113 protein-coding genes, 1 tRNA gene and 1 pseudogene (2 of these 115 cut by a window edge) are annotated in these 111,654 nt (G+C 64.2%); 61 read left to right on the top strand and 54 right to left on the bottom strand.

The window, feature by feature from the left end; translation table 11 throughout:
- Nucleotides 1-608: the 5' portion of a glycosyltransferase gene (locus OEW28_RS08750; RefSeq protein WP_263734310.1), read on the bottom strand. It extends 1,549 nt beyond the left edge of the window; only the first 608 of its 2,157 coding nucleotides appear in the window; it begins with the start codon at nt 606-608; its stop codon lies beyond the left edge, outside the window.
- 87 nt (nt 609-695) lie between these two features.
- On the opposite strand from OEW28_RS08750, the gene OEW28_RS08745 reads away from it, so the two are divergent.
- Genes OEW28_RS08745 through OEW28_RS08735 form a run of 3 tightly spaced genes read left to right on the top strand, consistent with a single transcriptional unit; the run spans nt 696 to nt 2,209 of the window.
- Nucleotides 696-1,148 (top strand): hypothetical protein, encoded by a 453-nt coding sequence (locus OEW28_RS08745; RefSeq protein ID WP_263734309.1) that lies wholly within the window; start codon nt 696-698, stop codon nt 1,146-1,148.
- A gap of 57 nt (nt 1,149-1,205) precedes the next feature.
- Nucleotides 1,206-1,532, top strand: coding sequence for a hypothetical protein (locus OEW28_RS08740; protein WP_263734308.1), 327 nt, complete (start codon nt 1,206-1,208; stop codon nt 1,530-1,532).
- Between the two features lie 23 nt (nt 1,533-1,555).
- Nucleotides 1,556-2,209, top strand: a complete 654-nt coding sequence (locus OEW28_RS08735; protein ID WP_263734307.1) for a hypothetical protein — start codon at nt 1,556-1,558, stop codon at nt 2,207-2,209.
- Here OEW28_RS08735 and OEW28_RS08730 read toward each other — a convergent pair.
- The 4 genes from OEW28_RS08730 to OEW28_RS08715 form a co-directional block, all read right to left on the bottom strand.
- Complete coding sequence (locus OEW28_RS08730) at nt 2,180-2,968, bottom strand: hypothetical protein (RefSeq protein WP_263734306.1); 789 nt, start codon at nt 2,966-2,968, stop codon at nt 2,180-2,182. The two genes, OEW28_RS08735 and OEW28_RS08730, sit on opposite strands and share 30 nt — an antisense overlap.
- Nucleotides 2,969-3,036: 68 nt before the next feature.
- Nucleotides 3,037-4,326 carry an SEL1-like repeat protein gene (locus OEW28_RS08725; RefSeq protein ID WP_263734305.1) on the bottom strand — a complete coding sequence of 430 codons (1,290 nt, stop codon included), beginning with the start codon at nt 4,324-4,326 and terminating at the stop codon, nt 3,037-3,039.
- Between the two features lie 33 nt (nt 4,327-4,359).
- Nucleotides 4,360-6,429 (bottom strand): caspase family protein, encoded by a 2,070-nt coding sequence (locus OEW28_RS08720; RefSeq protein WP_263734304.1) that lies wholly within the window; start codon nt 6,427-6,429, stop codon nt 4,360-4,362.
- Between the two features lie 87 nt (nt 6,430-6,516).
- On the bottom strand, nt 6,517-7,266 hold the full coding sequence (locus OEW28_RS08715) for a sulfotransferase family 2 domain-containing protein (RefSeq protein WP_263734303.1): 750 nt from the start codon (nt 7,264-7,266) through the stop codon (nt 6,517-6,519).
- A gap of 704 nt (nt 7,267-7,970) precedes the next feature.
- Between OEW28_RS08715 and parA the strand changes: the two genes are divergently transcribed.
- Nucleotides 7,971-8,609, top strand: a complete 639-nt coding sequence (gene parA / locus OEW28_RS08710) for a ParA family partition ATPase (protein WP_263734402.1) — start codon at nt 7,971-7,973, stop codon at nt 8,607-8,609.
- Between the two features lie 215 nt (nt 8,610-8,824).
- Here parA and OEW28_RS08705 read toward each other — a convergent pair whose 3' ends face one another.
- The 3 genes from OEW28_RS08705 to OEW28_RS08695 form a co-directional block, all read right to left on the bottom strand.
- On the bottom strand, nt 8,825-9,622 hold the full coding sequence (locus tag OEW28_RS08705) for a class I SAM-dependent methyltransferase (RefSeq protein WP_263734302.1): 798 nt from the start codon (nt 9,620-9,622) through the stop codon (nt 8,825-8,827).
- A gap of 34 nt (nt 9,623-9,656) precedes the next feature.
- Entirely contained in the window at nt 9,657-10,442 is a 786-nt protein-coding gene (locus OEW28_RS08700; protein ID WP_263734301.1) for a class I SAM-dependent methyltransferase, read from the bottom strand.
- 688 nt (nt 10,443-11,130) lie between these two features.
- Nucleotides 11,131-13,077 carry a BTAD domain-containing putative transcriptional regulator gene (locus OEW28_RS08695; protein ID WP_263734300.1) on the bottom strand — a complete coding sequence of 649 codons (1,947 nt, stop codon included), beginning with the start codon at nt 13,075-13,077 and terminating at the stop codon, nt 11,131-11,133.
- 43 nt (nt 13,078-13,120) lie between these two features.
- On the opposite strand from OEW28_RS08695, the gene OEW28_RS08690 reads away from it, so the two are divergent.
- From OEW28_RS08690 to OEW28_RS08635, 12 genes are all read left to right on the top strand, one after another.
- Complete coding sequence (locus tag OEW28_RS08690; protein WP_263734299.1) at nt 13,121-13,450, top strand: hypothetical protein; 330 nt, start codon at nt 13,121-13,123, stop codon at nt 13,448-13,450.
- 75 nt (nt 13,451-13,525) lie between these two features.
- A complete protein-coding gene (locus OEW28_RS08685) occupies nt 13,526-13,909 on the top strand; it encodes a hypothetical protein (RefSeq protein ID WP_263734298.1) in 384 nt (127 codons plus the stop codon).
- Nucleotides 13,851-14,771, top strand: coding sequence for a sulfurtransferase (locus OEW28_RS08680; protein ID WP_263734297.1), 921 nt, complete (start codon nt 13,851-13,853; stop codon nt 14,769-14,771). The genes OEW28_RS08685 and OEW28_RS08680 overlap by 59 nt, the downstream gene beginning before the upstream one ends.
- 544 nt (nt 14,772-15,315) lie before the next feature.
- On the top strand, nt 15,316-16,149 hold the full coding sequence (locus OEW28_RS08675) for an urease accessory protein UreD (RefSeq protein ID WP_263734296.1): 834 nt from the start codon (nt 15,316-15,318) through the stop codon (nt 16,147-16,149).
- 3 nt (nt 16,150-16,152) lie between these two features.
- Entirely contained in the window at nt 16,153-16,455 is a 303-nt protein-coding gene (locus OEW28_RS08670) for an urease subunit gamma (RefSeq protein WP_263734295.1), read from the top strand.
- A 19-nt stretch (nt 16,456-16,474) separates the two neighbouring features.
- Nucleotides 16,475-16,666: a hypothetical protein gene (locus tag OEW28_RS08665; protein ID WP_263734294.1), complete on the top strand. Its 192-nt coding sequence runs from the start codon at nt 16,475-16,477 to the stop codon at nt 16,664-16,666.
- Nucleotides 16,663-16,968 carry an urease subunit beta gene (locus OEW28_RS08660; protein WP_263734293.1) on the top strand — a complete coding sequence of 102 codons (306 nt, stop codon included), beginning with the start codon at nt 16,663-16,665 and terminating at the stop codon, nt 16,966-16,968. The genes OEW28_RS08665 and OEW28_RS08660 overlap by 4 nt, the downstream gene beginning before the upstream one ends.
- A gap of 1 nt (nt 16,969) precedes the next feature.
- A complete protein-coding gene (gene ureC / locus OEW28_RS08655; RefSeq protein ID WP_263734292.1) occupies nt 16,970-18,679 on the top strand; it encodes an urease subunit alpha in 1,710 nt (569 codons plus the stop codon).
- Between the two features lie 9 nt (nt 18,680-18,688).
- Nucleotides 18,689-19,159 (top strand): urease accessory protein UreE, encoded by a 471-nt coding sequence (locus tag OEW28_RS08650; protein ID WP_263734291.1) that lies wholly within the window; start codon nt 18,689-18,691, stop codon nt 19,157-19,159.
- Entirely contained in the window at nt 19,149-19,793 is a 645-nt protein-coding gene (locus OEW28_RS08645) for an urease accessory protein UreF (protein WP_263734290.1), read from the top strand. The genes OEW28_RS08650 and OEW28_RS08645 overlap by 11 nt, the downstream gene beginning before the upstream one ends.
- Complete coding sequence (ureG, locus tag OEW28_RS08640; protein WP_263734289.1) at nt 19,790-20,431, top strand: urease accessory protein UreG; 642 nt, start codon at nt 19,790-19,792, stop codon at nt 20,429-20,431. The genes OEW28_RS08645 and ureG overlap by 4 nt, the downstream gene beginning before the upstream one ends.
- A gap of 702 nt (nt 20,432-21,133) precedes the next feature.
- Nucleotides 21,134-21,337: a hypothetical protein gene (locus tag OEW28_RS08635; RefSeq protein WP_263734288.1), complete on the top strand. Its 204-nt coding sequence runs from the start codon at nt 21,134-21,136 to the stop codon at nt 21,335-21,337.
- A gap of 328 nt (nt 21,338-21,665) precedes the next feature.
- Here the strand turns inward: OEW28_RS08635 and OEW28_RS08630 are convergent, their stop codons facing one another.
- The 7 genes from OEW28_RS08630 to OEW28_RS08600 form a co-directional block, all read right to left on the bottom strand.
- Entirely contained in the window at nt 21,666-22,163 is a 498-nt protein-coding gene (locus OEW28_RS08630) for a hypothetical protein (RefSeq protein WP_263734287.1), read from the bottom strand.
- 163 nt (nt 22,164-22,326) lie between these two features.
- Nucleotides 22,327-22,821, bottom strand: a complete 495-nt coding sequence (locus OEW28_RS08625; RefSeq protein ID WP_263734286.1) for a PRC-barrel domain-containing protein — start codon at nt 22,819-22,821, stop codon at nt 22,327-22,329.
- A 154-nt stretch (nt 22,822-22,975) separates the two neighbouring features.
- Nucleotides 22,976-23,368, bottom strand: a complete 393-nt coding sequence (locus OEW28_RS08620) for a DUF1428 domain-containing protein (protein ID WP_263734285.1) — start codon at nt 23,366-23,368, stop codon at nt 22,976-22,978.
- A 12-nt stretch (nt 23,369-23,380) separates the two neighbouring features.
- Nucleotides 23,381-23,863 (bottom strand): VOC family protein, encoded by a 483-nt coding sequence (locus tag OEW28_RS08615; RefSeq protein ID WP_263734284.1) that lies wholly within the window; start codon nt 23,861-23,863, stop codon nt 23,381-23,383.
- Between the two features lie 342 nt (nt 23,864-24,205).
- Nucleotides 24,206-24,826: a ferric reductase-like transmembrane domain-containing protein gene (locus tag OEW28_RS08610; protein ID WP_263734283.1), complete on the bottom strand. Its 621-nt coding sequence runs from the start codon at nt 24,824-24,826 to the stop codon at nt 24,206-24,208.
- A gap of 7 nt (nt 24,827-24,833) precedes the next feature.
- The gene (locus OEW28_RS08605; RefSeq protein ID WP_263734282.1) at nt 24,834-25,322 is read right to left on the bottom strand and encodes a peptidase associated/transthyretin-like domain-containing protein; all 489 of its coding nucleotides are present in this window, start codon (nt 25,320-25,322) and stop codon (nt 24,834-24,836) included.
- A 550-nt stretch (nt 25,323-25,872) separates the two neighbouring features.
- Nucleotides 25,873-26,070: a hypothetical protein gene (locus OEW28_RS08600; protein ID WP_263734281.1), complete on the bottom strand. Its 198-nt coding sequence runs from the start codon at nt 26,068-26,070 to the stop codon at nt 25,873-25,875.
- A gap of 136 nt (nt 26,071-26,206) precedes the next feature.
- Here OEW28_RS08600 and OEW28_RS08595 point away from each other — a divergent pair, with 136 nt between their 5' ends.
- Nucleotides 26,207-27,388 (top strand): alpha/beta hydrolase, encoded by a 1,182-nt coding sequence (locus tag OEW28_RS08595; protein ID WP_263734280.1) that lies wholly within the window; start codon nt 26,207-26,209, stop codon nt 27,386-27,388.
- Nucleotides 27,389-27,441: 53 nt separating this feature from the next.
- On the opposite strand, the gene OEW28_RS08590 is transcribed toward OEW28_RS08595, so the two are convergent.
- The 4 genes from OEW28_RS08590 to OEW28_RS08575 form a co-directional block, all read right to left on the bottom strand.
- Entirely contained in the window at nt 27,442-28,122 is a 681-nt protein-coding gene (locus tag OEW28_RS08590; protein WP_263734279.1) for a class I SAM-dependent methyltransferase, read from the bottom strand.
- A gap of 9 nt (nt 28,123-28,131) precedes the next feature.
- On the bottom strand, nt 28,132-28,254 hold the full coding sequence (locus tag OEW28_RS08585; protein ID WP_263734278.1) for a hypothetical protein: 123 nt from the start codon (nt 28,252-28,254) through the stop codon (nt 28,132-28,134).
- A gap of 129 nt (nt 28,255-28,383) precedes the next feature.
- Complete coding sequence (locus OEW28_RS08580; protein WP_263734277.1) at nt 28,384-29,544, bottom strand: cation:proton antiporter; 1,161 nt, start codon at nt 29,542-29,544, stop codon at nt 28,384-28,386.
- A gap of 24 nt (nt 29,545-29,568) precedes the next feature.
- Nucleotides 29,569-30,735 (bottom strand): cytochrome c3 family protein, encoded by a 1,167-nt coding sequence (locus tag OEW28_RS08575; protein WP_263734276.1) that lies wholly within the window; start codon nt 30,733-30,735, stop codon nt 29,569-29,571.
- A 109-nt stretch (nt 30,736-30,844) separates the two neighbouring features.
- Between OEW28_RS08575 and OEW28_RS08570 the strand changes: the two genes are divergently transcribed.
- The 9 genes from OEW28_RS08570 to OEW28_RS08530 all read left to right on the top strand — a co-directional run bounded on the left by OEW28_RS08570 (nt 30,845) and on the right by OEW28_RS08530 (nt 39,450).
- Nucleotides 30,845-32,107, top strand: coding sequence for a Na(+)-translocating NADH-quinone reductase subunit A (locus OEW28_RS08570; RefSeq protein WP_263734275.1), 1,263 nt, complete (start codon nt 30,845-30,847; stop codon nt 32,105-32,107).
- Nucleotides 32,104-32,886, top strand: a complete 783-nt coding sequence (locus OEW28_RS08565; RefSeq protein WP_263734274.1) for an RnfABCDGE type electron transport complex subunit D — start codon at nt 32,104-32,106, stop codon at nt 32,884-32,886. Before OEW28_RS08570 ends, OEW28_RS08565 begins: the two co-directional genes overlap by 4 nt.
- On the top strand, nt 32,873-33,667 hold the full coding sequence (locus OEW28_RS08560; protein ID WP_263734273.1) for a Na+-translocating NADH-quinone reductase subunit C: 795 nt from the start codon (nt 32,873-32,875) through the stop codon (nt 33,665-33,667). The genes OEW28_RS08565 and OEW28_RS08560 overlap by 14 nt, the downstream gene beginning before the upstream one ends.
- 2 nt (nt 33,668-33,669) lie before the next feature.
- On the top strand, nt 33,670-34,335 hold the full coding sequence (locus tag OEW28_RS08555) for an NADH:ubiquinone reductase (Na(+)-transporting) subunit D (RefSeq protein ID WP_263734272.1): 666 nt from the start codon (nt 33,670-33,672) through the stop codon (nt 34,333-34,335).
- Complete coding sequence (nqrE, locus tag OEW28_RS08550) at nt 34,332-34,946, top strand: NADH:ubiquinone reductase (Na(+)-transporting) subunit E (protein WP_263734271.1); 615 nt, start codon at nt 34,332-34,334, stop codon at nt 34,944-34,946. Before OEW28_RS08555 ends, nqrE begins: the two co-directional genes overlap by 4 nt.
- Nucleotides 34,943-36,166 carry an NADH:ubiquinone reductase (Na(+)-transporting) subunit F gene (nqrF, locus tag OEW28_RS08545; protein WP_263734270.1) on the top strand — a complete coding sequence of 408 codons (1,224 nt, stop codon included), beginning with the start codon at nt 34,943-34,945 and terminating at the stop codon, nt 36,164-36,166. The genes nqrE and nqrF overlap by 4 nt, the downstream gene beginning before the upstream one ends.
- Before the next feature lie 15 nt (nt 36,167-36,181).
- Nucleotides 36,182-37,144: an FAD:protein FMN transferase gene (locus OEW28_RS08540; RefSeq protein ID WP_263734269.1), complete on the top strand. Its 963-nt coding sequence runs from the start codon at nt 36,182-36,184 to the stop codon at nt 37,142-37,144.
- A gap of 175 nt (nt 37,145-37,319) precedes the next feature.
- Nucleotides 37,320-37,712, top strand: a complete 393-nt coding sequence (locus tag OEW28_RS08535) for a CBS domain-containing protein (protein WP_263734268.1) — start codon at nt 37,320-37,322, stop codon at nt 37,710-37,712.
- A gap of 166 nt (nt 37,713-37,878) precedes the next feature.
- Nucleotides 37,879-39,450 carry an oleate hydratase gene (locus tag OEW28_RS08530; RefSeq protein WP_263734267.1) on the top strand — a complete coding sequence of 524 codons (1,572 nt, stop codon included), beginning with the start codon at nt 37,879-37,881 and terminating at the stop codon, nt 39,448-39,450.
- A gap of 35 nt (nt 39,451-39,485) precedes the next feature.
- On the opposite strand, the gene OEW28_RS08525 is transcribed toward OEW28_RS08530, so the two are convergent.
- The gene (locus OEW28_RS08525) at nt 39,486-39,938 is read right to left on the bottom strand and encodes a universal stress protein (RefSeq protein ID WP_263734266.1); all 453 of its coding nucleotides are present in this window, start codon (nt 39,936-39,938) and stop codon (nt 39,486-39,488) included.
- Between the two features lie 182 nt (nt 39,939-40,120).
- Nucleotides 40,121-41,065, bottom strand: a complete 945-nt coding sequence (locus tag OEW28_RS08520; protein WP_263734265.1) for a GlxA family transcriptional regulator — start codon at nt 41,063-41,065, stop codon at nt 40,121-40,123.
- Nucleotides 41,066-41,167: 102 nt separating this feature from the next.
- Between OEW28_RS08520 and OEW28_RS08515 the strand changes: the two genes are divergently transcribed.
- Entirely contained in the window at nt 41,168-43,654 is a 2,487-nt protein-coding gene (locus tag OEW28_RS08515; protein ID WP_263734264.1) for a CoA transferase, read from the top strand.
- A 5-nt stretch (nt 43,655-43,659) separates the two neighbouring features.
- Nucleotides 43,660-45,300: a N,N-dimethylformamidase beta subunit family domain-containing protein gene (locus OEW28_RS08510; RefSeq protein ID WP_263734263.1), complete on the top strand. Its 1,641-nt coding sequence runs from the start codon at nt 43,660-43,662 to the stop codon at nt 45,298-45,300.
- A gap of 56 nt (nt 45,301-45,356) precedes the next feature.
- Here OEW28_RS08510 and OEW28_RS08505 read toward each other — a convergent pair whose 3' ends face one another.
- The 3 genes from OEW28_RS08505 to OEW28_RS08495 form a co-directional block, all read right to left on the bottom strand.
- Nucleotides 45,357-46,868: an HlyD family type I secretion periplasmic adaptor subunit gene (locus OEW28_RS08505; protein ID WP_263734262.1), complete on the bottom strand. Its 1,512-nt coding sequence runs from the start codon at nt 46,866-46,868 to the stop codon at nt 45,357-45,359.
- A 7-nt stretch (nt 46,869-46,875) separates the two neighbouring features.
- Nucleotides 46,876-48,597, bottom strand: coding sequence for a type I secretion system permease/ATPase (locus tag OEW28_RS08500; RefSeq protein WP_263734261.1), 1,722 nt, complete (start codon nt 48,595-48,597; stop codon nt 46,876-46,878).
- A gap of 78 nt (nt 48,598-48,675) precedes the next feature.
- The gene (locus tag OEW28_RS08495) at nt 48,676-52,956 is read right to left on the bottom strand and encodes a beta strand repeat-containing protein (protein WP_263734260.1); all 4,281 of its coding nucleotides are present in this window, start codon (nt 52,954-52,956) and stop codon (nt 48,676-48,678) included.
- 1,014 nt (nt 52,957-53,970) lie between these two features.
- On the opposite strand from OEW28_RS08495, the gene OEW28_RS08490 reads away from it, so the two are divergent.
- Nucleotides 53,971-54,141, top strand: a complete 171-nt coding sequence (locus tag OEW28_RS08490; protein WP_263734259.1) for a hypothetical protein — start codon at nt 53,971-53,973, stop codon at nt 54,139-54,141.
- Between the two features lie 195 nt (nt 54,142-54,336).
- Nucleotides 54,337-55,083 carry a BON domain-containing protein gene (locus OEW28_RS08485; RefSeq protein WP_263734258.1) on the top strand — a complete coding sequence of 249 codons (747 nt, stop codon included), beginning with the start codon at nt 54,337-54,339 and terminating at the stop codon, nt 55,081-55,083.
- A 168-nt stretch (nt 55,084-55,251) separates the two neighbouring features.
- Here the strand turns inward: OEW28_RS08485 and OEW28_RS08480 are convergent, their stop codons facing one another.
- The 11 genes and pseudogenes from OEW28_RS08480 to glpD form a co-directional block, all read right to left on the bottom strand.
- Nucleotides 55,252-56,421 (bottom strand): aminotransferase class V-fold PLP-dependent enzyme, encoded by a 1,170-nt coding sequence (locus OEW28_RS08480; RefSeq protein ID WP_263734257.1) that lies wholly within the window; start codon nt 56,419-56,421, stop codon nt 55,252-55,254.
- Between the two features lie 73 nt (nt 56,422-56,494).
- Nucleotides 56,495-56,690: pseudogene (locus tag OEW28_RS08475) on the bottom strand (integrase core domain-containing protein); the annotation flags it as partial.
- Between the two features lie 225 nt (nt 56,691-56,915).
- On the bottom strand, nt 56,916-58,055 hold the full coding sequence (locus OEW28_RS08470) for an iron-containing alcohol dehydrogenase (RefSeq protein WP_263734256.1): 1,140 nt from the start codon (nt 58,053-58,055) through the stop codon (nt 56,916-56,918).
- Nucleotides 58,056-58,174: 119 nt separating this feature from the next.
- Complete coding sequence (gene glpK / locus OEW28_RS08465) at nt 58,175-59,662, bottom strand: glycerol kinase GlpK (RefSeq protein WP_263734255.1); 1,488 nt, start codon at nt 59,660-59,662, stop codon at nt 58,175-58,177.
- A gap of 101 nt (nt 59,663-59,763) precedes the next feature.
- Complete coding sequence (locus tag OEW28_RS08460) at nt 59,764-61,485, bottom strand: ABC transporter substrate-binding protein (RefSeq protein ID WP_263734254.1); 1,722 nt, start codon at nt 61,483-61,485, stop codon at nt 59,764-59,766.
- Between the two features lie 79 nt (nt 61,486-61,564).
- Nucleotides 61,565-61,837 (bottom strand): DUF2160 domain-containing protein, encoded by a 273-nt coding sequence (locus OEW28_RS08455; RefSeq protein WP_263734253.1) that lies wholly within the window; start codon nt 61,835-61,837, stop codon nt 61,565-61,567.
- A gap of 23 nt (nt 61,838-61,860) precedes the next feature.
- A complete protein-coding gene (locus OEW28_RS08450) occupies nt 61,861-62,712 on the bottom strand; it encodes a carbohydrate ABC transporter permease (protein ID WP_263734252.1) in 852 nt (283 codons plus the stop codon).
- Nucleotides 62,713-63,585: a carbohydrate ABC transporter permease gene (locus tag OEW28_RS08445; protein ID WP_263734251.1), complete on the bottom strand. Its 873-nt coding sequence runs from the start codon at nt 63,583-63,585 to the stop codon at nt 62,713-62,715. It lies immediately after the preceding gene.
- Nucleotides 63,585-64,661 carry an ABC transporter ATP-binding protein gene (locus tag OEW28_RS08440; RefSeq protein ID WP_263734250.1) on the bottom strand — a complete coding sequence of 359 codons (1,077 nt, stop codon included), beginning with the start codon at nt 64,659-64,661 and terminating at the stop codon, nt 63,585-63,587. Before OEW28_RS08440 ends, OEW28_RS08445 begins: the two co-directional genes overlap by 1 nt.
- An 11-nt stretch (nt 64,662-64,672) precedes the next feature.
- Nucleotides 64,673-65,761: an ABC transporter ATP-binding protein gene (locus OEW28_RS08435; protein WP_263734249.1), complete on the bottom strand. Its 1,089-nt coding sequence runs from the start codon at nt 65,759-65,761 to the stop codon at nt 64,673-64,675.
- A gap of 16 nt (nt 65,762-65,777) precedes the next feature.
- Nucleotides 65,778-67,373, bottom strand: a complete 1,596-nt coding sequence (gene glpD / locus OEW28_RS08430; RefSeq protein ID WP_412174784.1) for a glycerol-3-phosphate dehydrogenase — start codon at nt 67,371-67,373, stop codon at nt 65,778-65,780.
- Between the two features lie 309 nt (nt 67,374-67,682).
- Here glpD and OEW28_RS08425 point away from each other — a divergent pair, with 309 nt between their 5' ends.
- The gene (locus OEW28_RS08425) at nt 67,683-68,441 is read left to right on the top strand and encodes a DeoR/GlpR family DNA-binding transcription regulator (RefSeq protein WP_263734247.1); all 759 of its coding nucleotides are present in this window, start codon (nt 67,683-67,685) and stop codon (nt 68,439-68,441) included.
- 61 nt (nt 68,442-68,502) lie between these two features.
- On the opposite strand, the gene OEW28_RS08420 is transcribed toward OEW28_RS08425, so the two are convergent.
- Both OEW28_RS08420 and OEW28_RS08415 read right to left on the bottom strand, forming a co-directional pair.
- The gene (locus tag OEW28_RS08420; protein WP_263734246.1) at nt 68,503-70,143 is read right to left on the bottom strand and encodes a BCCT family transporter; all 1,641 of its coding nucleotides are present in this window, start codon (nt 70,141-70,143) and stop codon (nt 68,503-68,505) included.
- Between the two features lie 49 nt (nt 70,144-70,192).
- Nucleotides 70,193-70,609: a universal stress protein gene (locus OEW28_RS08415; RefSeq protein ID WP_263734245.1), complete on the bottom strand. Its 417-nt coding sequence runs from the start codon at nt 70,607-70,609 to the stop codon at nt 70,193-70,195.
- A gap of 1,090 nt (nt 70,610-71,699) precedes the next feature.
- Here OEW28_RS08415 and OEW28_RS08410 point away from each other — a divergent pair.
- Entirely contained in the window at nt 71,700-72,206 is a 507-nt protein-coding gene (locus tag OEW28_RS08410; RefSeq protein ID WP_263734244.1) for a Hint domain-containing protein, read from the top strand.
- Nucleotides 72,207-72,209: 3 nt separating this feature from the next.
- Here OEW28_RS08410 and OEW28_RS08405 read toward each other — a convergent pair whose 3' ends face one another.
- A complete protein-coding gene (locus tag OEW28_RS08405) occupies nt 72,210-72,971 on the bottom strand; it encodes an RlmE family RNA methyltransferase (RefSeq protein WP_263734243.1) in 762 nt (253 codons plus the stop codon).
- A 69-nt stretch (nt 72,972-73,040) separates the two neighbouring features.
- A complete protein-coding gene (locus OEW28_RS08400) occupies nt 73,041-74,153 on the bottom strand; it encodes a Ppx/GppA phosphatase family protein (RefSeq protein ID WP_263734242.1) in 1,113 nt (370 codons plus the stop codon).
- A gap of 287 nt (nt 74,154-74,440) precedes the next feature.
- Between OEW28_RS08400 and OEW28_RS08395 the strand changes: the two genes are divergently transcribed.
- Genes OEW28_RS08395 through OEW28_RS08385 form a run of 3 tightly spaced genes read left to right on the top strand, consistent with a single transcriptional unit; the run spans nt 74,441 to nt 76,666 of the window.
- The gene (locus OEW28_RS08395) at nt 74,441-74,737 is read left to right on the top strand and encodes a virulence factor (RefSeq protein ID WP_263734241.1); all 297 of its coding nucleotides are present in this window, start codon (nt 74,441-74,443) and stop codon (nt 74,735-74,737) included.
- A 30-nt stretch (nt 74,738-74,767) separates the two neighbouring features.
- Nucleotides 74,768-75,691, top strand: a complete 924-nt coding sequence (locus OEW28_RS08390; protein ID WP_263734240.1) for a methylenetetrahydrofolate reductase — start codon at nt 74,768-74,770, stop codon at nt 75,689-75,691.
- Between the two features lie 15 nt (nt 75,692-75,706).
- On the top strand, nt 75,707-76,666 hold the full coding sequence (locus OEW28_RS08385) for a methyltetrahydrofolate cobalamin methyltransferase (protein WP_263734239.1): 960 nt from the start codon (nt 75,707-75,709) through the stop codon (nt 76,664-76,666).
- Between the two features lie 78 nt (nt 76,667-76,744).
- On the opposite strand, the gene OEW28_RS08380 is transcribed toward OEW28_RS08385, so the two are convergent.
- Nucleotides 76,745-77,470 (bottom strand): GNAT family N-acetyltransferase, encoded by a 726-nt coding sequence (locus OEW28_RS08380; protein WP_263734238.1) that lies wholly within the window; start codon nt 77,468-77,470, stop codon nt 76,745-76,747.
- A 91-nt stretch (nt 77,471-77,561) separates the two neighbouring features.
- Here OEW28_RS08380 and msrB point away from each other — a divergent pair, with 91 nt between their 5' ends.
- Entirely contained in the window at nt 77,562-77,954 is a 393-nt protein-coding gene (msrB, locus tag OEW28_RS08375) for a peptide-methionine (R)-S-oxide reductase MsrB (protein ID WP_263734237.1), read from the top strand.
- Nucleotides 77,955-77,978: 24 nt separating this feature from the next.
- Here msrB and OEW28_RS08370 read toward each other — a convergent pair whose 3' ends face one another.
- Complete coding sequence (locus tag OEW28_RS08370) at nt 77,979-78,434, bottom strand: outer membrane protein assembly factor BamE (protein WP_318527502.1); 456 nt, start codon at nt 78,432-78,434, stop codon at nt 77,979-77,981.
- A 125-nt stretch (nt 78,435-78,559) separates the two neighbouring features.
- On the opposite strand from OEW28_RS08370, the gene OEW28_RS08365 reads away from it, so the two are divergent.
- From OEW28_RS08365 to OEW28_RS08330, 8 genes are all read left to right on the top strand, one after another.
- Nucleotides 78,560-79,108, top strand: a complete 549-nt coding sequence (locus OEW28_RS08365) for a YceD family protein (protein ID WP_263734235.1) — start codon at nt 78,560-78,562, stop codon at nt 79,106-79,108.
- A 199-nt stretch (nt 79,109-79,307) separates the two neighbouring features.
- Nucleotides 79,308-79,514: a 50S ribosomal protein L32 gene (rpmF, locus tag OEW28_RS08360; RefSeq protein ID WP_263721246.1), complete on the top strand. Its 207-nt coding sequence runs from the start codon at nt 79,308-79,310 to the stop codon at nt 79,512-79,514.
- A gap of 23 nt (nt 79,515-79,537) precedes the next feature.
- Nucleotides 79,538-80,659, top strand: coding sequence for a phosphate acyltransferase PlsX (gene plsX, locus OEW28_RS08355; protein ID WP_263734234.1), 1,122 nt, complete (start codon nt 79,538-79,540; stop codon nt 80,657-80,659).
- Nucleotides 80,656-81,630, top strand: coding sequence for a beta-ketoacyl-ACP synthase III (locus tag OEW28_RS08350; RefSeq protein ID WP_263734233.1), 975 nt, complete (start codon nt 80,656-80,658; stop codon nt 81,628-81,630). Before plsX ends, OEW28_RS08350 begins: the two co-directional genes overlap by 4 nt.
- 93 nt (nt 81,631-81,723) lie before the next feature.
- Nucleotides 81,724-82,026, top strand: coding sequence for an integration host factor subunit alpha (ihfA, locus tag OEW28_RS08345; RefSeq protein WP_263734232.1), 303 nt, complete (start codon nt 81,724-81,726; stop codon nt 82,024-82,026).
- 11 nt (nt 82,027-82,037) lie between these two features.
- Nucleotides 82,038-82,778, top strand: a complete 741-nt coding sequence (locus OEW28_RS08340) for a MerR family transcriptional regulator (RefSeq protein WP_263734231.1) — start codon at nt 82,038-82,040, stop codon at nt 82,776-82,778.
- Nucleotides 82,779-82,853: 75 nt separating this feature from the next.
- Nucleotides 82,854-82,931 (top strand) — tRNA-Pro (locus OEW28_RS08335).
- A 57-nt stretch (nt 82,932-82,988) separates the two neighbouring features.
- A complete protein-coding gene (locus OEW28_RS08330; RefSeq protein ID WP_263734230.1) occupies nt 82,989-84,071 on the top strand; it encodes a 2'-deoxycytidine 5'-triphosphate deaminase in 1,083 nt (360 codons plus the stop codon).
- 23 nt (nt 84,072-84,094) lie between these two features.
- Here OEW28_RS08330 and scpB read toward each other — a convergent pair whose 3' ends face one another.
- The 6 genes from scpB to OEW28_RS08300 all read right to left on the bottom strand — a co-directional run bounded on the left by scpB (nt 84,095) and on the right by OEW28_RS08300 (nt 90,578).
- A complete protein-coding gene (scpB, locus tag OEW28_RS08325; RefSeq protein WP_263734401.1) occupies nt 84,095-84,670 on the bottom strand; it encodes an SMC-Scp complex subunit ScpB in 576 nt (191 codons plus the stop codon).
- Nucleotides 84,671-84,732: 62 nt separating this feature from the next.
- On the bottom strand, nt 84,733-85,521 hold the full coding sequence (locus tag OEW28_RS08320) for a segregation and condensation protein A (RefSeq protein ID WP_263734229.1): 789 nt from the start codon (nt 85,519-85,521) through the stop codon (nt 84,733-84,735).
- Nucleotides 85,522-85,524: 3 nt separating this feature from the next.
- On the bottom strand, nt 85,525-86,565 hold the full coding sequence (locus tag OEW28_RS08315; protein ID WP_263734228.1) for a glycoside hydrolase family 3 N-terminal domain-containing protein: 1,041 nt from the start codon (nt 86,563-86,565) through the stop codon (nt 85,525-85,527).
- Nucleotides 86,541-87,506, bottom strand: coding sequence for an SPOR domain-containing protein (locus OEW28_RS08310; RefSeq protein ID WP_263734227.1), 966 nt, complete (start codon nt 87,504-87,506; stop codon nt 86,541-86,543). The genes OEW28_RS08315 and OEW28_RS08310 overlap by 25 nt, the downstream gene beginning before the upstream one ends.
- 67 nt (nt 87,507-87,573) lie before the next feature.
- Nucleotides 87,574-89,319: an arginine--tRNA ligase gene (gene argS / locus OEW28_RS08305; protein WP_263734226.1), complete on the bottom strand. Its 1,746-nt coding sequence runs from the start codon at nt 89,317-89,319 to the stop codon at nt 87,574-87,576.
- Nucleotides 89,320-89,387: 68 nt separating this feature from the next.
- Nucleotides 89,388-90,578 (bottom strand): deoxyguanosinetriphosphate triphosphohydrolase, encoded by a 1,191-nt coding sequence (locus OEW28_RS08300; RefSeq protein WP_263734400.1) that lies wholly within the window; start codon nt 90,576-90,578, stop codon nt 89,388-89,390.
- Between the two features lie 75 nt (nt 90,579-90,653).
- Here OEW28_RS08300 and OEW28_RS08295 point away from each other — a divergent pair, with 75 nt between their 5' ends.
- The 3 genes from OEW28_RS08295 to OEW28_RS08285 all read left to right on the top strand — a co-directional run bounded on the left by OEW28_RS08295 (nt 90,654) and on the right by OEW28_RS08285 (nt 93,159).
- Complete coding sequence (locus OEW28_RS08295; protein ID WP_263734399.1) at nt 90,654-90,980, top strand: HesB/IscA family protein; 327 nt, start codon at nt 90,654-90,656, stop codon at nt 90,978-90,980.
- Between the two features lie 102 nt (nt 90,981-91,082).
- On the top strand, nt 91,083-91,862 hold the full coding sequence (gene xth, locus OEW28_RS08290; protein ID WP_263734225.1) for an exodeoxyribonuclease III: 780 nt from the start codon (nt 91,083-91,085) through the stop codon (nt 91,860-91,862).
- Between the two features lie 4 nt (nt 91,863-91,866).
- Nucleotides 91,867-93,159 carry an NAD(P)/FAD-dependent oxidoreductase gene (locus OEW28_RS08285; RefSeq protein WP_263734224.1) on the top strand — a complete coding sequence of 431 codons (1,293 nt, stop codon included), beginning with the start codon at nt 91,867-91,869 and terminating at the stop codon, nt 93,157-93,159.
- Here the strand turns inward: OEW28_RS08285 and OEW28_RS08280 are convergent.
- Both OEW28_RS08280 and dksA read right to left on the bottom strand, forming a co-directional pair.
- Nucleotides 93,149-94,318 carry an FAD-dependent oxidoreductase gene (locus OEW28_RS08280; protein WP_263734223.1) on the bottom strand — a complete coding sequence of 390 codons (1,170 nt, stop codon included), beginning with the start codon at nt 94,316-94,318 and terminating at the stop codon, nt 93,149-93,151. The genes OEW28_RS08285 and OEW28_RS08280 overlap by 11 nt on opposite strands.
- 68 nt (nt 94,319-94,386) lie before the next feature.
- Entirely contained in the window at nt 94,387-94,809 is a 423-nt protein-coding gene (gene dksA, locus OEW28_RS08275; RefSeq protein ID WP_263734222.1) for an RNA polymerase-binding protein DksA, read from the bottom strand.
- A gap of 182 nt (nt 94,810-94,991) precedes the next feature.
- Here dksA and OEW28_RS08270 point away from each other — a divergent pair, with 182 nt between their 5' ends.
- The 8 genes from OEW28_RS08270 (at nt 94,992) to OEW28_RS08235 (ending at nt 100,749) form a co-directional block, all read left to right on the top strand.
- On the top strand, nt 94,992-95,831 hold the full coding sequence (locus OEW28_RS08270) for an AAA family ATPase (protein ID WP_263734398.1): 840 nt from the start codon (nt 94,992-94,994) through the stop codon (nt 95,829-95,831).
- A gap of 94 nt (nt 95,832-95,925) precedes the next feature.
- Nucleotides 95,926-96,375, top strand: a complete 450-nt coding sequence (locus OEW28_RS08265; RefSeq protein WP_263734221.1) for a GNAT family N-acetyltransferase — start codon at nt 95,926-95,928, stop codon at nt 96,373-96,375.
- Nucleotides 96,375-97,739: a DUF2927 domain-containing protein gene (locus OEW28_RS08260; protein WP_263734220.1), complete on the top strand. Its 1,365-nt coding sequence runs from the start codon at nt 96,375-96,377 to the stop codon at nt 97,737-97,739. The genes OEW28_RS08265 and OEW28_RS08260 overlap by 1 nt, the downstream gene beginning before the upstream one ends.
- Nucleotides 97,736-97,900 (top strand): hypothetical protein, encoded by a 165-nt coding sequence (locus OEW28_RS08255; RefSeq protein WP_263734219.1) that lies wholly within the window; start codon nt 97,736-97,738, stop codon nt 97,898-97,900. The genes OEW28_RS08260 and OEW28_RS08255 overlap by 4 nt, the downstream gene beginning before the upstream one ends.
- A 4-nt stretch (nt 97,901-97,904) precedes the next feature.
- Nucleotides 97,905-99,086: a vWA domain-containing protein gene (locus tag OEW28_RS08250; RefSeq protein ID WP_263734218.1), complete on the top strand. Its 1,182-nt coding sequence runs from the start codon at nt 97,905-97,907 to the stop codon at nt 99,084-99,086.
- On the top strand, nt 99,083-99,424 hold the full coding sequence (locus OEW28_RS08245) for a hypothetical protein (RefSeq protein ID WP_263734217.1): 342 nt from the start codon (nt 99,083-99,085) through the stop codon (nt 99,422-99,424). The genes OEW28_RS08250 and OEW28_RS08245 overlap by 4 nt, the downstream gene beginning before the upstream one ends.
- Nucleotides 99,421-100,014, top strand: coding sequence for a DedA family protein (locus OEW28_RS08240; protein ID WP_263734216.1), 594 nt, complete (start codon nt 99,421-99,423; stop codon nt 100,012-100,014). Before OEW28_RS08245 ends, OEW28_RS08240 begins: the two co-directional genes overlap by 4 nt.
- A gap of 36 nt (nt 100,015-100,050) precedes the next feature.
- Nucleotides 100,051-100,749 (top strand): M48 family metallopeptidase, encoded by a 699-nt coding sequence (locus tag OEW28_RS08235; protein WP_263734215.1) that lies wholly within the window; start codon nt 100,051-100,053, stop codon nt 100,747-100,749.
- Nucleotides 100,750-100,770: 21 nt separating this feature from the next.
- Here OEW28_RS08235 and OEW28_RS08230 read toward each other — a convergent pair whose 3' ends face one another.
- On the bottom strand, nt 100,771-101,319 hold the full coding sequence (locus OEW28_RS08230) for an RSP_2648 family PIN domain-containing protein (RefSeq protein ID WP_263734214.1): 549 nt from the start codon (nt 101,317-101,319) through the stop codon (nt 100,771-100,773).
- Nucleotides 101,316-102,515, bottom strand: coding sequence for an RSP_2647 family RNA methyltransferase (locus tag OEW28_RS08225; protein WP_263734213.1), 1,200 nt, complete (start codon nt 102,513-102,515; stop codon nt 101,316-101,318). The genes OEW28_RS08230 and OEW28_RS08225 overlap by 4 nt, the downstream gene beginning before the upstream one ends.
- A gap of 300 nt (nt 102,516-102,815) precedes the next feature.
- Between OEW28_RS08225 and edd the strand changes: the two genes are divergently transcribed.
- Nucleotides 102,816-104,621: a phosphogluconate dehydratase gene (gene edd, locus OEW28_RS08220; RefSeq protein ID WP_263734212.1), complete on the top strand. Its 1,806-nt coding sequence runs from the start codon at nt 102,816-102,818 to the stop codon at nt 104,619-104,621.
- Nucleotides 104,622-104,644: 23 nt separating this feature from the next.
- Nucleotides 104,645-105,286, top strand: a complete 642-nt coding sequence (gene eda, locus OEW28_RS08215; RefSeq protein WP_263734211.1) for a bifunctional 4-hydroxy-2-oxoglutarate aldolase/2-dehydro-3-deoxy-phosphogluconate aldolase — start codon at nt 104,645-104,647, stop codon at nt 105,284-105,286.
- Here eda and OEW28_RS08210 read toward each other — a convergent pair.
- The 3 genes from OEW28_RS08210 to OEW28_RS08200 form a co-directional block, all read right to left on the bottom strand.
- The gene (locus OEW28_RS08210) at nt 105,283-105,765 is read right to left on the bottom strand and encodes a hypothetical protein (protein ID WP_263734210.1); all 483 of its coding nucleotides are present in this window, start codon (nt 105,763-105,765) and stop codon (nt 105,283-105,285) included. The genes eda and OEW28_RS08210 overlap by 4 nt on opposite strands.
- A gap of 265 nt (nt 105,766-106,030) precedes the next feature.
- Complete coding sequence (locus OEW28_RS08205) at nt 106,031-106,306, bottom strand: hypothetical protein (protein ID WP_263734397.1); 276 nt, start codon at nt 106,304-106,306, stop codon at nt 106,031-106,033.
- A gap of 28 nt (nt 106,307-106,334) precedes the next feature.
- A complete protein-coding gene (locus tag OEW28_RS08200; protein WP_263734209.1) occupies nt 106,335-109,118 on the bottom strand; it encodes a [protein-PII] uridylyltransferase family protein in 2,784 nt (927 codons plus the stop codon).
- A 131-nt stretch (nt 109,119-109,249) separates the two neighbouring features.
- On the opposite strand from OEW28_RS08200, the gene OEW28_RS08195 reads away from it, so the two are divergent.
- From OEW28_RS08195 to OEW28_RS08180, 4 genes are all read left to right on the top strand, one after another.
- Nucleotides 109,250-109,729, top strand: a complete 480-nt coding sequence (locus tag OEW28_RS08195; RefSeq protein WP_263734208.1) for a YbaK/EbsC family protein — start codon at nt 109,250-109,252, stop codon at nt 109,727-109,729.
- Between the two features lie 105 nt (nt 109,730-109,834).
- On the top strand, nt 109,835-110,272 hold the full coding sequence (locus tag OEW28_RS08190) for a DUF2852 domain-containing protein (RefSeq protein ID WP_263734207.1): 438 nt from the start codon (nt 109,835-109,837) through the stop codon (nt 110,270-110,272).
- A 132-nt stretch (nt 110,273-110,404) separates the two neighbouring features.
- Nucleotides 110,405-111,241, top strand: a complete 837-nt coding sequence (locus tag OEW28_RS08185; RefSeq protein ID WP_263734206.1) for an arginyltransferase — start codon at nt 110,405-110,407, stop codon at nt 111,239-111,241.
- Nucleotides 111,242-111,463: 222 nt separating this feature from the next.
- A protein-coding gene (locus OEW28_RS08180; protein WP_263734205.1) for a TRAP transporter small permease subunit crosses the window boundary here: on the top strand, nt 111,464-111,654 show its 5' portion. The gene runs 415 nt beyond the window's last position; the window shows 191 of its 606 coding nt (coding positions 1-191); its start codon is at nt 111,464-111,466; its stop codon lies beyond the right edge, outside the window.

Here is a 111,654-nt window from a genome sequence, read left to right as displayed (position 1 = left end):
AGGAAACCCGATCTGTCGTCGGGCCATTTCTGTGGATCGGGCCGTCCATGCCGGCCGACGACAGGGACAGCGGGCAAGAACCCCGCGCGCGCCAGCTGAAAATCCGCGGTGTCCAGAACGTTGACCCAGTCTTCCGAGGTCAGGTCAGGTCCTTCAGAAAGCCCTTGGAAAGCCGCGCGCACCTTGGGCCCCACCGGTGCCCAACGCATGGGGCCGAACAGAAGCCGCAGATTTCGATCGATCGCCTGCCAATCGTAATTCGGCACGCCGTGCGCGTCGACCGGCGGATGATGCACGACCATGCGAAATTCGTCTGCGACAATCCGAACCGGCTCGGCGGGAAGCTCGACGTAAAGCTGTGGGTGGTGCAGGATGCATAGACTTGCGCGAGGCACGACACCCGGATGGACCAGCGCGATCCGATCGTGCCCCAGCACCGCTTGCAAGGCCGGATTGACCGGATGCGGAAAGTTCAGGACGCCGCCTTTGACCGGCAGGATGCCGACTGAGTAGCCCGCCCCTGCCAAGGCACGAACCTCTGAGGCCATGGCCGTCGCGGTACCGCCGGGAAACCGGATATCGCCCAGGATCAGGACGTCAAATTGCACGACATTCCAGCGCGATAGACTTGAACATGCGAGTAGAGTGACCCAAGGTGCGTAAGATGTCCACGACAGTCTGCTGGGAATACGCACATGGCCCTGCTCAGTCGTTTCCGTGAGGCAATGGAGGCCGGCCGACAAGCCGTCGCCACCAGCGATTTGCGCAGAACGCCCGAAGGTGTCCCGCCCATACCGGACGCCACGGCCGCCCTCGCACTGGGTTTCGACTGCGAGACGGCGCAGGTTCATGCGGCGCTGCGTCAGTTGGGAAAGATTACGCTTCTGATCACCGCGTCGCGCGATCTTGCGCTGTATCAGACGCCCGGCATCAGAACCGAGTTCCTGCCGTTCACCGACAGTTCGAGTGCCCCCGAACCCGACTCGGCCCGTGTCCTTTACGCGGCAAGACGCCTGGGGACCATCTGCGAGAAATGGCACATCAGCGCGCTTTGTCCGCTCGGATCCGCAAGTGAGGCGGGGCTTTTGGCAATGCGCGCGTCGATTGCCCGGCTTCCGCCAACCGAAAAGAAGACCCGCCTACGTTAACAAGTTGTTTATCTCGCGAAAATCCGGCACCCTGTCATCGCAGCGAGGGGAATGAAAATGGCAGCCGTTTCGCGTTGGATCATTTTTTGGCGCGCCTTCTTGGTGACCCTTCTTTTTGGCAGTTCGGTTTCGCCCACCGGAGCACAGACGAACCAGACCGACGAGGCCGACTGGCTACTGGCGCAAAAATCCTGTTCAGCGGAAGGATTTCGCTGGTATCTGCGCCGCAATCCTGCCGGCCAGCATCTTGCAGAGGCGGTGACGATGCTGACGACTCTGGGCGTGCGCGGCGCGGCTTCGGCCGCGGTAGAATGTGAACCTGTAACGGTGCCTGCCGCGCCATCTGCCGTTCTTTCGGCAGGATCTGGGGGCAGTCTGTACTGATATCGGGCGGGAAAGGGTCATTCATGTTGCTTCGGGTCATACCTGCGTCACGCGCCGCCATCTTGGGCATGACCCTTCTGGCAGCCGCCTGCACGATGCCTGATCCCAAGGACCCCTCAAGCTTCCAGCAAATCCCCACCACTCTGCGGTACGAAGCGCCGGTATCCCAAGGCGAAGACGGATCCTATTTCCGCGTTGCCGGAGCCAACGGCGAAGAGGCCGTTACCGGAATCGCCCAGAGATTGACGGACGCCGGATACGCGAAACTGAGCGTTGATGTCAGGGCAGGAAAGGTCAGCGGCACCACGACCTCGTCCGACGTCCTTGATTGCGGTACGTTCGAAGTGGCGACAGGCGGCCATCGCGCCCGGCTTGGCGGCACGACCGCCGACTCCGCACTGCCGGCCGGTTCCGATGGCGACGGCGCACTGGACCGACGGCAGTTTTCTTCCCGCTCCAGATTTACCGTGCATGTGGCGCAACTTTCCGACGGCTCTGGGTTTGCCGCGCGCGTCACCGAGCGCCACAGGGTGCAGGTTGTACGGACCTCGATCGCGGGCGATCACCCCCCCAAGAAAATCCGGGCAGAGTTCACCGGAAAGGAAGCGGGCTCTCTCGGGCCGCAGGAGACGTGCCGGTCGTCTGGATCAATCCGGCGGGTACTGACCCAGCCATAGCCAATCGCCGGCGGCGCGCAGTATCCGGGCATTCCGGTCGCCCTCTTTCGTGCCATCCTCGGCAAGCTTGGCTGCCCTGCCATAGATCTGCGCCGGAGGCATCTGGAAGCAGAGATCGCGGATGATCCTGCATTCGCCCGGCGTGAGAACGCGAACTTCAAAGTCCGTTTCCAGGCGGACGCGGCGGGCGGAATCCGCCGCCGCAAGACGCGCCGCTTCGGCGTCTTCAATCCATGCCGCGCTCTGTTCGGAAAGGCCAAGAAGTGCGGCGCAGGCGCCAGCGATCCACGCATAGCCGTGCGGGGCGTCGGCACCGAGCGAGGCACTTATTTCCAGTTCGCGCCTTGCCTGCGCGTCGCCGGGCATCGCCAGGCGGGCCGAGATCGAAGCATGTGCATTGCGGAAGGTGGTCTCTCCGGTCGCATTGACGTACCACTGCGCCATCGCCTGCGGGACAAGGGACACATCCGGCGCGGCGCCCCATTGGGAAGCCTTTCTCAGAAGCAGGTCACACGGCCAAAGCTCTGGCCCATGCTCGGCGTCAAACTCACCCGTCACGGAGTTCCGCGACAGGAAACGCACCGGCCTGCGCTTTGCAATGTGAAGGTGATCCGGACGCGCGCCAGGCAAGGTCGAGTAGGGCAGAAGGTCGGGTCCCATCACGAACACCCAATCGGCCGCGCACCCCTCCAGCGCCCGAACCAGCGCGTCCGTGTCCGCAGCATCCATGAGGCGCGCATCAGGGAAATAGCTGTCCATCCTGAGAGCAACGGCCCGGGGCGCCGGATCAGGCGAAAACCAGAAACATGGATATGGCGCCTGCCCTGTCATGCCGGTTGTTGCCCAGCCGCATCGGGGTCGAAGCCCCGCGCGCGCGACAGATCCTTGAGCATGGCGATCTGCGAAGGGTCTCTGCCAGGCTCGCGCTCTGAAAGGAAGTTCGCCAGATGCCATGGCGCAAAGCGATCTTCGAGCTCTACCGCGCGCTCGTAGTGATAGAGGGCCTTGGCCGTGTCCGGCACGGCACTCCGCTCAAGATGGTGCATGCGCGCCAAATTGTTGTGCGAGGACGCCAGATTGTAGGCGACACCGATCTCGAAATGCTCCTCCGCGCGCGCGGGATCGCGTTTCAAGTCCCGCCCCTTGTCGAAAAGGACGCCGACTATATCCATCATGCTTGGAGAGCGATTCTCGTAAATATGCCCAACGATGAACCGGCTTGCGTCGGCCTCGACCTCTGGCACAGTGAAGGCAAGTTCCTCTTGGAGCCGCCGCGCAAGGCCCCGCGCTTCGTCTTCGACGCGCCCGACATCCCAGCGGAAGCCCGTCATCGGGCAAACTGCCGAAACACCCGCGAAACGGGGGGCCACCATGTCCTCCCACAGCGCACCGAACCAGCGATAGTCGTTGATCAGGGTCACGTCCCAATCACCGAGCTGCGCCATGAGCACGCCAAGGCGCGCGCCGTAGAGTACCCAGATGCCGTTCGGAGCGTGCCGGCCGAGGCTGCCCCAGACCGTCACTCGCTGACGGTGCCAGGATGGCAGCCTTTCTGAGAAGCCCTTTCCGACGCGCAGAACATCTCCACCCGAAGCCAGTCTGGCGCCTTCACGGAATCCGCATCGGAACGCATGAAAGGGCGTCTGCGCCGGATGGGTCGTTGAATACATCCCGGGCAACAGAATGCGTTGTCCCGTGGCCCCCTGGGCTCGAGCCTTGCCAATGTCATGATCGATTGATCTTTGGCCGGAAGGTGCGGCTTCGTGGGTGCGCATCCGCTCGACCAGTCGCGCCGGCCAGCACTTCACGGATCCGTTGCCGTAGCTCAGGCCGTTGACCCCGTTGCGGCTGGACCATTCGATGCGGCAAGTGTCGGTCAGGAATTCCTCGGGGATCTCGACCTCGGCGAACTCCGGTTGAACCAGGGTGTCGCAATCAACCGTCACGAACCAGCGCGTTCCCGCGGCCTTCGCCGCCGCCTTGTGGCAGGCATCCAGCCCCAGAACGCCTTGCACGCGCAGCGCCTTGGGGAAATTGCGGCGCAGGTCCGCGAAGTAGGAATCCGCCCATGGCTCATCCAACGACAGGAAAACGATGGGAAGGTCACCGGCTTTCACACGGACCCTCCTTGGCGGACTGGCCGGCCCCGCTCACTCGTTCACCAGGTTGAAATCCAACAGCCCGTACTGAGCGATCCAATTGGCCGCGATCCTTTCGGCCTTGGCAACATCTTCGGCGCTCATGTTCCTGGCCAGCGCGTCCCGTTTCTCGGTCGCTTCCTTCAGGTTTTCATCCGACGCGATCGTATCGCGCAACTTCGCCGCCTCGATTGCGATCGTATAGTTCGCATATGCCTCATGCACATCCTTTTCGGTCCCCTCGCCAGCCGCCAGCATGTCGCCGATCTGGGTATAGGCACCCAGGAAGTTTCGCTGCGCGGAAAGACGGAAGTAGGCAAGGGCCTGGCTTGGATCCGCCTGGACGCCCCAGCCTTTTCGAAATGCGCGGCCCAGGTGATAAGCCGCATAGGGGTTGCCCAGTTCCGAGGCCTGGGTCAGCCACTGAATGCCTTGGTTGGTGTCCTCGGGTATGCCGTCGCCGCGCATGTAGGCCATGCCGAGATTGTTCATCGCGTCCGTCTTCCCGTTCGCGGCGGCTGCCCTGTAGTACTTCATGGCCCGCGCTGGATCCGGCGGAACGCCTTCGCCCCTGCGATAGATGTCTCCAAGAGCGGTCAGCGCGCCGGGATAGCCGGAATAGGACGCGATCTCGAGCCAGCGGCGCGCTTCGGAAAACGACTGGGGAACGCCCCAGCCCTGCTTGTAGTAGCCCGCAAGAACAAGCCTCAGCGGCGCGTTGCCCATCATCGCTCCCTTGCGAGCGTAGTCGGCGGCCTTGGTCAGATCCTTCGGCACACCCAGTCCGAAGCGGTACAGTTCCACAAGCCCGGCGTACGCGGTCGAACTGCCCAGGGACACCGCCTTGTCGTAGAAGATCTTGGCTTCCTCGTAGCGCCCCTCCAGCCGCAAGACGCGGCCGAGAAGCGCGTTGAGCCGTGGGTTTTCAGGATCGTCGGATACAGCGGAGATACAGGCCCGCAGCGCTGCCCGGGTGTTGACCAGATCGTGCGGAACCGGTTCGACCAGACCGTACACGTCGCCGATCCCCGTCGCCAGGACATCGCATCCGCTGATGACTGTCCCAAGGCCGCCGGGCACATCCGGATTCGGATCGGGCACGCCCAGGTCCATCGGCGGCAAATCCGGCAGGCCAGATCCGCGCAAGAGCGACACCTGCCTCAAGGCCACGGGCGCCAGTTCGCTATCGGAAAAATCCTGTGCGAATTGCTCGAAGTCGTTGACGTCCGAACTGTTTGAAATCGTTTGCCAGGCCGTGGAGGCAAGCGTGATCGGCCCGGCAAGGGCGCTCTGTTCCTCTTCCGACAGCGCGATCGCCGCGCGTGGCTGGATGAACAGCGCGGATTTCGTGTTGTCGATGAACCAGGGCGTCTGGGCCCCATCCGTCGCAAAGCGAACCTTGGCGCGAACCAGACGCAGGATGTCGCGGATGTCCTGTCCGGGGCCATCCAGGATCGAGGCCAGAGCCGCCGTGAACGGACTGTTCTTGCCTGCCCCGTCCAGCGCCACGGCTCCGGGCGCGGTCGAATAGGCGATGATCGTGTCTTCCGGCGCGTCGACCAGCGCCAGCCCTGTACCGAAAGCCTGGTCCTCGCCGAACGGCGAATTGCGGCAGGAATCGAGAATGACCACAAGTTGACCGATCCCGGTCGCCTTGAGGTCGCGCAAGAGATTGTTCAGCGCAACCGTCTGCGTCTGAAGAAAGTCCGCGGCCCTCGGGCTCATATCCGCGGGCAGGATGTAGTTGACGCCCGCTTGCTGAAGACCGTGGCCGGCAAAGAAGAACAGCCCCAGTTTCGCCCCGGCCTGCTCGGCCGCGATCTGTGCGACTACTTCACCAAGGTCCTGTTTCTTCGCATTTTCCAGCAGGTATACGCGAAATCCCATGTCATTCAGCGAGGCCGCCATGGTGCGTGCGTCATTGAGGGTATTGGCAAGGCTGGGAACCGCGGGATCGTCGTAGACCGCGTTCCCCACCACAAGCGCCCAACGCTCCGCCGCGCGGGCACCGCCGGATACGGCCACCGCCCATGCCAGCATGAACAGAACTGCAATTCCCAACCTTGCCGACTGGATGATCAAGACGTTCTCCTTGGTCCCGTTCCTCGCGCTCCACCATTCGTGCCTGACTGGCACCCTACCGACCGGCACGACATCAGACTCAGCGTCTCAAACCCCGTAATCGAACGCAAGAATGTCCTCGCCGAATTCGTGCAGCAAGTAGTCCATGTCGTCGTTCCGCAGATCTCGCCGCTCAAGCGCCAGGAAAGGCGCAGCATTATGATGGCCAATTTCCAGCGGGATGCCCAGCTTTCTGCTCAGATCGCTGACGCGAAGTGGAAGATCCTCGAGCCGGACGCAGTCGCGCACCCTCACACGCCCGTCCAGGCTACGGACCATGTCAACCTGCGGCAGAAACGATCGGTCAGAGCGCGTTTCGGGTGCGCGTATGAAGTCGCCGAAGCGTTCGTGTTCAAGAAACGCCGCAGTGATGGGCCAGCCCAGGAACGGATCGCGCTCGACCGCAACGGCAAACTCCTCACTGTGATCACGACGGTCCAGGACAAACTTTGCAAGTTTCGCGCGGCTGAAATCCCTGCGGCGCGCGGCGAAGCGGCAAAGCGACGCTAGAAAATTGTACATCGACACCGCCCGGTCGAGCGGGTGGCGGACCAACGCGAAACTGTAATAGCTTTCGAACAGGTCCGAGCCACAAACAAAGGCAATTTCCTCAGCCGACGCATGATCGAACAAGCCATGCGCGTCCCGGAACGCCTGGTTGGCGGCCCGACCAAGAGGAGTGCTGCCGAGGATGACATCGTTCCAGCGCAAGTGGGGCGCTATAGCCAGCTCCATGCTGCTTCCACCGGTCTTGTGGATGTGAACGAAAATGAACCTTCTGCTGTTTGCGACAATCATTCGCTGCCCGCACTCCAAACCTTCGGATCTGCGGCCTGCGCGAGCGATGGAGGAGGCCCGCGCCGGCAATCCAATGTAGTGATAGTATCTGCCGCCTCCGACGGTTCCTAGTGCAGTTCAGCCAACTCTATGGAAGCCGATCACATGGAGGACTGCAAACGCCATTCCCCAAGAGCTCTCATTTCCATCTCGGGCGCATCCCTTCATTGCTCTGATCCCCAACCTTGGACCGCCAGAAGGCAGAGTTTTCCGGGGATCAGATCAATCGCTCGGCTAGCGCGGGTCATGTGCCGCCAGCCGGTTCATGAGCTCTTTCGGGGGATGTTTCCGATCGAGCTCTGTGGGCGAACCACCGGCGCCTCTAGCGACGTATGCTTCCGAGCAAGACCAGCTCTGCAACTACTGCCAGGACCATTCGGCAAACTCGGTTTCCGCAGGCGAGGTGACGACGCGATATCAGGTAGGCATGGGAAATCCCGCCCCCCCCCCGGATTGCCGCTCGGCCAGGAACCGTCGAACTGATGCGATCGTAGGAAGGCAATGGGCGCCTTCGTGATGCGGCCTGTGTACCTTCGGCGGTGATGGACCGCTTTGCTATCGAGCCACAGAGTTTTCTGATAGATTCCATTCTGCGATGGCTCTATCGCCTTTCCATCTCCCAAACGTTATGCTGCGCTGCAGAATGCATTTTGGAGGCTTGGCGTATGGGCGGTCAAATCATCTGTGTGGCGCAGCAGAAGGGGGGCGCGGGCAAGACAACGCTCTTGACTAACTTGGCAATCGCTTTCCTGGCGGAAGGAAAGACCGTTGCCCTACTCGACACGGATCCCCAGGGAAGCCTTGGCAAATGGCTGGATATTCGCGAAGAGACCCTGGGGGAAAATGCGAACCTCCAGTTCGCGACCGCGACCGCCTACGGGATTTCGCGCGCGATCCGAGGGCTCGGTGGCGTGGCGGATGTCATTCTGATCGATACGCCACCCAAGGCCGACAGCGATGTTCGTTGGGTTTTGCGCGAGGCGGACCTGGTGCTTGTACCGGTCTCTGCCAGTCAGGCTGATGTCTGGGCGACCCATGATCTGCTGGACCTGGCAAACCAGGCCAAGAAACCAACGTACATTGTCATGAACCGCACCCGTGCAGGAACGCGCGTCGGCGAAGATGTAGCCAAGTCCGTGGCGGAGCTTGACGCAATACAGTTGCAGTCATCGCTGACAAACAGAGTGATCTATGCAGAAGCGCTAGGCAGCGGCCTTGGTGTGATTGAGGTAAAGAGGACTGCTTCCGCCTCGGACGAAGTGCGTGCGCTCGCCCGCGAGGTGTGTGCCATTCTGGAATCGTAGATCAGCGCTGCGCAGGCGCCGGGGTTCCCCATCCAGGGCGTTCCCGATACCGGGGTGGAGCCACAATCAGGTTCTCGCACTCAGTTCGGAAGACTTTCAGGGGTAAGGACCAGCCAGATATTAGGTGCGCTGTCGACTGGACTTTGCGCCTGCAAACGTGGGCATCCCGAAGATTGATCACTGCCCTTGAAGCAACCGGCAAGTGACTGTTCAGCTCAGGTGCTGGCCGTGACGACATTAGACACATGTGGGAAACGCAGTGCAGGTCCATCCAGATACCCACCAAGGCCCGCCAGGAACGCCTTGACGGCGCGTTCCACGCCGCGATCGGAAACGCCAGAAAGCTTGTCGCCGGTATGCATTCCCCCCATTGCGCCTTCCGCGAACGCCTTGGCGTCGGGGTGGCACAGGGTCAGGGTTACCGAATTGACCTCGACATTCTGAAATCCTGCATCCTCGAACAGGATCCGAAGGTCATCTGCGTCCGGCAGGCTGCAAATCGCACGGACGGCAGCCCCCGCTTCCTCTCCGACATGCGCGTCGAGCGCAGCCGCCTGCGCCCGGAGCATGGGATTGACGTCAAGCTCTCTCTGCACGCAGAACGCGACGCGGCCACCGGGCTTCAAGACCCGTTGCAACTCACGCAGCGCTGCTGGTCGATCGGGGAAGAACTGCAGTGCCTGCTGGCAGAAGGCCAGATCGAAGCAATCGTCTTCGAAAGGCAGCTCGGCTGCGTCGCATTCAACCCAGGTGGCATCAAGACCTGCCTGAATCGCGACCGTTCTAGCGACCTCCAACATTTCGGCGCTGTGATCGGCCCCGGTAAGACTTCCGAACCTGGGCGCCAGTTTTGCCACTTGCCTCGTGACGACGCCCGTACCGCATGCAAGGTCCAGAATGTCTTCCCCTGCCTTGGGATCGGCGCGCCGGATCAGTTCCCGGGCCCAGGGCTCAAAGATGATCGGAACCAGCACGGACTGATAGCGATCGGCAAACGTGGGTGACTTTTCCATCGCCGCTTCCTTCAGTTTTTTGTTCGCTCGATGACTACCTTGTGCCGCGAACTGCCCAAGCCCGAGCCGCGAGCAGGATCCTGCCATCGGGATCCGTTGGCAGGATTTGGGCAAGGCGGGTCCTGAGAGCCTCGCGCCGGTCGTCATCAAGCGATACGCAGTAGCCGGGCGCGGGACCCACACCCGACAGGAATGGCCGCCAGTAGTCCTCGAAATCCTCGAACGGCGTTACGATGTCGATAGCAGTTGTCGAAACGTTGCGAAGACCCGAGGATGAAAAGAGGGATTCCAGCGCCTGTGGACGGCAGACTGGAAACCGGACGCCCTCATCCATTTCCCTTGCGTGTTGATCAAGGGCAACGGCCGCGTTCCAGAAGTACCGCATGAACTGAACATGACCGGCATAGTCCCACACATAGGCCGCGACTTTTCCGCCATCTGCGACGCATCGAATTATTTCGGCCATTGCGCTCTGCTTGTCCGAAATGAAATTCAACACCAAACCGGAGACAGCGTAGTCGACGGCCCCGTCTTCGAGCGGAATTTCTTCCCCGGAACCTTGCAGGAACCGTGCCCGCGGGTCGTCGGTTGTATCGCGTGCGAGCGCGACAAAGCCCTCTGACGGTTCGACGCCGATGACGGACTTCGGATCGCAGGTCTGAAGGATCTGGGATGTGAGAGCGCCAGTGCCGCACCCGAGATCCAGCCAATTCCGTCCGGGTGGCGGGTTCAGCCATGACAGGAAACCAAGGCCCACCCTACGGCTCCACCTGCCGACATACATCTCGTAGCCGTCGCCGTCGATCCACTTGTCCTGCATGGTCTTCCTCGTCTGTCACGCGAAGCCCGAAAACAGACTAGCACAGACACCTCATGAAGTCGCGCTCGCACCCCAGACAGCTACGCCGCGCGCTGCGCACCTCCAGGTCACGCACCGCCAATTTCGGGCGCAAGCATTGGCAAAGTCGCATAGGCCCCTTGCCGCGGCTCAAGCCGGATGCCGGTATCGCGATGCAACTCCCTACGGCGGACGTCGCGCGAAATATCGGCTCCTTGCTTGGCTTCCCCACTGGCCAAGGTCAGGTCGCGAGGCCATGAAACACCATGGACTTCGTGCCCGATGGCCTCATACTTCTCGGATCGCTTCAAGCATCAGATGGGTTGCTCGATATGCGCCCCCGTCATTGATGCGGACAAGGTCGATACGGCGCGTGCGCCGAAGCGTCAGCTGTCTTTCGACCGATACCGGCACCTTTCCAGTTTCGACGAGGACGCAGGACGTGTCATGGAAGCATCCGCTCGCCATGCCGAACTACGCCACGGATCGCAGGGTCATCGATTTGCCCGCCGATAAGATGCTTTTGGCTTATCGGAAGATCGCCCAGGGTTGGGGCGGGTCTGACGCTCGATCGCGATATGCCGCGCCTTGATGGTTCTCCGGTATCTCTACCTGCCAAAACCCGCGGAAAGAACAGACATCCCGCTCCAGGCTTGCATGTGCAGCCCGCTCAGGCCGGCAGGCCGGCGCGTTCCAGCGCCTTCCTCCATTTGCGGATGTTCGTTTCACCGCGGATCGGAAAGAACGTCAGCAGGTTTGATGAGCGGAGCGACGGGTCGCGACGCGTGATCTCGGCCATTGCACTTCTTGCACCTTCGATGTCGCCGCTACCAGCGCGACTGGCGGCAAGCGCGCACCAGGCAATCAGGACTTGGGGGTTGCCCACGACGGCGGCCTCTGCCCAGTCCACGGCCTCGACTGTCCGACCTGCCGTAAACAAGGCGCAGGCGGTGCCGGCCTGCATCATCATGAACTGCGGATCATGAGGGCTGAGGCGCATCGCGCGCGCGAAATGCTCTATCGCCGTCTCGCTCAGCCCGAGCCAGACGTGCATCCATCCCGAGAACACCCAGCCCCAGGCAAGGTTCGGGTTCAAGGCCAGCGCGCGCTCCGTCAGTCGAACGCCCTGCTCGGGCTGCCCCGCGACATACCCCAACCCCAGCCCGGCCACGGCCAAAACCAGCGCGTCGTCAGGCGCGATGTTGGCGGCGAGCCGGGCGAGCCTGAGGGCGTCCGCCGTTTCCGCCGCGACGTCGATCATCCAGCCGGAAGCCTTTCGCTGGGAATAGCACCGAACCTTCATCACATGCGCCGCAGCGAATCCGGGATCGAGTTCGGTGGCGGTGCTGAAGTGGTGGATCGCGCGATCACAAGACTCTTTCGACCAGCGATGCATCTCAGGCAGGCCGCGCAGGTAGTGGTCATACGCATCAAGGCTCGTGGTCGGCTTGCGCGACGACCGCGCGACTTCCGCCGCCTCCAGTCTTGGCAGAAGGGTCCCTGCAACGCGCGCCGCGATGCGGTCCTGGAGTGCGAAGATGTCGGTCATCGTTTCGTTGAATGTCTCGGACCACAAGACCGTGCCGGCACTGGCATCGGTCAGCTTGACGTTTATCCGCACTGCCCTGTCGTCGCGCTGCGTGCTGCCCTGGACCAGGTAGCGCGCTCCAAGCGCCTGTCGGGCCTCGGCGGGCGCCCGGTCCGCACCGAGCGTGAAGCTGGAACTTCGGGCGATCAGGTCTATGCCCCGCACCCGGCTCAGCGCGGTAATGATCTCCTCGGCAATGCCCTCGGCAAACCATGTCTCCCCACCCAAAAGCGTTCGAAACGGCAGTACGGCGACCGTGGGACGCGTCGATCCCTCTGCCGGGTCATTCACAAAGGGCAAGCCTGCTCCTCGTGCGTGGATCTCTTGAAACAGGCGCGTCGTCTCCGCGTCTGGCGCCACGTCGAGCGCTGCCATCAGCCGTTTCGCGAAGTCGTGGTAGGCAGTCATCGCCTGGGCCCTATCCCCCGCCGCCTCGAGCCCGCGCATCAATAGCCTGCAGGCGCGCTCGCTCTGCGGATCAAGGCGCAGCGCACGCCTGGCGGCGGCGACGGCCTTTTCAGGATCATGGCTCTCGGCCACCAAGGTCAGGTATCGAGCGCTGGCATCATCAAGGGATTGCCGCAGACGCGCGGCCAATCCCGCACGCCAATCCTCGAAACCCGGTTCGTCGACCGTCAACCCCTCCAACAGGTCGCCGCCCCAAAGGCCAAGCGCACGATCCAGTGCCGCTTCCTCGTCTGATGCGGACAGCGTCTCGAACTCTGCGATATCCAGCCAGTAAGCCGCGGAACCTGCGCACACCGCCTCACGCCCCGCCTCCAGCATCTCCGCGCCCGACCCAAGCGCATGCCGAAGACGTCCGAGCGCGTGCTTCAGGCTGTCACGCGCACGTGCCTCGGCGCTTTCCCCCCAAAGCAGCCCGGCCAGCCACTCGCGCTGGTGGGGTTTGTCTGGCTCGGCAGCAAGGAAAGCGAGCAGCGCGCGATCCTTCTGGCCCGCAAGGTCAACCGACAGACCCGCGACATTCAAGGCGAAACCGCCGAGCAGCCTGATCTCCACCATGGCCATGCATGCGCTCCCTCTTGCACCAAGAGTAGACCGCGGAGGGTCGATGAAGAAGCGTCTTGCTCGATTCCCGCTGAATTCCCGTCGCCGGTCCCGCTTCGCTCCCGCAGCGCCATGCACTCTTGATCATCGCAAGAAAGGAGATAGCCCCATGCCACGCCATACCCCGCGCTTGACCTCAGGCCTGCTGCCCCACCAGATCGCCGCGTTCGGCGCACAAGTCCCTGGCGAAGAAAAGGCGTTCCGCGCCGCGAATGCCACCTACCGCGCAATCCGTTTTCTGGAGCTCGCGCTGAGCCTGCGCTGGCTCGGTCCGCTCAGGTCGCGGCGCGGCTCTTCGCGCACGCTTGGCGCGATGAAGAAAAACGTCCTGTGATTCCCGCATCTCGCTGTTTTCGGCATTGTCACCACGGTTGCGCCGCCACCCCTTCCCGCCAAGGCCCAGGTAGGGGTGACTGGCGCCGGGACCCACGCGAAAGATGCCGCGATCAAGGATCGCGTTCCCGTGCTGCAAGCCTGGATCGACCGTTTCGGAGCCTGTCCGCGCGCGGCAAACGCGCGGCAGCGAAACGTCCTGATCCGCGAAGGAGCAACGAAGCCAGCCGGCTTGCCCGCCGCGCATTCGATGCACGCGATCGCCGTTGTCAGAAGTGACATGCGCTTCGGCCGCGAGATCAAGATCCAATCGAACCGATACAATTCAGACAAATGGCGGACAGATGACCCAGGCTTCGCTATCATCGAACCTGGATCTGAATCGAGTGCCAAGGTCATCGATGTCCAAGCAACCAAGCCCTCTCGCAACCACATCATGGCTTGCCAGTCATCTGGATGATGCAGACCTCTGCATCATCGACGCCTGCTGGAAATTCCGCGATGAGCAAGGCCAGGCAGTCGCCTATGACGACGATGAGGACTTCATCCGCGAACATATTCCTGGCGCCGTTTACGTTGGCATGGTTTCCGACCTGTCCGACCCGGACAATCCCGTGCCCGACATGATCGCGAAACCCGAGGCTTTCGCGAAGATCATGAGCCGCTTGGGCGTAACAAATGACTCGCACGTCATCGTCTACGACGGATCCGGGCTTCCGCTGGCCGCTGCAAGACTCTGGTGGGCTCTGTCCTACTATGGTCACGACAGGGTGCAGGTCCTTGACGGCGGACTGCAGCAGTGGAAGCTCGAAAACCGTCCTCTGGCGAGCGGCTACACTCAGCCGAAATTCACAGACTTCCAAGTTAACGTGCGTCCGGAATGGATCGCCCAGAAGTCCGATGTGATTGCTTCGCTGGACGACCCTGCAGTCGATCTGGTCGACTGTTTACCCACCAACCTGTTTCGAGGCGATGGCAAGCATACCTGGGGCGGTCGTTCCGGTCATATCCCAGGTGCGATCAACATTCCCGCTATCTCGAACATGGATCCCGCGCTTGCTCTGACATCTTACGAGGAACGCGCGAGGAGACTGTCGGAACGAGGCTCGTTTCGTTTTGCCGATCAGCATGTTCTCCTGGCCCACTATCTGAGCAAGGGACTGTCGACGGACAGAGAGGTCATTGCCTATTGTGGGCGCGGCCTGGCGGCATCTTGCGGTCTTCTTGCCCTTCGCTCGCTGGGTTTCAACAACTGCCGGCTTTACGATGGTTCTTGGGCCGAGTGGAGCGAAGATGAAGAGTTGCCCATCGAAACATCTTGAACATTAGGCCTGTGCTTGATCCTGCCAAGCGCCGCATGGCGTCGGTCACCTAAGCGGACGCCAGGATTTAGCGTCAACTCGAGCTTCGGAATGCGCGTGTCATTGCAGGCGGCATCGCCGCCTCGCACAAGGCGGTCTGAAGGCCTGGCAAAGCAGCGGAATGGCTCGGCGATCACCTTGACCGTGAACTGGGACCGTGAACTGGCAGGTCACGCCTTTCAACATGGTCGCGCTCGGCGACCTGGGTCCCGCGTTCTGCTTGGCGGACCTCATCGCGCCCAAGGATGCACGGCAACAAATCGCGCGCCCGAGGTTGCGAAGGCAGTGATCCTTTCTGGCCTGCATGGTCGGCCTTCGGACAATAAACCATGCTCCGCCCCGCGATGCGTGCGGCGCTTACATATTGATCACCTTTGATGCGGATGGCCTTTTTCTTGGGCGCAGGGCGTTTGCCTCCCTCAGACACTTTAGTGCCGCGTGATGTTCGTACTTCCATCTGCCAAGAAGAACGCAGTCAGCCGCATGGGAGTTCGATATCAACGCGTTGTCAGACATTTCCGCTCGGCGGATCGGCACCATTCAGCCCAGGGCCGTTGGCGAGGTGCGCCTTTCCATCGAGCGGCACGAAGACGGGCTGGTGCGTCTCGGAACCCTGCGGCAGTCCGGTTCGCTGAAGGTGCTGCTTCCGCATCCAAGGGCAAGCGGCATTGACGCAGTGCTTCTGAACACGGCTGGCGGCATCACCGGCGGCGACCGGTTCACGATCAGCGCGTGGGCGGGGGCTGGAACGGAGCTGACGCTGACGACGCAGGCGGCCGAGCGCGCCTATCGCGCGCAGCCCGACGAGATTGCCGAGGTGGAAACGCGCCTTTGTGTCGAAAGCGGCGCCCGCCTGAACTGGCTGCCGCAGGAAACCATCCTTTTCGACCGCTGCGCGCTGCGGCGCTTGTTGCGGATCAACCTTGCAAGCGATGCGCGCCTGCTGATGGTGGAACCCCTGATCTTCGGGCGCGCCGCGATGGGCGAGATCCTGACGGCGGTTCGTTTCCAGGACCGGATACAGATTTGGCGCGCCACCAAGCCGCTTTTCCTTGATGGCATCGATCTGTGCGGAGACGTTGCCGAGCTGATGGCGCGCACGGCAATTGGCGCGGGTTCGGGCGCGATGGCGGTGGTCGTCTACCTCGGTCCGGACGCGTCCGGCCATCTGGCTGCGGTCAGAAACGAACTGCCGGTGACCGGCGGCGCATCCCTCAAGGCCGATGACCTTCTGGTCCTGCGCGTCCTTGCGCCCGACGGCTTTCTGCTGCGGCGCGCCCTTTTGCCCATTCTCGACCGCCTGACCAAGGGCGGCCTGCCGACCGTTTGGAGCCTTTGAGCCATGCACCTGACCCCGCGCGAAAAAGACAAACTCCTTGTCGCCATGGCTGCCGAAGTCGCCCGCAAGCGCCTGGCGCGCGGCGTGAAGCTGAACCACCCCGAAGCCATCGCATTGATCACCGACGCCGTGGTCGAGGGCGCCCGCGACGGCAGGTCTGTCGCGGACATGATGGAGGCGGGTGCGGCCGTCGTCACCCGCGCGCAGTGCATGGAGGGCGTGCCGGAGATGATCCGAGAGATTCAGGTCGAGGCGACCTTTCCCGACGGAACCAAGCTTGTCACGGTCCACGATCCGATCCGCTAAAAACATAAGGAGCCACACAATGAGAAGAGCCGCGCTGACGCTCATTTCCGTTCTGCCAGCCAGCGAGGCGCTGGCAGATCCCGGTGGTCACGTGCATCCGCATGGGAGCGAGATCTGGTTCGCGGTTTTGGGCGCTGCGGCCGCACTTGGCGCCGTGGGGCTGATCCGCGTGGCCTCAGCAGCCTTGGCCAGGGCCAAGGCCGGAAAATGATCCCGGGCGAAATCATACCGGGCGCCGGCACCTTGATGCTGAATGCCGGGTGCACGCCGATCACGCTGATCGTCGCCAATACCGGGGATCGTCCCGTTCAGGTCGGCAGCCACTACCATTTCGCAGAAACCAACCCCGCGCTCGACTTCGACCGAAAGGCAGCGCGCGGAATGCGGCTGGATATTCCTGCCGGGACGGCGGTGCGGTTCGAGCCCGGCCAGCGCCGCGAGGTGCAGTTGATCCAGATCGCCGGCGCGCGCCGCATCTTCGGCTTCAACCAGAACGTCATGGGGGAGCTCTGACATGCCTCGCGAGATTGGCCGCGCCGCATACGCCGCGATGTACGGACCCACTGTCGGCGATCGCGTAAGGCTTGCCGATACCGAGCTTTTCATCGAGGTCGAACACGACCTTACGACATATGGCGAAGAGGTGAAGTTCGGTGGTGGCAAGGTCATCCGCGACGGTATGGGCCAAAGCCAGGCGTCCAGATCAGAGGGCGCCGTCGACACGGTGATCACGAATGCACTCATCGTTGACCACAGCGGCATCTACAAGGCCGACGTCGGGCTGAGGAACGGGCGCATCCACAAGATTGGCAAGGCGGGCAACCCCGACACCCAGCCCGGCGTCGACATCGTTGTCGGGCCCGGCACCGAGGTCATCGCGGGAGAGGGCCGGATCCTGACGGCAGGCGGGTTTGACAGCCACATCCACTTCATTTGCCCGCAACAGGTCGAGGATGCGCTCCACTCGGGCATCACGACGATGCTCGGCGGCGGCACGGGCCCGGCCCACGGAACCCTTGCCACGACCTGCACTCCGGGGCCGTGGCATATCGGGCGGATGCTTCAGGCGGTCGACGGGCTGGCCATGAACATCGGAATCTCGGGCAAGGGCAACGCTTCGCTTCCCGGCGCGCTGGTTGAGATGGTGGCGGCCGGCGCCTGCGCGATGAAGCTGCACGAAGACTGGGGCACGACACCCGCGGCCATCGACTGCTGCCTGTCGGTCGCCGACGACATGGACGTTCAGGTGATGATCCACACCGACACGCTCAATGAGTCGGGCTTCGTCGAGAACACGGTCGCCGCGATCAAGGGCCGCACGATCCACGCCTTTCACACCGAGGGCGCGGGCGGAGGTCACGCGCCCGACATCATCAAGATCTGCGGCGACGCCAATGTGCTGCCGTCGTCGACCAATCCCACGCGCCCCTTCACCGTCAACACGATCGAAGAGCATCTCGACATGCTCATGGTCTGCCACCATCTCGACAAGTCGATACCCGAGGACGTGGCCTTTGCCGAAAGCCGCATCCGGCGTGAGACCATCGCGGCCGAGGATATCCTGCACGACATGGGCGCATTCTCGATCATCGCTTCGGACAGCCAGGCGATGGGGCGCGTGGGCGAGGTGATCATCCGTACATGGCAAACGGCGGACAAGATGAAGAAGCAGCGTGGCAGGCTGCCGGAAGAGACGGGTCAGAACGACAATTTCCGCGTCCGGCGTTATATCGCGAAGTACACGATCAACCCCGCCGTCGCACACGGAGTGTCGCGCGAAATCGGGTCGGTTCAGGAGGGAAAACGCGCGGACCTCGTGCTGTGGGCTCCCGCCTTCTTCGGCGTCAAGCCAGAGATGGTGCTGATGTCTGGCACCATCGTCTGTGCCCAGATGGGCGACCCCAATGCCTCGATCCCGACGCCGCAGCCGGTCTATTCCCGGCCGATGTGGGGCGCCTTTGGCCGCTCGGTCGAGCGGACCGCCGTTACCTTCGTCTCGGCGGCGGCAGAGGCAGCGGGGATCAGACAGGAACTCGGCCTTGCAAAGGATGTGGTCGCAGTCCGAAACACGCGCTCGATCGGGAAGGCCAACATGCTTTTGAACAGCGCGCTTCCAAAGATGGAGGTCGATGCCGAAACCTATGAAGTGCGTGCCGACGGCGAACTTCTAACGTGTCAGCCGGCCGAAGTCCTGCCCATGGCGCAACGCTATTTCCTGTTCTGAGGTCAAGACATGCTAGAGATTCCCGTTGCCCAAACCGTCGATCGCCAGTGCAAGCATGGCGGGCTGGCGCTGACCTGCACTCTCGACTACGCGGCGCGTTTCCTCAGGCGCAAGCGTCTCCTGACCGATTGCGGTCTGGCTTTCCTGGTTGATCTGCCGCAGACCACATCGCTGGATGGCGGTGATGCGCTTGTGCTGTCCGATGGGCGGCATGTCGCAATTCTTGCGGCCAACGAGGACCTGCTTGAGGTTTGCGGCAACCTTCCCCGGCTCGCCTGGCACATCGGAAACCGCCACACGCCCTGCCAGGTGGAAAGCGACCGGCTGCTCATCCAGCACGATCCGGTGATCGCCCACATGCTCGAACACCTGGGCGCGACGGTTCGCCCCACGCGCGCGGCCTTCACGCCTGAGGGCGGCGCCTATGGTCACGGCCGCACCCACGCGCATGAGCACGGCCATACCGCCCATGCGCACTGAGGACGCGCTCATCCTCGCGCAATGGTTGTCACCCGCATTTCCGGTGGGCGCGTTCGCCTATTCCCACGGTTTGGAAACCGCTGTGCAGGACGGCGTCGTGTGGAACGGCGGGACGCTTCAAGCCTGGTTGGAGGATGTTCTGTGGCATGGGACCGGGGCCAACGACGCGATTCTGGTCGCGGCGGCCTACACTGCCCGGAACGAAGATGAACTGGACCTTGCCGATGCTTCCGCCCGCGCCTTCGCCGCATCGGCAGAGCGGTTGCGGGAGGGCCTGTTGATGGGGAGCGCCTTCACCGCGACGGTCCTGGCAAGCCACGGGATCACCTTGCCGGACCTTGTCTATCCCGTCGCACTCGGCCGCGCGGCGCGGCTCGCGAAACTGCCGCTGGAACCGGTTCAGGCGATGTATCTGCAGGCCTTCGTCTCGAACATCGTATCCGCCGCCGTGCGCCTGATCCCTCTTGGACAGACCGAAGGGCAGGCGGTTCTCGGGCGCCTCGCACCACAATGTGGAAAGGTTGCGGCCAAGGTGCGCGGCCGCGGATTGGACGACCTTGGCGGCACGGCGTTCCTGTCCGATGTCGCGGCCATGCGGCACGAAACCCTGAACATAAGGCTTTTCCGATCATGACCACACTCAACGGCCCCTTGCGGATTGGGATCGGCGGACCAGTCGGCGCCGGCAAGACGACACTGACAGCGTCGCTCGCGCGCAGGCTCTACCCGGCGCTTTCGATCGGCGTCATTACCAACGACATCTATACCCAAGAGGACGCCGAGGCGCTGACACGAATGCAGGTGCTGCCCGCGGACCGCATTATCGGAGTCGAGACCGGCGGCTGCCCGCATACCGCGATCCGCGAGGATGCCTCGATCAACCTCGCCGCCATCGCAGAGATGCGGACCAGACACCCGGAGGTCGAGATCGTTCTGATTGAAAGCGGCGGCGACAACCTGTCGGCCACCTTCAGCCCGGAACTCGCGGACGTCACCATCTACGTCATAGACGTCGCCGCGGGCGAGGAGATCCCGCGGAAGGGCGGTCCGGCGATCACGAAATCAGACCTTCTTGTCATCAACAAAACCGATCTCGCCCCTCATGTCGGCGCTTCGCTCGAGGTGATGGAACGGGACGCGACGCGAATGCGCAACGGTCGCCCCCACGTGTTTGCGTCCCTTCGCTCCGGCAAGGGGATTGAAGAGATCGCCGCGCACCTTGGCAGAGTTGGCGGATTCCAACTTCCAGCGGCCGGGGTCTTGGCTGAATAGGCCGCAACCATTCATGGCAGACTTCGTTCCAGGCGCGCGGCCAGGACGCGCGGAGAATGAACGCACTGTGCACTTCATGCAATCACCGCGAACGGCAAGGAGCCGACGTTCAATCAGCGGCACTTCCCCCTCGGCACCGGGAGCTATCGGTCACAGCGATCGATCGTCATTTCGACCATTTGGGTCAGCTTCTGAACAAGGCGCCGGCGGAGCGTTTGGGGGATGCACTGCGGGCTTGGAGGATGCACTGCGGATCCCGAAGAAGGAACTTTCCGGGAAACTGGCGGGCAAGGTGTTTCATTCCTGCCGCCACTGCGTCGCCAGAACCCTCGGGCGGGCGCCCAGGACAACGTCTGGAACAACTCCTTGCCCGGCTGAACAGATTTCCGCCTATGTCACCAAGCACTTCGCGCCATTTCCTGCGCAAAGTTTTCAAATTTCACCCCTTCCATTGATAGGCATCTGCGCCGATCACATGTTATCATGGATTGGTCTGCCGATGGCCCGGTTGGCCTGAGTGGATTGGCCACCCTTGTCCTTTGCGCGTGTGAAAGCGCAAAAAAGGTCGCGACAAGGAATTCCTACGGCTTGAGGCACGTCGCTCTGCGTCGTGCGCAACTTGGGTCGATCCAAAGGCTAATAGATGGCCACGGATCTTGCGCGAACGAGGGAGAAACCGGACCCAACCAAAGGAGCAGTTAAATGAGGAAAGGGTTTCAATTCACTATTCTCGCAACGTGTTTGTTGGTTGCCGCTTGCGGCGACACAACGAGCGAGCAGGCACTCTATGGCGCTGGCGCAGGCGCAGCCGGGGCCGCGATTCTGGACGGCAACGTATTGACAGGCGCGGCGGTCGGTGCGGCAGCCAACGTCATTTATTGTCAAGAGCATCCTTACAAGTGCTGATGCTGATCCGGAAATTGCGTGCGATCAACTTCGCCCCCTGAACTGCCCACAAAGAAGCCTGAGACCGAGCGGGCAATCGTCGAGGCCAACCAACACCTTTCGTCGTGCCCGCCGAGGGTCAGATCGTCGCCCAAGGCGAGCTGGATCGCAACATGAACTCCACGCACGCCGAAAACACGCAGTTTCCCCCTGACGGTACTGCAGAGGCCAAGCAATGACAGGGGATCGCGACTCCTGACGCAGATCGGAGACCGAGAATATTCCTCCCTGCGACAGGGTCGCGGACCCGACCCTGCCCGCGCTTGCGCATTCAGGGTCGGTCGCACCGTCACTCGATCCTGGATACGAGGTGATCTGCGAAGGCGGCGATCATGGCGTCATAGTATTCCTGGCTGTCGGTGGTTATCGCCGTGAAATCCGTTCCGGGCAGGAAGAAGGGTCCGGCCTGTTCGAACGTGACCGTGAGTTCGTAGCTGTCAAAGGCGGTGTTGTCGCTTTCATGGCTGACATTGACCGTCCCGGCCAGCTTGGAGTCAGCCGCGCCAACTGCAGAGTCCCAGCTGCTGGCAAGCGAGACTTCGTCGATGTCGACGGCGATCTTCGCGCCTTCCTCGTTTTCCCCGACAAGCCTGTCGGTCAGGCGTGCGACGATGGCGTTTTCCAGATCGGACGCGATTTCGCTCCAGTGTGCGGCCGCCTTTGCGTTCTCGACGGCATCGAGATCGACGTCGACCTCGACTTCCTTGACCATTGTCTGGGCGATGGCCGGGCCGCCAAGGCTTGCCGCCGCAGCGATGCATACGGTGATGAGAAACTTACGGTACATGAGAGGTACCTCCTCTTGATCTGTGGACATGTTTTCGAAAATGGACGGCGCGGTCGCATGATCCGGGGGCGAGATCCGCGCCGCGCCGTCCCTGCCGGCAACCGGGTTCGGGTGCCCCGGCGGGCGGGGCTTCCGACGCTGTTCCGCTCATGCGTGGCGGAGATCAATTGCCGACAGAGCCTGTGGCCGGCTCCGTCGTTGCGGCACCGTCCTCAAGTTTCTGCTGAATTTGCTCGGTCTCAGCCTCATATTGCTGTTCCGCCGCAGTCTTGAATTCCGGCGCGGCTTCCAGCTCTTCGCGCGTTGCGCCGAGCGTCAGTCGGATGGTGCCAAACTCGGGATCGGTCGTAAGGCTGAGCGCATCCATCTTGACCGCCACATCCTTCTCGCCAAGGCCGAGGAAGCCACCAACGCCGATCACCACGCCCTCGACGCTTCCATCGAGCTTGATGATCAGGTCGTTGATGTCGCCGACCGGCGCGGCAGGCGCCTCGGCCGACTCTGTCGAGGGTTCGACCATTGCCGCTGCCGGATCCTGTGCCATTGTGGGATCCTGCGCCGTTGTCGTCGCCGACTGGTCGGCGGTCTGCGCGGCGATCGTGTTGGGAAGGGCCGCGAGAAGACCGACCAGAATGAACTGTTTCGTATGAGCCAACATGGGTCATCTCCTGCGCTAGGTTCTGGGTGACCGCCCCCTTGTCGAAGGGGCGCGGTCTGCCTGAAAACGCCCCTCGGTTCAGCCGGTTCCCCGCCCCATCGCCGATCGGCCATAGTTTGCCCATGCTGGTGACAAGCTGCCGACCCGACCCGCCTCAGTCCCCCTTCTTGCCGAGCTCAACGAGAGGTGAGAACCCGCCCATGATCAGGCGCTTGCCGTCGAACGGCATCGGGTTCTTTTGTGGGTCCATCCGAGGATCGGCCTTTTCCGGGTTCTGCATCCACTCGGACATCTTCGCGTGGGCGGCATCCCGAGTGGCCTTGTCCGGCCATTCGATCCAGGAGAAGACGACCGTTTCATCTTCCGTCGCCTGCACGGCCTTGCGGAAGTCGGTCATCTTGCCATCGGGGACATCGTCACCCCAGCACTCGACAACGCGTACGGCACCAAGGTCTATGAACACGCTGTCGCCTTTCGTGGCGTGCTCGCTGAACCTGGTCTTGTTTCCACTGGGAACTGCGATGACGAAACCATCGATATAGCTCATGTCGGATCTCCTTCACTTGGTTTTTGCAACAGCCTCGAGCGTGGCGATGTCGATCTTCGTCATCTGCATCATCGCCTCGAACGCGCGTTTCGCCTTGGCTGGGTCGGTGTCCGTCGTCAGATCGAGAAGCAGTTTTGGCGTGATCTGCCAGGAAAAGCCCCACCGATCCTTGCACCAGCCGCAGGCACTTTCGACGCCGCCGTTGCCCACGATGGCGTTCCAGTAGCGATCAATCTCATCCTGGCTATCGGTGACGACCATAAAGCTCACGGCTTCGTTGGGCTTGAAGTTCGGCCCGCCGTTCAATCCGACAAAGCGGCGGCCGAGAACGGTGAACTCCACCGTCAATTCGGTACCCGCCTGCCCTCCGGGGAAGTCCGCCGGGGCGGCGTTTACCCGACCGACCTGGCTGTCGGGAAAGGTCCTCGCGTAGAACTCCGCCGCTTTCCTGGATTCGCCGTGGTCGAACCACAGGCACGTCACAAGGTCGCTCATGTTCGGTCACCTCGCTTTGCACGTGCAGCGCCGAAGCTCGTCCAAACGGCCCTCGGCGCCGCGTCAACACCTGCACTTGATGTGATGATCACAAGCGTCAAACACAACTTGGTCAGCGGAAATCCGCAACGATCAACGCCCTTTCGGGGTCCGCCGCGCCGCCCGGCCGGGTGACGGGCGACAACTGCACATCCTGCGTTGAGTTCTTCGGGCGTCCAGCGTCCCACCTGCGTCCTCATCTGCCTGGAATAGGGTCAGTTTTCGAGTGACGCCTTGGTTCGACCGACGACGCCGACAAGGTTCGGGACGGGATGTTGCCCCGTGCCGAACCCGCCACGCGGCTCAGCGGGATGCCTTTCGCTTCGCCCACACACGGAGGTCGATCACGACCTTCGCCGTCGCGATCAAAACCGATGCGCAGAGCACCCCCTTTGAGATCGTTTCCATCGTCCCTTCGACCAGCATGGCATGGACCGCACTTCCCACGACGATCACCACCGCGAGGGTTGTGTGGCCGACACGCCACAAACGCAGCCGCCGATGAAACCGCCTACGAAGCGCTACCAATAGCGCCGTGGCAAAGAGTGCCGACATTGCGGCAACGCCCCAGGAGGAGAACGGCGTCGGAGATGCAAAGAGAAGTGCGTCGATCACGTCCGGTGGGCTCGTGATAAAAAGGCCGGCGACGTGAAGCACCACCATCAACACAAGCATGCCGCCGGTCCAGCGATGCACGCGCCGTCCCCGATAAGCCCGCAGCCCCGGGAGGTACCCGCCTGCCAGCAAGGGCTGAAGCAGCATCAGCGCCATCGCAGCAACACCGGCAAACCCGGCGCCTATGTAGATCGGATCACGCCATGCGAGCAGCCGGCTGGTCGATGCCGCGTAGATCGGCAGACCAACGACCGTCACGATGGTTGCCCAGACCAGGATCGCGCGAACCAAGGACATGTCCTTCGCCACGGCCCGGTCAGATCGGTTGAAGGACGAAATGCGCCTCCAGGCTGGTGTCTTCAGCGCTCCGCATCACGGGACGGAGGAAGACGGTTTCAAACTCGCCGCTGTCATAGGCGAGATGGCCGTGCGGTTGTCCGAAGGCGGGCACGATCTGTGGCATCTCAAGGCGGAAGTCGCCATTCGCGTCGGTCAGAGTGGCACCATGGCTGTGTGGCTCACGCTCGTGCCCCTCGGTGGTATGCGCCCAGATCTGGATCCGCTGACCCGCAAGCGGGGCACCGTCACCCGCGCGCCGCACTGTGCCATACATCCAAAAGCCGCCGCCGCCGATCCGATCTACTATCGGCGCGCCGGGAAGGTAGTTGTTGGATCCACCTCGCATGGTGCGCGTCGGTGCAAGTCCTCCCGCACGGACGGGCGCGGGAAGGCCCGACCGACCCGCAGCCACGACAAGACCGCCAGCGACGAGAAGCGTGCGGCGGCTGAGTAGGACGGAACTCATGGCGATCTCCCATCGTGCGTGCGCTTGCTCGTCCGAAGTTGGGGACCACAAGCCTTGCAACGAATTATAGGACTTTTGCGGCCAAAGCCCAAGAAAGGCGGGAAAACGAACGATGAATCGCGGCCACAATTTCGTGATGGCGGTCTCCGGATCTCACAGCCTTTCCCGGCCCATTGTCGCCACAGCCCACAGTCCATGGTGGCTCTGACCCGGGATTTCGAAGGCGTCATTTGCTGCGCGAAACACAGCAAACGACTTTCAGCGCAGGCGAAAGCCGCTGTTCGCCGTTGGTTTCATCGCCAGCAGTCGCCCACACTTCGCAAATCGGAACTCCGATGTGGATCGCCTGCATACCAGATGATCTGGCTCGCCCCCAAGCTCATCCCGTTCTGAATTGCGAACCCAATCGCGAACATCCACGCGTTAGGACAGGTCCGGATCCGGTATCAGATCGGCCGCGATGGGGCCGACGATGCAGTTCCACCCTGGCGTGGGCGAAGGAAAGCGCGCCCTTCCAGAAACCATCAAATCGGTGCACGGCCTGGATGGGTCAAGTCGGCTTCGCCCGATCGGCCATGGTGGACACCGGGTGGCGCGGTGGCTGGGCAAAAACTTCGCGCACGAAAGCGGCAAAGGCGGCGCGGCGCGCCTCGCGGCGGGCGCGGATCACCTCGCGCTCATGGGCGGTCGCCGCGGTGTGGGCGGCAGAGGGGTATTTCATCAGATCGGTGTTGAATGGGACCATCATGGCTTATCTCCCTAGCTGATGATCCAAGCTTGCGCTGCACAGCATCCTTTCGCTCGAGGGGAAGCATTGGAAAACCCTGTGATCCGCTTGGGATTTTGCTGGGGACGCAGGGCGAAACTTTGGTAGCATCCAAGGCATGGAACACCGTTTCGCCGATTGCGTCCTGGACGATGCGCGCCTGACATTGATGCGGGACGGCGCGCCGGTCGCGGTAGAGCCCAAGGTGTTTGACCTCATCCATCTTCTCGTGCGCAATGCAGGCGACCTGGTCACGCGCGACCAAATGATCGAAGAGGTCTGGCAGGGCCGCATCATATCGGAAAGCGCGATTTCCGCCTGCATCGCCGCCGCGCGGCGGGCACTGGGCGACGACGGCAAGACGCAGGCGGTCATACGCACCGTGGCTCGGCGCGGCCTTATGCTGGTGGCCGATGTGTCTGCGCCATCGCTTGAGGCCCCTGCAAACGAACCTTCGAGCGCCATCGTCCAGCGCGTGCGATACATCAAGGGAACGGAAGGCGAAAGCATCGCTTACGCGGTCAACGGGAACGGGCCTCCGCTGTTGCGTGTCGACGCACCGGCCTGGGACATCGAGACGGAGTGGAATTCCCGCTACTGGCGCGATGCAACGCAAGCGCTGGCGCAGTCCTATCGCCTTGCCCGCTTTACCAGGCGCGATTTCAAGAAAGCGGGCACCGGTGCGCCATGCATCGACCACGATGCAATGGCTGAGGAAATCGGCCTGGTGGCGGATGCCGTGGGGTTCGACCGCTTCGCCCTGTTTTCGCAATCGGGCGGCGTCCACGCGGCCCTGCGCTTCGCGGTTCGCCATCCGACACGCGTCAGCCGGCTTGTGATCGCAGGCGGCTACGTCGAGGGCCGATCCAGACGCAGTGGAACGGATGTGTCCAGCGACGCCTTTCGCCGCCTCATAACCGAAGGATGGCGCGCAGAAGCGGACGGCATCGGCGCTGCATTCATGCTGGCCTATCTGCCCGAAGGACCGCTGGACGCCATCATGGCCGCGGCACGGAATTTTCAGGGTTCGGTCTCGAAGGAAACCGAACTGGCCCTGCGCGATGCCATCAACACGGTGGACAATACCGCGCTTTTGCCACTTGTACGCTGCCCGACCCTCATCGTTCACGCGCGCCACGATGCGGTTCATCCCCTGTCAGAAGCCCGCAAGATGGCTGCCGCCATCCCCGATGCCGAACTGGTCGTGCTTGAGACGGCCAATCACCTTCCGTTGCCCGGCAATCCGGCATGGGATGTCTTCCTTGCGACCTTTCATGATTTCATGGGTGCCGAGCGATAGTCCCAAGCGCTGCAAGATCGCGGGGGCAAAAGCCCCGGCTGGATCAGCGACTCCTATACCGCGGTTGCCCAGAACAGGTGCGCCGTCTGCGGCATGATCAGGTCGTCTCCTCTCTGGAAGCGGGAGAGATGTTCCAGAATGGCCTCAACGACTTCGGTGATCGCAACTTCCCCGGCTTGCCTTAGTGCAGGTTCATTTGGCGAAGCCAGAAGTTCATTTCGCACGGCCCTTGCTGAGAACGGCATTTTCCGGTCCACACGCAGCTGCGTCGGCGCCGGACATTCAAAACCAGCCTGTTCGACCAACGCGCGTATCAGCACCCCGTCGTTCCACATGAACGGCTCCACGGCCTTTCTTGCGGCCGTGTCATCGAGATGGCGGCCCAGAACATCGGAAACGATCTGGAAAAATTGCGGAACTGCCGCCCAGCACGTCACGCACAGGTTCGCGCCATTCCTCGATACACGCCGGATTTCCGCCAGAGCGGTCGCTTGATCGGGGAAGAACTGCAATCCCTGTTGGCAGAAAGCGACGTCGAAGGCGGCGTCCTTGAACGGCATGTCGTCGACCGAGGCCACGACGAATTCGCATGAACGACTGCCGGCCGGCATGTTCCGGCGCGCGACCTCGATCATCGCTGGATTGATATCCACGCTGACAATGTGGCTTGGACCGACAAGCCGATGCGCGATCTCACGCGTGATGATGCCGGTGCCACACGCAACGTCAAGCACATGGCCGGATCAGGGCAACTGGAGGGAGTCCAAGGTCGCTCGGGCCAGCGGAGCGAAAATGGCGGGCACTTTTTGTTCTTCGTAGGTTTCGGCCGCGCGCGACGAAAGCTGATAGGTGTTTTCTTTCGCCATCCCGTTTTCCTCTCAGACCTCAGACTAGCATTGATCCGACAATCAGCCCAAGAACCCTTTGCTCCGGGGCAGGCCGTTGCAGATGTCGCACCCCCCGGCCTCGCCCTGCAGGATCACCACCTTCTGACGCTATCTGTTCCTGGTCTCCAGCCAGTGCAGCGCCGCGGCCGTGAAAAGCGGGCCGATCAGTTCGAAAACGACCGTCGAGGCGATGGTCAGGGCCATCACGACCGACGCCCACTGGGGAAACTCCTCGGCCGCGACCAGCGCCATGCCGACCGCCACTCCGGCTTGCGGCAGCAGCGCCGGACCGTAGGCGTGGCGCTGCGGACCCGAAACCCCGCCCAACGCCGCGCCCACCTCGCCGCCGATCAGCCGCGACAAGATGCGCAGCACGATGTAGGCAAAGCTGATCCAGCCGATCATCGCCAGTTCGCCGATGTCCAGCGACGCACCGGCAAGAAGGAAGAACAACAGCATGAACGGCCATTCGATATGTTCGATCTCGTTGAACGCATAGTCGTGGTGGCGGGCCAGATTGGCGATCAGCGCGCCGGTCAGGATGCCAGCGACCAGGAAGGAAACCTCGAGCCATAGCGCAAGCCCGGCAGTCAGAAGGACGATTCCGATAGCCTCCGCCTGCAGCGGTTCGCCGGGCTTCAAGCGCCCCGTCAGGAAGGCGCCCGGCACGCCGATGGCCAAGCTCAACAGAACGGCGCCGCCTAGTTCGGCCCCCGCCCCGCCAAGAACGCTTTCCAGACCGCCGCCCTGCCCCACAAGTGCAAGGCAGGCGCTGAAAGCAACGATGCCCCACACATCGTCGATGGCGACGATTCCGGTGATTGTCTCGGTAAATCCGCTGCGCGCGCCGGCCTGACGGATCCCATCTGCAATGGCGGCGGGATCCGTGGCGGTCGCAATGGCCCCAAGCAGCAGCGCCAAGCCGGGATCAAGACCGATCGCGCTCAGCCCGGCCCAGACCACCAGGAGTGTCGCGACGGTGATGGCGAGTGATATGGTCAGGATCGGCTTGCCGTGCCGCATCAGATTTTCGCGCGTCAGCTCGCCACCAAGAAGGAAGGCGACCATGGTCAACGCGACGACCGAGACAAGCTCAAACCAGCCCGACGCATCGTCGGGCAACAGGTTCAGACCCGACGGCCCGGCGAGGATGCCAAGTAGCAAAAGCATGGTGACCCGCGGCAAGCGCGTGAGCCGGCCGATCTGGTCTGCGACGAGCCCTGCCAGAAAGAGCACGCCAAGGGTGATCAGAAGCAGTTCGTGGTCCACACCCGGGCCTGCCTTTATCGTTGGCTACCTCAGAAGATTCAGCCGTTCCATGTCTACGCCAAGTGGTCCGGCAAGGTCGGCGATGGCGTCGTAAAGCAGTTCCAGCGCATAGGGCGGATTGTGCGCGAAGTTCCCCGGATCTGCGGTGACGAGCTTCCAGTTGTAAGCCGCGCGCAGCATTCGCGGTGTCCACGCGTTGTAGACGACGGGACGGCCCTCGGCCTGATCGGCCATCGCGTCGCCATTCGCGTCAGCGAAGAAATAAGGGTGGCGGTTGCCGTCATAGACAAGCGGCACGCCCGCGATGTCTGCGGCGTATTCGCGGACCATGTCCAGCAACAGCGCCGCATTGTTGTCGATGTCCCGCTTGATCCCGACCGACGTATCGCCCGAGCCGTCGTAGCTTTGCCGCGAGATGCGGATATCTGAGGGTTCGGTGCCTTGGTGGCAGGTCAGGCAGGTTTCGAATTCCACCTTGAGGGAATGCGGGTCATGGCACGAATTGCAGGTCGATACCGGTCGCGCGTGGAAGAACCGCCCGGAGTAGGTTTGGCCCTCGTAGTGGAAGCCGGCCGCCGCGTAGCCGCCAAGCCAGGTCGCCGCCGCAGTGGCGTAGTGGGGATTGATGAAGCTCAGCTCCGGATCAGGCTGATCGTCGTTCTTGCCCGCGACCGCGTTCGCCACAGACACGCCTGCCGTGCGGCCCTGATGGCAGGTAAGGCAGGCGGCCTCGACCCCTTCGACCGGGTGCATCAGGCCGCTGGGGAAGGCGATTTCGTTCACCTTGGACAGGCCCGCGTTGTGGCAGGTGCCGCAGTCGACCACACCGCCGGTCGGGATTGGCTTGTCCGGAATGCCCGGCGCGCTTCCGTCCAGCCCGTGGAAGGCGCGAAAGCCCTCGCCTGAATGGCAGACGGCGCAGACAGGGCGGATCTCTTCGTCCGCGTCCCAATGCCGGAAAGCCTCGGCCGCCTGGTCGGCATGAGCGGACCGATACCAGTCTGTGATCGCCTGGCTGTTTTCAATCGCGATGTCCTCGGGATTGAAGGGGCCGGACTGGGGCAGGACATATGGCACCCCTGCATCAGGGGCGCCGCCTTCCTGCGAGATGCTGGGCGTGCTGGCGGCAAGGATGCCCCCCGCGACGATCGCGCCAACACCGATGACATGGACCGATAAGCGAACTTGCATTGCAATGGTACTCCGCGTTCAATTTTCCGCCTCTTCCAATCAAATGCAAGCATGTTACGGTTCGAAGGCGAATGTGCCGGACCGGCAACGTTGGTATTCGGGAGAGAAGATGCCAAACCTCGCCCTTGGCTCAGGGCTGTCGCCGCCATTCCCGTCCGCACCGCGCGCCGACGCGGAGATACGCCTCGAAATCACCGAGGAAGCGGGCGTCGTCGGGCCGCCGGGAGAACCGCTGCGCGTGGTGTCCCTGGCCGATGAGGGTGCCGTCGTCGCGCAAGGCGCGCCGGTCGCCAGGCTTCGGGACCACGCGGGGACCGCACTGGTTGCGCCGATGCCCGCACGGGTGGCACACGTCCGCATGCTGCCCGGACACCGACTGTCCGAAATCGTTCTGTTTCACGAAGCCGGCGGCGACCGTGTGGCGCACAAGCTTGCCGACGGCGGGTCGGTGCGGGGCTTGATGCAAGGTGCCGGGTTCTGGCCGCTGCTGGGCCGGCGGCCCTTCGGGGGAATGCCCGCCCCGGACGAGATCCCCAAGGCGATCGTGGTCATGGCCGCCGACACGCGCCCGCTGGCCGTCGATCCGAGGCTGGCGCTGGAGAACCGGCAGGAGTCATTTGCAAAAGGACTGGACGCGCTGGCGGGCCTGACCGAGGGGCCGGTCTTCGTCTGCCAGTCCCCGGGGCCGAAGCTGTTCGACGGTCGGCCCGGCGGTGACCGCTTGCGGGTCGTGAACTGCGGTCCGCGCCACCCGCAGGGGCTGCCGGGATTGCGCATCCACGATCTGTTCCCGGCCGGGATCGCCACCCCCGTCTGGGACATCCATGCCGAGGACGTGGCGGCCTTGGGCGAACTGCTGGACACCCAAATGGCGCCGGAAACGCGACTGGTTCACGTCGCCGGTCCGGCGCTGCGTGAAAGTCGCCTGCTGCGCACCCAGCCCGGCGCGGACCTGAGGGGGCTGACCTATCGCCTGGCCCTGCCCGGCGCGCACGACTTGCTGTCGGGTTCGCCGCTTGACGGCCGGCAGGCGCATTGGCTGGGCGCGCGCGATCGACAGGTCAGCGTGATGCCGCGCGAGAATGCGCCAGCGCGTCGGCACTGGCTTTGGGCCGCGATGGCCCGCTCCGCGCGGCCCGCGCCGGTCATACCCACGGCGGCCCTGACGCAAGCCTTCGGCGCAGCACTTCCCGCAACTGCGCTGGTGCGCGCGCTGACATCGGGTGACGATGAGGCCGCGATGGCGCTTGGCGTCCTGTCACTTCTGGAAGAGGACCTGGCGCTGGCCGACTATATCCTGGGTGGCCAGGCGCGACTTGCCGATCTGCTGCGGGGAATGCTTGACCGGATCGAAAAGGAGTTCGCGGCATGAGGCGCGGACTTTGGGACAGAGAGACGGTCGCCATCCTGCTTGTCGCGGCCTATCTTCCCCTCGCCCTGATCTGGATCTGGTTCGAAGGCGGCGACGCGGCGCTGTCCCTGCTGTTGATCCTGCTGATCCTGGCGATCTGGCAGCTTGTCTTTCTGCTGCTGCGCGCGCAGGCGCCGTCGCTTTCGGCGGTGGCGACCGCGCTTGCCATCGCGATGCTGGCGCCAAGGGAGCTTGGGCCGTTGCCCCTTATCCTTGGCGTCAGCTTCGGCGCAGTAATGGGCGAACTGGTGTTCGGCGGCTGGGGCCGGAATGTGGTGAACCCCTCAAGCGTCGCCCTGGCGTTCCTGGGCTTCGGCTTTCCCGGCTTTGACTGGCCAGAAATCCTGCTTCCCGTGGCCTGGGCGGCAATCCCCGCGGCCCTGATCGGCATTACCCTGGGCGTGATGCCGGGCCCCGTGATCCTTGGCGCCGCACTGGCGGGCGCCGGGGGGCTGGCCCTGGGACTTGACCTGGGCGAGGTTCTACCCGCCGCCTCGGTTGTGCTGGTGCTGCTGGTCGGCGATCCCGTGACCAGCGCCGCAACCGCGCTTGGCCGCTGGCTGAACGGGGTGGTCTACGCGCTGCTGGTGACGCTCTTCGCGACCGGCTGGTCCGGCGCGGCCCCGGTGCAAATCGCGGTGTCGGCGGCGCTGCTTGCGTCCCTTGCCGCGCCCTTGCTGGACGAGGCTGCCATCGCGCTCTGGCGGGCACAAAGAAGGAGGCGTCATGGCAGGCCCTGACCGCAACCCCTGGCGCCGATTTCTTGCCCTTCCGAACGAGAGCCGGACAAAGACGCTGATCGTCGCCTTCTTGGTCTCCGCGATCTGCGCGGCGCTGGTCAGCGGGGCGACCGTGATCCTGCGCCCGATCCAGGCCGCGAACCGCGCAGCCGAACAGCAGGCGCGGATCGAATCGCTCGTGCGCGGCATCCCCGGCATGTCGGCGCTTTTGGAACAATCCGGCGGAACGCTGTCGACCGTCGTCGTGAACCTTGAAACGGGCCGCGCGGCACGCGATGTGACGCCCGAAAGTCTTGCGGCCGCGCTGGACGATCCGGGGAACTGGTCGGCGCTCGACTCCGGCGGTGACATCGCCGGCCTGGGTCACCGCCCGGACTTCGCGCAGGTCTTCCTGCTGCGCGAGGGGGACCAGGTCTCGCTCGTGCTGCTGCCGATCGCGGGACAGGGCTACAACGGCCGGATCGAGGCGATCCTGGCGCTGCGCGGCGACATGAACACGGTCGCCGGCATCGCGGTGACACGCCATTCCGAAACGCCGGGCCTGGGCGGACGGATCGACGAGGCCTCCTGGCAGTCAAGCTGGCCGGGAACAGAAGTCCGGGACAGCGAAGGCACGATCCGCTTTTCCGTCGCCCGCGGGCCGGCCTCCACCAGTTACGAGGTCGACGGCATCACCGGCGCGACCCGCACCAGCAACGCGGTGACCCGCATGGTCCGGTTCTGGCTTGGGCCCGAGGGCTACGGCCCCCTGATTGAAGCCATCCGGCGGGGCGAGTTCTGACGATGGCGGGGCGCTTCGACTTCTGGTCCATACTGACCGACCCGCTGGTGCGGCAGAACCCCGTGACGCTTCAGATCCTGGGGCTTTGCTCTGCGCTGGCGGTGACGACCTCGCTGCCCACGGCGCTGACCATGTCGGCCGCCCTGACTGTCGTGATGACGCTTTCCGCCGGCGCGGTCAGCCTGATCCGGCGGCATATTCCGGACACGATCCGCCTGATCGTGCAGATCGTCATCATCGCTTCGCTGGTGATCGTCATCGACCAGCTCCTGCGGGCCTATCTTGCGGAAATCAGCCGGGCACTGTCGGTCTACGTGGCGCTCATCACCACCAACTGCCTCGTCCTTGGCCGGACCGAGGCTTTCGCACGCCACAATCCGCCCGTCCCGGCGATGGTTGACGCCTTCGGCAACGGGCTGGGCTATTCGCTGGTGCTGACTGTCATCGGCGCGGCGCGCGAACTGTTCGGCAAGGGCGAGTTGATGGGATATCAGGTGTTCGCGCTTTCGGACCAGGGCGGCTGGTTCACGCCGCTGCCGCTGATGCTGCTTGCGCCCTCGGCCTTCTTTCTTTTGGGTCTGCTGGTCTGGGCGATCCGGTCCGCCCTGCCCGAGCAGGCCGAAGCGCCCGAGCACGAGCCGCCCCCGACCGGGGAGCCGGCGGAATGACCGATCTCTGGACCCTTTTCCTGTCGGCTGCGTTCGTGGACAACATGCCGCTGGCGCTGTTCCTTGGGTTGTGCACCTTCGTCGCACTTTCGAAACGGCCGGAAAGCGCGATCGGTCTGGGCGTCGCGATCACCGGCGTGATGGGCATCACCGTGCCTCTGAACATGCTGATATACCAGGGTCTTCTGGCACCCGGCGCCTGGAGCTGGGCGGGTCTGCCGGACCTGGACCTGTCCTACCTGTCGCTGATCGCCTTCATCGGCGTGATCGCGGCCGTGGTGCAGTTCCTGGAAATGCTGCTGGACCGTTACTTCCCTGCAATCCACGCCGCCTTTGGTGTTTTCCTGCCGCTTTTGACGGTACAATGCGCGATCCTTGCCGGCAGCCTGTTCATGGTCGAGCGCGACTACACCTTCGCGCAATCCACCGTCTTCGGGCTGGGCAGCGGCGCGGGCTTCGGCGTGGCGGTGGTCATGCTCGGCGCGATCAGGTCCAGGCTGGCCTATGCCGAGCTGCCGGCGGGTCTTCGGGGCCTGGGTATCACCTTCGTCCTTGCCGGGCTGATGTCGCTTGGCTTTTCGTCCTTCGCGCAGATGGCGGCGTCGCAATGACCGAAATCGCGATTGGTAGCGTCACCATCGTCTTGCTGGTTTTTGGCCTGGCGCTTGGCCTGTTGGCGGCGCGCCGGCGACTGATCCCCGAGGGCGGTGTAGACGTCACCGTCAACGGCATCACACACCTGTCCGCGGATCGCGGGACCAAGCTGCTTCCGGTGCTGCTGGACGCGGGGATCGCGATACCGTCGCCGTGCGGCGGCAAGGGAAGTTGCGGCCTTTGCCGCGTCGTCGTCGAAGGTGCCGGAGCCGGAGCGCCGCAGGCGACCGAACGCGGGGTGCTTTCGGCAGCCGAGCGGCGGGCGCATGTGCGGCTGGCCTGCCAGACCAGCCTGCGCGGCGACTGCGCGGTGCGGGTGCCCGACAGCGTCCTCAGCGCGGGCGGCGGCTTCACCTGCAGCGTCGCCGCGACGCGCATGCTCGCTCCGCTGATCCGAGAGATCGTGCTGGACCTGCCTCCCGGTCGCGACCACGGCTTCCGCGCGGGGGACTTCATGCAACTGACCGCGCCCGCCTACGCTTTGGACTTCTCGACCCTGGAGGTGCCGGACGCGTTCCGCGAGGCGTGGAAAATCGCGGGCTGGACGCGCCTTTCGGTCGCCTCGGACGCACCCGTCACACGGGCCTATTCCTTGGCATCCCGCCCGCAGGACGCCAGTCAGGCAGTGTTCAACATCCGCCTTGCCGTTCCTCCGGCGGGACGGGAGCGTGAGGTGCCGCCGGGGATCGTATCTTCCTGGCTCTTTTCGCTCAGGCCGGGCGACAAGGTCGATGCGTCGGGCCCGTTCGGCGACTTCCACGTCCAGCCCACTTCGCGCGACATGGTCTTCGTCGGCGGCGGGGTCGGCATGGCGCCCCTGCGCGCGATGATCCACCAGGAACTTGCCGGTGGCACGTCGCGCGTCATCCGGTACTTTTACGGCGCGCGCAGCGCCGCAGACCTGTTCTACGCCGACGAGTTCGATGCGCTGGCCAAGCACCACGCCAATTTCACCTGGACGCCCGCCCTGTCGGACCCGGCGCCCGGCGACCGCTGGACCGGGCGGACAGGGTTCATACACAATACGCTGTGGGACGCGATGCGACAGCACCCTGCACCCGAGGACTGCGAGTATTACCTTTGCGGACCGCCGGTGATGATCTCGGCGGTGCTTGCCACGCTCAAGAGGTTGGGTGTCGAGCCAAGTTCGATCTACAATGACGATTTCGGAGTCTGAGCCATGCGAAGGACGATGATCCAACCCACGCGACGGCAGACGCTAGGTCTTGTCGGGGCTGCGCTTCTGTGGCCCACGGCGGGTCGCGCCGAGGCGGTCCACACGTTCCATGGCTCTGCTTTCGGCACAAGTTGGCGGATCACCGGTCCCGCCGGCAGCGGGTTTGAGCGGCTGCGCCCGGCGATCGAGCGGGCATTCTCCGAGGTCGACCGCCAGATGTCGCCATGGCGGAAGGACAGCGAGATCAGCCGTTTCAACACCGCGCCCGCCGGATCAAGCAGGGTCGGCCGCGACACCGCGCGGGTGATCGCCGCCGCGCTGGCACTTGCCGCAGAAAGCGGCGGCGCCTTCGATCCGACCGTCGGGCCGCTGGTCGCGCAGTGGGGCTTCGGCCCCATCACCGGTGGCGCGCCGAACTGGCGGGGCGTCAGCATCGGGGAAGAGGCCGTCGCCAAGGACGACAGCGGCCTGACACTCGACCTATGCGGAATAGCCAAGGGCTGGGCCCTGGACCGGGCGATCGCGATTGCAAGAGCGGCGGACCAGGCTTGCTTGATCATGGATCTGGGAGGAGAACTTGCGGTGCTTGGCAGCCACCCGTCCGGACGCCCCTGGCGCGTGGCGGTCGAGCATCCGACGGCGGACGCCCCGCCGACCGCCGTGCTGGAACTGCCCTCTGGCCGGGCCGTGGCCACGTCAAGCCTCAAGGCGCAAAGCTACGGTGTCGGCGACACGATCAGCGGGCACATCATCGACCCGGCACGGCGACGGCCCGCGTCAGGGCAGCTCAGGTCGGTCACGGTCACCGCCGACGACGCCACGACCGCCGATGGCTGGGCCACGGCGTTGTTCGCCGCCGGGGCCGAGGCAGGGCCAGCGCTGGCACGGGCGCGGGGCGTTTCGGCGCTTTTCCTTATCGGCGACGACCCTGTCCCGCGCCAAGTCCGGACCGGAGACATCGCAAAGCTGCTGCTATGATCGAAACCCTCTTGTCCATCGCGATCTTCGCTGCATCCGCCCTCGGCATCGGGCTGGGTCTTGTGCTTGGGCGCGGACCGGCGAAGACCAGCTGCGGCGCCGCGTCCTGCCTGCCCAGCGGCCGCTGCGCGAACTGCCCGATAGCCCGGAGGCGCGAACCTCAGGAGGACGGAGCGTGAGCGAATACCTTGTCCGGTCGATCGTTCGCACCAACTGCCCGACGGTGTCCCGGGACCTGCCGATCCGCAATGCCATCGCGATGATGGTCGAGCAAGCGGCTGAGGTCCTGCCGGTCCTGAGGGACGACGGCAGCCTGGAAGGAATCCTGACGCAAAAGGACTGCTTCCGCCCGGCACTTCACGCGAGCTACTATCAGGAATGGAAGGGCCAGGTGGCCGATTACATGTCGGCGAAGGTGATCACTGTGGATGCGGACGACGACCTGGTGCGGGCCGCCGAGATGTTCCTGTCCCATCCGCACCGGATATTGCCGGTTCTGGAAAAGGGACGGCTGCTGGGTGTGCTGAACCGCTCTGAGGTGCTGGCCCTGCTTTCCCGGATCGGTTGACCGATGATCCGCGCGGCGGCGCCCCTGCCCCGCGGAAACCCGGCGACATGGCGCGGTGGACAGGCAAGGCTGCCGAGGGCGAGATGCTACAATTCGCCTCGCCGCAAAGTGGAACAGAAGTGGCATCATGTGCAGGTCTTCAGGAACGACACGGGACGACTGCAGGATGGAACCGGCGCAAGCACAGTATCACATCGTGGGCGGCGGCATCGCGGGCCTGGCAGCCGCAGTCTTTCTGGTGCGCGATGCCGGAGTCGATGGACGGGCCATCCACATCCACGAACAAAGGCAGGTCGCGGGCGGCTCTCTGGACGGCACCGGAGACGCCGAAACCGGCTATCTGGTTCGTGGCGGCCGGATGTTCGAGGAACATTTCGCCTGCACCTTCGACCTCTTGCGTTCCATTCCTTCGCCGGACAATCCCAAGGTGTCGGCAGCGGATGATATCCTTGCATTCAATCGAATGGTGCCCGGTTCTGCCAATTGCCGGATCGTACGCAACGGCAGGCCCGCCAGTGACCGCCATGACCTGACGCTTGCGGCGCGGGACATCGTGGACATCAACCGTCTGATCCTGCACACGGAACGGTCGATTGGGGCACGATCCATCGAGGACTGGTTCAAACCAGGCTTTCTTGACAGCAACTTCTGGCTGATGTGGTCAACGATGTTTTCGTTTCAGCCTTGGCATTCGGCGGTCGAGATGCGCCGCTACCTTCGCCGCTTCATTCATCTTTTTCCAGGCTTCACCCGCATCTCCGGTGTGCTGCGCACGCGTTACAACCAGTACGATTCCATGATCGCGCCGATTTTGGGCTGGTTGCGGGAACGCGGCGTGCGCGTCCGCACCGGCGCGCAGGTGACCGACGCAAAGATCGAAGGAACGCGTCACGATCGCCGTGTCACCGCCCTGGTTCTCGCAAGCGGCGATACGGTGGCGATCGGTGAAGGCGACCAAGTCTATCTTACCCTTGGGTCGATGACCGATGCCTCAGTGACAGGATCGAACGACCGCGCGCCCAGCCTTGACGACCAGTTGGGTGGCGCCTGGTCGCTGTGGCGGAAACTGGCGGCCGGGCACGAGGGCTTTGGTCGCCCCGAGGTATTTTGCGGCGATCCCGACAAGACCGCGTGGCATTCCTTCACCGTAACGCTGAACGGTCCCGATTTCTTCGAGTTCATGGAGGATTTCACCAACAACCGGACGGGCACCGGGGGATTGGTGACGTTCGCGGATTCGGACTGGACACTGTCCATCGTCCTTTTTCACCAACCCCATTTTCGCGGGCAGAAACACGGCACTTATGTTTTCTGGGGATACGGCCTGCGCGGCGAACGACCGGGCAATTTCACGAAGAAACCGATGTGGGAGGCGAATGGGAGTGAGATCCTGACCGAACTCTTCGGCCATCTCAGGCTGACACCCGAGCAGCAGGCCTGGTTCGCGGACGCGCGCGTTGTTCCATGCCGGATGCCTTTCATCACCAGTGAGTTCATGCCCCGCCGTCCAGGCGACCGCCCCGACGTGCGCCCGGACGGCGCGCGCAACTTTGCCGTCATCGGCCAGTTCTGCGAGTTGCCGCGCGACTGCGTCTTCACGGTTGAGTATTCGGTCCGCTCCGCCCGCACGGCCGTCGCGAGCTTGACCGGCAGGGTCGAACCGCCCCCGCCCGTCGCGCGAACGGACCGGGACCCCAAGGTCCTGCTCGGTGCCGCGCGTGTCCTGATAGGTGTGTAGCCCGCCAGCGTTGCGATCGCCCGCCGGGAACGGCCTTACTTGACCGTCAGCACCGGGCACTTCGCCAGAAGTTCGACGCGGTGGGAAACGCCCCCGCGCAGTGTCGCCTCGATGTTCCCAAGACCACGTGAGCCGATGACGATGATGCTCGCCTCGCTCTTCTTGGCGACCTCGACGATGGTACGGGCAACCGGTCCGGTCTCGACCGATTTCGTGATGTTCCTGGCGCCATTCTTCCGCGCGATGTCTTCTGCCTCTGACAAAAGCTCGCGCGAAAGCAGCTTCACCGCCTCGTACTCGGCACCTGCGATCTGTTCCAGTTGGGCGTACTTGCGCAGTTCCTCCGAAACCTTCGGAGCCTGGCGTGGCCTCATGACCGTGAGGATGAGCAGCGTGGCATCGCAGGCGGCAGCGATTTCCGCCGCGTATTCGACCGCCTTGAGAGAGTGGCCGGATCCGTCGACCGCAACCAGAAGCTTCTCAATCATCCTCATGTCTCCCTTCGCATATTTGAACGTCCGGGGCGCTGCCCTGATGTCGTGGATGTGCCGGGCCAGGGTGGCCAAGCCGCCGCTCGTTTCAAACCTATAGCAGTTCGTTTGAGCAGGTAAACTTCGTTCGGCCGATCGTGCCGCGCCAAGCGGGGGCGTAGGCAGCGGACGGGGCCACTTCACGGTGACATGGCGCGCCTGATCGGCGTCCCGGTGCGTTTTGCGAAAGCCCGCGAAAGCGCGGACGCGCTGGAAAATCCGCAACGTAGCGCGATTTCCTCAAGCCCGAGGTCGGTATGCGTTGCAAGATCGCGCGCGCGTGCCAGCCTCAGGAACTGAAGATAGCGCGCGGGTGATTGGCCAAGCTCCCGGTGAAACAGCCGGTTCAGGCTGCGTTCGGACAGGTTCGCACCGCGCGCGAGCTCGGACAGGGTTGGCGGCGCCTCGATCGTGGCGGACATCCGCGCGACGACCCTTCGAAGCTTCTCCGAGCTTCGCCCGCGCAAGCCGGGGCCGAAGCGCGGATCGGTGGCCTGACGGGCACTGTCATGCAGGAACATCGCTTCGGCCTCGAAGGCGGCGGTCGATCCGAACCTGTCGCGAATGAAGGCAAGTATCAGATCCAGTCCGGTGGCCGCGCTGCCGCAGGTCCAGAGGTTCCCGTCACGCACATGCCGGTCGCTGCTGACCGAAACGCCGGGAAATGTCTCGGCGAACTCGTCGACAAGATGCCAGTGCAGCGTCGCGCATCGCCCTTCCAGAAGTCCCGCCGCCGCCATGAGCCAGGCACCGGTGTCCGCGGCGATGACGAAGGCAGAGCGTCTGATCGGCCGAAGGTTTCGCCGCAGGTCCGGATCCACGGCAGCCTCGCGAAAGCGATCCCCACCGACAAGCAGGCACAGATCGAACGCGCCTGCGGCGGCAAGCGTCGTGTCAGGGGCGACGCGCAGACCGCTGGAACTGCCGACACTGCGGTCGCCTGCCGTAAGAACCACGAAGGCCAGATCCACCCCGGATTGGTCGCGCACCACGCGCAGCGGCTCCATCAAGCAGGACAGAACCATGTTCGAAAAATCTTCGAACAGCAGGACGGCAACGCGAAACGGCATCGTTGAATTGTCCATATCAGTCACATTACTGGCAGCTTTGGTCAATCTCGGCGCGCGGCGCAAGCATAGTGTTGCTGTGGGCGCGCTGTGCGCCGGAACCTGAAAGGTCTGCCAAGAATGACGTCCCGCCCCCTGTCCCATCTGCGCGTGCTTGACTTCGGACACTTCCTTGCCGGGCCGATGGTGGGGATGATCCTTGCCGACATGGGGGCCGAGGTGATCCGGATCGACCCGCCCGGCGGGCCCAGGTGGAAGGACCCGGCCTTTGACATGCTGTCGCGTGGAAAGCGCTCTGTGGTGCTGGACCTCAAGACGGCCGACGGGCGGCAAAAGGCGCTGGACCTCGCTGCACGATCCGACGTTGTGATCGAGAATTTCCGCCCCGGCGTGATGGAGCGGTTGGGACTTGGCCCCGCTGCCTTGCGGCAGGCGAACCCTGCGATCGTGTCGCTTTCGCTTCCGGGTTTCGCATCCGCCGACCCCGAATTCGCGGACCTTCCGGCGTGGGAGGCGGTGATCGCCGCGCGGACCGGGCAGTTCACCGACATGGGTCTGAACCGCAGGCTCATGGGGATCAACCCGTCGTTCACGCCGCTTGGCCTTGCGTCCGCCTACGGCGCCGCGTTCGGGGCGATGTCGGTCCTGTTCGCGCTTGGCGCGCGGGACCGGAATGGCGGGGACCATATCGAGGTCCCGCTGGCCTCGGCGCTGTTCGAGGGACTGGTCTACAATTCGGAGCAGGTCGAAGCCTACCCTGACCGCTACAAGTCCCCGCGAGAGCTTGAACTAGACCGGCGCGCGGCGGCAGGCTTGCCGCTGGATCTGGCCTTCGCGGACCTTTGGTCGCTGCTCGATCCTTTCTACCGTACCTACATGTGTGCCGATGGGCGCGGCTTCTACGTCGTGTCGTGCTCGATCAAGGGCCATCAGCGCCGCGCGCTTGAGGTTCTCGGCTTGCACGCGTTGGCCGAAAGCCTGCCGGATTTCGACGCCTACCTCGACCGGTCGGAATGGCCTGCGGACTGGGCTTTGCGGAACTTCCCCGTTGGTCCCGCCGATCGCGCGCGCGTGGCCGATGCCATGCAAGCGGCGTTCCTGACCCGTCCCTCGACGGAATGGGAGGCGCTGTTTGGCGCGGCCAAGGCCCCCGGAACGGCGCAGCGGACCTCTGCCGAATGGCTGGCCGACCCGCACGCGCTGGCTGCGGGCCTGGTGCTGGAGGTCGATGATCCGCGCCACGGCCGGATGCGGCAGATGGGCAATGTCGCCTGGCTGGCGGATGATGCCGCCGCGACGGACAAGCGGCCGGGTCCGGTGCCGGATGACCTGCGCCCGAAGCTTGACGCAATTCTTGCCGAGGCTCCACGCGGGCCAGCGGATGGGTCCGGCGCGCAAACGGGATGGCTTGACGGCGTGAAGGTCGTGGACCTGACGAACGTCATCGCCGGGCCGACGATCGGCGCGACGCTCGCGCGGTTCGGGGCAAAAGTCACGCATGTCCAGCCTGTCGATCCGTCGGTCGATCCGTGGAACGCCGTCGTCTTCGGCCTGCAGGCACAGCGCGGCAAGGAAAGTGTATTGCTTGACCTGTCATGCCAGGATGGTCGCCGCGTGCTGGACAAGCTGATCGCCGGGGCCGATGTCGTGACGATGAACGGCACCGACGCGCAGCGTGACGCACTGGGCCTGTCTCCGGATCGGCTGGCCGCGATCAATCCGGCGCTGATCCTTGTCCAGCTCGATGCGTTCGGCGGGCCGCGCCGGGGGCCGAAGTCGGATCATCTTGGCTACGATGACCTTGCACAGGCCGCGACGGGCGTGATGCTGCGTTTCGGCGGCGGCATGGAAACACCCGAGGAACACGCGCACTTCGGAACGATCGACGTCCTGACGGGCTTTTGCGCCTGTGTCTCGCTGGGTGCGGCGTTGGAACGGCGTCGCATGACGGGACGCGGCGGCCTGGCCCGCGCGGCCCTTGCCGCGGCGGGCGAGATGATCCAGGCGCAGTTCATGTACGATTTCGCAGGTCGCGGTCCCTGGAACGAACCCTCCGGCCGGGAGGCCCTGGGTTGGGATGCTTTCTACCGCTGCTACCGCGCCGCCGACGGCTGGATGTTCTTCGCGGCGCCGACCGAACGCGCGGCGGCGCTGGCGCGGATTCCTGCGCTGGCCGACCTTGCCACGATGTCGGGCGACGCCGAACTGGCGGCGGCGCTGGCCGAGCGTCTGGCCACCCGCCCCATCGCCGACTGGGTCGCGGACTTTGCGGGCGGATCGGTGGGCATCGTTCCGCTCGGCTCGCTCCACGCGACCCGGGATGCGTCGCTGGTGCTGGAAAGCGATGGGCCACCCGACATCCGCAAGGCCACCTTTCGCGCCGTACGTCATGACCGACATCCCATGGGCCGCTGGGTCGACCTTGTGGCGCCAAACGCGGTGCGACCGGAACGCGCGGCGATCATCGTGCCGGGCCACGCCCCAAAGTACGGCGCCGATACGCGCGAGGTCCTGCAACGGGCGGGCTGTGACAGCGACCAGATGGACGCCATGATACAGGCGGGTTCGGCGTCCGAAGGCTGGTCGTCGCGCTATCTGCCGGAGTAGTTCGAATGACAATCGATCCCGCCACCGAAGGGCCCGGCCCCGCGATCACCCCGCGCACCCGGGCCCGCGCGCGCCATATCCTGGACCATTACTACATCGGCCCCGCACGCAACGCCGAAGTGCTTGAAATCTGGGGATACTCCGACCGCATGACCTATATGCCGGGCGACCGTGTCGCACTGCACGTTTCAACCACGGCCGAGACCTGGGACCTCGAAATCGGCCGCGACGGCGTAACCTATGAACCTCTGTACCAGATCGACGGCCTGCCGGGACGGCATCACGCGACACCCGCCGATTGCTCGGTGACGGGCTGCGGCTGGCCGGTCGAGCATAGCCTGACGATCCCCGCGGACTGGCGCCCCGGAGGATATCTGATCACCTTTCGCGCCCGCAGTGGCGATGACATGGTCGAGGAACATCACCTGATCCTTGTGCGCCGCGCGTCCCACCTTGCGGCGGCGCCTTACCTGATGGTCTGCGCCACCGGCACCTGGGTCGCCTACAATTGCTGGGGTGGATCGAACGCTTATGAAGGCATAGCGGGACCGGAGGGCAATGCGTACTCACCCGTCCTGTCGCTTGATCGACCATGGACTCGCGGGTTCTGCAAGCTGCCGGACGGCGCGCCCAGGGCCCTGCCCGACCGGCCGCCGCGACCGGGCGACATGGTTCGTTATCCCTACATGGAATGGGCCTATGCCTACGGTTATTCCAAGAAATTCGCCTCGGCGGGTTGGGCAAGCTACGAACGGCACTTCGCACGCTGGGCCGAGTCAGAGGGCTACGACGTCGAGATGGCGACATTGCACGACCTGCACCGGGACCCGTCGCTGATTGACCGCTACCGCTGCCTGATCTTCGTCGGTCACGACGAATACTGGAGCGCAGAGATGCGCGACGCGGTCGACGGTTACGTCGATGCCGGCGGCAGGGTGGCGCGCTTTGCGGGTAACTTCCTGTGGCAGGTGCGGATCGAGGGCGAGGGCCGGCAACAGGTTTGCTACAAGTACGCCGCTCTCGACCAGGATCCCCTTGCGGGCACTTCGCAGGCGGCCCGCGTCACCGGCGCATGGGAAGCGGCACCGGTCAGCCGCCCAGGCTGCCAGACCTTCGGCGCTAATGCGCTGCGCGGCGTCTACGCCGGTCTTGGCAACTGCGCGGGCCGGGGCGCGGGCTACTCGGTCTATCGTCCCGAACACTGGGCCTTTGCCGGCACGGGATTGGGATATGGCGACACCCTGGGGACCGGGTCACGCGTCTTCGGCTACGAGGTGGACGGGCTTGACCTCGTATTCAGGGACGGGCTCCCCTTTGCCACCGGGGCGGATGGGGCAGATCCGGCGATCCAGGTGCTTGCCGTCGGACTGGCCGCCAACGTGGAGTCCGATCACGGCACATGGGGCGAAACGCGCTACATCGGCTGGGATGACGCGGCGTTCCGCGCCAAGGTGATCGACGGCGCCGACACGCCCGAGACGCGGGCCAGGGCCGCCCGAGGCAATGGCGTCATGATCCACTGGAAACGGGGACAGGGAGAGGTGTTCAACGCAGCCACCTGCGAATGGGTCGCCGGTCTTCTACGACGCGACCCGCAGGTCACGCGAATATCGAAGAACGTGCTGGATCGCTTCGGGGCGGAGTGATCGAATCCATGCGGCCAGCGGTGCCGTCTGGGATGAACCAACCGCCGCGACTCTTCCTATTTCTCGCGGAAGCTCCTCCAAAGCGACTCGCTCAGCGGTCGCGCGAGGTATTCGAAAAGCGTGCGGTCGCCGGTCAGTATCATCACGTCGGCGGGCATCCCCGGATTCAGTTTGACGTCGGGCAACACCGAGAGTTCATCGGGGTCGACGACGACCTTCGCCAGGAAATAGGCTTCACCGGTGCGGGGCTCGGTGATGCGGTCGGCCGAGACCGAGCGCAACTGACCATGGATCTGCGGCAGGCTGCGCTGGCGGTACGCGGTCAGCAGGACCCGCGCGTGCATTCCGGGCCGGACGCTGTCTATGTCCACCGGTCGAAGCTTGGCATCGATGACAAGGTCTGTGTCGGCAGGAACGATGTCGAGGATGGGCTGACCCGGCTCCAGCACGCCGGATTCGGTCGTCACGCGCACGTTCATCACGGTTCCCGCGATCTGCGAGCGGATGACGGTGCGTTCAAGCACATCACGGCGCGACGGCAGCTCGCTGCGGACCTCTCCAAGGGCGCGCCGAACCTCGGTCAACTGTTCGCTGGCCTGCTCGGTTTCCTGTTCCTTCAGGGTCAGGATCTGGATCCTTGTCTCACCGATCTTTTCCATGTTTCCGGCGATCTGGGCGCGATTGGCCGCGCGCTCGGCGCGGATTTCCTCACGCGCGCGCTGCAGCGCAAGAAGCTTGGTCTGCGTGGAAAGCCCCCCTTTCAAGAGCTGTTCGGTGGCGGTGATTTCCTGCACGATGAAGTCAAGCTGCGCGTCGCGCGCAGCGATCATCTCGCGCAGGCCGTTGTTCTGTTCCTCAAGCTGCCTGACGCGTTGGGCCAGGATATCGTTGCGCCCCGCGCGCGCCGAAAGACGGCTTGCCAGAAGGTCGCGCTGCCCCGTCATGGCGCCCTGCGCCTTGGCGTCCGACGCAGTGATCAGCGCCTCGGGGAACACGATTTCGGATTTGCCAAGCTGTTCGGCGACAAGCCGCGCCTCGGTCGCAAGCAGGTAATAGTAACGTTCCAGCAGTTCATCGTGCCGGGCCCTCGCCTGAATGTTTTCCAGCGTCACAAGCGCCTGCCCAGGTTCGACGTCATCGCCTTCCCGAACGTGGATCTGGTGAATGATCCCGCCTTCCAGATGCTGGATCGTCTTGCGGCTTCCATCGGGACTGACCACGCCATGCGCGACGGCAGCGCTGGCCAGCGGCGCCACCGCGGCCCAGCCGCCGATGCCAAGCGCAAGAAGCAAAGCCGCGGCATACCCGATCCAGCGTGGGCCGCGCGTCAAACGCCCGAGGCCCGCACGACCCGCAAAGCTTCGCGGCACACGCCGCTGCCACAGCCAGATGGCGAGCGCGAAAAGCGCCAGCGCGGCAAGCCCGATCGCACCCGCCAGCGCAATTTCGAACTGCTTCGGATCAAGCCGCGCGCTCCATTCGGTGCGCGACTGAAGGTCGGCTGCCAGGTCATGCCAACGCGCCTCAAGCGCGAGGCTGTTCCAGCGTTCACTCAGATACTCCAACATGTCGATGTCACTCCGCTGGTCTCAGTTTGCCGACCCTCTTGCCTCCGGGCTTCGGCTGCTCTCCGCGGCCGATCCGCAAGATCTGGTCGCGGTCGTCGAAGGCAGCGACCTTGCCCTCCCTTAGCGCCAGGATCTTGTCCGTGGCGCGCAGAACAGCGGCGTTGTGGGTCACCATGACGATGGTCGTGCCGCGCGCCTTCAGATGGCCGATCGCCGCCATGAGCGCCTGTTCGCCATTGCTGTCGAGGTTTGAGTTCGGCTCATCCAGAACGACAAGCGCGGGATCCCCGAACAGCGCGCGGGCAAGGCCCAGCCGCTGGCGCTGGCCGCCCGACAGGCGACCACCGTGCAGCCCGACGTCTGTGTCGTAGCCCGAAGGCAGGCGCAGGATCATCTCGTGCACCCCGGCAAGCCGGGCTGCCATGATCACGGTTTCGCTGTCGACATCGCGCATCCGGGCGATGTTCTGGGCGACGGTGGCGGGGAAAAGTTCCACCTCCTGCGGCAGATAGCCCAGGTAGGGGCCCAGTTCCTCGGGGTTCCAGGCGCTGACATCGGCGCCGTCCAGGCGAACGTGGCCGCGCACCGGCCGCCATGCCCCGACCAGCAACCGGCAAAGGCTGGTCTTGCCCGACCCCGAAGGGCCGACCACGCCGCAGACCTGGCCGGGCTCGATCGCAAAGTTGATGTCCTCAAGGATCAACGAGCTCGATTGAGGGGCAAGGCAAAAGACGTTCTCGACCGAAAGCCTGCCGGCCGGCCGCGGCAGCGTCAGCGAACCTTCGGGCACGTCGTTTCGGGCGAAGGCGGCCTTGAGGTTCCGATAGGCGGCACGCGCCGCCACGAAGCCCCGCCACGCCCCGATCGAACGTTCGATCGGCGCGAGCGCGCGGCTCAGGATGATCGCCGCTGCGACCATTCCGCCAGCGGTCAACTGCCCGGCCAGAACCTGGTAGGCACCAGCACCCAGGATCATCACCTGCAAAGCCAATCTGACAGAGCGCGAACCGCTGAGGATCGCGAAGGTCCGCTCGCCAAGCCGCGTCTGGACTGAGCGGGCGGCCTCGTACCGGTTCTGCCAATGCGATAGCAGAGTTTCCGCCATGCCAAGCGGGCTGACCGTCTCGGCGCCGTCGACATATTGCTGCGCGGTTGCATGGCTGCGCCGAAGCTCGGCGCCCACCTGTTGTTGCGGCTTGCGCGTGACGAAATCGTTGATCACCGCAAGCACGAACAGCACCACGGCACCACCGACGGCGATCATCCCAAGCACGGGATGCACCAACCAGATGAAGGCAAGAAAGATCGGCGACCAGGGGGCATCCAGAAAGGCCAGCATCGCATCGCCGCCGACGAAGGACCGCAGGTCGGCAACGTCGGTGACGCTGGCCTTCGGGCCCTCGCCCGCGAGCCGCCCGGCCAATGCGCGGCGGATCACCGGGGCGCTGAGTTCGATCTCAAGCCAGTAGGCCGCCCGGCCAAGGATGACCTTGCGCGCATATTCAAGCACGCCGTAGATCACCAGCGCCGCAAGCGCCCCGACTGTGAGCCAGGCCAACGTATCAAGAGAGCCGCTGGACAACACCCGGTCGTAGACCTGAAGCATGTAGAGCGCGCTGACCAAAAGCAGAAGGTTGACAAGGAAACTGAGAACGACAAGGGCCGGGAACAGTCGTCTGACCGCCCCCATCGTCTTGTCCAGGCGGGCATCCTTCGATGTCTCGGGCATGTGCACATCCTACCAATAACGCGATACGCAAGAAACAAAGGCGGACCCGCCCCAGAAAGGGCGGGCCCGGCAAGGCGGTCAGGCGACGGCCTCGTCGATCTGGATCGAGAACGCGTCCGAGCTGCTGTCATTGTCGCCGTTGTCGTCATCAACCAGCGTCGCCGTGAAGTTCAGATCCAGCGATTGCGGATCGAATTCGTTCTCGACCTCGAACTCGATCACCGGGATCTTCATGCTCCCGACGCCCACAGTCAGCTGGATCGCGTCGATCTTGTTGTCGCCGGGGGCCTCGACATAGAACGTGTCGTCGGCCGGGTTTTTCACATCATTGTAGTTCAGGCCATCCACCAGCATCGGACCCGATGTCGACCCGTCCGCGTAATAGACGGTGATGTAAAGATCCTCGTCATCCATGTCGTATCCGCCAACCGTGTTGGAGACATGGACCGTGACCTTGTCGACCAGGATCTCCGGGTTCACGACAAAGCTTTGGTCACCCGATGTGATCGTCGTTCCGGCGAAGGCGCCTGTTCCTTCCCCTTCGTCCGCGCCGTTGACGTTGTTGGACGCGAACCCGATCCCCGACGAGGACACATTCAGCGTCGTCCCCGCGTTGATCAGGGCCGGAACATTCAGACCTTCCAGCTCGGCCTCATCCCGGTCCGGCGCTCCAAGTTCCACGAGATCCAGGATGCTGTTGATGGCCGCATCGCCATTCGCGATCGTTGCGGTCGGCACGACGGCGAAGAACACGATGTCGTCATTCCCCGCGCCCAGGTCTCCGCCGAAGAAAAGCGAACGGACGGGATCCGGTCCACCGGCGTCCAGCGTCCCCTGGGTCGTGTCGAAGGTCGTGACCGTTCCCGGCGGCTTCGTCAGGTCGAACTCGTAAGTGCCGTCATCCTCGAAGGTCAGCGAGAAGTTCACCGTCTGGAGATTGGCGACGCCGTCGTCGGTGAAGTCGGCCATCAGCGAGCCGTTGTAGACGAAGTCGGTCCCGCTGTTCGGTGCCGTCAGCGTGCCCAGGGACGAATCCACGTCGACGGCTGAGCCACCGCCGATCGAATAGCTGTCGAAGTTGATCGACAGGGACGTGAACCCGTCAGCACCGGCACTGTGGGCCCAGACGCCATCCACGGGGAAGGTGTCGTCAAAGTCGATCCCAGTGATGTCGTTCACCGTGATCGCCGGCCCGTCATCCCCGACACCGAAGTAGCCACCAAGGTCGAAGCTATCGGAATCCGTGGCGGTGTCGCCTTCACTGTCGGTCGCAGTCACCGACTTCTGCACGCTGAGCTGTCCGTCCGACAGCGTCAGCAGATCCGTGGTGTAGGGCTGACCGGTATCCGCCTCGTTGTGGTCGAAGGTCTCGGACTGGGTGAAGGTCACGTTGCCGCTGCCGTCCACGCTGATCCGGAACACCTCGACCGCGCCGGCAAGGCCGATGAAGTCGCCGCTGCCGCCATCATCATCCCACACGACATTGACGCCGTTGCTGGTCAGGCCGATGTCCGAGGATCCATCATTGAATTCGACCTGCGTACCCAACAGGCCGGCCCCAAGCACCAGCGCATAGCTTGGCGTCACGGATCCATTCCCGTCTGCGCCAGTCGTGCCGGATCCGCCGAAAGCGCCGCTGAAGCTGGTGGTCACAGCGTTCGGTGACGGCGAGCCGTCAGCAGCCTGGTCGCCTGTCGGCAGCCCGCTTCCGTTATTGCCCTGGTAGTTTCCGCCGGTCAGATCACCGTCGAACGTGTACTTCGTCGCCGGATCAAAGGCGACAACCGTCACGTCCGCCGTCGGCCCGTCGTCGCCGACGCCGAAGTTGCCGCCAAGATCAACGCTTTCGTTGTCCGAAGCGGTGTCACCCTCGCTGTCGGTCGCGGTCACGGACTTCTGCACGCTGATCTGGTTGTCGGAGAGTGTCAGCAGATCGGTACTGAACGGCCCTGAATCGTTGGTGCCGTGGTCGAAGACCAGCGTTTCGGTGAAGGTGACGTTGCCGCTGCCATCGACACTGATCCGGAACACCTCGTCGCCGGCATCCGGGCCACTAGCAAGAATGCCGATATAGTCGCCGCTGCCACCGTCATCGTCCCAGACCACGTTTATGCCGCCGCTGGTCAGGCCGATATCCGACGACCCGTCATTGAACTGAACCTGGGTGCCCGTCGCGACATCCAGAATCAGCGAATAGCTCGGCGTGATCGAACCGTTGCCATCCGCGCCGGTCGTAGCCGTGCCACCGAAGGCGGTGCTGAAGTCGGAGCTGACCGAATTGGGAGATGGCGAGCCATCACTGGCTTCATCGTCTGTCGGCACACCAGTTCCGTTGTTCCCCTGGAAGTTGCCGCCGCTCAGATCGCCATCAAAGACATATTTCACCGCCGGCTCAGAGCCCGACAGCGTCACGTCCGCCGTCGGCCCGTCGTCGCCAACCCCGAAGTTGCCGCCAAGATCAACGTCGGCGTAATCCGATGCCTCGTCCAGATCACCGTCCGTGACCGTCGTCGTCTGCCGCACCGCGATCTGGTTGTCGTCCAGCAGAAGTATGTCTGTGCTGAACGGGCCAGAGTCGTTGGTGCCGTGGTCGAAGACCATCGACTGGCTGAAGGTCACGACACCTGTGGTCGTGTTCACCGAAAGGCTGAAGACCTCGGTCGAGGTGCCGTCAAGCACGCCGCGGTATGCGACGCCTGCCGTCACCTCTTCCCACACCACATCGGTGCCGCCGCTTTGCAGGTCAGCGCCGCCGAACTGCACGGTTGAGCCGGTCGCCGCGCTCAGCACAAGAGAGAAGGCCGTTGAGGTCGAAGCGCCCTCGTCGTCTTCACCCGTTGAAGTCGTGGCGCTGAACGCGCCGCTGAAATCGACGTCTACGGATGTCGGCGAACCGTCTCGCGGGTCGTCGCCCGTCGGCAAGCCGGTTCCGTTATCCCCTTCGAAGTTACCGCTGGCCTGGTTGCCGTCGAACAGGTAGGCGGCTCCGGGTTCGGTGCCGTCAGCAGCGACATCAGCCTGCGGGCCGTCATCTTCGAAGAACATCTTCGAGCCGACTTCCTCGGTATCACTGGCAACCTGCGTCAGGTTGAATCCGCCAAGGTCGAAGGAAATGTTGGACCCCTTGCCCGAGGTCGGCTGCGCGTTCTCGATCAGGACGCGGGTGTGGTCGCCCGCCGTCGTGTACTGGACCATGTCGCCATCGACCACGCCTTCGACGATCACGCCCAGGGCGTGGTTCCCGGCGTCAACATAGCTCCAGGTGGCGGCGGCGCCGTTGATGGTGACATCCGTGATCACGATGGGCGTGTCATCGTGGAGTTCGTCGACGAAGTTCACCCCGGCCTCGTCAAGCGGATCCGCCTCGTCCGAGAGGAAAGCGGTGATCTGGATCATGACGCTGGTCGACGAGTTGCCCGGATTTACCTGTGAGATCAGGAACTCCGCCGAGGTCGCCGCCAGGAAGCCGGTGAAGTCGATGTTGGCCTCGACGTCAGCCTCGGTCTGTGACAGGGGCGCACCATCCGGTCCAGGGGCGGGGCCGGCGACATAATCCGGGTTCATGCCCGTGACAAAGGTCACAAACATGCCTTCGCCCGCCTTGAACTGCTGGCCATTGGTCCCAAGGCTGACGCTGGTCTGGCCGCTGGTGTTCGCAGTGTCGCCAGAGGAGATGTTTTCCCCCTCGGACTCGTTCGCAGGATCGCGCCCGGTCACGACGATCGTCTGTGCGCCGCCGTTGTTCGAGAACGCCATGAACAGGTTGTCGCCCGGAGGCGCGTTGTCGAAACTGAAATCGACCTCGTCAAAGGCCGAAACGTAGATCTTGTTCGTCAGATCAACGGCTTCGTCAAAACTGTTCGGATTGGTCGGCTGGGTAAGGCTGTCGTAAAGCGCCAGCCAGACATTCGCGCCTGAAGCCGTCTCTTCAAGATAGACCACGAAGACAAGCAACCCGGTCACATCGTCGACGCCGTAGGCGATGTTGTCATTCGTTGTGTCGGTAAAAAGGTGGATCGCATGGCCGTCCGTCGTGGTCAGGCCGCTATCCACGTCGTTCAGCAGCGCGCCACCGGAATCCGTGAGTGCAAGATTGTCGTAGCTTTGGCCGACATTGACGGTGATGACTTCATTGTCGCTGACCGCCGCTTCGATCAGGTTGGCGGTGCTTGAGTTCGCGTAGGTTCCCGTGATGGCGTTCAGACGCGCCGCAAGCGTCGCCGGTATGGATCCCACCGCAACGTCGTTGTCGTCGTTGTCCTCGCCCGGCGGCGGCGAAAGGTCGGAACCGTCCTGCAGTCCCATCGTCTCGTCTATATGCACTTCCTCGCTTGAAACACTGATAAGATGATCACTCATGTCCTAGCTCCGATCTGGAAAGGCGTTCGAACATCCGGCCAGGCAAACCCCGACCGCGACGCCGACGCGCGCCACCGCACCTGCCCCCGTCGGCGGTGCGCCAATGATTCCGAGCCAGTCGAACAAAGAATCCGGTATCTAAGAGAAGAGAGCCCTCAATCGCGCTGAAAGCCCGGCGCCATGAACCCCGGCCTTTGAATCGTACGCGACAGCCGCGCCTGGACAGGCGACCGACGTTTCGGACATAGTGTCTTCCCCCTGGTAGTCTGGCTCAGGAACGCGTAGCCCTGCTCGATTTGAGGCGTTCGCTCAATCAGCCTGAATTACCCTGCGGGAGAGTCTGCTCGGCCTGCATGCATGGAGGAATGCATGTCACCGGTGACAAGGAAGAAAGGCAAGAACGACCGAATGGCTCCAACAACCATGTTGTTATCACCAGTCCATTGGCGCTTGACCCACGCCGGAACGCACTCGGCGCAGCTATGCTGCGGTTGATGCCAGCCCCCTTGCAACAACAGATTTCCCAAACCGAAAGGTAGTACGAATCACCAGAATCATCAACAGCCAATGCCTGCGCCAGGCCCTTGAGAGCGGCGAACTGTCCGGCGGCGGAACAACGCGAAAAGATACTTTGCCTATCTTTTGCGGCAAGAGCGGGCGTAAACCGCCCTCCACGAGATTTCTGGAAAACTCATCACGCGCAGGACCCAGGTGGCAAATCCCTAGCCCAAGAAGGGCGTCTGGCACCCACGAGCCACAGTTGTAGCGCTTCATATCTGACATATCGTGCGGCGGCCCTGGTGGGCTGAACCGGGTTCACGATGATCACGGTCAGCGGAGCCACGTCGAGACTGGTCAACATGCCGCGCAGGAAGTCGCCGCCGCCGATGCGGGTGTGGATGAATGTGGAAAGGACGCGGACCGCAGTCCCCGCTGTCAGCAACTTTAGCCAATAAAATTGATCCAGGCCCAAGTTGCTGCGTAATGATACGTGTGTGGGAAGTCGGATCGACGATGAATAGACAGGATGACAGCGCCAATCTGCATTCGGTCCAGACGCTGGATGAGGCGCTTCTGCGCAAGCTCAGCGAGATCGAACAGGAACAGATACCTGAAAGGCTGTTGGAACTTGCGCGCGAACTGCAGGATGCATTGCGGGCGAGAAACGGCAAAGGCCTGCCCTGATCGGTTGTCCGGCGGAACGGACGAAGACGTTTGAACGCTGGCGGAAGGCATCCGATCGCCAGTCGTTGCAGGCGCGGCAGGCCCTTTACCTGGGAAACCATCAAGCCCAGCGGGCTTCCATCACTCGAAGCCGGGGCTTTGGAACATTGACCCGCCGCATGTGTTGAGCCGGTGAAGAGCTACCGGAGAAACATCATGAATGGACGTCATCGGCGTGATGAGCGCGAAAATCAGGAAAACTTCTATCGCGAGCGGGATCCAGGTCAGCGCCGGGATCGGGCTCGTGGCTACTATGGTCAGGACCGGGACGACCGCCGGGGTGGCGATTACGCGGAGGATTACTCAGACCCCGACCGCGACCCCTATGGCCGGCGCGGATGGCGCGGCAGATGGGAAGGCGATGATGCCTACGGACGTCGCGGCGCGGACCCGGAGTTGTGGGACGAGCGATTCCGTGCAGGCGGCTATCGCGGCATCCCCGGCGGATATCTGGCCGGGGGCTGGTATGGCACCCGGCCCGCTGCCGACTGGGCCTTCCCCGGCGCCGACCTTGGCTACCGCGAACGCTACCGCCACCGTGGGCCGCGGGATGAAGAACGCGGCTTCTTCGAGCGCGCGGCAGATGAGGTGTCGTCGTGGTTCGGCGACGAAGAGGCGGAACGTCGCCGCGAGATGGATCACAGGGGCCGCGGGCCGAAGAATTACACGCGATCCGACGAACGGATTTTCGAGGACGTCAATGATCGGCTGACCGACGATGAATCCCTTGATGCGACGGACATATCCGTCGAGGTCAAGGACAGGGAGGTGACGCTGGACGGTACCGTTCAGTCCCGCTACGCCAAGCGGCGGGCCGAAGACTGCGCGGATATGGTCAGCGGCGTGCAGCATGTTCAGAACAACCTGCGCGTCAAGCAGCCCGACCTTCCCGCGCAATCCTAGTGCGCGCAATCCTGGGGGCTTGAACGCGGGGCTGCGACCAGTCCCGCCAAGGGCCGCTGACAGACTTCGCAGAAGGGCTTCGCGCACGCCGTGCCCCGCACATTGTCAGCGGCCCTGGGGCAACGTCCCAAGGGCGGCGCTGTCCCGTCTTGCCAGATCGGCGGGCGTTCACGCAGCCCTGATCGCGTCTGCGAACCTGCCGATCTCGGCTTCGGTATTGAAGTAGTGGACCGACGCGCGCGTTAGGGATGGAAGATTGCGCCGCTCAAGATCCAAGCGGGCATATGGCAACGCCGAAACCGACACATTGATCGCCTTCCGCCTGAGCAAATCCGCAAGAGCCGCCGGTTCTATCCGGTCCTTCCTGAAGGTCACGATCCCGCATTTTACTTGCCCAAGATCATGCAATTCGACGCCCGGAACCAAGCTCAACGCGTCTCGAAGATCCTGCGCGAGGCCGAACACGCGCCGTTCGATGTTTTCAAGCCCGATGCCACGCGCGTAGCGGACCGCAGTCATCAGGCCGACACGCCCGGCCACATAGCTTTCCCAGTTTTCGAACCGCCTGGCGCCATCGGCGTACCGGAAGCCGTCGGACTCCGTCCAGGTCGCCGAGCGCAAATCCACGAACGGCGGGTCAATCCTGTCGATCACGCTTGTGCGGACATAAAGAAATCCGGTTCCTCGCGGGCCGCGCAAGAACTTGCGACCGGTTCCCGACAGGACATCGCAACCAATGACCTCGACGTCTAACCCGATCTGTCCGACAGACTGGCAGGCATCGAGCATATAGAGCACGCCGTGTCTTCGCGCGATCCGACCCACGTCGGCCGCCGGGTTCACCAGCCCGCCCTGCGTCGGGACATGGGTGATGGCGATCAGCCGGGTATCAACGCCGATCATGCGCTCAAGCGCATCAACATCTATCTGTCCAAAGGCATCCGACGGCGCCAGATCAATCTGGAAGCCCAGACGGCGCGACTGCTGAAGCAGTGCCAGATAGTTCGACGCATACTCGGACTCATGCGTGATGACCCGGTCGCCGGGCCCGAGCCTTAAGCCATAAAAGGCCATGTCCCAGGCGCGTGTCGCATTCTCCACATACGCGATCTCGTCCGGCCTGGCGTTCAGCAGGCCCGCGAATTCATCATAGAATGCCACGATGTCGTCCTGCGCGCGCCGCTCGGCCTCGTAGCCGCCAACCTCGTATTCATCGCGCAGGACCCGCTGAACCGCGTCAAAGACCGGGGCCGGCATCAACGATGAGCCCGCGTTGTTGAAGTGCAGCACAGAGTCACAGCCGGGGGTGTCGGATCTGACCTTTTCGATGTCTATCATTCGGCTGCCTTTCACCCGCAATACTTCTTGGACCTGCATCGCCATTGACCAGCCCCCGGTCTTCCCTCGTCGATATCGAGAGTCCTTGGGTTTGATAGTGGTCGGTTTCGGGTCGGGCAAGCATGCCGGGCGCGGAGCCCTCAGGGAGCCCTCAGGGAGCCCTCAGATTGCTCAAGCGATCGGCGCGCTTCTGCTGGCATCTTGTTGCCCAGCGAGGAATGTGGCCGGACGTTGTTGTAGTCGTATCGCCAGAGGGTCAGCGTGCGGCGCCGCCTTTTCGCTTACCATTGATGCTGTGCACCGCGGCGGCGATCCGCCGGTGCGTCGCGAAGGCGGCCGACGCGCATCCAAACGCCAGCCACCGATGCGCGAAACGCAGTGACGCCGCCTGAGCCCTGGTTCCGTCAAAACGCGGTCAGCGGCACGCGCTTGAGCAATGCCTGTTATTGGGCGCAAACAGGACCGGGGCGAAGGTCAGCGGCGGCTGCGGCCCGTTACGACCGGGCCAGAATGTCGACGATTTCCTCCAGATCCAACCGCACGGGATTGCCTTTGGTCGAGCTTGCCGTCATCGCGGCGCGGGCGATATCGCCTTCTTCGCCCGCATCGCAGCCAAGCGCCCGAAGCGATGGCAGGCCATGGGCATCGGCGAACTGTCGCAGGCAGTCTGAGCCGCGGCCCACCTCCCCGCCAAGTCCCTGGGCCAGCCACTCATCCACTTGCACGAACCGATCGGTAGGCAAACCAGCCTTTCTCGCCGCGCGTTCGTTCACCGCCAGCGCCGCGGGCAGCAACCGCCCGCAGATCGCGCCATGTGAACCGCCGCGCCCGCCGATGACGGACGCCAGCCCGTGCACGATGCCCAGACCCGCATTCGCCAGCGCGAGGCCGCTCAGATGGCTCGCCCTTGCCATGGCATCGCGCGCCAGGGGGTCCTCGCCCTTCATCAAGCGGCCAAGGGCGGCAATGCCCTTCGGGGCCGCGTCGCGGCACAGCGCGTCGGTCACGATGTTGGCGCGAATGCTCAGGTAGGCCTCGATCAACTGGGTCAGGGCGTCCAGGCCAGTGGCCAGGGTCAAGGCCCGCGGCGCATCGTCCGTCAGCGCCGGATCCACGATGGCAAGGCGCGGGATCATGCGCGTGTCGCGAAGGCTGATCTTCAGCCCGCGATCCGGTACGCCAAGAACGGCGTTCCTTGTCGCTTCCGCTCCGGTCCCGGCGGTGGTCGGGATCGCCACAAGCGGCAGAGGATCGGGATCCAGGGTCAGCCCCTTGCCCACCCCCTCAAGATAATCCAGGGGATCGCCGCCCGCGGGCAGAAGCGCCGCAAGAGCCTTGGCAAGGTCGACAACAGAACCGCCGCCGATTGCGACGACGCAATCGGGGCCGAAGCTGCGGCAGGTTTCAAGCGCCGCACGCACCTGGCCGACCGTCGGCTCGCCTTGAGCCAGGGTTTCGACCACGCGCAGCCCGGCCGCCTCCAGCCCCGAGCGCAGGTCCCCTGCCCAGGCGACCGAGCGGCCGCGAACAAGCAGCACCTTCCTGCCCAGCATGGCGATATGAGCGGCAGCCTCGGTCCGGCACCCACGGCCGAAAAGCGTGAGGCGCGGACTGGCAAAGCCATACGGTTCCATCAGCAGACCACTCCTTCACGATTGGCACCCGAAAACCCGGCATCTTGACAGGCGATCATACACCCCTTGCACCCGCGCGCGCCGTAAAGGGCCGGATACGCCGCCGACACCTTCGCGCTTCAGATCATCTGCGTTGCTGCGACGGCGCGCTTCCAACGATCGTAGCGCTTGTCGCGGGCCGCTTCGGGCATGGTCGGCGAGAAGGTCCTCTCCAACGCCCAACCCGCCGCGAAGCCATCCTGATCGGGATAGACGCCGGCCTGCATCCCTGCAAGCCAGGCGGCGCCAAGGGCGGTGGTTTCGCGGATCTGGGGCCGGTCGACGGGCGCGCCGATGATGTCGGACAGGAACTGCATCGCCCAATCGGATGCCGACATGCCGCCATCGACGCGCAGGGTCGACTGTCCGGCCGCGTCGGTCCAGTCGGCGCGCATGGCCTCCAGAAGGTCGCGGGTCTGGAAACCGACGCTTTCCAACGCCGCACGGGCGAACTCTGCCGGGCCGGAATTCCGCGTCAGGCCAAAGACCGCCCCGCGGCATTCGGCGTTCCAGTAGGGCGCTCCAAGGCCCGTGAAGGCCGGCACCAGGATCACGTCCTGTTGCGCGTCGGCCTGCTGGGCCAGGGGCTGGGTTTCCGCGGCCGAGCGGATGATCTTCAGCCCGTCCCGAAGCCACTGGACGACCGCACCGGCGATGAAGATCGACCCTTCCAGCGCGTAGGTCGGCTTGCCGTTCAGCTGATAGGCGATCGTCGTCAGAAGCCGGTTCTGCGACCGCACCGGCGTGTCGCCGGTGTTCAGAAGCGCAAAGCAGCCGGTTCCGTATGTGGATTTCATCATGCCGGGCGCGAAACACGCCTGACCGACGGTCGCGGCCTGCTGATCGCCCGCCACACCCAGGATCGGCACCTCGCGACCGAACAGGTCGGCGCGCGTCACGCCGTAGTCGGCGGCGCTGTCCCGAACCTCGGGCAGCATCTGCATCGGGATCCCGAAACGCGCGCAGATCGTGCTGCTCCAGCGGCCCTTGTGAATATCGTAGAGCATCGTGCGCGCGGCATTGGTCGCGTCCGTTGCATGGACGGCGCCGTCGGTCAGCTTCCAGATCAGGTAGCTGTCAACCGTACCGAACTTGAGCTCTCCGCGCGCCGCACGCGCGCTTGCACCTTCGACGTTGTCCAGGATCCACTTGAGCTTCGTGCCCGAGAAATACGGGTCCGCCAGCAGTCCTGTCCGCTCGGTGATCATTTCCGCATCGCCGCTTTCGCGCAGCGACTTGCAGAATTCGGACGTGCGCCGGTCCTGCCAGACGATGGCGTTGTGGACGGGCTGCCCGGTCCTGGCATCCCAGACGATCGTCGTTTCACGCTGGTTGGTGATGCCGATGGCGGCGATGTCGGCAGGGCGAAGCCCCGCCCGCTCAATCGCGGCACGGCATGTTCCGGCGGTCGTCGACCAGAGGTCCGACGGATCGTGTTCGACCCAGCCGCTGTCCGGGAAGTGCTGCTTGAACTCCTCTTGCGCGGTAGCGACGATCCGCATCGCGCCGTCGAAGACGATGGCGCGGCTGGACGTTGTGCCCTGATCGATGGCAAGGACATGGGTCATTGGTTCGCCCTGTCAGTGTGAAACCCGGATATTCATGAAATAACGGGCGAAGGACGCGCCCGTAAGGTGGCCGGGGCCAAAAAGGCCCCGGCCGTCAGGACTTATTTCCACGACGCGATCAGCTCGTCATAGCTGATCGTTTCCGGGGTCGGGTCCTCGTTCTCAAGCTTGGCCTTGGGCGAGCCCGGCTCGTCCAGCCATTCCTGCGGGTCCTTCGGCTCGTTCAGCATCGGACCGATGTCGCCCTGCACGCCAGCCCGCTCAAGCCGTTCAAGCACGCTTTCCTGATCGGCGCAGAGCGAGTCCAGCGCCTCCTGCGGCGTCTTGGCGCCGGACATCGCGTCGCCGATGTTCTGCCACCACAGCTGTGCCAGCTTCGGGTAGTCGGGCACGTTCGTGCCGGTCGGCGACCACTGGACGCGGGCCGGCGAACGATAGAACTCGATCAGGCCGCCAAGCTGCGGTGCGCGCTCGGTGAAGCTGTCGTGCTGGATGGTGGACTCGCGGATGAAGGTAAGGCCCACATGGGACTTCTTCACGTCGACGGTCTTCGAGGTGACGAACTGGGCGTAGAGCCAGGCCGCCTTGGCGCGATCGACCGGCGTCGACTTCATCAGCGTCCAGGAACCGGCGTCCTGGTAGCCGATCTTCGTCCCCTCGGTCCAGTAGGCGCCATGCGGCGAAGGTGCCATGCGCCACTTGGGCGTGCCGTCCTCGTTCATGACCGGCAGGCCTTCCTTGACCATGTCGGCAGTGAAGGCGGTGTACCAGAACATCTGCTGGGCGATTTCGCCCTGCGCGGGGATCGGACCGGCTTCCGAGAAGGTCATGCCGGCGGCCGCGGGCGGCGAATATTTCTCCAGCCACTCGATCGCCTTGGTGACCGCATAGACCGCTGCCGGCGAGTTGGTGGCACCGCCCCGCGCGACGCAGGAACCAACCGGCTGCGAATTCTCATTCACCCGGATGCCCCATTCGTCGACCGGCAGGCCGTTCGGCTCGCCTTCAGAACCCATGCCGGCCATCGACATCCACGCATCCGTGTAGCGCCAGCCAAGCGACGGGTCCTTCTTGCCGTAGTCCATATTGCCATAGACGCTGGTTGGGCCGCCCATGTAGGACATGTCGCGTCCGGTGAAGAACTCGGCGATGTCCTCATAGGCCGACCAGTTGACCGGAACGCCAAGGTCATAGCCATACTTTTCCTTGAAATCCGCCTTGGTCTTTTCGTCGTTGAACCAGTCGTAGCGGAACCAGTAAAGGTTGGCGAACTGCTGGTCGGGAAGCTGGTAGAGCTTGCCGTCCGGGGCCGTCGTGAAGGACTTGCCGATGAAGTCATCGACATCAAGGTTCGGGTTGGTGACGTCAGCGCCCTCGCCCGCCATCCAGTCGTCCAGGATCCGCGCCTGCTGGTAGCGCCAGTGGGTGCCGATCAGGTCGGAATCGTTGATGTAGGCGTCATAGATGTTTTCGCCCGACTGCATCTGGGTCTGCAGTTTCTCGACGACGTCGCCCTCGCCGATCAGGTCGTGGGTGACCTGGATGCCGGTGATCGCGGTGAAGGCAGGGGCAAGCACCTTGGATTCGTATTCGTGGGTCGTGATGGTTTCCGACACCACCTTGATGTCCATGCCGGCGAAGGGCGCCGCCGCATCGACGAACCACTGCATCTCGGCTTCCTGATCGGCGCGCGACAGTGTCGACAGATCGCCGATCTCGGCATCGAGGAACGCCTTCGCCTCATCCATTCCGGCGAAGGCCGGTCCGGACAGAAGCGCAAGCGCCATGCCCATGGCTGTTGTTGACTTGAATGGCAATTTCATAACTCCCTCCCTAAGGAAACTACGGTTATACGGCGACTCCGGCTTGCCAACCGGAGGATCGCCTCCTTGAAGCGCCCTCTCAGACCCAGCGGAACACTGCTGCGGCGTAGATCAGGCAGAGGATCAGCGCCCCCCACTGCGGCGCGCTGACGAGACCGAGCCAGGCCAGATTGATGAAGGCCGAACCCAGAAGCGTGATGAACAGTCGGTCACCACGGGTCGTTTCGATCCGGAGAACGCCGACGCGCGGCGTCTCGGGAAATCTGATCGCAAGGATCGTGAAGGTGATGAGAAGGCAGGCGATGACGGCGAAAAAGATCGCCGTCGGTCCGGTCCAGGCCATCCAGTCCATGGGGTTTCCTCCCTTTCTCTGGGTCACACACGGCCCAGGGCAAAGCCCTTGGCGATGTAGTTGCGGACGAAGTAGATCACGAGCGCGCCGGGAACGATGGTCAGGACGCCGGCGGCGGCCAGCACGCCCCAGTCCAGCCCCGAGGCGGAAACCGTGCGGGTCATCGTCGCCGCGATCGGCTTGGCGTTCACCGAGGTCAGCGTGCGGCTGAGCAGCAGTTCCACCCATGAGAACATGAAGCAGAAGAAGGCCGCGACCCCGATCCCGCTTGCGATGAGCGGCGTGAAAATGCGGATGAAGAAGCGTCCGAAGCTGTAGCCGTCGATATAGGCGGTCTCATCGATCTCCTTCGGGACGCCGCGCATGAAGCCCTCAAGGATCCAGACGGCAAGCGGCACGTTGAACAGGCAGTGCGCCAGCGCCACGGCGATATGGGTGTCGAACAGCCCCACCGAGGAATAGAACTGGAAGAACGGCAGCGCGAAGACGGCCGGGGGCGCCATCCGGTTGGTGAGCAGCCAGAAGAACAGGTGCTTGTCGCCCAGGAACGAATAGCGGCTGAAGGCATAGGCTGCCGGCAGGGCGACCGAGATCGAGATGACGGTGTTCAGAACCACGTAGATCAGGCTGTTGATGTAGCCCATGTACCAGCTCGAATCCGTCAGGATCGTCGCGTAGTTGGCAAAGGTGATGTCACGCGGCCAAAGCGAGAACACGTTCAGGATCTCGGTGTTGGTCTTCAGGCTCATGTTCACAAGCCAGTAGATCGGCAGCAGAAGGAACACGAGGTACAGCGTCATCACCACGGCGCTGGTCTTGATGCCGGGCAGGCTCAGGCCGCGGGAAGCAGGCTGGTTCAGGATCGCGTCGGCCATTCACTTGCCCTCCCTTTTGTCGAGGTTGGTCATCACGGTGTAGAACACCCAGGAGATCAGCAGGATCACGAGGAAATACATGATCGAGAAGGCGGCCGCGGGACCCAGGTCGAACTGGCCAAGCGCCATCTTGACGAGGTCGATCGACAGGAACGTGGTCGAGTTGCCAGGACCGCCGCCGGTGACCACGAAGGGTTCGGTGTAGATCATGAAGCTGTCCATGAAGCGCAGGAGGATCGCGATCATCAGGACGCCCTGCATCTTCGGCAGTTCGATGTAGCGAAACACCTTCCACCGGCTTGCCTGGTCGATCTTGGCGGCCTGGTAATAGGCGTCGGGGATCGACTGAAGACCCGCATAGGCCAGAAGCGCCACCAGCGAGGTCCAGTGCCACACATCCATGACGATGACCGTGGCCCAGGCCGCGAAGAAGTCCTGCGTGTAGTTGTAGTCGATGCCAAGCCGGTCAAGTGTGTGGCCCAGCAGGCCGATGTCGACGCGCCCGAAGATCTGCCAGATCGTCCCCACGACGTTCCACGGGATCAGCAGCGGCAGCGCCATCAGGACAAGGCAGACCGAGGCCCAGAAACCCTTCTTGGGCATGTTCAACGCGACGAAGATCCCCAAGGGCACCTCGATCGCGAGGATGATGCCCGAGAACACCATCTGCCGTCCAAGTGCGGCCCACATCCGGTCGCTTTCCAGCATGTTGGAGAACCACTCAAGCCCGGCCCAGAAGAACACGTTGTTGCCGAACGTGTCCTGGACCGAATAGTTCACCACCGTCATCAGCGGAATGACCGCCGAGAACGCGACCAGCGCCAGCACCGGCAGAACCAGGAACCATGCCTTCTGGTTGACTGTCTTTTCCATCAGGCGGCCTCCCCCTCAACGCGCCAGTCATTGGCGTAGACGTTCACATGCGCGGGGTCGAAGACGACGCGGTTCATGTCCGGCCCGATTGTCGCGTCCTCGCCCGCTATGATGTTTATGTCGGTCCCGAAGAACTCGGTCCGAATGATCTTGTGACGGCCCACGTCCTCGACGCGGCGCACCTTTACGGGCAGCCCGTCATTTGCCGACAGCCGCGCGAACTCGGGGCGCACGCCGATCTCGACCTTGCCGTCCAGCTTGCCGTAGCCACGGCCCAACTGGACGCGGGATCCGTTGACGGTCGCGATGTTTCCCTCGACCATCGCGGGGATCACGTTCATGCCCGGCGATCCGATGAAGTAGCCCACGAAGGTGTGCGCGGGTGTCTCGAACAGTTCCTGCGGCGTACCGATCTGCACCACGCGGCCATCGTACATCACCACGACCTTGTCCGCGAAGGTCAGCGCCTCGGTCTGGTCGTGGGTCACGTAGATCATCGTGTGCCCGAACTCGTGGTGAAGCGACTTGAGCTGGGTGCGCAGTTCCCACTTCATGTGCGGGTCGATCACCGTCAGCGGCTCGTCGAAAAGCAGCGCGTTCACGTCCTTGCGGACCATGCCGCGCCCCAGGGAAATCTTCTGCTTGGCATCCGCCGTCAGCCCGCGCGCCTTGCGGTCAAGCTCTGCCTCCATGCCGATCATGCGGGCGATTTCCTGCACGCGCTCGGCGACGTATCTTTCGTCACGGCCGCGATTGCGCAGCGGAAAGGCAAGGTTGTCGCGCACCGTCATCGTGTCGTAGACGACCGGGAACTGGAACACCTGGGCAATGTTGCGCTCGGCCGTCGCCGCGTTGGTCACGTCCTGATCGTTGAACAGGATGCGCCCCTGAGAGGGCTTCAGAAGCCCCGAGATGATGTTCAAAAGCGTGGACTTGCCGCAGCCAGACGACCCGAGAAGCGCATAGGCCTCGCCGTCGTTCCAGACATGGTTCAGTTCCTTCAGCGCGTAGTCATCCTCCGACTTCGGGTTCGGAAAATAGGAATGCGCGAGGTTGTCGAGCGTGATCTTGGCCATTTTCCCCTCCCTCAGGCGGCAAGCGCGTAAGCGGCAGGCGCGACCAGCGCGCCATCCTCGCCGAAGATGTAGACATGGGCCGAGTCGATATAGACCTTGACGTCCTTGCCCAGCTCCAGGTTGCGGACACCGTGCACAAGACCGACCCAACGCTCGCCGTGGTGATCGAGATGGACGAAGGTTTCCGACCCGGTGATCTCGGTCACGTTTAGTTTCGCGGTAAAGGCCATGGCATCGGCAGTGTGCCGTTCAAGTTCGACGTGGTTCGGGCGGAAACCCGCGACATAGCGGCCGTCCGCAAGGTCCCGAAGCTTGCCCGAAAGTGCTGTCCACTGCCCGTCGCCGAACATGAGCTTGCCGCCGGTTTTCGACACCTGCATGAAGTTCATCGGCGGGTCGGAAAAGACGCGCGCCGTCGTCGCATCGACCGGCTTGCGATACACCTCGGGCGTCGGTCCGAACTGCGTCACCCGTCCTTCCCAAAGCGTCGCGGTGTTGCCGCCCAGCAGCAGCGCCTCTTCCGGCTCTGTCGTCGCGTAGACGAAGATCGAACCGGATTCCTCAAAGATCTTGGGGATCTCGACGCGAAGCTCCTCGCGAAGCTTGTAGTCCAGGTTGGCAAGCGGTTCGTCCAGAAGAACAAGACCCGCGTTCTTGACCAGCGCCCGCGCCAGCGCACACCGCTGTTGCTGTCCGCCCGAAAGCTCAAGCGGCTTGCGGTCAAGCATCGGCGTCAGCTTCATCAGGTCGGCCGACTTGCGAACCGCCCGGTCGATTTCGTCCTTCGACTTGCCAAGCAACCGCATCGGGCTTGCGATGTTGTCGTAAACCGTCATCGACGGATAGTTGATGAACTGCTGGTAAACCATCGCTACCTTGCGGTCCTGCACGCGCATTCCCGTGACGTCCTCGCCGTTCCACAGGATGCGACCGGAGTTCGGGACGTCCAGCCCGGCCATCAGGCGCATGAGCGATGTCTTTCCAGACAGCGTCGGGCCCAGAAGCACGTTCATCGTTCCATTCTGAAGGGTCAGATCCGTCGTATGAATGTGGGGCTGGCCGTTCACGACCTTGGAGACCCCTTCAAGCGTCAGCGTCATTGCTCTCTCCTAACCCCTATTCAGCCGCGTGGAACGTGTGGTTGCTGCGGGCCTTCTTCATCCATGCCTCAAGGTCGGCGATCTGTTTCGCGGTCAGCCGCAGACCAAGCTTCGATCGGCGCCAGACCACATCCTCCGCCGTTCGCGCGTATTCCTTTTCCATCAGCCAGACGACTTCGCGCTCGGTAAGGGTCGCGCCGAAATCGGTGCCAAGCTCGTCCGCTTGCCGAGCGTCCCCCAGGATCAGCCCAGCCTCGGTTCCGTAGGCCCGGATCAACCGGCCCGCCCAGAAACTCGTGAGGAAAGGGTAACGTGCCGCCAGTTCCTCGGTCAGTCGCGTCACGTCCGATACGGGGAAGTCCCCGCCGGGAAGGGGAACGCCGGCGGTCCAATTGCCCTTCGAGACTTCCAGCACCGTCGCGATCTTGCTCATGGCGCTTTCGGCAAGGCGGCGATAGGTCGTGATCTTTCCGCCGAAGACGTTGAGGACGGGCGCGCCGACCGAAGTGTCGACCTTGAGCGTATAGTCGCGCGTCGCAGCCGTGGCCGAGCTTGCCCCATCGTCATAAAGCGGGCGCACGCCCGAGTAGGTCCAGACGATGTCGGCATGCGTGACCGGCCGCTTGAAGTACTTGGTCGCGAAGGCGCACAGATAGTCCTGTTCTTCCTCGGTGCAGACCGGCTTCTTCGACGCGTCTTCATGCTCGGCGTCGGTGGTGCCGATCAGCGTGAAATCGGTCTCGTAGGGGATCGCAAAGATGATCCGCCCATCCTCGCCCTGAAAGAAATAGCACTTGTCGTGATCGTAAAGCCGCTTGGTCACGATATGGCTTCCGCGCACCAGCCGGATGCCTTCGCTCGAGTTCAGATGAAGCTTCTCGTGGATGATGTTGCCGACCCACGGTCCGCCCGCGTTCACAAGCATCCGTGCGCGTATGGTTTCCGTGCCGCCGTCATTCCGGACGGTCACCTCCCATTGGCCGCCGGACTGGCGCGCCGATACGACCTTGGTCCGCGTCAGGATCTTCGCCCCGCGCGCCTCGGCATCGCGGGCGTTCAGCACGACAAGCCGGGAATCGTCGACCCAGCAGTCGGAATACTCGAAAGCCTTGCGGAACTTGTCCCTGAGAGGGGCCCCTACCGGATCGCTCGCCAGATCGACCGAACTGGTGGGCGGCAAGATCGCGCGACCGCCCAGGTGATCGTAAAGGAACAGGCCCAGGCGGATCAGCCAGGCCGGGCGGCGGCCCTTCATCCACGGCATGACAAGATTGAGGGCGCGCGAAGTTGGCGTCATGCCCTCGAACCGCATGTCCTTGTGGTAGGGCAGCACGAAGCGCATGGGCCAGCTTATGTGCGGCATGGCGCGCAGCAGGGTTTCGCGCTCGATCAGGGCCTCGCGCACAAGGCGGAATTCGAAATACTCCAGATACCGCAACCCGCCGTGGAACAGCTTGGTGGATGCTGACGACGTCGCCGAGGCGAGATCGGTCATTTCAGCCAGGCAGACAGTCAGGCCGCGACCGCTCGCGTCACGCGCGATCCCGCACCCATTGATGCCCCCCCCGATGACGAACAGGTCGTATGTCTCGGTTTTGGCTGCCACGGACACCACGTTGCTCCCCCTCGACGCTCGTGTGTGCTCGATTAATACAGTTATGCAACACAAATGAAAACACTTATGTTCGTTTTTATTCGTTTTCCGGCTCCAATCTGACAACCTCCTGTTAACAAGACCAAAAAACGTCACTTTCGCGCAGGGAACGCTTTCATGGTGGTCAAGAATGTCAGTTTTTCTGTCAGCTCATCGCAGCAAAAGCGATATCTGGTGTTCGTTTTTGATCGTTTGGCGTAGGGTGACACAGAAAACAGATTCTGTCGAATCTCCGTGGCGCATCCGGCGCCACACCAGGAGGGACATATGTCGCAATCCATCAGGCACCCGGAAATCCTTGAGATCGCCCGTCGCGAAGGCAAGGTGACCGTCGAGAGGCTGGCCGAGTACTTCGGCGTCACGCACCAGACCGTGCGCCGCGATCTGACGGAGCTTGCCGATGCGGGCCGGCTGGAACGGGTGCACGGAGGCGCGATCCTTCCTTCGGGCACGACGAACATCGGGTATGAGGACCGACGTTCGCTGAACGCCGACGTGAAGCACGCCATCGCCGTCGCCTGCGCGCGCGTGATCCCCGAAAGCATCTCGGTCTTCATCAACATCGGCACCAGCACCGAAGCCGTGGCAAGGGAACTGCTGAGGCATCGCGATCTTCTGGTGGTCACGAACAACATGAATGTCGCGAACATCCTCGCGCAGAACGAACATTGCCAGGTCATCGTCGCTGGCGGCACGCTGCGCCGTTCCGACGGCGGGCTTGTCGGCAACCTGACCACGCAGACCATCTGCCAGTTCAAGTTCGACCTGGCCGTGATCGGCTGCTCGGCGCTCGATCAGGACGGGGATCTGCTTGATTTCGATGTCCACGAAGTCGGTGTAAGCCAGACCATCATCCGACAATCGCGCCGCACCTTTCTGGTCGCGGACAATTCGAAGTTCCGGCGCAGCGCGCCCGCCCGGATCACGTCGCTTTCGGAAATCGACACCTTCTTCACCGACAAGCCGCTTGATTACCAATTGCAGGCGCGCTGCGACGAGTGGAACACCAAGGTCGTCGTCGCCTAGCTCCGACCACTTGGGAACGGCGCCTTGCGGCGGGCGCCGCAAGGCGCCCGACCACATGCAATCAGCGCGCTTCGGTCATCAGCCCCTTCAGGATGGCCCAGCACATCAGCAGCAGAACCGCCGTGAAGGGCAGACCGGTCGAGATCACCATCGCCTGAAGCGCGCCCAATCCACCGCCGACCAGCAGCACGATCGCCACAGCACCTTCGAAGGTGCACCAGAAGACCCGCTGCGGAAGCGGCGCGTCAACCTTGCCACCGGCCGTGATCGTATCGATCACGAGCGATCCGGAGTCCGACGACGTCACGAAGAACACGATGACCAGAACGATCCCTATGACGGAAGTGATCGTGGCCAGGGGCAACCCTTCGAGCATCGCGAAGAGCGACAGTTCCGGCACATAGCTGTCGATGACGTACGCCTTGACCGCGCTGTCGGTCGGGCTGTTCAGCACCTGGTCGATGGCGACGCCACCGAAAACGGCCATCCACAACACGCATACCAGCGACGGTATCAACAGCACGCAGATGATGAACTCCCTGACCGTGCGGCCGCGCGATACGCGGGCAATGAACATGCCGACGAAGGGCGACCAGCTGATCCACCAGGCCCAGTAGAATGCCGTCCAGCCCTGCATGTAGCCGGTATCCTCGCGCCCGAACGGATTGGACAGCGGCGCGATCTCGGTCGCGTAGGCGCCAAGTCCGCTGACGAAATCGGCAAGGATCGTCGCGGTCGGCCCTGCCAGAAGCACGAAGACAAGAAGCAGGGCCGCAATCGCCATGTTGATCTCGGACAGCACCTTGACGCCACCGTCAAGACCGCGAAGGACCGACCCCAGCGCCACGGCCGTGATCACGGTGATCAGCAGCACCTGAACCGTGATGTTGTTGGGTATGCCGAACACATGCTCAAGCCCGGCGTTCGCCTGCTGCGCGCCGAAGCCAAGCGAGGTCGCAAGGCCGAACAGCGTCGCGAACACGGCAAGGATATCGATCACATGGCCGACCCAGCCCCAGATCGCCTCTCCGAACACGGGGTAAAAGGCCGAGCGGATCGTCAGCGGCAGCCCCTTGTTGAAGGTGAAAAGCGCAAGCGCAAGCGCCACGATGGCGTAGATCGCCCACGGGTGCAGTCCCCAGTGATAGATCGTGGCGGCAAGGCCCATGTTCTTGGCCGCCTCGACATTTTCGGGGATGATCGTTCCGTCCTCGGCGATGGGCGACGGTACACCCAAGGGTTCTGAGATCGCCATGTGATAGACAGGCTCCAGCACCCCGAAGAACATAAGCCCGATGCCCATGCCGGCCGCGAAGAGCATCGCGAACCACCCGATGTAACTATAGTCGGGCGTCGCTTCCTTGCCGCCAAGGCGCACCGAACCCCAAGGGCTGACGATAAGGAACAGGCAGAAGACGACGAATATGTTCGCGGCCCCCAGGAAGAACCAGTCAAAGGTCGAGGTCAGCCATGGCCGAAGCCAGCCGAAGACGTCGCTCGCCTGTTCGGGAAGCGCCAGCGCATAGAACACGAACGCCACGATCGTCAGCCCCGAAACGAGGAAGACCGGGTTGTGGACGTCGAAGCCGAAGGGCCCAACCTGGCCCTCAATGTTGTCCTGGCCGATCATGTAATCGGTGTCGATGATATCCGCTGCGCCTTCCGGGATCGGGATGCCTTGTGTGCTGTCCTGTTCGTTCATGTGGCCGTCTCCTGTCGCAGTCTTCAGTTTGTCGTCCGTTCTCGGGTCTTCAGCCACGCACAAGCATGACCGAGACAGGCGAATGCAGCGCCAGCGTGCCGCCGTGCGACGCCCATATGTAATCGGTCACGTTGGGGATATGCGTGGCCATCACCACGAGATCAGCGCCGACTTCCTCAACGGCGTCGTTCAGCGCCTTGTCCAGCTCCGTGGTAGGGTCATGGTTGATGACCAGATGGGACGCGCCCTGATGGCCATGCTTCGCGGCTTCCGCCTTTGCGAAACCCGAAAGACGCGCCGCAACCTCTTCGGGACGGTGACCCAGGTCGCTTGGCTCTGCGCTGCTGACGCCCACGTAACACACGCGCGCCGAATAAAGCCGCGCCAGATCGGCAGCGGCCTGCAGCGACTTGGACATTCTTTCAAGATGCCGCAGGTCAACCGGAACCATGATGTTGCTGAACACTTCGCCCTCCTCATTCGCCGCACCTCTGGCACCCAAACTCAAGCGCCCACATCAAGCGATCGTCGCAGGGCGTGTCGATCAAGGCGATCAAGCCCGGCTTTGGTTACGGCCAACAGAACGAGTGGAGGGTCCTGAACCGGCCGATTGGCATGTCCGAAAGGGTCGACAGCGGACATGCCGGCGTTCGGGCCAGTTGCGGTATTTGGCCCCTGTGGCGACATCGCACATTGTTACTAAAGCACATTTTCCGCCATTCACCAAGTTTTGAGGGCGAACCACCTGGATACGAAACGGAAAGGCGCTTAGTCGCGGCACCAATCATGGACCCGGATTGCAGCGCGCCGGATCCTTGGCGGCGGTCGCGGCCTGTGGTGAGCATCCTGGCCGACTGACGATCTGGTGAAGTCATCACCCCTCCGGGACCGCGAGGATCCGACACGCAAGGCAGCTACAACCACTCCAGTTAATGTTGCAGGGATGCAATTATCCCGATGAAATTTTGTTGCACAAACATGAACATGTCGAACGCCACTTTCTTGCCGTAATCACCAAGAAAGAATCACTTCCGCGCACAACTTCCGGATGAATGGCAGCGCTTCGGATCGAATTGCTTGGTAGATACGCAAATTGTTTCGCTGCCGAGACCACCAAAATACCTTATGATCAAATGGTCTCGCCCTCCTCACCCCAACGTGAATTGGCAGGGCATGCGCAACAATGACCGAAACGAGAGCAGCAAAAACCTAACGAAAGGTTAAGAACTTTGCTTCTTTTGTTTCGGCGGCATCGGCACAAGGCGCGGCTGTCGCACCGTGGGGTTACCGCCAACAGCATGAAAATGGGCATCTTTGAGAAAAAACGCCTTAACCCCGCCAAGGATTTCGTGTTCCCTTTAGGTATGGCGGATCCGGAAAGCTCCACCTCCGGCGATGCCAGGTAACAAGTGATGTAGTACCAGTGCTGTTTCGTAACGAGTATTGCCGACCGGGGTCGGCTCGTTGATTACCACGGTGAGGTGTGCCGGGGCCGAAGTCTGCTCCGCCCCGGCATGCCTCGTGGGTAACGGCACTGCAGCAAGATCGGATGATCGATGCAGGGCCATGGCGAATACCTTCAGACAGACCTGACACAAGGTGTTCCGCGCGCGAACTGGCCGCGGCCGCGAACGGACTGGAACCTGCCCGGCATTTGCTGGAATGCGCGCGTTTCCACGTCCTTCGGCGAAATGCCCGTTCAGGGCCTGCGCGCCAATGACCCCGTGCGCATGGACACGGGCGCCTTCATCAAGGTGGCTGCAACCGACAAGATCCATCTGGATGAGGACTTTCTCGCGCGCTGCCCGGACGCAGCGCCGATCAAGATCCCCGCCAACTTCTTTGGTCCGGGCCGTCCACGCTCGGACCTGCTGGTGTCGCCTCACCAACCGGTGGCGACGACCGCAAATCCCGCCGCGCCAGAGTTTCGCAGGGCCCGCGACCTGTTGAACCGACCGGGCGCGATGCGCCAGCCAAGCTTCGGCCTGACCTACTTCCTCTTCCACTGCGGTAAACCTGCGGCGATCAACGTCGATGGCGTCCTGATCTCGACCGCACCCTGACCGCTAGGCTTCCGGCGTGTCGTCTTCGTCACGCTGGGCGCCCGAGCCGTCGCGCCCCCTGAACCCGGTGGCCACGACGAACTTTTCCGAGCTGTCCGCGCGGCTTGCGGGGGGTTTCACGTTTGCGACCTTGGTGAAGGACCGCTTGAGCATGGCCTGAAGCTCGCTTTCCGCGCCCCCGGCCAGAACCTTCGCGACAAAGGTCCCACCCTCGACCAGCACGTCGAAGGCCAGGTCGACGGCGGCCTCGCACAGCGCGATGATGCGAAGGTGGTCGGTGCCCTTATGCCCCGAGGCTGACGCGGCCATATCGCTCATCACCACGTCAGCCGGTCCGCCCAGCCATTCCTTGACCTTGTCGTCCGCCCCCTCCGACAGGAAATCCAGCTGATGAATTTCCGCACCGGCGATCGGTTCGACCTCTTGCAGGTCGACGCCAATCACGCGCCCGACCTTCTTTCCAGACTTTTCCCCCAACGCATTCACGCGCTGAACGGCCACCTGGCACCAGCCGCCCGGAGCGCAGCCAAGATCGACAACCCGCGCCCCGGGCACCAGAAAGCGGTACTTTTCGTCCAGCTCGAGGATCTTGTAGGCGGCGCGGCCCCGATATCCTTCCTTCTTGGCACGCAGAACGTAGGGGTCGTTCAGCTGCCGCTCCAACCAGAGGGTGGAGGACAGCTTGCGCCCCTTGGCGGTCTTCACGCGCACGCGCAGCTCGCGCTGCCCGCGGCCCGAAGTCTTGCCCGATGGTGTCTTCGCCATTTTCTAAGCCTGCCCTTTCGTTCCGCCCCAGATAGCCGGATGCGCGCGATCCCGCAACCAAGGCCGGGATCAGTAGGGCCCGTCCTCAAGCACGCCGTCCGCCGACATCTGGGCGTAGAGCAACCCTTCGCGCAGTCCCCGATCCGCAACCGAAAGCCGGTCCGTCGGCCAGATCCGCATCAACGCCTGAAGGATCGCCGCACCGGACATGATCAGCGTGTGCCGGTCGCGGCCGATCCTGGGATCGGTCCGCCGCCCTTCCGGCCCCAAAGTCAGGTATTCCCGGATCACGCGGTCGATCTGGTCCGAGGTCATCCGAAGCCCGTCCACCTTGGTCCTGTCGTAGCGCTTCAGTCCCAGATGGCTGGCAGCGACCGTGGTGACAGTGCCCGAGGTTCCGATGATCTGGAAACCTTCGCGCGGTTGGCTGGAGTTGTAAGGCGAAAAATCCGCCAGCTTCTCCTCAAAGAACCAGCTCATCAGCGCGAAGCGCGCCGCATCGTCCTCGACGTCGTTGAACTGGTCATTCAGTGTCGCGACGCCGAGAGGAACCGAGATCCAGTCGACGACCTTTGCCGCCGGGAAGACACTGTCGGGCGGATGGAAGCCCGCGTGCAGGCGCATGATGGCACGCGGACGGTCGACACGCGGCACCGCCGAAAGGTCGATCCAGACCAGTTCGGTCGAGCCGCCGCCAATATCGACGACCAGAAGCTGTTCCGTACGGGTGGAAACGAGCGGCGCACAGGACACGACCGCCAGCCGCGCCTCCTCTTCCGGTTCGATGATCTCCAGCGAAAGGCCGGTTTCGCGCCGGATCAGGCGCAGGAAATCGCGCGCGTTCCTGGCCCGCCTGCAAGCTTCGGTCGCGACCAGCCGCATCCGCCGGACGTCGAGCTGATCCAGCTTGCGTCGGCAGATCTGAAGCGCCTGGATCGTTCGGGACATCGACGCGCGGCTGAGCCGGCCCGACGCTTCCAGGCCGATTCCAAGCTGGACCGACTTGGAAAAGCTGTCCACGACGTGAAACTGGCTGCCCTTCGGTTGGGCAACCAGCATGCGACAACTGTTCGTGCCAAGATCAAGCGCCGCATAAAGCTGCGCAGGATCGGGTTTTGCGGCCTTGGGCGGCTCGACCGGGATCGGGAACGCGCCCTGACCGCCAGGACGCCTGGGCGCCATCGTTGCGCCCTCCGAATGAGTGTTGGGTGAACTGTAGACCCGCCCATCGGATCAATCAAGTTGGCGCGGGGGGTCGACGCAAAACGCTTGCCGCGCCCAAGACAGGAAGCCGTTTTGATCAGCGCGGCGAAACCGGGAAAACTTTCCCGCATCTCTGCGGTGGCGCAATCGGACCGGTGCCGCTATCAAGGCGCCCAAGGTCGCTCTGATCGCGCACCATGTCGAAAACCGTCATTGGCGGTCGCGAAAGGCGGCGTATTGAGAGGGCCATAAAACAAGGATTCGACATGGCAGAGGTCACCATCGTCTACTGGCGCGACATCCCGGCCCAGATTATAGTGGGCAAGGGGCGACGCGGCGTGAAGAAACCGCTGCCCGAGCGGTTTGAACAGGCTATCGACCGCTGCGCCATGAAGATCGGCGCGCGCGACACGGATGCCTACCTGGCCGAGTGGCGCAAGGCCGCGCCCGTCGAGGTCGAAGGCGAGGACGAGGCGGTCGCAACCTCCGAGCTCGCCCGGATCGAGGCCGAATACGACAACGAGCGCCTCAAGGCGCTGATCGCGAATGACGGCTGGGCCTGATAGCCCCGCCACAACCTGTGGAGAGCCGCCATGGCACTTTTGAACTTCCGCCGCAAGGAAACCCCCGCATCCACCGGCTCCTCCGAGTCGGTCGAAGCCTTCCTGAAGGGCTACTCGATCGAGGTGATGCCGCGCACCGCCGAGAAGGTCGAGGATTTCCGTGAAATCCTGCCCGCAGGTACGCGCGTCTACATCGCCCACATCGACGGCACCCCGATCGAGGACATGGTGGCCACCGCCAAGCGCCTCAACGCCGAGGGCTTCCCGGTAATGCCGCACTTTCCCGCGCGCATCATCAAGGACAAGGCGACGCTTGCCGACTGGATCGCCCGCTACAAGGCCGAGGCCGATGTCAAGCAGGCCCTGCTTCTGGGCGGCGGCATTTCGACCCCGCACGGCGACTTCGACAATTCGATGCAGCTCATCGAAACCGGCCTTTTCGATGGGTTTGAGCGTCTTCACGTTGCCGGCCACCCGGAAGGCAACAAGGACATCGATCCGGATGGATCGGACAAGAACGTCATGGCCGCGCTCAAGTGGAAGCAGGCGTTCAAGGACCGCACCGACGCCAAGATGGCGATGGCGACCCAGTTCTGCTTCGAGGCCAAGCCTGTGATCGAGTGGGTGAACCGCCTGAATGCCGAAGGCGTCGACATCCCGGTCCATATCGGTGTCGCGGGCCCCGCCAAGCTGCAGACCATGATCAAGTTCGCCATCGCCTGCGGCGTCGGTGCCTCGCTCCGCGTCCTTCAGAAGCGCGCGATGGACGTGACCAAGCTGCTGCTGCCGTACGAGCCCAACGAATTCGTCAGCGAGCTTGCCGCCTACAAGGCCGCGAACCCCGACTTCGGCATCGAAGCCGTCCACTTCTTCCCGCTTGGCGGGATTAAGACCAACGCAACCTGGGCCATCGAGCATGGCGGCAAGTCCGCCGTCCCGGCCGCGCAAAGCTAAGAGATAAGGTGAATTATGACCCGTACCGTCGTTGAATCGAAAACGAAAACCGTCGTCATCGGCTTTGATGAGCCCTTCTGCGTGATCGGCGAGCGCATCAACCCCACCGGCCGCAAGAAGCTTGCCGCCGAACTCGAGGCGGGCGACTTCTCGACCGTTGAAAAGGACGCGCTGGAACAGGTCGCATGCGGTGCGATGGTGCTCGATGTCAACGCGGGCGTCGTCTACAACTCGAACCCGAACCCGAACGAAACCGAACCGCCGCTGATGACGAAGATGATCAACATCGTCCAGGCGCTGGTCGATGTGCCGCTGTGCATCGACTCGTCGGTTCCCGGCGCGCTTGAGGCCGGTCTGGCCGCGGCCGAAGGCCGTCCGCTTCTGAACTCGGTCACGGGCGAGGAAGACCGCCTTGAGCTGGTTCTGCCGCTGGTCAAGAAATACAACGTGCCGGTCGTCGCGATTTCTAACGACGACACCGGGATCTCCGAGGATCCGGACGTCCGCTTCGAGGTTGCCCGCAAGATCGTGCAGCGCGCTGCCGACTTCGGCATCCCGGCGCATGATATCGTCGTCGACCCGCTGGTCATGCCGGTCGGCGCGATGGCGACGGCGGGCCGTCAGGTCTTCACGCTGGTCAAGCGCCTGCGCGAGGAACTGGGCTGCAACACCACCTGCGGCGCCTCGAACATCTCGTTCGGCCTGCCCAACCGTCACGGCATCAACGCCGCCTTCCTGCCGATGGCGATCGGCGCGGGCATGACCTCGGCGATCATGAACCCGGTCCGCTCGGTCGAGATGGAAGCGATCCGTGCAGCCAACTTCCTGATGAACCACGACGCCAATGGCGGCGAGTGGATCAAGTTCTCGCGCGTTCTGGACGCGGTGAAAGAGGGCAAGGACTTCGCCACCGCTTCCGCCGAAGTGGCGGCTGCGGGCCGCGGCGGCCGCGGCGGCCGGCGCGCGCGCGCCTGAGCAAGCCAAACCATTGCAGGAAGCGCCCCGGAGCAATCCGGGGCGTTTTCGTTTCTGCATATAAAATTGTTCAGGCGTTCAACGTGAGAGCGCCTGCAAGGCCGCCAGACGCGCTGCGGGCATCGCCGCGACATCCACCAGCGTAAAGACATGCAGCGTGTCCAGGTCCCGGTCGATGACGGCCTCCTGCCCGACACGCCCGCCCATGGCCAGATAGCTGCGCAGCAGCGGCGGAAGCCCAGACCGCGCGGTATCGGGATCGGTCGCGGAGATGCCGGCCAGGGCAACACGCTCTGCAGTCGTAGCGCGGACCTGCCAAGGGCTCTGCAACAGATGGCGGGTGGCCAGTAGCCCAAGGGCAGGCGCATGACGCGCAGGATCGGCCCCTCGGAAGGAACAGCAGCCGAAAAGGCAAGCCACCCCCTCTGCGCCAAGGCGCCGCGTCAGGGCGGCCCAGAGCAGGCGCAGGACGTCGGGATCCTGAGCGGCGGGCGAAAGACATAGCCTGCCGACCTCGGCCACAGGGTGGGTCAGGCAGGCCATCTGTCCGACCTCGTAGAAGCCCGCGGAATAGCTATCGCGAAACCCCTGCCCCGACTGCAGGACCAGCACCCGACATGACGCCAGCACGGGGCCACCGTCCTGTGGCGTGACCATCAGATGAAGGCAACGGCCGTCAAGCGCGTCCCGATCGTCGGCACCGCCCCGGAACGCTTCGGCGCGCAGCGACAGAACCGCATCCAGATCCGCCGGGGACGCGGCAAACCGCGCCAGATAGCGCCCACGCTCCAGAACAGCCGACATTCGCTTCTCCTGCTTGGACAGGCCGGTGTTAGCCCCTACATCTACTGCGGATGACTATTCCGCAAAGATGACAGCCCGGCAACAGGACCCCATGACCGCCAAGATTCAGAAAACCGACGAAGAGTGGCGCGCCCAGCTTTCCGACCTTGCCTACAGGGTCACGCGCAAACATGCGACGGAACGGGCGTTCACCCACGACGATTTCCCAAACGGCCCCGGCACGTTCACCTGCGTGTGCTGCGGCGCTCCCCTGTTCGACGCCCAGACCAAGTTCGACTCGGGGACGGGGTGGCCCAGCTTCTGGCAGCCCCTGGCACCCGAAGCGGTTGGCGAGACCGAGGACCGCAGCTGGTTCATGCGCCGGACCGAGGTGCATTGCGCGGCCTGCGACGCCCACCTGGGGCACGTGTTTCCTGACGGACCTGCGCCTACGGGCCTGCGTTACTGCATCAACGGCGTGGCGCTGAAGAAAGAGCCCGGCTGAAACATGCGGGCGGACTCTGCGACCTTAGCCGTCCGCGAACTGCTCGGCGCTGAAGTTGCCGATGTTGCCAAGAAGCTGGCGCAGGAAGCTGAGGCCCTTGATGCTGCTGTCGGTCACGCGCCGCGACAGCACGATCACTTCGCCGTCCTCAAGTCCGAACCTCTCTACGTTCTCGACCACGCCGTCCTGGTCGAAGCTGACAGCGACGACTTGGCGTTCGACCTCTTCCGGCGCTTTCCAGGCGAAGTGCTTGAAACGGCTGCCGACGTAATACCACCCCGAATCCGCCAGAACGCCGATCGAGGACGGCCGACCGACCGCGCGCGCCACGTCCTGTCTGGTCGATTCGCCCACGACCACCTTTTCCAGATCCAGATCCGAAGGGGCGTAACCATGATTGCGGTAGACAGTCGTGCAAGCGGTCAACGAGATCAGGGCAATGCCCATCGCGACCAGACGAACCGCTTTCGCCAATCTCATCATGCCGCCCTCTTGCCTCGTCGCCTCTTGCCTTCTATCCGGCTTATAGCACGCGGCTGTGTCCCTTCAAGGCGGCATTCCGGTCCGCGCATCAAACCCATTGCCCGAACCCGCAGGTGTTCACCATGACAGAAACCGTGCCGTTCACCCATCCCCTCAGACCGGCCGAGCTGGCCGGACGCAAACCCACCCGGTTCCGCATCGCGCCCGATGCCCCGGCGCGCGCGCGCATCGCCGACTCGCTTGGCGTCGAGGCGATTCCCAACCTCTCGTTCGAAGGTGAACTTGCCCCGCAAGGGCGGCGCGACTGGATCCTGAAGGGCAAACTCGCGGCGAAGGTGGTTCAGCCTTGCGTCATCACGCTGGCGCCCGTCACCACGAAGATCTCGGAAAAGGTCACGCGACGGTACCTTGCCGACATGCCCGAACCCGAGGGCGAGGAAGTCGAGATGCCCGAGGACGACACCATGGAGGCGCTGCCCGCCGTGATCGACCTGGGCGCGGTCCTGACCGAGGCTCTTAGCCTTTCGCTTCCCCTCTACCCCCGCGCCGCGGGCGCTGAACTGGGCGATGCCGAATATTCCGAACCCGGCGCAGAACCCCTGGCCGAAGAAGTCCGGCGCCCGTTCGCCGGTCTTGCGGATCTTCTGAAAAAAGGCCAGAAGGACGATTGAGGAAGGGATGCTGCCGTCGGTTTTGTCGACCGTGCGGAACTTGCGGAGAAAGGCCAAGAAAAGACTTGCGCCCGCCCGCAAACACAGTATGTTCCCGGCCTCGCTTAAGTATGGGTTCGCACCCGGTCGCAGTCCGGCAACCAGTGATGAAAACCCAAGGAAATCCGGGGCTTGCCCCCTTATAACCCGAGGTTGAGACATGGCTGTCCCTCAGAACCGAGTCACGCGGTCCCGCCGCAACATGCGCCGCGCCCACGATGCGCTGGTCGCCGCGAATCCGAACGAATGCCCGAACTGCGGCGAACTGAAGCGCCCGCACCACGTGTGCGGCGCGTGTGGCCACTATGACGGCCGCGAAGTTGTCGCACAGGCCGCCGAGGTCGATCTGGACGAAGACGCGGCGTAAGCTGCGTCCCGTCGGCCCTCGGCATGTCGTCAGAGCTCGACCCGGCTTTCAAGACCGTGTCGCAGGCGACTGCGGGGCGAATCGTCATATCGGTCGACGCCATGGGTGGCGATCGGGGACCGGCAGCGGTTGTTGCCGGTCTTGCGTTGTCTGTGGCCGAGCATCCCGATATCGACTTTCTCCTGCACGGCAGTGAATCAGAGCTTGCGCCTCTGCTCGCGCGGCGTCCCGGCCTGAAGGGCCGTGTTCGCCTTGTTCACGCCGAAGACGTCGTGCGCATGGAGGACAAGCCAAGCCAGGTGCTTCGCACGGGATCGAAGACCTCGATGTGGTCGACGATCGAAGCCGTGCGTGCTGGCGAAGCGATGGCGGCGGTCAGTTGCGGCAATACCGGGGCGCTGATGGCGATCTCGATGATCCGGCTTCGCAAGTTGCCAGGCGTCAACAGGCCGGCCATTGCCTGTCTCTGGCCCTCGCGCGGTCCGAAACCGTTCAACGTCATGCTGGACGTGGGCGCCGACATCAAGGCCGATGCCCCTGATCTTCTGCAGTATGCCCTGATGGGCGCATCCTACGCCCGTAACGGGCTTGGCTACGCCCGCCCGCGCATCGGGCTTCTGAACGTCGGGACAGAGGATCACAAGGGCCGTGCAGAACTGCGCCAGGCCCAGGAACTGATCTCATCGGCGACTGAGGCCGGCAACTTCGACTTCGTCGGCTTCGTCGAGGGCGGGGACCTGCCATCGGCCAAGGTCGATGTGATCGTGACCGACGGCTTCACCGGCAACATCGCGCTGAAGACGGGCGAAGGCACGGCAAAGCTGGTTGGCGAGCTTTTGCGGGAGTCGCTGCGTTCGACGGTTCTTTCGAAGATCGGTGCATTGTTCGCGATGGGCTCTCTCAAGCGCCTGCAGCAGCGCATCGACCCGCGCCGCGTCAATGGCGGGGTCTTCCTTGGCCTGAACGGCACCGTCGTGAAATCGCACGGGTCGGCCGATTCCACCGGCGTGGCGGCAGCGATCACGCTTGCCTACAAGCTTGCCCGATCGGGCTTTCAGGAACGGCTGGCCCAGCGGGTTGCCTCTCTTGCACAGCCGACGCAGGATGACGGTCAGAGCAATAACAAGAACGGAAACACCGAATGACGATCCGTGCCGTGGTCAAAGGCGTGGGCCACTATCTGCCCCAACGCGTGGTGCCGAACAGCGAGTTCGAAGGCCATGTCGACACGACGGACGAATGGATTCGCACCCGCACCGGGATCGAGCGGCGCCATTTCGCCGCCGAGGGTGAAACGACCTCGGACATGGGCGCCAAGGCGGCGTTGGCGGCACTTGCCGACGCGGGCATGACCGCCGACCAGATCGACGCCGTGATCGTCGCGACCTCCACGCCCGACCTGACATTCCCGTCCGCCGCATCGATGGTGCAGGACAAGATCGGCATGCGCAAAGGATTTGCCTTCGACGTCCAGGCCGTCTGCGCCGGCTTCGTCTATGCGCTGGCGAACGCGAATGCCCTCATCCTGTCGGGTCAGGCAAAACGGGTGATCGTCATCGGCGCGGAGACCTTCAGCCGCATCCTGGACTGGGAAGACCGCTCGACCTGCGTCCTGTTCGGAGATGGCGCGGGCGCGCTGGTTCTTGAGGCGCAGGACGGTGCCGGCAGCACAGATGACCGCGGCATCCTCGCGACCGACCTGAACAGCGACGGATCCTATCGCGACCTGCTGTACGTCGATGGCGGGGTTTCGACCACCGGCACCGCCGGCCACCTGCGCATGCAGGGCAACCAGGTCTTTCGGCACGCCGTCGAAAAGCTTGCCTCGACCGCGCATACCGCACTCGAAAAGGTCGGCCTGACCGGCGGGGATGTGGACTGGATCGTGCCGCACCAGGCAAACCTGCGCATCATTACAGCAACGGCGCAGCGGATGCAGGTCCCGATGGAGCGTGTCGTCGTGACAGTCCAGGATCACGGCAACACCTCGGCGGCATCGATTCCCCTTGCCCTGTCTGTCGGAAAGGCGCGCGGCCAGCTGAAAGAGGGCGATCTGATCGTGACCGAGGCCATCGGCGGCGGTCTCGCATGGGGTTCGGTCGTGCTGAGATGGTGAAAACCCGCCTGAATAGGCCGGGACAAGCCATTGATATTGACTTGGGAATACCAAGCGACCATCCTTCAGTCGAACGGACCTAGGGGGGATGTGATGAACGACAAGACGCTGACACGCATGGACCTGACCGAGGCGGTGTTCCGCGAAGTCGGGTTGTCGCGCAACGAATCTGCCCAATTGGTGGAAAGCGTTCTGCAGCACATGTCCGATGCGCTGGTCGACGGAGAGTCCGTCAAGATCTCGTCCTTCGGAACCTTCTCCGTTCGCGACAAGGCGGCGCGCATGGGTCGCAATCCAAAGACCGGCGACGAAGTTCCGATCCATCCGCGCCGGGTGCTGACCTTCCGGCCCTCGCACCTGATGAAGGATCGCGTCGCGGCCGGGAACAAGAACTGAGGCCCCAGCGAATGCCGAAATCGGCCGAGGCGTTCCGGACGATCAGCGAAGTCGGAGAGATTCTCGATACACCCGCGCATGTGTTGCGCTTCTGGGAAAGTCAGTTTGCCCAGATCAAGCCTATGAAGCGCGCTGGCGGACGGCGCTACTACCGGCCGCAGGACGTGGCGCTTTTGTCTGGGATCAAGAAGCTTTTGCACGAAGACGGTGTCACGATCCGAGGGGTCAAGAAGATCCTGAAGGAACAAGGCGTAAAGCATGTCGCGGCGCTTGCAGATACGGGCGCTTCGCCCGTCCTGGCGACCAGCGCCCCGCAACCAACGCCCCAGCCATCCACGGAAAGCCCCACGGCACCCGCGCCCCCGCAGGGTGAGAAGTCCCCGCCGCCATCCCCCGAGCCGGTACCGTCTGCGGCAAAGCAGGCGCCGACGCCGCGCATGGCGCCACGGCCTCGCGGCCCTCAGGATGAGCAACAGCCGTTCCTGCCCTTCGGTCTCGACGATGAGCAGCCCGCAGCCGCAGAGGCGCCAATGGATGTCGACGTGCCCACCGCGCCGCTTGAACGGGTTGGAACGGTTCATGCCTTCCCGTCCAGCCGCATGGAGTCACCATCGGATACCATCGCGAACCGGGTCCGATCCGCGGCGCCGGCGCTTGCCGATCGGAATCGCGACAAGCTTCGGGCTGTGCACGACCGGCTGGTCGCGCTCAGGGACCGCCGCCGAGCCAAGCTTGACGCGCCAAAGGGATAATCCGCACAAGGACTTGTCCACGATGCGTTTTGACGCTTGCCCCTGCCCTGCCAATCGTCCTATACACCGCCGCGTCGGGCCGTGGCGCAGCCTGGTTAGCGCGTCCGTCTGGGGGGCGGAAGGTCGCGAGTTCGAATCTCGCCGGCCCGACCATCACCGAAACGCCCACCCCTTTGCGGGGGTGGGCGTTCGCTTTTGCGGGGGAAGGCCATGACCGAAAGCGGCGTTCTGGCAGACAGCGGCATCCGGGACATGATCGCCCAGGGCGGAATCACGGCCGCCCTGCCGATGGCCGAGGGCCAAGTCCAGCCTGCCAGCCTGGACCTGAGGCTCGGGACCGTTGCCTACCGCGTGCGCGCCTCGTTTCTGGCGGGCCAGGGTCACAGCGTGGCCGAGCGCATCGCGGAATTCGAAATGCATCGCATCGACCTGACCCATGGGGCGGTGCTGGAAAAGGGCTGCGTCTACGTCGTGCCGCTGCTTGAATCCGTCAGCTTGCCGATGGGCACATCGGGGGCCGCCTCGGCCAAGTCCTCGATCGGTCGGCTTGACCTTCTGACCCGCGTCATCACCGACAACGGCATCGAGTTCGATCGGGTGCCGGACGGATATGGCGGCCCCCTTTATGTCGAGATCTGCCCCCGCTCCTTCTCGGTTCTCGCGCGGACTGGGCAGATGCTGAGCCAGATCATCTTCCGCCGCGGCCCGACGCGGATCGAGGATTCGGAGCTTGCCGCCATCCATGCGCGCAGCCCGATCGTGTCGGGACCGGCGGTGATTTCCGATGGCCTTGCCTTTTCCGTTGGCCTGCGCCCCGACAACGGCGACCTGGTCGGCTACCGCGCGAAACCGCACACCGGCGTCATCGACCTTGACCGTGTGGGCTACTACGACCCTGCGGATTTCTGGGAAGAGGTGCGCACCCGCGAAGGGCGGATCATCCTGGATCCCGGCGCCTTCTACATCCTTGTCAGCCGCGAGGCGATCTCGATCCCGCCCGACTGCGCCGCCGAAATGGCCCCCTACATCGCCATGGTCGGCGAGTTCCGGGTCCACTACGCGGGATTCTTCGATCCTGGCTTCGGCTATGACGCCGCAGGCGGCGCAGGGTCGCGGGGCGTGCTTGAGGTCCGTTGCCACGAGGCGCCCTTCGTGCTTGAGCACGGCCAGATCGTCGGCAGACTGGTTTACGAGCGGATGGTTTCCGTCCCTGACCGGCTTTATGGCACCGACATCAAGTCGAACTATCAGGGCCAGGGGTTGAAGCTGTCGAAGCACTTCCGCATGGGCTGAATCGGCCCTGATCGGCCTGTTGCTCAGTCCTCGAACAATTCGCTTTGGCCGCCCTGGTCCTCGCCATCGTCGTCATCCTTGCCCATGCCCGGCATTGGACGGTTGTCCAGAAGACCCGCCGCCCTCAGTTCCTTGAGGCCGGGCAGATCCCGCGCGCTTTCCAGACCGAAGTGATCAAGGAACGACTGGGTCACGACAAAGGTCACGGGCCGCCCCGGCGTCATCCTGCGGCGCCCAAACCGGATCCATTCCAGCTCCAGAAGCTGGTCGATCGTTCCACGGCTGACCGCGACCCCGCGAATTTCTTCGATCTCGGCGCGGGTGGCGGGCTGGTGGTAGGCGATGATCGCCAGCGTCTCGATCGCCGCACGCGACAGCTTGCGGGTTTCGACGACTTCCTTCTGCATCAGGAAGCCAAGGTCGGGCGCCGTCCGGATGGCCCAGGCGTCGCCCACCTTGACGACGCGCACGCCCCTGCCCTCGTACCGGCGGCGCAGATAGACAAGCGCCTCGGCCGGGTCGGACCCATGCGGCATCCGCGCGGCCATCTCGGCAACGGTCACCGGGTCTGCCGAGGCGAACAGGATCGCCTCGACCATCCGTTCCTGTTCGGCGATGGGCGGGGCCTCGAACAGGCTCTTTTCGGTGTCGGGGGCGTCTGTCACTGCGGCTTCCGTCTGATCGCGATGGGGGCAAAGGTTTCGGACTGTCTTAACTCGATATGCCCCTGCTTGGCGAGTTCGAGCGACGCGGCAAAGGTCGCGGCCGTGGCCGAGCGCCGCCGCGCCGGATCGGCTGACCAGCCATCAGGCAGATAGCTTGCCAGGTCGGTCCAGTCACCGGCGAAGCCGATCAGACCGCGCATCCGGTCCAGCGCCTGTTCCATCGTGAAGACATGGTCGCGGTCAAAGGCATATGGACGGAACTGGTCGTGCGTCCGGATGCGCGCATAGGCCTGCATGAGGTCAAGCAGCGTGGCCGTGTAGTGGACCTTGCGGCTGCGCTGAATGTCCTCGGGCAGGCCCCGCACGAAAAAGTCCCGCCCCTTCTGGTCCCGCGCCATGAGCCGGGCGGCGCTTTCACGCATCGCCTGAAGCCGTTCAAGCTGAAACGCGAGGTGCGCGGCCAGTTCCTCGCCCGAAGGCCCTTCCTCGGACGGGTCGGGCGGCAGCAGGAGCCGTGACTTCAGGAACGCCAGCCACGCGGCCATCACAAGGTAGTCGGCCGCCAGCTCGATCCTGAGCTTCTTGGCCTTTTCCACGAACACCAGGTACTGCTCGGCCAGTTGCAGCACCGAGATCCGGCGCAAGTCGACCTTCTGCGTGCGCGACAGGGTCAGAAGCAGGTCAAGCGGCCCCTCAAAGCCATCGACGTCCACGATCAGCGCCTCGGCCTGAAGCCGGTCGCTGACGGACTGCGGATCTTCTTCGAAGAGGCTCGGATCGGCCATGCGTTATCCCTTCAGAAGCGTTTCAAGTTCTGCTTCCAGAAGGGTGGTGTCAATGGGGTGGGGCTCCGTGCGGGCAGCAAGCGCCGTGGCGGCGCGGCGCAGCGCCACATCGCCCATCTCACCAGCTGCTGCCACGGTCTCGGCCATTTCCGAAATGGTGCCATTGCAATGCAGCACGATATCGCAGCCCGCGGCGATGGCGGCGCGCGCACGCTCCGCCGCGGTTCCCGACAGCGCCTGCATCGTGATGTCGTCGGTCATCAGCAGCCCCTGGAACCCGATACGCCGCCGTATCAGATCTATCATGACCGGCGAAGCCGTCGCGGGTCGGTCGGGATCGATCGCGCGAAAGCGGATATGCGCGGTCATGCCGACGGGCAGGTCGGCCAGCGCCCTGAATGGCGCAAAGTCGGCGCGGAGAAGCTCTGCCTCGGGCGCGTCGACGGTCGGAAGTTCCATGTGGCTGTCGGCGATCGCGCGGCCGTGGCCGGGAATGTGCTTCAGGACCGGCAGCACCCCCCCCTCAAGCAGGCCGTTCGCGGCGGCCCGCGCCGCCTTCACAACTGTGGCTGCATCCGATCCGAAGCAGCGGTTTCGCAGAAATGGATGCGTGTCAGGCCCCGCGATGTCCGCCGATGGCGCGCAGTTCGCGTCGATGCCAAGCTTGCGAAGCTCATCCGCGATCAGGCGGTAGCGCAGCCACACTCCCCGCTCCATCACCTCTGGCGGCGAGGCTTTCACCTGGTCGAGGGGCGGTAACCATTCGCGCCAATGGGGGGCGCGCAGGCGCTGAACCCGCCCGCCTTCCTGGTCGATCAGGACCGGCGCATCGCGGCCCACCGCCGCGCGCAGCGCATCGGTCAAGCGGCGCACCTGATCGGGCTCTTCGATGTTGCGGGCGAAAAGAATGAACCCCAGCGGATTGGCATCGCGTATGAACGCGGCCTCTTCCGGCCCAAGAACCGGCCCCTGGCATCCAATAATCGTTGCGGAGGGGCGGGTGCCCTGCCCCTCGCGCCCTACTTCGTCAGCGTCGGCACGCATTGGGTGCTCTCCGCCAGCAGCACGGAGCAGAAACGCCGGGCGTCGTCGATGTCCTCAAAGCCGGCAGCGCGCAACCTGACAAAGCTGTTGCCACCCGCCTCTGCCGGCTCGATCACGCGCTGCCGACCATCCATCAGCGCGCCGTAGCGCGCGATGATGCGATCCCACTCAAGCCGCGCCTCGGCCTCGGTGTCGAAGGAGCCAAGCTGGGCAAGGCTGGTGCCAACGGGCAAGGCGGCGGGGCTCACGTCGACCGCGACGGGCGCAAGCGCCTCGGCAACGGCGGCGGCGATGGCATCGGCATCCGCGTCGTACCCCCCGCCCTCCGACGCCGAAACCGACGCCAGCCTTGCCGGGCGCGCGACGGGCCGGGCGGCCGCCAGCGTGTCGCCGGTTATCTGTGGCTCAAGCGCGTCCAGCAGCGGCTCTGGCGCCTCGTCCGGAAGCGGATCAGCCAGCGGAACGTTTGCAGGCGCGGCCGCCGGGACGACCTCGCCCCCGGTTTCGGGAGCGGGTGCGGCACTGTCATTTTGATCCGTCACCTGCGGCACGTCGGGGGACACAGTGGGAAGCGATGCAAGCTCTCCGCCCGCAACATCCTCGGTGGCCAGCCCCGCGGTTCCGGGCGCAAGAGTCAGAGTTTCGGCCGGAGGCTCGGCCACGCCGTCCGCCGCGATCGCATTGACCGCCAGCCCGGTATGTTCGGCAAGTTCGCCGCCCGGATTTTCCGGCGCGACACGGGCCGGCCCTTCCAGCGCCATGATGACCGGTATGCCGGTGACGTCGCGCACGGCAAGCTTGTAGCCCCACACCAGAAGCCCGGCCACGAGCGCGGCAGAGGTGACGGCCCCCGCTATCCCGATATATTTCTGCATCATCTCAGAACGGGGGGGCGCATATGCACGCTCCGCCGGGAAATCGTCGAAATCGATATCCGCCATTTTCCGCCTCGCTTCGGGCGGCGGACCGCCCGACTTGCCTGTCGCGACCCGGGCGTGGCGCCTTTGATCAGCGCATTTCTTCCGCAGGGGTCACGCCAAGGATACCAAGACCTGCGGAAATGACAACGCCCGTGGCCCGCGCCAGCGCGATTTTCGCTTGCGAAACCGGCACATTGCCCTCTTGAACGAAGCGAAGGCCGGTGTCTTCGTTGCCACGGTTCCATAGTCCGTGCAGTTCCGACGCAAGTTCGTACAGATAGAAGGCGATGCGGTGCGGTTCCTGACCGCGTGCGGCGATCTCGACCAGACGCGGCCATTCCGCGATCTTGCGTGCCAGCGACAGTTCGGCGTCATGCGAAAGATGTCCCAGATCAGCGCCGGCAAGCGTCGCGTCGTCGGCCGCGATCCCGGCCTCACCGGCCTTGCGGATCACCGAACAGACGCGGGCATGGGCGTACTGGACGTAGAAGACCGGATTGTCCTTCGACTGCTCCAACACCTTGTCGAAATCGAAATCCAGTGCCGCGTCGTTCTTGCGTGTCAGCATCACGAAGCGGGTCACGTCCGGCCCCGCCTGTTCGACGACATCGCGGAGCGTCACGAAGGTTCCCGCCCGCTTCGACATCTTGAACGGTTCGCCGTTCTTGTAGAGCTTCACAAGCTGGATCAGCTTGACTTCAAGCGGCACGCTGCCGTCCGACAGCGCCGAGACGACGGCCTTCAGCCGCTTGACATATCCGCCGTGATCCGCGCCCAGCACATCGATCAGCTGCCCGTAGCCGCGCTTCACCTTGTCCCAGTGATACGCGATGTCGGGGGCGAAATAGGTCCAGCTTCCGTCCGACTTCTGAACCGGGCGGTCCACGTCGTCGCCATGCGCAGTCGAACGGAACAGCAGCTGTTCGCGCTCTTCCCAGTCCTCGGGCAGCTTGCCCTTTGGCGGTTCAAGCGTGCCTTCGTAGATCAGGCCCATGCCGCGCAGCGTTTCGATCGCCTCCTCGACCCTGCCCGAGGCCGTGATCTCGCGCTCAGAGGAAAAGATGTCCATCCTGACGCCCAGCAGCGCCAGGTCATCGCGGATCATCTGCATCATCTCGCCGGTCGCGAATGCGCGCACATCGGCAAGCCAATCGGATTCCGGCTTGTCCAGAAGCGAGGTGCCATACCTGGCCTTCAGCGCCTCGCCCACCGGGATCAGGTAATCGCCGGGGTAAAGCCCCTCGCGGATTTCGGGGTCAAGGCCGTTGGCCTCGCGGTAGCGTTCGTAAGCCGACCGCGCCAGAACGTCGACCTGCGCACCTGCGTCGTTGATGTAGTATTCCCGCGTGACCTCGTGGCCCGCGAAATCCAGCAGTGCGGCCAATGCGTCGCCAAAGACCGCGCCGCGGGTGTGACCCACGTGCATTGGGCCCGTAGGGTTCGCGGACACGAACTCGACGTTGACCTTCACGCCCTGCCCCATGTCCGAGCGGCCGAAATCGGCGCCTTCCGCAAGTGCCGAAGCCACCACGCCGCGCCAGGCGTCCGGCGTCAGGCGCAGGTTGAGAAAGCCGGGACCCGCCACCTCGGCCGTCACGATGCGGGGATCGGCGGCAAGCCTTGCCGCCAGCGCCTCGGCGATCGCGCGGGGCTGCTGGCCGGCAGGCTTGGCAAGCACCATCGCGGCATTGGTCGCCATGTCGCCATGCGCGGGATCGCGCGGCGGTTCCACCGCGACGTTGGCCATGTCGAGCCCCGCAGGCAGCGCGCCCTCGGCCTGCATTGCGGCAAGAGCGTCGAGCACCGCCCCGCGGATATCGGAAAAGAGGTTCATTCTGGTGTCCTTCGTTCGATCCGGCATTGCCAGAGCGGGACGCCCGCGTCAATGGCAGGCGCGCGCCGTCAGACCGCGGCGCTGCCGCACAGGCGTTCGTGTTCCTGGATGGCGAAGCGGTCGGTCATTCCCGCGACGTAGTCCAGCACCACACGCGCCAGGGCCGTTTCGTCCTGCGCGGCTGCGACGTCGGCGCGCCACTCTGCAGGAAGAAGTGACGGGTCGCCCATGAAAAGAGGGAACAGGTCCCGGATCATCGCGGTGACGCGCTGGCGCTCGACGACAACCGTAGGGGCGCGGTACATGCGCGTGAACAGGAAGGACTTGATCGCCTTGAGGTTCTGGTAAAGCGGCTTCGAAAACCGGATGATCGGCCCCTCCATGTCGCGGATTTCCTGAACGGACTGGGGCTGGCTGCCCTCAAGTCGGTTCTGGGCCACGGCGATCACATCCTCGACCATCACGCCGAAGACGCGTCGAAGCGCCTCGTGCCGGCGCCGGGAAGGATCCAGACCCGGGTGCAACCGATCGACCTCTTCGAAGGCCGGACCCGTCACCGGAAGCTCCATCAGGTCGTCCTCGGTGAAAAGCCCCGCGCGCAACCCGTCATGCAGGTCGTGGTGGTTGTAGGCCACGTCGTCGGCCACGGCAGCCACCTGTGCCTCGGCAGAGGCGAAGGTCGACAACTCAAGATCCCAGGCCGCGTTGCATTCCTCAAGCGCGTAGGGCATTTGCGCGCCCTCCGCCACGGCATGCGAGCCGGATGCGCGCGGCCCGATCACCGGGCCGTTGTGCTTGGCGATGCCCTCAAGCGTTTCCCAGGTCAGGTTCAGCCCGTCGAAGCCGGCATAGTGGCGCTCAAGCCTGGTCACGATCCGAAGCGCCTGCGCGTTGTGATCGAACCCCCCGTAGGGCGCCATCAGTTCGTGCAGCGCGTCCTCTCCGGTATGGCCGAAAGGCGGATGGCCCAGGTCGTGGGCCAGGGCCACCGCCTCGGCCAGTTCGACATTCAGCCCCAGCGTGCCTGCGATGGTGCGCGCGACCTGCGCCACCTCGATGGTGTGGGTCAGGCGGGTGCGGTAATAGTCGCCCTCATGCTCGACGAAGACCTGCGTCTTGTGCTTGAGCCGGCGGAACGCCGAGGAATGGATGATCCGGTCCCGATCACGCTGGAAGGGCGAGCGGAAGGTGGACATGCTTTCGGAATGAAGCCTGCCACGGCTGTCGTCGGGATGGCAGGCATAGGGTGCGAGCGTCATATTGCCGTTCTTGTCGTTCCTCTGTCCCCTCATATATTGTGGTCACAAGGAAATGACACGGGTTTTCCAATGGAACTGAATCTGCCGCCCAAGGTCACGCCCCGCGCCTTCGCGCGGCTGGCGGAAATCAACGCCGCCTCGGGCGAGGACAAGGCGCTGCGCGTGGCGGTCGCGGGCGGCGGATGTTCCGGTTTCCAGTACGAAATCACGCTGGACGATCCCACGCCCGACGATCTGGTGCTGGAAGGCGCGGGACAGCAGGTCCTGATCGACACGGTATCCCTGCCCTTCCTTGCCAACGCGACCATCGACTTTTCCGAGGAACTGATCGGCGCGCGCTTCGTGATCGAGAACCCGAACGCGACATCGTCCTGCGGCTGCGGAACCAGCTTTTCGATCTGAGGCCCCGCTCCGCCCGGCCAGGCGATTTCGGGCGATCGGCGGGGCAAAGCTTGCCCTCGCATCCGATCCCGGCGAAAAGAAGCCAAGCGAGGGAGAGCGCCGATGAAGATCGCCACATTCAACATCAACGGCGTCAAGGCGCGGATCGAGGCTTTGACCGCATGGCTGGACGACGCCAGGCCCGATGTCGCGCTCTTGCAGGAGATCAAGTCGCTCGACGAAGGTTTCCCGCGTGAAATCTTTGAGGACCGCGGATTTTTCGTCGAAACCCATGGCCAGAAGGGTTTCAACGGCGTCGCGATCCTGTCGAAGCTGCCGCTGGAGGATGTCGAGCGGGGACTTCCCGGCGACGACAGCGACGAACAGGCGCGTTGGATCGAAGCGACAGTCGTCGGCAAGATCGCGGTGCGGCTCGTGGGGCTTTATCTGCCCAACGGCAACCCTGCGCCAGGTCCCAAGTTCGACTACAAGCTGGCCTGGATGGACCGGATGAAGGCTCGCGTCGCTCATATGCTGACGCTTGAGATGCCGCTGGTCTTCGGGGGCGATTACAACGTGATCCCCGACGCGATCGACGCCGCCAAGCCCGAGGCCTGGGTGGATGACGCGCTGTTCCGCCCCGAATCCCGCGCGGCGTTCCGGTCGATCGTGAACATGGGCCTGACCGAGGCGATCCGCACCCGCGACCCCAGGCCGGGCATCTACACGTTTTGGGATTATCAGGCCGGCGCCTGGCAAAAGAACAACGGCATTCGCATCGACCACATGCTTCTGAGCCCTCAAGCGGCGGATGTTCTGATCGACGCCGGGATAGACAAGGCGGTGCGCGACGGCGACAAGCCTTCGGATCACGTGCCGGTCTGGATCGAACTGGACGCCTGACGGCATGGGCTATCCCGACACCTACTACGCGCGCACGGCCGCCGACCAGAGCGAGCGCCCCACCCTTTCGGGGCGCGAAGAGGCCGATGTTGTCATCGTCGGCGGCGGGCTTGCCGGCTTGACCACGGCGCTGGAACTGGCGCGCGCGGGCAAGCGGGTCGCTCTGCTCGAAGCCCGAACCGTGGGTTTCGGCGCATCCGGCCGCAACGGCGGGCTGGTCAGCCCCGCCTTTGCCGGCGGAGACGAGGCGATAAGGGCGCGCGTGGGGCCAGAGGCCGCCCGCGCGCTTCACCGCCTTTCCATCGAGGGCGTGGAAAGACTGCGGTCGACCATTCGCGACCTGAAGATCGAAAGCGCCGGGCTTGTTCCGGGGCTGTTGAGCTTGCGGCGCTTCGACAAGGCCGATGACCTCAGGGCTCACGTCGCGGAATTCGCCGAAGTCTACGGCTATCAGATGACTTATCTGAACCGCGAGGAACTGGCCGGGCACGTCACAAGCCCTCGATATTTCCACGCGATCCACGATCCGAACGCGTTCCACATTCATCCACTGAACACGCTGCGCGCCATCGCGTCAGAGATCGAACGTCTCGGCGGGCGCATCTACGAAGCATCGCCCGCGACGGGCGCGATGCTTGAAGGGGCCGTCAAGCGCGTGGAAACGGCAACCGGCCGGATCGAGGCGCCCTGCGTTGTCTTCGCGACTGGCGGCTACACCGGCGGGCTGGTTCCCCGCCTGCGCCGCGCGTTTCTGCCCATCGCCACCTACATGATGGCTACCGAGGCCGCGCCCGATCTGATCGCAACCGCGATCCGCACCAGGGCCTGCATGTACGACGACCGCCGCGCAGGCGACTACTACCGCCTTGTCGAGGGCGGGCGGCGACTGTTGTGGGGGGGACGGATCACCACGCGGGCGGCCGATCCGGCCGGCATCGCACGCGAGCTTCGGCATGAGATGCTGGTCGCCTACCCCCAGCTTCAGGGTCTGCGGACAGAGATTTCGTGGTCGGGACTGATGGGCTATGCGCGCCACCTGATGCCGCAGGTGGGCGAAATGGCCCCCGGCGTCTGGCACATCACCGCCTTCGGCGGCCACGGGCTCAACACCACGGCGATCGCGGGCAAGGTGCTGGCCGAGGCGATGCTGGGCGAAAGCGACCGCATCCGGATGTTCGCGCCCTTCGGACTGGACTGGGCGGGTGGCACACTGGGCCTGATGGCGGCGCAGCTGACCTACTGGAAGCTGCAGGCGCAGGATCGCTGGCGCGAACGCGGCAGTGGCATCACGCGGTGACGTCGTGGCCGTAAAGCCAGTCGAACCGGCCCAGCATCGCCGACGGCGCGAACCGGTTGACAAGCTTGAGCCCGATATGCGCGACGTCGCGCCTGATCCCTGAAAGGTGATAGTTGCGGGCGTTGGCATTGGCCGCCGCGACGATCTTCCGCACCCTTGCCAGACGACGGTCCTGATAGGCGATCAGACCGGCCTCGGGCGTCCCGGCAGCCGAAAGGCAGCTTGCCAGCACCCAGGCATCTTCAAGCGCCATGTTCGCCCCCTGCGCCAGGAACGGCAGTGTCGGGTGCGCGGCGTCGCCCAGTATCGCGGCCCCCTGGCCATGCCAGCGCTCGGCGACCGGATGGCGGAAAAGCCCCCAAAGGTTCGGACGCTCGATCCGGTCCAGCCAACCGCGCACCTCGGGCACGAAGTCCTCGAAGGCGATACGCAGGGCCAGGGGATCGTCGGTCAGGGACCAGCTTTCCTCGGCCCAGCGGCGGCGTTCCTCGACCGCGACGATGTTGCGCAGCCTGCCGCCGCGCAATGGATAGCTGACGACGTGCCGCCCCTCACCCATGAAGACCTGCGCGACCGGCCGAATGCCCGGCTCGGCGGGCAGCGTCGCGCGCCAGGCGACCTGATGGGTGAAGAACGGCGCGATCCGGCCGTTAAGCGCCTCGCGAACCTTGGAATGCAACCCGTCCGCGCCAATCAGCAGGTCGACCTCGGTCTCAGCGCCCTGCGCGGTCCGGATCAGAGGGCGCGTCTGACCGAGCGTGACGCTGTCGATCTTTTGCAGCAGCCGGATTTCCACGCCCGCATCGCGCGCGCCCTGGGCCAGGACCGATATCAGGTCTGCCCGGTGAAACAGCCGGAAGTGGTCCGACGGCCTCTGCCGCAGCAGGTCGAGCTTCAGCACGACACCGCCGGTTTCCCCGTCGATCAGTTCCACCGCCTCGGTGCGCAGGCCCTCGCGTTCGAATTCAGCGCCAAGACCCAAGGCCGCCAGAACGCGTTGCCCGTTCGGCGTGATCTGCAACCCTGCTCCGACCTCGCGGATTTCCGGGGCTTGTTCCAGGACCGTGACGGCGGCCCCCTTCATCGCCAGCGCCCGCGCAAGCGCAAGCCCCGCGATCCCAGCGCCGATCACCGTGACGCGTTGCCCCTTCAAGACCACCTCCGAAAATGAAGGCGCCGGAGTCAAAGGACTCCGGCGCCGATTCTTGCCGACCCGTCGTCCGGGGATCAGTCGTCGCGATGAACCCGCTCGCGGCGTTCGTGTTTTTCCTGCGCCTCAAGCGTCATGGTCGCGATCGGCCGCGCATCCAGGCGCTTCAGCGAAATCGGCTCTCCGGTCATCTCGCAGTAGCCGTATTCGCCATTCTCGATCCGGCGAAGCGCCGCGTCGATCTTTGTCACGAGCTTGCGCTGACGGTCGCGTGTCCGCAGTTCCAGCGCGCGGTCCGTTTCCTCGCTTGCGCGGTCGGCCAAGTCGGGCACGTTGCGCGCGCTGTCCTGAAGACCCTCAAGTGTTTCTGCGGACTGCTCAAGAAGCTCATTCTTCCACGAGGTCAGCTTTCGACGGAAATACTCGAGCTGCAGCTCGTTCATGAAAGGCTCGTCCTCGGCGGGACGATAATCCTCGGGAAGAAAGATTTCTGCCTTCATCTCTGCTCCCTTCCTGCCTCCGGATCCGTTCGTCATTTTTGCAATCGTCATCCGGTACTCCACGGGCGCTCCCTTAGCGCAACGGCGGGGGGTTGTCACTAGCTGTCGCCCAGCCTTGCGGCATTTTGATGGCCCGCGTATCTCTAAAATCAGGCACTCGCCGGATGCGGAGATACAAGATGATGAAATTCAACGGAACGGCGAGTTATGTCGCACCCAGGGATCTGACCGTCGCTGTAAACGCCTCGGTCACGTTGGAGCGGCCGCTTCTGGTGAAGGGCGAGCCGGGCACCGGCAAGACTGAACTCGCCCGACAGGTCGCGCAAAGCCTTGGCCTTCCGTTGGTTGAATGGCACGTGAAATCAACGACCAAGGCGCAGCAAGGTCTGTACGAATACGACGCGGTCAGCCGGCTTCGTGACAGCCAGCTTGGCGACGAGCGCGTGCACGACGTCGCGAACTACATCCGCAAGGGCAAGCTCTGGCAGGCGTTCGAGGCCGATACCAAGGTCGTTCTGCTGATCGACGAAATCGACAAGGCCGACATCGAGTTTCCCAACGACCTTCTCCAGGAACTCGACCGGATGGAATTCCATGTCTACGAAACCGCCGAGACGATCCGCGCCCGCCACCGCCCGGTGGTCATAATAACCTCAAACAACGAAAAGGAACTTCCCGACGCGTTTCTGCGCAGGTGTTTCTTCCATTACATTCGTTTCCCTGAAACGGAGACGCTGAAGCAGATCATCGCCGTGCATTTTCCAAAGATTAAGGAAACCCTGCTGGCAGAGGCGCTGACGCAGTTCTACGAAATCCGCGAAACGCCGGGGCTGAAGAAGAAGCCCTCGACCTCCGAGGTGCTCGACTGGCTCAAGCTGATTCTCGCCGAGGACCTTTCGCCCGAAGACCTTCGGCGTGACCCGCGCCAGCTTCTGCCGAAGCTGCACGGTGCGCTGCTCAAGAACGAACAGGACGTAGCGCTGTTCGAGCGCCTGGCCTTCATGGCGCGTTCCGGGCGCTGAGGGCGCGAAGTCACGCCGCATAAGACGCGGCACGCGCGCGGGCGATTGCGCCTGCTGCGGACCACGCGCTAGTCTGGCACAGCCGGAGGACTCCATGACCGACCCCCTGATCATTCGCGCCATCGAGCCTTCGGACGAGCCTGACTGGCGCCGGCTGTGGCAGGCGTATCTTGCGTTCTATGAAACCGAGTTGCCGGAAAAGGTGTTTCAGACCACCTTCGCGCGCCTAACTTCGGGCGCGCCGGGTGAATACCTTGGCCTGCTGGCCGTGCAGGCGGGAAAGCCAGTGGGGCTTGCGCACTTCCTGTTCCATCGCACGTGCTGGTCCGTGGCGGACACCTGCTACCTGCAAGACCTGTTCGCCGACCCCGAGGTTCGCGGAACCGGCGTGGGGCGCGCCTTGATCGAGGCGGTCTATGCCGCGGCAGACCGTCACGGCGCATCCTCGGTCTACTGGATGACGCAAGAATACAACCAAACCGCACGGCGGCTATATGACCGCATCGGGGTCAAGACCCCCTTCATCGAGTACAACCGCCCCTGATGCGCTTCCCTTTCGCCTTTGTCATCGCCCTTGCCGTCACCGCATCCTGCGCGCCGGTGCCGCCGACGCCGCCCGCCGCGCGCGCGCCGATCGCCGATCTGCCGCCCATGCGCGTCTTCACGCAGAGCGCCCCGCAGCGCCCGCTTCGTCCAAACGCGGAAATGGCGCGCAATTTTCTTGATCTCGTGTTCCGGCTGGAAACCGGAGAGGAGCTGCCGATCCTGACGCGGTTCGAAGAACCGGTCTCTGTCACCTTTGCCGGAATGGTTCCCCCCACGGCGCAACTGGATCTGGACCGGCTTTTGTCGCGCCTGCGTTCCGAGGCGGGGATCAGCATCTTCTACACCGAAGGTCCAGCCGCGATCACGGTGGAGTTCCTGCCCCGCCGCACGATGCAGGCCTATGTTCCGCAAGCTGCGTGCTTCGTTGAACCCGGCGTTTCGTCCTGGCAAGAGTTCCGCGGCAAGTCGCGGTCGTCCCAAACCGACTGGACACGGCTCAGCCGCCGCGAAAGGGTCGCCGTCTTCATCCCCAACGACACTGCGCCGCAAGAGGTGCGCGATTGCCTGCACGAAGAAATCGCGCAGGCGCTTGGTCCGCTGAATGACCTTTACGAACTGCCGGATTCGGTTTTCAACGATGACAATTTCAACACGGTCCTGACCGGCTTCGACATGCTGATGGTGCGGGTGCAGTATGCGCCGGAGCTGGCCAACGGCATGACCCGGAACGCCGTGGCGATGCGGCTTCCCGAGATTTTCGCACGCTACAACCCCGCGGGCGAACGGCCGGCGGGCGCGCCCCTGCCTCCGACACCGCGTTCCTTCGTCAACGCCGTCGTCACCGCGCTTGGCCCCAAGGCGGCAACCGCGAAGCGGCGCAGCGCCGCAGCCCAGGCTGTCGCCATCGCGAAGGACGGGGGGTGGCGCGACGAGCGCACGGGATTTGCCCTTTACGCCTTCGGCAGGTTGATCCAGGGCCGCGACGCCGATGCCGCGCGCACGGCCTTTCTGGGCGCCCGTGCGGCCTTTTCCGCCATCCCCGGCGCCGACATCCAGCGCGCGCAGACCGAGCTGCCGCTTGCCACTTTCGAGCTGAGCCGAGGCAACGTGGACGGCGCGCTGTCCTTGGCGCGCGCAGCCATGCCGGCCGCGCGGCGATCCGAAAACGCGGCCCTTCTGGCCGAATTGCTTCGGACCGAGTCGGCCGCGCTGCTGGTCATGGGCCAGACCGAAAAAGCCGCCGCTGTCCGTCTCGACAGCCTTGGCTGGGCACGCTATGGCTTCGGCTCCGCCGAGGAAATCCGGAACTTCGACGAAAGCTTCCGGACGATCGAGCGCATGGCGAAGGGGATGACCAGATGATCATTGCCGCAGGCTTTGTCCTTGGGGCTGCCCTGGGTTGGATGACCGCCCGAAAGAAGGGCGGAAACAGCTTTGACAAATGGCAATATGCCATTGTCTATGCTATTCTTTTTTCGATCCTTGGACTGTTCGCCACCCTTTTCATCGACCGCATGACCTGAGCCCATGTTCCTCCCCTTCTTCGAAGTCCTTCGCAAGGCTGGCATTCCGGTGTCCCTGCGCGAGTATCTGGGATTTCTGGAAGGGCTCATGATCGGGCTTGCGACCTATGACGTCGAAACCTTCTACTACCTCGCGCGCACCGCGATGGTGAAGGACGAACGCCACCTCGACCGCTTCGACCGCGCGTTCGCCGAGGCCTTCAAAGGGGTGGAAGCGATCACAGCCGAACAGGTCCTTGAGGTCGTGAATCTGCCGGCGGAGTGGCTGGAAAAGCTGCTGGAGCGTACCCTGACGCCCGAGGAAAAGGCCCAGATCGAAGCTTTAGGTGGCTTTGACAAGCTTATGGAAACCCTCAGGAAACGCCTTGAGGAGCAAAAGGGCCGGCATCAGGGCGGATCGAAGTGGATCGGCACCGCCGGCACCTCGCCGTTCGGGGCCTACGGCTACAACCCCGAGGGCGTGCGCATCGGCCAGAACGAAAGCCGTCATCAACGGGCGGTCAAGGTCTGGGACAGACGCGAATTCCGCAACCTGGACGACTCGGTCGAGCTGGGCACGCGCAACATCAAGGTCGCCCTCAAACGGTTGCGGCGTTGGGCGCGCTCTGGCGCGGCCGAGGAACTGGACCTTGCTTCCACGATCCGCGCCACGGCGGAACACGGCTATCTGGACGTCCGGACCCGACCGGAAAGGCACAATGCCGTCAAGGTCCTGCTGTTTCTTGACGTCGGCGGCTCGATGGATCCGCACATCCGCGTGATCGAAGAGCTTTTCAGCGCCGCGCGGGCCGAGTTCAAACACCTGGAATACTACTACTTCCACAACTGCCTGTATGAAGGCGTCTGGCGCGACAACCGCCGCCGCTGGGACCAGCAGACCCCGACTTGGGAGGTGCTGCGGACCTACGGGCCGGACTACAAGGCGATCTTCGTCGGCGACGCCTCGATGTCGCCGTACGAGATCGCCCATCCCGGCGGAGCCAACGAGCACTGGAACCAGGAGGCGGGGCAGGTCTGGCTGGAACGCGCAAGGGGACAGTGGCCGGCGAACGTCTGGCTCAACCCGCTGCCGGAACGCTACTGGCCGCACACTCAGTCGGTCGGCATGGTCCGCCGCATCTTCGAAGGCGCGATGTTCCCCCTGACGCTTGAAGGGATCGGACGGGCGATGAAGGCGCTGACATGAAAGCCATCGCGCACCTGTGGCGCGAACAGCGGCTCGCGCTTTTGATCTTCGTGGGCGGAGCGGCCGTCGCCATCTTCTTTGCCGCGCGGCTGGCATTCTTCACGCTTTACTGGGCCGACCCGTCCCACCGCCAGCAGACGCCGGACGGCTGGATGACGCCTGGATACATCGCGCGCAGCTGGAATGTGCCGCGCGACGACTTGGCCCGTCATCTTCATCTGGAGCCGGGAAAGGATGGCCGCCTTACACTGGCCGAAATTGCCCAGGACCGTGGCGTGCCACTTGAAGTCCTTCTGAACGAGGTCGCTGCGTTCCTGGCGACCGAGGCCGGGAAATGAGCGACTGGCTCCTGTCGCTCCTGCCCGATTACGGCCTGTGGATCCTGGCGATCGGCACCTATCTGTCCTGTCTCGCGGTGCCGATGCCCGCATCGCTTCTGATGCTGGCCGCGGGTGGGTTCGCGGCGGCGGGCGACTTTGCGCTGTGGCAGGCGATGGGCGCAGCACTGGCGGGCGCGGTGGCCGGCGACCAGACCGGTTTCGCGATTGGCCGACTTGGCGGTCAACCCGTGCTGGCACGCCTTGAACGCGGACGCAAGCGTGCCGCGCTGGTGGCGCGGGCGCGGGCATTGCTGGCACGGGGCGGGGCGGCGGCGGTTTTCCTTTCGCGCTGGCTGGTCAGCCCGGCGGGACCCTGGGTCAACCTTGCCGCCGGCGCCGCAGGCACAGGTTGGGCGCAGTTTACCGCCGCGGCCGTCCTGGGCGAAATCGTGTGGGTTGGATTGTACACCGGCATGGGACATGTCTTTGTGGGCAACCTGACGGCGGCAGAGGATCTTATCGGATCCGTTCTTGGGCTTGTCGGCGGCGTGGCCGCGATGGTGCTGGCCGGCTTTTGGCTGCGCACGGCGCTTGGCAGCCGCGCGTGACTTCCGTTTCCAAATCCCCTGCCCCATATTCACACCATGTTGCGCCTCGTCCCGATCCTGCTGGCCGTCCTTTACGGCCTTGCGCTTTATCACTTCTCCGCCTGGCGTACCCGGCGCGAGCTGGACGCCCGATCACGGCCGCTGGATGAGCCTGCGCTGCTGAAGGAAATCGACCGCCTGGCCGATCCGTTGGGCGTTCGCCAGGTGCCGGTTCGCGTCTATGACATCGAGCCGGTCAACGGGCTTGCCGCGCCGGACGGCCGCATCTTCCTGACTCGCGGCTTCGTGCAGAAGTACCGCGCGGGTGAGGTCACGGGCGAGGAAATGGCAAGCGTCATCGCCCATGAACTTGGCCACGTCGCCCTTGGCCATGCCCGGCGGCGCATGATCGACTTTTCCGGCCAGAACGCGATCCGCGTCGTGCTGACGGCTGTGCTGGGACGGTTCCTTCCGTTCGTGGGCTTCTATCTTGCCAACTTCCTGACGGGACTCCTTGCCGCAAGGCTGAGCCGCCAGGATGAGTTCGAGGCGGATGAATGGGCCTCGGCGCTGCTGGTCAAGGCGGGGATCGGCACAGGTCCGCAGAAGTCGCTGTTCAGCAAGCTCGGCCGGCTGACCGGGACCGAGGGACGGCGACCGCCCGTGTGGCTGGCAAGCCATCCCGACACGGACGCGCGCATCGCCGCGATCGAGGCGAACGAACGACGCTGGGGCCTGCCCGCGCGTCGCGGATGAGCACGCAACCGCCCGCCCGCCTCAACTCGCCAGTGTCAGCGCCTTGCCCAACCTTGGCAGCTTTGCGCGTTTCAACAGCGGTCGCAGGGGTTGGGCTTCACCCGATAGTTCCTCGGCCCGGGCGCGGACGCGTTCGACCACTGCCGCGACCGGATCGGGTGCCGAAAGCCAGAGTTCCATCAAGAAACGATCGGGATCCAGCCGCGCGATCCCCTCTTCTGCCAGCGCCTGACGCGGAAAATCGGCCGCGTTGAAAGTTACGATGGCATCGGCGCCGCCGGCGATGGCGGCCGCCAGAACGTGAATATCGTTCGCGTCGGGCAGGTGCAGCCGCGCCGCAAGACCTGCACGCTCGGCGACCATCGCCTTCGGGAACGACGCGCGCAGGGTCGCGATTTCGCCCCGCGCAATCTCTTCGGCGCCTGGGCCCAGCTTGCGCGTCGCGCGCGCCCATTCCTCAAGGATGCGGTCGGACCAGAGGGGAGTGTAAAGACCCTGCGCCGCAACCCCGGTCAGGATCTCTCGCAAGACCGTCGGATAAAGGACGCAGGCGTCCAGAAGCGCCTTCATCCGTCCAGCCGGAAGAACAGCGCCTTGAGGTAACCCGACTCCGCAAGTTGCGGCAGCATCGGGTGGTCGGGCCCGGCATAGCCCGTATGCAGAAGCTGCCCGCGCCGCCCGCCGCGCCCGATCCCGCGGGCCGAGGCATTGCGGAACTGCGTCAGATCGGCCGCGTGCGAGCAGGAACAAAGGCCAAGATAGCCCCCCGGCGCGACGAGCGGCGCCGCCAGGCGCGCGACGCGCTCATAGGCGCGCAGTCCGGCCTCAAGCGCGGGTTTCGAGGGCGCAAAAGCCGGCGGATCGCAGACGACAAGGTCAAAGGTTTCGCCTTCGGCAGCCAGCGCCTCCATCACCGCGAAGGCGTCGCCCTGGCGGGTGGCGAAGCGTGCGCCCGCCCCCGCGGCCTCTGCCCCCCGCTCGGCCAGCGCGAGCGCCGCAGCCGAGGAATCCACGGCCAGCGCGCGCTCGGCCCCGCCCGCCAGCGCCGCCAGCGAGAAACCCCCGACATGGGCGAATACGTCGAGCACACGGGCGCCCTTCGCCAGGCGCTGTGCAAACGCGTGGTTCGGCCGCTGGTCATAGAACAGGCCGGTCTTCTGTCCGCCCAAAAGGTCGGCCATGTAGGTCGCGCCGTTCATCGGCACAGGGATCGGGGCCTCGATCACGCCGGACAAGATCGTGGTTTCCTCCGCCAGGCCTTCCAGACCGCGCGACCGGCCGGTGCCGTTCTTGATGATCCGGGTGACGCCCGTGACCTCGGCCAGCGCGGCGGCAATCTCGTCGATCAGCGTTTCGGCCCAGGCGGCGTTGGGCTGGATCACCGCGGCGTCTCCGAAGCGGTCGATCACCACGCCGGGAAGCCCGTCGGCTTCGGCATGGATCAGGCGGTAGAAGGGCGCGTCGTAAAGCCGGTCGCGCAGCGCGGCCGCGCGCGCGATGCGGGCCGCCAGCCAAGCGCGACCGATCACCGCCCCCGGGTCGCGGTCCATCACGCGCGCGATGATCTTGGACTGGACGTTGACTGTGACAAGGCCAAGCGGCCGCCGCTCTGCGTCCTCAAGCACCGCGAAGACCCCCGGCGCCAGCTTGGAGGTCCGCCGGTCCGTCACAAGCTCATCGGCATAGACCCACGGGAAGCCATGGCGGATGGCACGCGCCTCGGCCTTGGGGCGCAGACGGACGATGGGAAGCGGACTGTCGGTCATGGGATGTATCCGGGCGTGGTTTGCCTTCCCTTAAAGCCTTCGCAAGCCGGGCGAAAGGGCGCGCTTCCGGCAAACGCCCGCGTGACCCCGTTAATTGACGCAGGTGCGGCGAGTGCTGATCGCCACGGTGTCGGCGCAACTCGCTTGATATGGTCCACCCAATGGCGCGATACTTGCGCGACTGGTCGGCAACCGGTGCGTTGCCCCACTTGACCCCGGACGGAACAGATGCGGCATTTCCGAAGTTGTTAGCGCTAACCTTGTGTGATATGGACGCTGCCACCTGCCAATGAGGGCCCGATGCCGCTTCACCAGACCGTAGCCGAAGTCACCGACCGTATCCGCGACCGCTCAGCCCGGTCGCGCCAGGAATACCTGGCGCGGATGCGGCGCGCGGCGCAGGACGGCCCGGCACGCGCGCATCTGAGCTGCGGCAACCAGGCCCATGCCTATGCCGCGATGAGCGGCGACAAGCCGGATCTTGCCGCAGGCCGGCAACCGAATATCGGCATCGTCACCGCATACAACGACATGCTTTCCGCCCATCAGCCCTATGAACACTACCCCGAACGGATCCGCGCCGCCGCCCGGCGCGCCGGTGCGACGGCGCAGGTGGCAGGCGGCGTCCCCGCCATGTGTGACGGCGTCACCCAAGGCCAGCCGGGGATGGAGTTGTCACTCTTTTCCCGCGACGTGATCGCGCTTTCTGCCGGCGTCGCGCTAAGTCACAACTGCTTCGATGCGGCGCTTTACCTGGGCATCTGCGACAAGATCGTGCCCGGCCTGATCATGGCGGCGGCGACCTTTGGCCATGTGCCGGCTCTATTCGTCCCCTCGGGGCCCATGACCTCGGGTCTTCCGAACGACGAAAAGGCCAAGGTCCGGCAGCAATTTGCCGCGGGCCAGGTCGGGCGCGACAAGCTGATGGAGGCCGAGATGGCCTCCTACCACGGTCCCGGCACCTGCACGTTCTACGGGACCGCGAACACCAACCAGATGTTGATGGAGTTCATGGGTCTGCACCTGCCGGGCGCATCGTTCGTCAACCCCGGCACGCCGCTGCGCGAGGCGCTGACCGATGCGGCGGTCGCGCGGGCAGCCCAGATCACCGCGCTTGGCAACGACTATACCCCTGCGGGCGAGGTGCTGGACGAACGCGCCTTCGTCAATGGCATGGTTGGACTGATGGCGACGGGCGGATCGACCAACCTCGTGCTGCACCTGCCCGCGATGGCCAGGGCGGCGGGCATCCTCCTGGATCTTGATGATTTCGCCGCGCTCTCGGACGCAGTGCCGTTGATGGCACGCGTCTATCCCAATGGGCTGGCCGACGTGAACCACTTCCACGCCGCGGGCGGCCTTGCCTACATGATTGGAGAACTTCTGAGCGCGGGCCTCCTGCATGAGGATGTCCGCACGGTCGCGGGCGGCGGGCTGTCGCGCTACACGCAGGAACCAAGGCTTGTCGAAGGCGCGCTGACCTGGGCCGAGGGCGCGCGCGAAAGCCTGAACGACCGCATCCTGCGCCCCGTTACCGATCCATTCCAGGTTTCGGGCGGGCTGAAACAGCTTTCAGGCAACCTTGGACGCGGGGTCATGAAGGTGTCGGCCGTTGCGCCGGAAAGCCATGTCACCGAGGCGCCGGCGCGCATCTTCGAAGACCAGGAGGCCGTCAAGGCCGCCTTCAGGCGGGGGGAGTTCACCTCGGACTGCGTCGTCGTCGTCCGCTTTCAGGGTCCGCGCGCGAACGGCATGCCGGAATTGCACTCGCTGACCCCGACACTCGCCGTACTTCTGGACCGGGGGCTCAAGGTGGCGCTGGTGACCGACGGGCGCATGTCCGGCGCCTCTGGCAAGGTGCCCGCCGCGATTCACGTCAGCCCCGAGGCCGCCGCGGGCGGCCCGCTTGCCCGGTTGCGCGACGGCGACATCGTCCGCGTCGATGCCGTCGCAGGCACGCTTCAGGCGCTGGTGCCCGACTTCGAGGCGCGCGAGCCCGTCGTTGCCGACCTGACCGCGAACCGCTACGGCATCGGTCGCGAATTGTTCGAGGCTTTCCGTACCCACGCGGGCCCCGCTGAAACCGGCGGCGCGCTTGTGGTGTAACCCGATCCTGCAAGGACACTGACATGACACCTGCCGAGCAAAGCCGACACGCCGCCGAAATCTGCGCGCTGGCCCCCGTGGTTCCAGTGCTCGTGCTCGACAATGCCGCGATTGCGGCCGATCTGGCGCGCGCGCTGGTCGCCGGTGGCCTGCCCGCGCTGGAAGTGACGCTGAGGACGCCTGCTGCGCTGGATGCGATCCGCGCCATGTCCGAGGTTTCGGGCGGGATCGTCGGCGCCGGAACCCTGCTGACCCCTGCGGACGTCAAGGCCGCCAAGGAGGCGGGCGCACGCTTTGGCGTCTCTCCGGGCGCAACCGAACGGCTGATCGACGCCTGCGCCGAACATGATCTGCCGCTTCTGCCGGGCGCCGCAACGGCGTCCGAGGTCATGACGCTGCTTGAGCGCGGCTATGTGGTGCAGAAGTTCTTTCCGGCAGAGGCGATCGGCGGTGCCAAGGCGCTGGCTTCACTCGCCTCGCCATTGCCGCAGGTGCGCTTCTGCCCGACGGGCGGGATCGGGCTTCGGACCGCACCGGACTATCTCAGGCTTTCCAATGTGCTGTGCGTCGGCGGCAGCTGGGTCGCGCCCAAGGACCTTGTCCGCGCGCGCGATTGGGTCGCGATCGAGGCTCTGGCGCGCGAGGCAGCCGCGCTGGAGCGCTAGGCTTCCCGCGCCTCGGCAGCCGCCTTGTCGCGCCGCGCCAGCGCCCTGTGAACGGCGTGGTCGGAGGCCGCAAGGCCGATCGCGAGCCACGACAAGAGCAGCATCGCGATGTAACTTGTCGACAAGGTCTCGGGCGCGAGCAGGATACCTGAGCCCAGCAAAGGCACGAGCATGCAGACCGCAAGCCCCAAGGATGCCGCCAGGATCGACAGACCGACCCTGTGGCGCCGCACGGAAAGCAACTGCTGAATCTCCTGGTCGCTGTCCGGATCGCTTGGCTTGATCTCGAACATGCAGCGGCAGCCGTAATGCACCGAGGCGCCGAAAAGCCCGATGTAGATCACCCAGGCAAGAATCGAGGCAGGCGCCTCGTCGAAATGCGCATGGGACATCAGCGCGGGAAAGCCCAGCACGGTCGCCGGAAACAGCAGCGCCGGAACCAGAACGGATGGGCGCACGTGTATCGGTATTCGTGTCATCGTCCCACTCGTCAATAGCGCCCCATCAACAAACAAAGCACAGAAATGTGGCTCTGAAGTGGCAGGGCCTGGGAGCGGTCGGTGGGGGGCCGCATGCCCCTGAACGGGTGCGGTTTCCGGTTGTCGGATTTGGCATGGGAGCCGCCGGCCCAACCCGCCTTGACGGTTCAGGCCAACGAACCGGTTGCGCTGGCACGCGTCGCAAAGATGGTCGGTATCGGGTCGGGTTTCGTCACCGCAGACGCGGATGCGCGTAAGGCGCCGCCTAACTGCGTGCAGCCATCCGTGCCATCCGGCCACCCCGGCGCGCGGCCTTGGGAGACTCCATGAGACCCGCCTCCAGCACTCCGTTCATGGGATGGCCATCGTTGGCGAACGCATAGGTCGCGATCAGCACGCGCATCGCTTCGCGCGCATCGGTATCCGAGGCGATGCTGAGCGCCCAGTCGAGGAATATCGACCGGCATTCGCCAAGCGTGATCCCCTCGATCGCATAGCTCTCGCGCACCAGCCCTTTGGGATCGGCCTTTGAAAGGTCCATCAGTTTCCTCGCCATCACGACTCCGCCGTCACTCTTCCGGCACCCCAAGACGGCGGCCTGCGATTTCTGCAACGGCTGATACAGTATCGTCCAGACGCTGCCGGAGTCCATCGAGATCTTTGCATCCCGCCTCGCGCAGCAGAAAAGCGCGGCCGCCGCCGCCGATGACCTCCATGTCCAACGGCCGGTCCGTCAGCAGCCGCCCGCCCGCCTGCAACCGCCAGAGGAAGCGATAGGCGGTCTGCAGCGCCGCCTCTTCATCCTTGGTCAGAAGCCCGGCCCGCAGGCCCGCGCGCAGTTGCGCCTCGACGCGGCGGGAAGGATCGGCGGCCTGTAGCGTCACCATCTGCGCCAGCAGTTCCAGGTCCTGAAGCCGTCCGGGGCCGATCTTGGCCTCCCAGTCGCCATCCGGCGCCTTGGCGGCAAAGATGCGGTTACGCATCTCGGCCACATCGGCGCGCACGCTTTCCCCGCCCGACTTGGCGGAAAGAACCTCGCGCCGGATCGCTTCGACATCGGCGGCAAGCTCTGGCGATCCGGCCACCGCCCGTGCCCGCGTCAGCGCCAGATGTTCCCAGGTCCAGGCCTCGGTCATCTGGTAGCTGCGGAAGCCCGAAAGCGCGGTCGCCACGGGCCCCTGCCGGCCCGACGGGCGCAGTCGCATGTCGACTTCGTATAGCTGACCCTCGGACATCTGGGCGGTCAGGGCGGTGACGAGCGCCTGGGTCAGCCGGGCGTAGTATTGCCGGGCAGCCAGCGGCCGCGGCCCGTCCGAGGCTTCCACGCCATCCGCGTCGTATATCATGATCAGGTCAAGGTCGGACGCCGCGTTCAGCCGTTCGGCCCCCAGCGACCCCATGCCCAGCACCACGGCCCCCCGCCCCGGAGGCGCGCCGTGCTTGCGGGCGAATTCGGCAACGCATGGATCCCAAAGCACACCAAGGCACGCCTCGGCCAGCTCGGCATACTCGCGCCCGGCGGCCTGGGCATCTATCAGCCCGCGCAGGTGATGCACCCCGATCCGGAAGTGCCATTCCTTGGCCCAACGCCGCGCGGCGTCCAGCTTGCGCTCATAGTCCGGGATCTCGGCAAGCCGTTCCGCCAGTTCGGCGCGCAGCGCGGGCAATCCCGGCCAAGGCGCAAAGAAATCGCCGCCGATCACCGCATCCAGCACGCCCGCATTGCGTGACAGATAGGCCGCGAGCGCGGGCGCCGTTGAGCAAATGTCAACAATAAGGTCGATAAGTTGATGATTGGACTCAAAAAGAGAGAACAACTGCACACCGGCGGGCAAACCGCGCAGGAAACCGTCGAACTGGCCAAGCGCCTCGTCCGGATTGGCCGCACGTTCCAGGCGGGACAGGATTTCCGGCTCGACCCGCTTGAAGATCCGCACCGCGCGTTCCGAGCGCAACGCGGGATAGGCGCGCCAGCCCTCGACGACTTGCTGCATTTCGGGGCGGAGGTCGGGTGCATCCCGCGCCTCGCCCGGGGCGAAGAAGCTTTCGGTCAGTTCCGCCACCCGCTCCAACCTGTCGCGCAGGGCCTTGCGGAAGGCATCGGTATCGCCCTGCCCCATCATCCGTGCGATCACGTCGAAGCCTTCGGCGGTGACGGGCAGCGAATGGGTCTGCGCATCCCCCACCATCTGCAGTCGGTGCTCAACTTCCCTGTGCTCACGGTAGTGGCGGGTCAGCTCAGTGGCCACATCGTCGGTGATCCACCCTTTCCACGCCAACGCCGCCAGCCCGCCCACCGTGTCGCGCTGACGCAGATCGGGATCGCGTCCACCCGCGATCAGCTGACGGGTCTGCGTAAAGAACTCGATCTCCCGTATGCCGCCGGGGCCCAGCTTCAGATCGCGCCCTTCCAGCGCCGATCGACCGTGAAGCCCCTTATGGTCGCGGATTCGCAGCCGCATGTCGTGCGCGTCCTGGATGGCCGCGAAATCCAGATGCCGGCGCCAGACGAAGGGGGTCAGCGCGGACAGGAAGCGTTCACCCGCAGCGATGTCGCCAGACGCCGCGCGCGCCTTGATGTAGGCCGCGCGTTCCCAAGTTCGGCCCTGCGCTTCGTAGTATTGTTCCGCGGCGCCCATCGAGATGCAGACCGGCGTGACCGAGGCATCGGGCCTAAGCCGAAGGTCGGTGCGGAAGACGTAGCCCTCGGGTGTCATGTCCGACAGCATGGCGGTCATGCGCCGCACCACGCGGATGAAGGCGGCGCGCGCCTCCTGCACGTCGTCGGGGTCGTATCGGCTTTCGTCGAACAGGCAGATCAGGTCGATGTCCGAGGAATAGTTAAGCTCTCTCGCCCCGGTCTTGCCCATGGCGATCGACACGATGCCGGCGGCGGTTTCCGCGTCCTCCGGCACGGCGCCGGGGACCTTGCCACGACGGATCTCGCTTCCCACAAGCACGCGCAACGCATGGGAAACGGCGACGTCGGACAGCCGCGTCAAAGCGCCCGTCACGTCCTCAAGCGTCCAGACGCCCCCGAGGTCGGCCAACGCGGCAAGAAGCGCCACGCGCGCCTTCGCGCGGCGAAGCGCCGAACCAAGCGCCTCGGCTGCAAGATCGGCGTCCAGCGCCAGCGCATCGTCCAGCGCGGCTTCCGGGCTTCCCGCAAGTGCCCCCTCGATCCAGTCGGCTTCGCGCGACATCAGGCCGCACAGATAAGGGCTGCAGCCCGCGGTTCCCTCCAAGAGCGCGCGCAGTTCCGGCGGCAAGGCCGCAAAGCGGGCGCGCGGTTCTTCCGTGCGCGCGGGATCGTGGGGAATGGGACAGCGGGTCAGGCGCGATGCAAAGCTCATGCGCGCACAGTAGCGGCGCGCGCGTGGCGGTCAACGGGCGGGCGTGCCATTCGCATGGGGGGCGCTGGCCGGGGCATTGAGTTTCAAGCACAGCCATGGGATGCCAAGGCACGCAAGAACGGGAGATCGTAGTGAGCAAGAGCTTGAAGCGCGTTGAGGCGGCCCTGGCCGCGGCCGGTGTCGCGGTCCGGATCACCGAGATGCCGGGATCGACCCGGACCGCCGAAGAGGCTGCGGCGGCGGCAGGTTGCGCCCTTGACCAGATCGCGAAGTCGATCATCTTCCGGGGCGAAGCTTCCGGCCATGTCGTCCTGTTCATCACCGCGGGCGGAAACCGCGTCGATCCCGGCCGGGCCAGCGCGTTGGCCGGTCAGCCGCTGGGCCGCGCCGATGCCGACCTTGTCCGCGCGGAAACCGGCTTTGCCATCGGGGGCGTGGCACCCCTGGGACTCATCGCGCCGGTCGAAACCTATTTCGATACGCGCCTTCTGGACTTCGATTTGGTCTGGGCCGCCGCGGGAACCCCGCGGCATGTTTTCGCAATCGCCCCGCAGGAGTTGTTGCGGATCACCGGCGCGCATACGGCGGACTTCATCGCGCCGGCGACCTGATGCGCGGAATGTTAAATTAATTTACTTCACGCCTTGACACAGGGCGCGCTCACTCCGATGTTCGATTATGTGAAAGGTATTCACATGGAATGCGGAGGACGCAGAATGAGCACTATCGCCGCCTGGCCCTCGCGGGCCGAGACCTGGCTTGACGATCGCGGCAAGGGCGCCTGGATCGCAGCGATGGTCTTGGGGTTCATCATATTCTGGCCTGTTGGGCTTGCCCTTCTGGCCTACATGATCTGGGGAAAACGAATGTTCGCAAGCTGCAGCGGCAAGAGCCGCCACAACGATACGCGTTGGAAACATGCGCGCCGGCATGGTTTCCGTTCATCGGGAAACACTGCCTTCGACACCTACAAGGCCGACACGCTGGACCGGCTCGAACGCGAACAGGAAGAATTCGAAGCCTTCCTCAAGCGGCTTCGCGAAAGCAAGGACAAGTCCGAATTCGACCAGTATCTGGACGAAAGGGCGCGCGCGGCGCGTGACGGCGGCGACCCTGAAAATTCGGAGAAGCCGGGCGGCAGCGGCGCTTATTGAACAAGAGTTTCGGGCGGCCTCAGGGCCGCCCGTTCACAATGTGAACTGGTGTAAAGCAAGGGCACGAGGAAATGCTTGGCGGATGAGCACTCCCTTGCTAACGTTCGCCGCAGCGGCAACCCTTGGGGCCCCATGCGCCACACGCTTCCCATAGCGCCCCAGTTCTATGTGACGGCACCCCAGCCCTGCCCGTATCTCGACGGGCGGTCCGAAAGGAAGTTGTTCACTGCGCTTCAGGGCGAAAATGCCAAGCTGCTGAACGACGCGCTGTCCAAGCAAGGGTTCCGGCGCTCACAGAACGTGCTCTACCGCCCGTCCTGCGCGGAATGCACCGCGTGCCTGTCGGCACGAATCCGCGTGGCCGACTTCACGCCGAACAAGAGCCAGCGGCGAGCGCTGCGCAAGAACGACACGCTGCGCCGCGACGCGACCAGTCCCTGGGCGACCGAGGACCAGTTCGCCCTCTTCCGCCGCTACCTGGACAGCCGCCACGCCGATGGCGGAATGGCGGACATGGACATCTTCGAGTTCGCGGCGATGATCGAGGAAACGCCGGTGAAGAGCCGCGTCATCGAATATTCGGACCGCCCCGGAGGGCCGGCTTCCTCGCGCGAATTGATCGCGGTGTGCCTGACGGACGTGCTCGATGACGGGCTGTCCATGGTCTACAGCTTTTACGAACCGCACCGCGCGGGTGACAGCCTTGGCACCTACATCATCCTGGACCATGTCGCCATCGCGCGCTCGATGGGGCTTCCGTATGTCTACCTCGGGTACTGGGTGCCGGGCAGCCGCAAGATGGGCTACAAGGCCAATTTCAGCGCGCTTGAAATCTACAAGAACGGCTCATGGCAGGACATCGGCAACCCAGAGGACCACAGCGGCGAAACCCATCCGCTTTCGGTCGACCCGATCGCCGAACAGGTCGCGCGCATCGCCCTGCCCGAGGCACACCCCAAAGGAAGCTGACGCCGCGCTTGCGGGCGTGGCCCTGATGGCACGCGGCGCCACTCTGACCCTAGGTCACCCGCGTTGGCCACTGGCGCGCTGCCCAGAGCTGTGCACTATTCCTTGCAGCGTCAAAGGGTCGCCGATCCGGCATTCGTGGCGCGGCGTGCCAGCCAGCGCCGCTTTATCAGTTTCCCGTTCAGGGCAAGAAGGCGCCCGAGGCGCCAGGGGAGGACAAAGGCAATGAAACCATTCCTGTCCCTCGCGAGAGGGATCGACCGGTTGAGCGAGTGGATCGGCAAGTCGGTGATCTGGCTAATTCTGCTGGCGATCGCCGTCAGTGCGGCGAACGCGATCATCCGCAAGGTGTTTTCAAGCTCGTCCAATGCCTGGCTCGAGCTTCAGTGGTACCTTTACGGCGCGGCCTTCATGCT

The sequence above is a fragment of the Albidovulum marisflavi genome, assembly GCF_025751435.1.
Lineage (GTDB): Bacteria > Pseudomonadota > Alphaproteobacteria > Rhodobacterales > Rhodobacteraceae > Albidovulum > Albidovulum marisflavi.
This window is presented reverse-complemented; position numbering and strand designations above follow the sequence as displayed.

Excerpts from the sequence above, each read along its gene's own strand:
- OEW28_RS08615 (WP_263734284.1), bottom strand. The coding sequence starts at position 23,863 with ATGAGCGACCTTGTGACGTGCCTGTGGTTCGACCACGGCGAATCCAGG.
- OEW28_RS08405 (WP_263734243.1), bottom strand. The coding sequence starts at position 72,971 with ATGGCGAAGACACCATCGGGCAAGACTTCGGGCCGCGGGCAGCGCGAG.
- OEW28_RS08320 (WP_263734229.1), bottom strand. The coding sequence starts at position 85,521 with ATGGCCGATCCGAGCCTCTTCGAAGAAGATCCGCAGTCCGTCAGCGAC.
- OEW28_RS08600 (WP_263734281.1), bottom strand. The coding sequence starts at position 26,070 with ATGATGGTCCCATTCAACACCGATCTGATGAAATACCCCTCTGCCGCC.
- xth (WP_263734225.1), top strand. The coding sequence starts at position 91,083 with ATGAAGATCGCCACATTCAACATCAACGGCGTCAAGGCGCGGATCGAG.
- OEW28_RS08350 (WP_263734233.1), top strand. The coding sequence starts at position 80,656 with ATGACGATCCGTGCCGTGGTCAAAGGCGTGGGCCACTATCTGCCCCAA.
- ureC (WP_263734292.1), top strand. The coding sequence starts at position 16,970 with ATGCCTCGCGAGATTGGCCGCGCCGCATACGCCGCGATGTACGGACCC.
- OEW28_RS08225 (WP_263734213.1), bottom strand. The coding sequence starts at position 102,515 with ATGACCGACAGTCCGCTTCCCATCGTCCGTCTGCGCCCCAAGGCCGAG.
- OEW28_RS08460 (WP_263734254.1), bottom strand. The coding sequence starts at position 61,485 with ATGAAATTGCCATTCAAGTCAACAACAGCCATGGGCATGGCGCTTGCG.
- OEW28_RS08605 (WP_263734282.1), bottom strand. The coding sequence starts at position 25,322 with ATGAGTTCCGTCCTACTCAGCCGCCGCACGCTTCTCGTCGCTGGCGGT.
- OEW28_RS08300 (WP_263734400.1), bottom strand. The coding sequence starts at position 90,578 with ATGACGCTCGCACCCTATGCCTGCCATCCCGACGACAGCCGTGGCAGG.
- OEW28_RS08270 (WP_263734398.1), top strand. The coding sequence starts at position 94,992 with ATGAAATTCAACGGAACGGCGAGTTATGTCGCACCCAGGGATCTGACC.
- OEW28_RS08425 (WP_263734247.1), top strand. The coding sequence starts at position 67,683 with ATGTCGCAATCCATCAGGCACCCGGAAATCCTTGAGATCGCCCGTCGC.
- OEW28_RS08595 (WP_263734280.1), top strand. The coding sequence starts at position 26,207 with ATGGAACACCGTTTCGCCGATTGCGTCCTGGACGATGCGCGCCTGACA.
- argS (WP_263734226.1), bottom strand. The coding sequence starts at position 89,319 with ATGAACCTCTTTTCCGATATCCGCGGGGCGGTGCTCGACGCTCTTGCC.
- rpmF (WP_263721246.1), top strand. The coding sequence starts at position 79,308 with ATGGCTGTCCCTCAGAACCGAGTCACGCGGTCCCGCCGCAACATGCGC.
- OEW28_RS08735 (WP_263734307.1), top strand. The coding sequence starts at position 1,556 with ATGTTGCTTCGGGTCATACCTGCGTCACGCGCCGCCATCTTGGGCATG.
- OEW28_RS08740 (WP_263734308.1), top strand. The coding sequence starts at position 1,206 with ATGGCAGCCGTTTCGCGTTGGATCATTTTTTGGCGCGCCTTCTTGGTG.
- plsX (WP_263734234.1), top strand. The coding sequence starts at position 79,538 with ATGTCGTCAGAGCTCGACCCGGCTTTCAAGACCGTGTCGCAGGCGACT.
- OEW28_RS08520 (WP_263734265.1), bottom strand. The coding sequence starts at position 41,065 with ATGGACAATTCAACGATGCCGTTTCGCGTTGCCGTCCTGCTGTTCGAA.
- OEW28_RS08485 (WP_263734258.1), top strand. The coding sequence starts at position 54,337 with ATGAATGGACGTCATCGGCGTGATGAGCGCGAAAATCAGGAAAACTTC.
- OEW28_RS08315 (WP_263734228.1), bottom strand. The coding sequence starts at position 86,565 with ATGCGTGCCGACGCTGACGAAGTAGGGCGCGAGGGGCAGGGCACCCGC.
- dksA (WP_263734222.1), bottom strand. The coding sequence starts at position 94,809 with ATGAAGGCAGAAATCTTTCTTCCCGAGGATTATCGTCCCGCCGAGGAC.
- OEW28_RS08500 (WP_263734261.1), bottom strand. The coding sequence starts at position 48,597 with ATGCCCGAGACATCGAAGGATGCCCGCCTGGACAAGACGATGGGGGCG.
- OEW28_RS08190 (WP_263734207.1), top strand. The coding sequence starts at position 109,835 with ATGAGCACTATCGCCGCCTGGCCCTCGCGGGCCGAGACCTGGCTTGAC.
- OEW28_RS08630 (WP_263734287.1), bottom strand. The coding sequence starts at position 22,163 with ATGTACCGTAAGTTTCTCATCACCGTATGCATCGCTGCGGCGGCAAGC.
- OEW28_RS08260 (WP_263734220.1), top strand. The coding sequence starts at position 96,375 with ATGCGCTTCCCTTTCGCCTTTGTCATCGCCCTTGCCGTCACCGCATCC.
- OEW28_RS08440 (WP_263734250.1), bottom strand. The coding sequence starts at position 64,661 with ATGGCCAAGATCACGCTCGACAACCTCGCGCATTCCTATTTTCCGAAC.
- OEW28_RS08390 (WP_263734240.1), top strand. The coding sequence starts at position 74,768 with ATGGCACTTTTGAACTTCCGCCGCAAGGAAACCCCCGCATCCACCGGC.
- OEW28_RS08645 (WP_263734290.1), top strand. The coding sequence starts at position 19,149 with ATGCGCACTGAGGACGCGCTCATCCTCGCGCAATGGTTGTCACCCGCA.
- OEW28_RS08560 (WP_263734273.1), top strand. The coding sequence starts at position 32,873 with ATGGCAGGCCCTGACCGCAACCCCTGGCGCCGATTTCTTGCCCTTCCG.
- OEW28_RS08240 (WP_263734216.1), top strand. The coding sequence starts at position 99,421 with ATGAGCGACTGGCTCCTGTCGCTCCTGCCCGATTACGGCCTGTGGATC.
- nqrE (WP_263734271.1), top strand. The coding sequence starts at position 34,332 with ATGACCGATCTCTGGACCCTTTTCCTGTCGGCTGCGTTCGTGGACAAC.
- OEW28_RS08510 (WP_263734263.1), top strand. The coding sequence starts at position 43,660 with ATGACAATCGATCCCGCCACCGAAGGGCCCGGCCCCGCGATCACCCCG.
- OEW28_RS08420 (WP_263734246.1), bottom strand. The coding sequence starts at position 70,143 with ATGAACGAACAGGACAGCACACAAGGCATCCCGATCCCGGAAGGCGCA.
- OEW28_RS08625 (WP_263734286.1), bottom strand. The coding sequence starts at position 22,821 with ATGTTGGCTCATACGAAACAGTTCATTCTGGTCGGTCTTCTCGCGGCC.
- OEW28_RS08400 (WP_263734242.1), bottom strand. The coding sequence starts at position 74,153 with ATGGCGCCCAGGCGTCCTGGCGGTCAGGGCGCGTTCCCGATCCCGGTC.
- OEW28_RS08505 (WP_263734262.1), bottom strand. The coding sequence starts at position 46,868 with ATGTTGGAGTATCTGAGTGAACGCTGGAACAGCCTCGCGCTTGAGGCG.
- parA (WP_263734402.1), top strand. The coding sequence starts at position 7,971 with ATGGGCGGTCAAATCATCTGTGTGGCGCAGCAGAAGGGGGGCGCGGGC.
- OEW28_RS08235 (WP_263734215.1), top strand. The coding sequence starts at position 100,051 with ATGTTGCGCCTCGTCCCGATCCTGCTGGCCGTCCTTTACGGCCTTGCG.
- OEW28_RS08370 (WP_318527502.1), bottom strand. The coding sequence starts at position 78,434 with ATGAGATTGGCGAAAGCGGTTCGTCTGGTCGCGATGGGCATTGCCCTG.
- OEW28_RS08265 (WP_263734221.1), top strand. The coding sequence starts at position 95,926 with ATGACCGACCCCCTGATCATTCGCGCCATCGAGCCTTCGGACGAGCCT.
- OEW28_RS08665 (WP_263734294.1), top strand. The coding sequence starts at position 16,475 with ATGAGAAGAGCCGCGCTGACGCTCATTTCCGTTCTGCCAGCCAGCGAG.
- OEW28_RS08210 (WP_263734210.1), bottom strand. The coding sequence starts at position 105,765 with ATGACACGAATACCGATACACGTGCGCCCATCCGTTCTGGTTCCGGCG.
- OEW28_RS08700 (WP_263734301.1), bottom strand. The coding sequence starts at position 10,442 with ATGCAGGACAAGTGGATCGACGGCGACGGCTACGAGATGTATGTCGGC.
- OEW28_RS08445 (WP_263734251.1), bottom strand. The coding sequence starts at position 63,585 with ATGGAAAAGACAGTCAACCAGAAGGCATGGTTCCTGGTTCTGCCGGTG.
- OEW28_RS08745 (WP_263734309.1), top strand. The coding sequence starts at position 696 with ATGGCCCTGCTCAGTCGTTTCCGTGAGGCAATGGAGGCCGGCCGACAA.
- OEW28_RS08395 (WP_263734241.1), top strand. The coding sequence starts at position 74,441 with ATGGCAGAGGTCACCATCGTCTACTGGCGCGACATCCCGGCCCAGATT.
- ihfA (WP_263734232.1), top strand. The coding sequence starts at position 81,724 with ATGAACGACAAGACGCTGACACGCATGGACCTGACCGAGGCGGTGTTC.
- OEW28_RS08680 (WP_263734297.1), top strand. The coding sequence starts at position 13,851 with ATGTCCAAGCAACCAAGCCCTCTCGCAACCACATCATGGCTTGCCAGT.
- OEW28_RS08650 (WP_263734291.1), top strand. The coding sequence starts at position 18,689 with ATGCTAGAGATTCCCGTTGCCCAAACCGTCGATCGCCAGTGCAAGCAT.
- OEW28_RS08635 (WP_263734288.1), top strand. The coding sequence starts at position 21,134 with ATGAGGAAAGGGTTTCAATTCACTATTCTCGCAACGTGTTTGTTGGTT.
- OEW28_RS08570 (WP_263734275.1), top strand. The coding sequence starts at position 30,845 with ATGCCAAACCTCGCCCTTGGCTCAGGGCTGTCGCCGCCATTCCCGTCC.
- glpK (WP_263734255.1), bottom strand. The coding sequence starts at position 59,662 with ATGACCCATGTCCTTGCCATCGATCAGGGCACAACGTCCAGCCGCGCC.
- OEW28_RS08340 (WP_263734231.1), top strand. The coding sequence starts at position 82,038 with ATGCCGAAATCGGCCGAGGCGTTCCGGACGATCAGCGAAGTCGGAGAG.
- OEW28_RS08575 (WP_263734276.1), bottom strand. The coding sequence starts at position 30,735 with ATGCAAGTTCGCTTATCGGTCCATGTCATCGGTGTTGGCGCGATCGTC.
- OEW28_RS08525 (WP_263734266.1), bottom strand. The coding sequence starts at position 39,938 with ATGATTGAGAAGCTTCTGGTTGCGGTCGACGGATCCGGCCACTCTCTC.
- OEW28_RS08410 (WP_263734244.1), top strand. The coding sequence starts at position 71,700 with ATGCAGGGCCATGGCGAATACCTTCAGACAGACCTGACACAAGGTGTT.
- OEW28_RS08200 (WP_263734209.1), bottom strand. The coding sequence starts at position 109,118 with ATGAGCTTTGCATCGCGCCTGACCCGCTGTCCCATTCCCCACGATCCC.
- OEW28_RS08515 (WP_263734264.1), top strand. The coding sequence starts at position 41,168 with ATGACGTCCCGCCCCCTGTCCCATCTGCGCGTGCTTGACTTCGGACAC.
- OEW28_RS08555 (WP_263734272.1), top strand. The coding sequence starts at position 33,670 with ATGGCGGGGCGCTTCGACTTCTGGTCCATACTGACCGACCCGCTGGTG.
- OEW28_RS08495 (WP_263734260.1), bottom strand. The coding sequence starts at position 52,956 with ATGAGTGATCATCTTATCAGTGTTTCAAGCGAGGAAGTGCATATAGAC.
- eda (WP_263734211.1), top strand. The coding sequence starts at position 104,645 with ATGACACCTGCCGAGCAAAGCCGACACGCCGCCGAAATCTGCGCGCTG.
- OEW28_RS08385 (WP_263734239.1), top strand. The coding sequence starts at position 75,707 with ATGACCCGTACCGTCGTTGAATCGAAAACGAAAACCGTCGTCATCGGC.
- OEW28_RS08690 (WP_263734299.1), top strand. The coding sequence starts at position 13,121 with ATGAAGAAGCGTCTTGCTCGATTCCCGCTGAATTCCCGTCGCCGGTCC.
- OEW28_RS08185 (WP_263734206.1), top strand. The coding sequence starts at position 110,405 with ATGCGCCACACGCTTCCCATAGCGCCCCAGTTCTATGTGACGGCACCC.
- OEW28_RS08530 (WP_263734267.1), top strand. The coding sequence starts at position 37,879 with ATGGAACCGGCGCAAGCACAGTATCACATCGTGGGCGGCGGCATCGCG.
- OEW28_RS08455 (WP_263734253.1), bottom strand. The coding sequence starts at position 61,837 with ATGGACTGGATGGCCTGGACCGGACCGACGGCGATCTTTTTCGCCGTC.
- OEW28_RS08365 (WP_263734235.1), top strand. The coding sequence starts at position 78,560 with ATGACAGAAACCGTGCCGTTCACCCATCCCCTCAGACCGGCCGAGCTG.
- OEW28_RS08715 (WP_263734303.1), bottom strand. The coding sequence starts at position 7,266 with ATGATTGTCGCAAACAGCAGAAGGTTCATTTTCGTTCACATCCACAAG.
- nqrF (WP_263734270.1), top strand. The coding sequence starts at position 34,943 with ATGACCGAAATCGCGATTGGTAGCGTCACCATCGTCTTGCTGGTTTTT.
- OEW28_RS08660 (WP_263734293.1), top strand. The coding sequence starts at position 16,663 with ATGATCCCGGGCGAAATCATACCGGGCGCCGGCACCTTGATGCTGAAT.
- OEW28_RS08730 (WP_263734306.1), bottom strand. The coding sequence starts at position 2,968 with ATGGACAGCTATTTCCCTGATGCGCGCCTCATGGATGCTGCGGACACG.
- OEW28_RS08380 (WP_263734238.1), bottom strand. The coding sequence starts at position 77,470 with ATGTCGGCTGTTCTGGAGCGTGGGCGCTATCTGGCGCGGTTTGCCGCG.
- OEW28_RS08310 (WP_263734227.1), bottom strand. The coding sequence starts at position 87,506 with ATGGCGGATATCGATTTCGACGATTTCCCGGCGGAGCGTGCATATGCG.
- OEW28_RS08330 (WP_263734230.1), top strand. The coding sequence starts at position 82,989 with ATGACCGAAAGCGGCGTTCTGGCAGACAGCGGCATCCGGGACATGATC.
- OEW28_RS08490 (WP_263734259.1), top strand. The coding sequence starts at position 53,971 with ATGAATAGACAGGATGACAGCGCCAATCTGCATTCGGTCCAGACGCTG.
- scpB (WP_263734401.1), bottom strand. The coding sequence starts at position 84,670 with ATGGTCGAGGCGATCCTGTTCGCCTCGGCAGACCCGGTGACCGTTGCC.
- OEW28_RS08285 (WP_263734224.1), top strand. The coding sequence starts at position 91,867 with ATGGGCTATCCCGACACCTACTACGCGCGCACGGCCGCCGACCAGAGC.
- OEW28_RS08255 (WP_263734219.1), top strand. The coding sequence starts at position 97,736 with ATGATCATTGCCGCAGGCTTTGTCCTTGGGGCTGCCCTGGGTTGGATG.
- edd (WP_263734212.1), top strand. The coding sequence starts at position 102,816 with ATGCCGCTTCACCAGACCGTAGCCGAAGTCACCGACCGTATCCGCGAC.
- OEW28_RS08585 (WP_263734278.1), bottom strand. The coding sequence starts at position 28,254 with ATGGCGAAAGAAAACACCTATCAGCTTTCGTCGCGCGCGGCCGAAACC.
- OEW28_RS08540 (WP_263734269.1), top strand. The coding sequence starts at position 36,182 with ATGATCCAACCCACGCGACGGCAGACGCTAGGTCTTGTCGGGGCTGCG.
- OEW28_RS08470 (WP_263734256.1), bottom strand. The coding sequence starts at position 58,055 with ATGGAACCGTATGGCTTTGCCAGTCCGCGCCTCACGCTTTTCGGCCGT.
- OEW28_RS08565 (WP_263734274.1), top strand. The coding sequence starts at position 32,104 with ATGAGGCGCGGACTTTGGGACAGAGAGACGGTCGCCATCCTGCTTGTC.
- OEW28_RS08250 (WP_263734218.1), top strand. The coding sequence starts at position 97,905 with ATGTTCCTCCCCTTCTTCGAAGTCCTTCGCAAGGCTGGCATTCCGGTG.
- OEW28_RS08480 (WP_263734257.1), bottom strand. The coding sequence starts at position 56,421 with ATGATAGACATCGAAAAGGTCAGATCCGACACCCCCGGCTGTGACTCT.
- OEW28_RS08205 (WP_263734397.1), bottom strand. The coding sequence starts at position 106,306 with ATGGACCTTTCAAAGGCCGATCCCAAAGGGCTGGTGCGCGAGAGCTAT.
- ureG (WP_263734289.1), top strand. The coding sequence starts at position 19,790 with ATGACCACACTCAACGGCCCCTTGCGGATTGGGATCGGCGGACCAGTC.
- OEW28_RS08620 (WP_263734285.1), bottom strand. The coding sequence starts at position 23,368 with ATGAGCTATATCGATGGTTTCGTCATCGCAGTTCCCAGTGGAAACAAG.
- OEW28_RS08230 (WP_263734214.1), bottom strand. The coding sequence starts at position 101,319 with ATGAAGGCGCTTCTGGACGCCTGCGTCCTTTATCCGACGGTCTTGCGA.
- OEW28_RS08435 (WP_263734249.1), bottom strand. The coding sequence starts at position 65,761 with ATGACGCTGACGCTTGAAGGGGTCTCCAAGGTCGTGAACGGCCAGCCC.
- OEW28_RS08695 (WP_263734300.1), bottom strand. The coding sequence starts at position 13,077 with ATGGCCATGGTGGAGATCAGGCTGCTCGGCGGTTTCGCCTTGAATGTC.
- OEW28_RS08705 (WP_263734302.1), bottom strand. The coding sequence starts at position 9,622 with ATGGAAAAGTCACCCACGTTTGCCGATCGCTATCAGTCCGTGCTGGTT.
- OEW28_RS08450 (WP_263734252.1), bottom strand. The coding sequence starts at position 62,712 with ATGGCCGACGCGATCCTGAACCAGCCTGCTTCCCGCGGCCTGAGCCTG.
- OEW28_RS08245 (WP_263734217.1), top strand. The coding sequence starts at position 99,083 with ATGAAAGCCATCGCGCACCTGTGGCGCGAACAGCGGCTCGCGCTTTTG.
- OEW28_RS08670 (WP_263734295.1), top strand. The coding sequence starts at position 16,153 with ATGCACCTGACCCCGCGCGAAAAAGACAAACTCCTTGTCGCCATGGCT.
- msrB (WP_263734237.1), top strand. The coding sequence starts at position 77,562 with ATGACCGCCAAGATTCAGAAAACCGACGAAGAGTGGCGCGCCCAGCTT.